This window comes from Mycobacterium asiaticum DSM 44297 (genome assembly GCF_000613245.1).
In the GTDB taxonomy this organism is placed as follows: domain Bacteria; phylum Actinomycetota; class Actinomycetes; order Mycobacteriales; family Mycobacteriaceae; genus Mycobacterium; species Mycobacterium asiaticum.
The window spans coordinates 1,006,775-1,093,750 of record NZ_HG964937.1 but is presented as its reverse complement, the minus strand read 5'-3'; the positions used below and the strand labels follow the sequence as shown (position 1 = coordinate 1,093,750).

Genomic DNA, 86,976 nt, shown 5'->3' with positions numbered 1-86,976 from the left:
GGCCGGTCCGTAGCTGTCGGCGACGAAGCGGGTGAACCACCAGGCCCGGTCGTAGGCGCGCGTGCGTAACGGCCCCGGAGTGTCCAGCTCCTGGTCCGACGGCAACGACGCCACCGCGGACGCCGCGTCGGCGGGCAGCGGCGCGGGCGGGCGGGCCACATAGTCGGCCGCGCCCTCGGTCAGCCACCGCGGCGCATCCAGCGCGGTGTCCGCGCGGGTCGCGTAATGAAAAAAGCTCGTGCGCCAACACTATTCGCAGCGCACCCATACTCATACCGGCCGCGCCGGGCGCGAATACTATGCGCTGGCCGGTCACCGCTCTGTTGGCGGGGTCGACGTGCTCGGCCACCGTCACCGCGGCGATATCGGCCCACTGCGCCGCGGGACCGCCCCCGGCGGCGACCCGGAACTGCTCATCCGTTCCGGTGGCCAGTACCGAGATTTCGCGCGGCCAGTCCCGGCCCCAGAACCCCACGACCGCGTCCACGGCGCCGCCCATGCCGGAAGCGACTCGCGTCAACAGCTGCTCGGAGCCAACGATGCTGGTGAGCCGGACGGCGCGATCACCTACCGGTATCAGCGTCTCGGCGCTGGCCGTATTAGCGGGCTGGCTGGGCGCGGGGTGGGACGGCAGGACGGCCGCCGCCACCAGCTCGATCAGGAACACACAGCCCAGCAGCAGCGTCAGCCGACGGCGCGGCGGCGCCGCGCCGGGGCCGTCAGTAACGGCGGGCGTCGTAGATCGGACCGGACGACTCCATCGGGACCACCCGAACGGGCTGGCCATAGGTCGAGGAGTGGACCATCATGCCGTCACCTACATAGATGCCGGTGTGCGAGGCGTCGGAATAGAACGTCAGCACGTCACCGGGCTGCAGGTCGGACAGGGCCACCGGCTGGCCGCCGTGCGCCAGCGCCTGGCTGGAATGCGGCAGCGAAATGCCGGCCTGCTGGAACGCCCACATCACCAGACCCGAGCAGTCGAACCCGCCGGGTGCGGCACCGCCCCACACATACGGCGAGCCGATCTGGGTGAGCGCGGCCTGTACGACTACCGCGCGGTCGCCCGTCGCGCCTTCACCTGGCCCGGTGAAGGGCACCGAAACTCCGCCGGGCGCGGGCGCCTGACCGGGGGCCGGCGCGCCGTCCGGACCGGGCGGCAGGGCCTCGGGTGCCGGCGCTCCCGGAGATCCGTCCGGAATGCGCTCCGGAACCGGTCCCGGGTTCGCCATGGCGGTGCGCTGTTCGGGTGTCAACGCCATGTACTGCGACTTGACCACGGCGATCTGCACCTGCAGCTGGCTCTGCTTGTGCTGCAGGTTGGCGCGCACGGCCGCGGCTTGCTCAGCGGCCGACTTGGCCTCGGCGGCCGACCGGGCGGACGCCTGCTCAGCCTTGACGGCCTCCTCGCCGGCGGCCTTGAAACTGGCCATCTGAGAAGACATTTGACGCGCCATCACGCGCTGCACGGCGAGCCCGTCGATCAGCAGCTGCGGTGACTCGGCGGTCAGGATCGCGTCCAGACCGTCGGTGCGCCCGCCCATGTACGCGGCGGCGGCAGCCCTGTTCACCGAAGTCTGGAAGGTGGCGAGCCGCTCTTTGGCGGTGGCCAGGGCGGCCTGGGCGTCAGCGAGTTTGCGCTCGGCGGCCTGTTGCGCGGCCAGCTTCTCGTTCAGGTCCAGCTGCGCGCTGTGCATGGCCTCGGTGGTCTGCTCGGCCTGCCGAGACAGTTCGTTGAGTTTGGCCAGCGCGTCCTCGGCAGGATCGGCCAGCACCGTGGCGGCCGAAACCCCCGCGAGAACAACGAAGCTGGCTAACGAACCGATGGCGGACCGCTTGACTACACGCGCGATCGAATGCCTATCGAGCCTCAAGATTTGCTTCCTTAAACTGCCATCGACGTAAATCCGTCGAGCTGGTTTAGGTCTCAAACAGGTTACGAAACGATATCGACGTTTGTCCAAAGGGGGGAGTTAAGAAATTGGGAAGATTTATGTCATTTCTATGTGAAAGGTCTACAGCGCCGTCGCCGACCCTACACGACTTCTAGGCCACGCCCGACGCACGGCCGCGCCGCACCGGAACCAATCGCAATCGCGGCGCCATTCCCACCTCGGCCAACGCCTCCAGCGCGACTTGCTCGTCGTACGAAAGGGTTTCGGGCACGCCGAGCAACACGCTGACCACGCAGTCCCGGCATCCCGGCCCGCGCACCGCGCAGTCGTCGCAGTCGATCACCACCGGCTCCCCCGCTGCCTGGCCCGCATTTTCGGCCCCGGTGCTGTGCCCCATTGCGTCGGTCCTTCCCATAATCATCAACTCCCGATTCGTACTCATCCGCACGGTAACGGTGGGCACCGACAACCACACCCGGCGTGGGAACAGACCGCTGTCAGTACGAATGCTTAACGTCACCGCCATGGGCGCGACCGGTGGGACTCAACTCAGTTTCGCCGACGTGGCCGGATCCCCCGGATGGCAGGCGCCCGACGAGCTGTCGTTACGGGAAACCACCTTCGTGGTCGTCGACCTGGAGACCACCGGCGGACGCGCCCAAGGCACCGAGGCGGCCACCCCGGACGCGATCACCGAGATCGGCGCCGTCAAGGTGTGCGGCGGCGCCGTATTGGGCGAGTTCGCCACCCTGGTCGACCCGCAGCGCAGCATCCCGCCGCAAATCGTTCAGCTGACCGGGATCACGACGGCGATGGTCCGCGACGCCCCAACCATCGACGCCGTGTTGCCGATGTTCCTCGAATTCGCCGGCGACGCCGTGCTGGTCGCGCACAATGCCGGATTCGACATCGGCTTTCTGCGCGCGGCCGCCGAGCGGTGCCAGATCGACTGGCCACGGCCAAGGGTGTTGTGCACGGTCCGATTGGCCCGGCGGATCCTGAGCCGGGAGGAAGCCCCCAGCGTGCGACTGGCCGAGTTGGCGCGGCTCTTCGCCGTGGCGACCCGACCCACCCACCGCGCCCTGGACGACGCCCGAGCCACGGTCGAGGTGCTGCACGCGCTGATCGAACGGGTCGGCAACCAGGGCATCCACAGCTATGCGGACCTGCGTGCCTATTTGCCCAACGTGACTCCGGCCCAGCGCCGCAAGCGGGTGCTGGCCGAGGGGCTGCCACACCGGCCGGGGGTCTATCTGTTCCGCGGCCCATCCGGTGAGGTGCTCTACATCGGCACCGCCGTCGACCTGCGGCGCCGGGTGCGTCAGTACTTCAACGGCGCCGACCCGCGCACCCGGATGAAAGAGATGGTCGTGCTCGCCGAGACGGTCGATCACGTCGAATGCGCGCACGCGCTGGAAGCCGGGGTGCGCGAGCTGCGGCTGCTGGCCGGGCACGCCCCGCCCTACAACCGCCGGTCGAAATTCCCGCACCGCTGGTGGTGGGTGGTGCTCACCGACGAGGCGTTTCCGCGGTTCGCGGTGGTCCGCAATCCGCGGCACGACCGGACAATCGGCCCGTTTAGGTCCCGTTCCGACGCCGCCGACACCGCGGCATTGCTCGCCCGGTTCACCGGGATACGCACCTGCACCAAGCGGCTGGGCCGGTCGGCACGACATGGTCCGACCTGCCCGGAGCTCGAGGTTTCACCGTGCCCCGGCGCCCGCGACGCGACGGCGGAGCAGTATGCGGCGGCGACGCGCCGGGCGTTGGCGTTGATCGACGGGGTGGACAACTCGGCGCTGACGGCGGCCGTCGAGCAGATCGCCGCGCTGGCCGAACGCCGGCATTACGAGGGCGCGGCGCGGCTGCGCGACCACGTCGCCACCGCCGTCGAAGCGCTCTGGCGCGGACAGCGCCTGCGGACACTGACGGCGCTTCCCGAACTGATCGCGGCGGCGCCCGACGGGCAGGGCGGCTACCACCTGGCGGTCATCCGCCACGGGCAGTTGGCGGCCGCCGGCACCGCCCGGCGCGGGGTGCCGCCGATGCCGGTGATCGAGGCCATCCAGGCCGGCGCGCAGGCGATCTTGCCGGCACCAGCTCCGCTGGGCGGGGCGATGGTCGAGGAGACCGCACTGATCACCCGCTGGCTCACGGCACCGGGGGTGCGCATCGTGCGGGTGACCGGAGCCGGCGACACCCAGGATGAGGGTTGGGCCAGCCCGGTGGGGTCGGCGGGCGCATGGGCGCAGTGGGCGGCCACCGCACGCTCGGCACGGCTGGCCGGTCGCCAGGCCTCAGACTTCGTGACTGAACCGCACCCAACGCGCGAGCAGCTGTTCGGCCGCGCCGCTGTCGATCGCGTCCCCGGCCCGGCGCAGCCCGTCCTCCCACGCCGGCAGCCATTCAGCGCGGCTGGATAGCCCGGCGTGTGCCACCAGCGCGCCCGCGGCGTTGAGCACCACCGCGTCGCGCACCGGACCGTCGGCGCCGGCCAGCACCGCCCGCACCTCGGCGGCATTGGCCTCGGCGTCGCCGCCCCGCAGTTCCTCGATTTCCGCGCGCGCGAAGCCAAAGCCCGCGGGGTCGAACTTCAGCTTGTCCACGGTGCCGGCCTGCACCCGCCAGATGGTGCTGGTCGTGGTGGTGGTCAGTTCGTCCAGGCCGTCGTCACCGTGCACCACCAACACGCTGGAGCGACGGGCAGCAAACACGCCGGCCATCACCTCGGCGAGCTCGGCGAACGCGCAACCGATCAACCCGGCCCGCGGTTTGGCTGGATTGGTAAGCGGCCCAAGCAGATTGAACACGGTAGGCACCCCGATTTGGCGCCGTATCGCTGCGGCGTGCCGATACGACGGGTGGAACTGCGGCGCGAAGCAAAACCCGATGCCCAGCTCGGCGACGCTGCGCGCGACCTGGTCGGGCCCCACGTCGATGCGCACCCCGAGGGCCTCCAGGGTGTCGGCGCCGCCGGACAACGACGACGCCGCCCGGTTGCCGTGCTTGACCACCGGCACCCCGGCCGCGGCAACCACGATCGAGGCCATGGTGGACAGGTTGACCGTGTTGACCCCGTCGCCGCCGGTGCCCACCACGTCCACCGCGTCCTGGTCGACGTGGACCGGGACGGCATGGTCGAGCATCACAGCGGCCAGGGCGCTCACTTCCTCGGAGGTCGGGCCCTTCATCTTCAGCGCCACGGCGAACGCGGCGATCTGGGCGGGCTCCGCGTCGCCGGTCATGATCTGGTCCATCGCCCAGGCGGCCTGAGCCCGCGTCAGGTGCTGCCGGTCGGTCAGCCGCCCGAGCACCTGCGGCCAGGACGACCCGGAGGACGACCCGGACACAGCCTCAGACGACGCAGCCACGCCGCCGATGGTCCCACGAGAGACAGCGGCTCCCAAGCGGTGTCCCAGGCCGGTCTCAGACACGTAACGAACGAATTGGAGCCCCGGGTAGAGTTCGACAACTACAAAGCGTCATACTTGCGGATGTGACGAGTGCTGTAGGGACCTCGGGTACTGCGATTACGTCGCGCGTGCATTCGCTGAACCGGCCCAACATGGTCAGTGTTGGCACCATAGTGTGGCTTTCCAGCGAACTCATGTTCTTTGCTGGCCTATTCGCGTTCTATTTCACGGCGCGATCGCAGGCCGGCGGGAACTGGCCGCCGCCGCCGACGGAGCTGAATCTGTATCAGGCCGTGCCGGTGACGCTGGTGTTGATCGCCTCGTCGTTCACCTGCCAGATGGGTGTGTTCGCGGCCGAACGCGGCGACGTGTTCGGGCTGCGCCGCTGGTATGTGATCACGTTCCTGATGGGGCTGTTCTTCATCCTGGGTCAGGCCTACGAGTACTTGCATCTGGCCACCCACGGCACCACCATCCCCGGCAGCGCCTACGGCAGCGTGTTCTACCTGGCGACCGGCTTCCACGGCTTGCACGTCACGGGCGGTTTGATCGCATTCATCTTCCTGCTGGCCCGCACGACGATGAGCAAATTCACCCCCGCACAGGCCACCGCCAGCATCGTCGTCTCGTATTACTGGCACTTCGTGGACATCGTGTGGATCGCGCTCTTCACCGTGATTTATTTCATCCGATGAGCCCGCGGCTCCGAATACAGCAATGAAAAGGAGTGCTCGGTTGAAGAAAATGGGGTCCACCCGATCAGTCGCGGGCCGCGGTGCCCGGTCCCGGCGGCGCCTGCACCGCCGGCTGTCCGGCGGACTTTTGCTGCTGATCGCCCTGACCATCGCGGGCGGGCTGGCGGCCGTGCTCACGCCGACCCCGCAGGTAGCCGTCGCCGACGAGTCCGGCTCGGCGCTGCTGCGCAACGGCAAGCAGCTCTTCGACACCTCGTGCGTGTCCTGTCACGGCGCCAACCTGCAGGGTGTGCCCGACCACGGGCCCAGCCTGATCGGAGTTGGCGAGGCGGCGGTGTACTTCCAGGTCTCGACCGGCCGGATGCCGGCGATGCGCGGCGAGGCGCAGGCGCCGCGCAAGGACCCGATCTTCGACGAGGCGCAAATCGACGCCATCGGCGCCTACGTGCAGGCCAACGGTGGTGGCCCGACCGTGGTGCGCGAGCCCGACGGCAGCATCGCGACCCGCTCGCTGCGGGGCACCGACCTGGGCCGCGGCGGCGACCTGTTCCGGCTCAACTGCGCGTCCTGCCACAACTTCACCGGTAAGGGTGGGGCGCTGTCGTCCGGAAAGTATGCGCCGGACCTCGGCCCCGCCAACGAGCAGCAGATTCTCACTGCCATGCTGACCGGCCCGCAGAACATGCCGAAGTTCTCCGACCGGCAGCTGTCGTTCGAGTCGAAGAAGGACATCATCGCCTACGTGCGGACGGTCGCCGAGGAGCGTTCACCCGGCGGTTACGGGCTGGGTGGATTCGGACCCGCGCCCGAGGGCATGGCGGCATGGATCATCGGCATGGTTGCGGCCATCGGGCTGGCACTGTGGATTGGGGCACGGACATGAGCGGCGGATCTGACTTGACGGGCGGCGCCGGCAACCAGGGCAGCTCCGACACCGACACCAGCACCCACATGGGTGCCACGGAGGCGGACGACGCGGCGCTGTCCCGAATGTCCCGCCAGGAACTGCTGGACCTGGGCAGCAAGATCGACGGCGTCCAGATCGCCTATAGGGAATCGCGCTGGCCCGTCGAGGGCACCAAGGCAGAGAAGCGCGCCGAGCGTTCGGTGGCGCGGTGGCTGCTGCTGGGCGGCCTGTTCGGGCTCGCGCTGCTGCTGGTCTTCCTGTTCTGGCCCTGGGAGTACAAGGCCAAGGAGGCCAGCGGGAGCCTGTGGTACTCGCTGGCAACGCCGCTGTACGGCCTGACGTTCGGAGCCTCCATCCTGTGCATCGCCATCGGCGCGGTGCTATTCCAGAAGCGCTTCATCCCCGAAGAAATCACCATCCAGGACCGCCACGACGGCGCCTCGCGGGAGATCGACCGCAAGACGGTGGTGGCGAACTTGGCCGACGCCTACGAGGGCTCGACGGTGGGACGCCGCAAGCTGATCGGCCTGTCCTTCGGAATCGGTTTGGGCGCTTTTGGTTTGGGCACTCTGGTGGCTTTCGCCGGCGGTCTGATCAAGAACCCGTGGAAGCCGGTCGTGAACACTGCCGAAGGCAAGAAGGCGGTGCTGTGGACCTCGGGCTGGACCCCGCGGGTCAAGGGCGAAACGATCTACCTGGCGCGTGCCACCGGTGCCCACGACGGGCCGCCGTTTACCAAGATCCGTCCCGAGGACATCGACGCCGGCGGCATGGAGACGGTGTTCCCCTGGCGGGAGTCCGACGGCGACGGCACCACGGTCGAATCCCACGAACGGCTTTCGGCGATCTCGATGGGAATCCGCAACCCCGTCATGCTGATCCGAATCAAGCCCAGCGACGTCGACCGGGTCGTCAAGCGCAAAGGCCAGGAAAGTTTCAACTTCGGCGAGTTCTTCGCGTACACGAAGGTCTGCTCGCACCTGGGCTGCCCGGCGTCACTGTATGAGCAGCAGTCCTACCGAATTTTGTGCCCGTGTCACCAGTCGCAGTTCGACGCCCTGCATTTCGCCAAGCCGATCTTCGGTCCGGCGGCGCGTGCGTTGGCGCAACTGCCGATCACAATCGACTCCGAGGGGTATCTCGTCGCCAACGGTGACTTCATCGAGCCCGTCGGACCGGCATTCTGGGAGCGCACGACAACATGAGTCCTAAATTGAAACCCCCCAAAATCGGTGACGTCCTCGCCAGCCAGGGCGAGGCCATGGACAGCCGCTACCACCCCTCGGCAGCGGTGCGCCGCCAGCTCAACAAGGTGTTCCCCACCCACTGGTCGTTCCTGCTCGGCGAGATCGCGCTGTACAGCTTCATCGTGTTGCTGATCACCGGCGTGTACCTGACGCTGTTCTTCGACCCGTCGATGGCTGAGGTCACCTACAACGGTGTCTACCAACCACTGCGCGGCGTGGAGATGTCCCGGGCTTACGAGTCGGCGCTGAACATCTCCTTCGAAGTCCGGGGCGGGTTGTTCGTCCGGCAGATCCACCACTGGGCCGCTTTGATTTTCGCCGCGGCGATCATGGTGCACCTGGCGCGCATCTTCTTCACCGGCGCGTTCCGGCGGCCGCGTGAGGCGAACTGGGTGATTGGTTCGCTGCTGCTGATCCTGGCCATGTTCGAGGGTTACTTCGGTTACTCGCTGCCCGACGACCTGCTGTCCGGCATCGGCCTGCGCGCCGCGCTGTCCTCGATCACGTTGGGCATGCCGGTGATCGGCACCTGGCTGCACTGGGCGCTGTTCGGCGGCGACTTCCCCGGCACCATCCTGATCCCGCGGCTCTACGCACTGCACATCCTGCTGCTGCCCGGCATCATCCTGGCGCTGATCGGTGTGCACATGGCGCTGGTGTGGTTCCAGAAGCACACCCAGTTCCCCGGCCCTGGCCGCACCGAGCACAACGTGGTCGGCGTCCGAGTGATGCCGGTGTTCGCGGTCAAGTCGGGTGCGTTCTTCGCCGCCATCGTCGGCGTGCTGGGCCTGATGGGCGGTTTGCTCACCATCAACCCGATCTGGAACCTGGGGCCCTACAAGCCATCTCAGGTTTCGGCCGGTTCGCAGCCGGACTTCTACATGATGTGGACGGAGGGCCTGGCCCGCATCTGGCCGCCATGGGAGTTCTACTTCTGGCACCACACCATCCCGGCCTCGGTGTGGGTCGCGCTCATCATGGGCCTGGTCTTCGTGCTGCTGATCGTCTACCCCTTCCTGGAGAAGCGGTTCACCGGCGACTACGCGCACCACAACCTGCTGGTGCGCCCGCGGGACGCCCCGGTGCGAACCGCGGTCGGCTCGATGGCGATCGCGTTCTACATGGTGCTGACGCTGGCGGCGATGAACGACATCATCGCGCTGAAGTTCCACATCTCGCTGAACGCGACGACGTGGATCGGACGTATCGGCATGGTGGTGCTGCCGCCGCTGGTGTACTTCATCGCCTACCGCTGGGCGGTCGGGCTGCAGCGCAGCGACCGCGGAGTGCTCGAGCACGGCGTGGAGACCGGCATCATCAAGCGGTTGCCGCACGGCGCCTACATCGAGCTGCACCAGCCGCTGGGACCGGTGGACGGCCACGGCCACCCGATCCCGCTGGAGTACCAGGGTGCGCCGCTGCCCAAGCGGATGAACAAGCTGGGCTCGGCCGGCACGCCGGGTAGCGGCAGCCTCATGTTCGCCGACCCCGCTTCGGAGGACGCCGCCCTGCGGGAGGCCAGCCACCGGGCCGAGCATCGGGCGCTCACGGCGCTGCGGGAGCACCAGGAGACCATCGCGGGCTCCAACGGCCACGGCTCCAACGGGCACGGCGCGCCGACCGGCGAGCACGACGCTCCCCCTGGCGCCAGCAAGCGGTAACCGGCACGACACGACGGAGCGGATGGGCGGCCCACACCGGCTGCCCATCCGCTCCGTTTTCTCGTCTGGGTCGGCTTGCCTAGTCGCCTCTGGTCGCGTCTAGTCCCGGCGCAGCTGCCGGACGTAGAGGAATTCGATAGCGGGCAGGCCCAGCGCGACGGCCCCGGCGAAGCCGTAGCTGACCCACGCCCCGCCCTCGTGCCCGGCGGCCAGCAGGTAGGTGCCGACCGCGACGGCGGTCAGCGAGGCCCCGATCGCCGTCGTCAGGGCGAGCGTGCCGCGCAACCAGATTCGATCCACCGCCTCACCGGACCACTCGTTGAAGGCCCCATAGGCCTTGACCGGCTCCCGGCGCGCCGGCTCGGCGATTCCGCGCGCTCCCACGCGTCCGGCCGGTCGCGTGGGCGGTCGCACCGCGCCGCCCTGCAGCGCACGGGAGCGCACCACCGGCTCGGACTGCGTCGCGCGCCGGGCCCGCAGTAGGACCGGGATGGCGCCCGCGATGATCAGGGCGGAGACCACGATGACGGCATACAGCACCCAGGAGGTGTGCGGGGTCTGTGCCGCCTTGTGGAAGCCGCGGCCCAGGTCCGCCAGGGTGACGGCGGCCGCCACACTGACGCCCACCAGGATCAGCCAGATCGCGGCGCAGGCCCCGATCATGATGCGGTCGATGAGGTCCGGGTTGACGACGGGATCGGGCCCGCGCCGATAGGACGAGTACCGGCCGACCATCAGCAGCTCGTCTGCGGGGAGTCGTTGCTGTTGGACGACAGCACCGTCCCGTCGCTGGTGATGATCGAGCAGTTGAGCCTGCTGACCCGGAACAGGCTGGATGCCTCCACCGAGCCCACGTCGGACGTGGAGATCGGTGTGACGGTCATCGTCCACGGGATGTACACGTTGTGCTGGGTGCGACGACGGCCCGAGGCGTCCACGTAGGTCACCGAGATGATGTCGCCCGGCGCCTTGGTGCCGGTCACCGAGTAGGTGACCTGCCGAGGACCGGCCAGTGTCGTGGTGGGCGGCGGCGGGGGCGCCGGAGGTGCGGCTACGGCGGGGCTGCTCGCCGGCGGGGCCACGGCGGTGTTCGGCGGCGGCGCCGGTGAGGGCGGCGGAGGTGGGGGCGTCACGGTAACTGTCTGGGTCTCCGTTGCGGTGGGGGGCGGTTCGGACGGGGCTTCGGAGGAGCGTGGTGGCTCAGACGTGGGCGGGGGCGCCTCGGACGTCGGGGGCGGCGGCTTGGTGGTGGTGATCTGGTCTTGGACCGGAGGGGCGGAGGACGTCGTCGTGGCGGGGTTGGCGAGTTGACTGGTACCGGTGCGAGTCACCAGCAGGGACACCGACACCACCAGCGCGATCGCGGCCACGATCGCCGCGACCCCGACCACCCAGGGCCAGCGCGGCGAACGGTCCTCATCGCGATCGAAATCGTCATAGCTGTCGTAGTCGTAGAGCGCCAGGTCGGCCGGCAGGTACGGGCTGCTGGTGAAGAACTCCGACTCCGGCGCCGAATAGGCCCGCGAATACGCGTCGGTCTCCGAGCCGTGATCGGGATCGTCCAGCGGCTCCAGGTCGCCCGCGTCGTCGAGATCGTCGCCGTCGGCGAGCAGTTCCAGGTCGGCCGGTTCATCGGCAGGGTCGGGCCGGTCAGGGTCCCGTCCCGGCGGATTCGGCCCGCTCATGTCTGCCTATCCTGTCCAACTGCCTCACCAGCGCGCGGCGACCCGCGGCTGCATCCGTGCGCGCGCACTCGGTGAATTCTCATGGTGCCCCGGAAACCCTACCGAACCCACCGGGACAGCGGCCCTTCGGCAAACTGGCCACCGAACAACTGATGCCCAGATTGTGACCTTTGAACTTCGATCAGTGTTTCTCGGGCCCAACGTAGTACTCGAAAACCAATCCGGCCGCGGACGCGAGGATGAACACGACGCCCGCGAAGATCAGCCACGGCAGCCACAGCGCGATCCCGACGGCCGCCACCGAACCGGACAGCGCCACCATGATCGGCCACCAGCTGTGCGGGCTGAAGAAGCCCAATTCCCCTGCGCCATCGCTAATCTCGGCGCCTTCGTAGTCCTCGGGCCGGGTGTCGAGCCGCCGGGCGACGAAACGGAAGAAGGTCGCGACGATCAGCGCCAGGCCGGTGGTCAGAACCAGACCGGTTTCACCGGCCCACTCGGTGCCGCCGGTGGCGAACAGCGCCGTCAACACGCCGTACAGCACGGCACACAGGGCGAAGAACGCGGCGATGAACTCGAACAGCCTGGCTTCGATATGCATGGGTCGTCCTAACCTCTTGGGCTCGGGGCCAACTCGCCGCGGCGGGTGTCGAAGGGTTCGGTGGTGGTCGCCAGCGGCGCCTGGTTGATCGCCTGCAGCGCCTCGGCGTTAGTCTTGCCGGCGATCCGCTGCTGCAGGAACGCCACGAAGTCGTTGGGCTCCACCACCCGCACCTCGAAGTTCATCATCGAGTGGTAAGTGCCGCAGAACTCGGCGCAGTGGCCGACGAACGCCCCGGTGCGGGTGATCTCCGACACCTGGAAGACGTTGATCGAGTTGTTTTCCTTCGGGTGCGGCAGCACGTCTCGCTTGAACAGGAACTCCGGCACCCACCAGGTGTGCACCACGTCGGCCGAGGCAATCTGGAATTCAATCCGCTTGCCCTTGGGCAGCACCAGCACCGGGATCTCGTTGGGAGTGCCCAGGATCTCGACCTTGTCGTAGTTGAGGTAGCTGCGGTCTTCGATGTTGATGCCGTGCACCGGCCCGACGCGTTCCTCACCGTGCTCGTCCTTGCCCTCCGGCTTGGACACCATCGCCTGCTTGCGGGCTTCGTCGGCGCCCTCAAAGTTGAACGTGCGGTCCTTGAACGCGACCCGCTGGTAGCCGAACTTCCAGTTCCACTGGAAGGCGGTGATGTCGATCACCACCTCCGGATCCTTCTCCAGGTGCTGCAGCTTCTCCTGCACCACGACCGTGAAGTAGAACAGCACCGAGATGATCAGGAAGGGAACGACGGTCAACACCAGCTCGAGCGGCATGTTGTAGCCGAACTGGCGGGGGAAATCGGTGTCAGTCTTCTTCTTCCGGTGAAACGCCGAAGTCCAGAAGATCAGGCCGTACACGATCGCGCCGACGGCCAGGGCCGCGATCACCGAGCCGATCCACAGTTGCCGGTTGGCGTGGGCCTGCGGCGTGATGCCCTCCGGCCAGCCGAAGCCCAGCACGTCCTGCCAGCCGCATCCGCTGAGGGTGACCGCCAGCACGCCCAGCGTCGCTGCCAGCGCCACCTGGCGGAGACGACGGGACCGGCCCCGCACCCCTGTGGAGCGCTGCCCAGACCTGTTCTGCGACAAGCTTTGCGAACGATCCTGCCCGCGAGGTGTCACGTTGGCGCCTCCTGTACCGCAAGCTGTGCCGACTGGCCTCGGGCCAACTCGGGTCTAACTCGATCTAACTCGGATTCGAATACTACGCAGCGTAGACCACGCCGCTCACCCGGGCGACTGCCTGGTCACCAGACCCGCCGGGAGCGTCAGGCGCACGGGCCGCCCGAGTGCGGCATACTGGGGCGCCGTGTGTGGACTGCTGGCCTATTTGAGCGCTACGGCCGCCCCTGAGGGCGCGGCCGGGGCCGAGGCGGCGGCGGCCCATGCCGCGCACGCCGACGGTGCAATCGCCCGCGCGTCGCATTTGATGCGCCACCGGGGACCCGACGAACCGGGCACCTGGGCCGATCCGGACGCCGACGGCTCGGTGGTGTTCGGATTCAATCGGCTCTGCATCATCGACATCGCGCACTCGCACCAGCCGCTGCGCTGGGGACCGCCGGAAGCGCCCGACCGTTACGTGCTGGTCTTCAACGGGGAGATCTACAACTACCTGGAACTGCGCGACGAGCTGCGCAACGGGCACGGCGCTACGTTCGCCACCGATGGCGACGGGGAGGCCATCGTCGCGGGCTACCACTACTGGGGCGCCGACGTCCTCAAGCGGCTGCGCGGCATGTTCGCGTTCGCGCTGTGGGACACCGTCACCCGCGAATTGTTGTGCGCCCGCGACCCGTTCGGCATCAAGCCGCTGTTCATGGCGACCGGCACCGGTGGCACCGCGGTGGCCAGCGAGAAGAAATGCCTGCTGGACCTGGCGGATCTGATCGGATTCGACGCGGGCGGCTCGGGGATCGACCTGCGCGCGGTGCAGCATTACACGGTTCTGCAGTACGTCCCGGAGCCCGAGACTCTGCACCGCGGCGTGCGCCGCCTCGAATCCGGCTGCTACGCCCGGATCCGAGCTGGGGCCGACCCGGTGGTCACCCGCTACTTCGTCCCACGCTTCGCGGCGGTGCCGATCACCCCCGACACCGAGCAGGCCCGCTACGACGAGATCACGGCGGTGCTGGAGGACTCGGTCGCCAAGCACATGCGCGCCGACGTCACCGTCGGCTCGTTCCTGTCCGGCGGCATCGACTCCACGGCCATCGCCGCGCTGGCCATCCGGCACAACCCGAAGCTGATCACCTTCACCACCGGCTTCGAGCGCGAAGGCTTCTCGGAGCTGGACGTGGCGGTGGCCTCGGCCGAGGCGATCGGCGCCCGCCATATCGCCAAGGTGGTCAGCGCCGACGAGTTCGTGACCGCGTTGCCCGAGATCGTCTGGTATCTCGACGAGCCGGTCGCCGACCCGGCACTGGTGCCACTGTTCTTCGTGGCGCGGGAAGCCCGCAAGCACGTCAAGGTCGTGTTGTCGGGTGAGGGCGCCGACGAGTTGTTCGGCGGCTACACCATCTACCGGGAACCGCTGTCGCTGAAGCCCTTCGACTACCTGCCCCGGCCGCTGCGACGGTCGATGGGCAGGGTGTCCAGGCCGCTGCCGGAAGGCATGCGCGGCAAGAGCCTGCTGCACCGGGGGTCGCTGACACTAGAGGAGCGCTACTACGGCAACGCCCGCAGCTTCTCCGACGCCCAGCTGCGCGACGTGCTGCCCGGTTTCCGCGAGGACTGGACGCACACCGACGTTACGGCGCGCGTGTACGCCGAGTCGGCCGGCTGGGACCCGGTGGCCCGCATGCAGCACATCGACCTGTTCACCTGGCTGCGCGGCGACATTCTGGTCAAGGCCGACAAGATGACCATGGCCAACTCGCTGGAGTTGCGGGTGCCCTTCCTGGACCCTGAGGTGTTCGCGGTGGCATCGCGGCTGCCGTACCAAGCCAAGATCACCCGGACCACCACCAAGTACGCGTTGCGGCGGGCGCTGGAGCCGATCGTGCCCGCGCACGTGCTCAACCGCCCCAAGCTCGGGTTCCCGGTGCCGATCCGGCATTGGCTGCGCGCCGGTGAGCTGCAGGAGTGGGCCTATGAGATGGTCGGGTCCTCGGCGGCCGGCCACCTGGTCGATCTGGCCGCGGTCCGTCGCATGCTCGACGAACACCGGATCGGCACGAGCGATCACAGTCGCCGGCTCTGGACGCTGTTGATATTCATGCTCTGGCACGCGATCTTCATCGAGCACAGCGTGGTGCCGCAGATCAGCGAGCCGGTGTACCCGGTCGAGTTGTAGGGCCGAGCGGGGGTTAGGCGAGCACCGCGGCGATCTCGGCGGCCGCTTCGTCCCCGTAGGCCCCGGCCAACCGGGACTTCGCGGCCGCACTGTCCCACTCCCACTGCTGGGTGCCGGTCGACTCCAGCACCAGCACGGCCACCAGCGAGCCCAGCTGCGCGGAACGCTCCAGGCTCAGGCCGGCGCTGCGCCCGGTCAGGAATCCGGCGCGGAACGCGTCGCCGACACCGGTGGGGTCGGTCTGACTGTTCTCCGGCACCACGCCGACGTGCACCGTGGTGCCGTCGCGCTCGACGATGTCCACGCCCTTGGCGCCCAGGGTGGTCACCCGCAGCTCGATCTGGCTCATCACGTCCGCTTCCGACCAGCCGGTCTTGGACAGCAACAGATCCCACTCGTAGTCGTTGGTGAACAGGATGGCCGCCCCGTCGATGAGCTGCTTGATCTCCTCACCCGACAGCCGGGCCAGCTGCTGGGAAGGATCTGCGGCGAACGGCAGGCCGAGCTTGCGGCACTCCTCGGTGTGCACCACCATCGCGGCCGGGTCGTTGGCGCCGATGATGACCAGCTCGGGGGTGCCAATGTTGTTGACCACCTCGGCCAGCGAGATGTCGCGCGCCTCCGACATGGCGCCGGGATAGAACGACGCGATCTGCGCCATCTCCGTGTCGGTGGTGCACACGAAGCGGGCCGTGTGGGCGGTCTTGGAGATCAGCACGTTGTCGGTGTTGACCCCGTGCTTCTGCAGCCATTCTCCGTAGTCAGCGAAGTCGTCGCCGGCCGCGGCCACCAGGGCGGCGTCGCCGCCGAGGACACCGATGGCGTAAGCAATGTTCCCGGCAACTCCCCCTCGATGCACCACCAAATCGTCGACCAGAAAGCTCAACGACACCTTGTGCAGGTGCTCCGGCAGCAGCTGCTCGGAGAACTTGCCGGGGAAACGCATCAAATGGTCTGTTGCGATAGAACCGGTCACCGCGATCGTCACGAAATTTCCGCCCTTCGTCTGCTACGGCCGTCAAGCCTCTCATGAATGTCGGCCAGGCCGCTCGTAGCCGTTGCGCTAGCCTGCCTAGAGAACTCACCTGGTTGCCTCGGCCCCGATGCTCGGTCGGCAACCGCTCGTCGCTCATCCCCCAGCCTAGGAGAACAACGATGGCCGGTCCGCACCCGCCGAACCCCGCTGTCGGCGCCGACGGACCTCAGCAGGGGCAGCCGTACCCCCAGACCGGCCCGAACCAGCCCGAGACGGTCGACTTCCCCCACCACCTGGGCGGGCCCGAACCGGCCAACTATCCCGGTCCCGGCGGTCCCGGCGGTCCGGGCGGTGCCGCTGGGCCGGGCGGTCCGGCGGGCCCGGGCGGGCCGGTCCCGTACCGCAAGAAGCGCACCAAGCGGCTGCTGATCACAACCCTGCTGGCCATCGCGCTGGTGAGTGCGCTGACAACCGCCATCGTCTACGGCGTGCGCACCAACGGCGCCAGCACGGGGAGCACCTTTTCCGAAAGCGCGGCCAAGACGGCGATCCAGAACTACCTCAACGCCCTGGCGCATCGAGACATCGACACCGTCGTCCGCAACACTCTGTGCGGCATCTATGACGGGGTGAAGGACAAGCGCTCCGACCAGGCCCTGGCCAAACTCAGCAGCGATGCGTTCCGCAAGCAGTTCGCCGAGGTCGAGGTCACCACGATCGACAAGATCGTCTATTTGTCGCAGTACCAGGCTCAGGTGCTGTTCAGCATGAACGCCAAACCCGCGGCGGGCGGACCGCCGCGAAGCCAGGTGCAGGGCATAGCCCAGCTGCTCTTCCAACGCGGCCAAATCATGGTGTGCTCGTACGTGCTGCGCACCGCCGGCCAGTACTGACCGCTATCGGGTCAGTTGAACGAGTCTCCGCAGGCGCAGGAGCCGGTCGCGTTGGGGTTGTCGATGGTGAAGCCCTGCTTCTCGATGGTGTCGACGAAGTCGATGGATGCGCCCTCGACGTACGGTGCGCTCATCCGGTCCACCGTCAGGGCGACGCCGCCGAATTCCACCGTGAGGTCGCCATCCAGCGTCCGGTCGTCGAAAAACAGGTTGTAACGCAGCCCCGCGCAGCCGCCGGGCTGGACCGCGATCCGCAGCGCCAGGTCGTCGCGCCCCTCCTGGTCCAGCAGGGCCTTCGCCTTGGCGGCGGCGGCGTCGGTCAGGATCACGCCGTGGGTCTTGGCGGTCGACTCGTTCTGCACCGTCATTACTTCTCCTACATGCCTCATTGTCCGGGTGGGCCCGCCCAGCTCTTCGTCCATTTAGTCTGGGGCCTGCTTAGGGAAAAACCCACTAAGTCAACGGTACCCCGGCGGGCCGCTATTCCCGAGTCGCGCCGCCGTCTCGGAGGCCAATCCCATCAGCTGATTGGCCGCGTCGGCCAGCGCCAACCGCACCGAACCAGCGTATTCGGACATCGCCAGCGCGGACATGATGCCCGACACACGGGTGGTGGCTTTGTCCACCGACACCTGCCCGGCCAACACGATCACCGGGATTCCCAACTCGCGGGCGGCGGCCGCGATCTCACCGACCACCTTGCCGTGCAGGGACTGCTCGTCGAAGTGACCCTCGCCGGTAACGATCATGTCGGCGTCCTCGAGGTCGTCGGCGAAATTGGTGAGCTCGGCGAAGATGGCCGCACCCGACTCGCACCGGCCGCCCAGGGCCAGCAGCGCCGCCCCTATCCCCCGGCCGCCCCGGCGCCCGGCTCGGCGCTGACGTCGCGTCCGGCAACCGTGTCGAGCACCAGCGCCCACTGTTCGAGGCGGGCCTCCAGATCCGCGACGGTGGCCGCGTCGGGCCCCCTTCTGCGGTGCGAACACCCGGGCCGCCCCCCATGGGCCGAGCAGCGGGTATTCGACGTCCGACGCGGCGATCAGGTCAATCCCGGCCAACCACTTGCGGGCGGTGTCCAGGCCGCCGAGCTCCTCGACCATGCCCTTACCGCCGTCGGTACACGCACTGCCACCCAGCCCGACCACAATCCGAGCGGCGCCGGCCTGCAGCGCCGCCCCGATCAGCTGACCGACACCCCTGCTGTGGGCGGCTACCGCGGTCTAGGGGGGTCGGCGGGCCGCCCAGCAGCGCCAGGCCGCAAGCCTGCGCGCATTCCAGGTATGCGGTCGCGGTGCGCGCGTCGAATACCCAGTGCGCGTCCACCTCGAAGTCCAGCGGGCCCCACACGCGCCGCACCTGCGACCCGCCGATCCGGCTCGCAAGCACCTCCACGAACCCCGGACCGCCGTCGGACTGGGGCGCGACGATGAAGGAATCCCCCGGCCGGGACCGGGTCCAGCCGGTGGCGATAGCGGCGGCGGCCTCCACCGCGGACAAGCTGTCGCCGTAGCAGTCGGGAGCAACCAGCACCCGCATGGCGGGTAGCTGAAGCCTGCCGGGCCCGAAACCACCGGCAGCGTCATCCGAGGCTTGCGAGCCGTTCATTACTGGCCAGAGTAGGTGCAACGGGCCTGCCGCCGCAGGCGTTACTGGCGCAATTCAAATTGCTAGGTGCCGGCGAAGTAACCTGGCGACTGTGAAGCTGCTGGGCCGCAACAAGGGCGACGGAAAGAACGAGACCAAGGGACAGGACTCACCGGTCGTGGTGGAACAGGATGCCGCCGCCACCGACGCCGCGTCACGCGGGTCGCGCAAGACGGGCCCCAAGGGGCGGCCAACCCCTAAGCGCAGCGAAGCCCAGGGCAGGAAGGGCCCGGTAGCGCCGGCGCCGATGACGGCCGCCGAGGCGCGCGCCCGGCGCAAGGCGATGCGCACCAAGATTAGCCGCGAGGAGCGCCGCGCCGAACGCACCGCCAGCCGCGCCCGGATGACCGAGAGCCGGGAACGCATGATGGCCGGGGACGAGGCCTATCTGCTGCCCCGCGACAGAGGGCCGGTCCGCCGCTACGTCCGCGATATCGTCGACGCCCGCCGCAACGTACTGGGTCTGTTCATGCCGTCGGCCTTGTTCCTGCTGGCCGCCATGTTCGCGGTGCCGCAGCTGCAGTTCTACATGTCTCCGGCGATGCTTTTGCTGATGGTGCTGATGACGATCGACGGCTTCGTACTGGGCCGCAAGGTCGGCAAGTTGGTGGACGCGAAATTCCCGAAGAACACCGAAAGTCATTGGAAGCTCGGTCTTTACGCGGCCGGCCGAGCCTCGCAGATGCGCCGGATGCGCGCGCCCCGGCCGCAAGTCGAGCGCGGCGCCAGTGTCAGCTGACCGCCGCCCGGAAGCCGTCTGAACACACGTGCGCACGCTGGTACTGGGCGGCATCCGGTCGGGCAAGTCCAGATGGGCGGAGGACACGATCACACAGGCACTGCAATCCGATCAGCCGGTCCGCTACCTGGCCCCCGGGCCGTCGGGCGAGGCCGACCCGGATTGGCTGCAGCGGATCGCTCGGCACCGCAGCCGCCGGCCCGGTCACTGGACGACGGTCGAAACCGATGATGTAGCCGCCGAATTGCGCCGGTCCCCCGACGTTCCGGCGCTCGTCGACGATCTCGGCACCTGGCTCACCCGCACACTGGACCGCCGTGGCTGGCAGGACGGCTCGGCGACCGAACCCGTCGCGGAGCTGGCGGCGGCCGTCGGCGCGTTCGGGTCGGCACTTTTGCTGGTCAGCCCTGAGGTAGGGCTGACTGTGGTACCCGCGACGGCTTCCGGACGTCGCTTCGCCGACGAACTCGGCACCCTCAACCAGCGCATGGCCGCGCTGTGCGAGCGGGTGGTCCTGGTGGTCGCCGGACAGGCCCTGACGATCAAGGCGCCGGCGTGATCGGGTTCGCGCCGGTGTCGCCGCCGGACCCCGGCGCCGAAGCCGCCGCCCGCGCCCGGCAGGACACCCTGACCAAACCGCGCGGCTCGCTGGGCCGGCTGGAGGATCTCTCTGTGTGGGCCGCGGCCTGCCAGGGTCATTGCCCGCCAAGGCAATTCGAACGGGCCCGCATCGTGGTTTTCGCCGGTGACCACGGCGTCGCGCGGTCCAGGGTTTCGGCGTACCCGCCGGAGGTGACCGCTCAGATGGTCACCAACATCGAGCGCGGCGGTGCGGCGATCAACGCGCTGGCCGACATCGCCGGTGCCACGGTGCGGGTGGTGGACCTGGCCGTGGACTGCGAGCAGCCATTGCTGGGGCCATCGGAGCGGTTCAGTGACAAGGTGCGACGCGGCAGCGGCGACATCGCCGTCGAAGACGCCCTGACCGACGACGAGACGGCCCGCGCAATCGCCTCCGGCCAGCAGATCGCCGACGAGGAGGTAGACGCGGGCGCTGACCTGCTGATCGCCGGAGACATGGGCATCGGCAACACCACCCCAGCCGCGGTGCTGGTGGGGGCACTGACCGGCACCGAGCCCGTCGCCGTCGTCGGCTTCGGCACCGGGATCGACGACGCCGCCTGGGTACGCAAGACGGCGGCGGTGCGCGACGCAATGTTCCGTGCGCGCCTCATCAAGGACAACCCGGTCGCCTTACTGCGCACCTGCGGCGGCGCGGATTTCGCGGCGATGGCCGGCTTCTGTGCGCAGGCCGCGATTCGGCGTACCCCGCTGCTGCTGGACGGCATGGCGGTGACGGCCGCCGCGCTGGTGGCCGAGCGACTGGCGCCGGGTGCCCGGCAGTGGTGGCAGGCGGGTCACCGGTCCACCGAGCCCGGTCATTCGCTGGCGCTGACGGCCCTGGAGTTGGAGCCGATTCTCGAGCTGCGGATGCGGTTGGGCGAAGGCACCGGCGCCGCAGTGGCGTTGCCGGTGCTGCGCGCCGCCGTGGCGGCACTGTCCTCGATGGCGACGTTCACCGAGGCGGGAGTCACCGGGCCGTCGACGTGATTCGTTCGGTGGCAACGGCTTTCGCGTTCGGAACGGTGCTGCCCGTGCCAAGTTCGTGGTCCGGCCCGATGGCTCGCGGCACGATGACCGCGTTTCCGTTGGTCGGCGCCGCCCTAGGGGCGCTGGCCGCGGCCGTGACGTGGGCCGCGGGGCTGGCTTTCGGCCCGGGGAACCCGCTGTCGGGCATGTTGGCCGTGGCAGTGCTGCTGCTGGCCACCCGCGGCCTGCACATCGACGGGCTCGCCGATACCGCCGACGGTCTGGGTTGCTATGGGCCGCCGCAGCGCGCCCTGGCGGTGATGCGCGACGGGTCGGCCGGGCCGTTCGGGGTGGCGGCCGTGGTGGTGGTGATCGTGCTGCAGGGCCTGGCATTTTCGGCGCTGGGCGGCGCGGCGATCGTGGTGTCCGTGGCTGCCGGGCGAGCCGGCGCGGTGCTGGCCTGCCGGCGTTCGGTGCCCGCGGCCGAGGGCAGCGCGTTGGGTGCGCAGGTGGCAGCCACCCAGCCGGTTGGGGTGGCGCTGGGCTGGCTGGCGATACTTTTGGCCGGTGCGGCGCTGGCCGGTCCGCGGCTGTGGCAGGGTCCGGTCGCGGTGCTGCTGGGGGTTTCGTGTGGGGTGCTGCTGGTTGCGCATTCTGTGCGCCGGTTCGGCGGCATCACCGGTGACGTGCTGGGTGCCGTGATCGAAGTGACGACAACGGTGAGCGCGGTCGCGTTAGCTGGGTGAGCGCGACCCCTAGTCCAGCCGGGACATCCAGCCGTGGGTGTCGGCGAAGGTGCCGCGCTGGATACCGGTCAGCGTGTCCCGCAGCGCCATGGTCACCTCGCCGGGTTTGCCGTCGGCGATGGTGAACTCGTCCTGGCCGTACTTCACGCGCGCGACCGGGGTGATCACGGCGGCGGTGCCACAGGCGAACACCTCGGTGATCTCCCCCGAGGCCGCCTTCTTCTCCCACTCCTCGATGTCGATCTTGCGTTCCTCAACGCTGAATCCCGCGTCAATCGCCAACTGCAGCAACGAGTCCCGGGTGATGCCCGGCAACAATGAACCCGACAGCTCAGGTGTCACCAGGCGCGCCGAGCCGCCGCTGCCGAGCACGAAGAACAGGTTCATCCCGCCCATCTCCTCGACGAAGCGGCGTTCCACCCCGTCGAGCCACACCACCTGGTCGCAGCCGTTCTCGGCGGCTTCGGCCTGCGCCAGTAGCGAGGCGGCGTAGTTGCCACCGAACTTGGCCGCGCCGGTGCCACCCGGGCTGGCCCGCACGTATTCGGTGGAGATCCAGACCGTCACCGGGCTGATGCCGCCCTTGAAGTACGCGCCGGCCGGCGAGCCGATAAGCAGGTAGCGGTACTCCTTGGCCGGGCGCACGCCCAGGCCCGGCTCGGTGGCGATGATGAACGGCCGCAGATAAAGCGCCTCTTCACCGCCGGCCTTGGGCACCCACGCTTTGTCGACGGCGATCAACTGGCGCAGCGATTCGATGAACACCTCGTCGGGAAGCTCCGGGATCGCCAGCCGGCGCGCCGACGAACGCAACCGGGCCGCGTTGGCGTCGGCGCGGAACGACACGATCGAGCCGTCGGTCCAGCGGTAGGCCTTGAGTCCCTCGAACACCTCCTGCGCGTAGTGCAGCACGATGGCCGATGGGTCCAGCTCGATCGGCCCGTAGCCGATGACCCGCGCGTTGTGCCAGCCGCGACCCTCGACGTAGTCGATCGACACCATGTGGTCGGTGTGGTACTTCCCGAATCCGGGGTCGGCGAGGATGGCTACCCGCTCGGCCTCGGTAGCGGGGTTGGCCGCGGGCGAAACCGTGAACTCGAGGGTGCCGCTGGTCATGGCGCCGATTCTATAACCGGCGGGCAATGGGTTTTTGCCTGCGCGGGCGTCGATCAGCGGGTCTTCACGTCGACGAAAGGCGGGCGGACCACTTCGCACTCGACGGCGCGGCCCCGCACATCGACGGTGATTTGCTGCCCGTCCTGGATCCCGGCGTCGGTGTCGATCAGCGCCAGCGCGATGCCGAGCTGCAGGGTCGGCGAAAACGTGCCCGACGTGGTGGTCCCCACGGTGCGCTCACCGTCGCGCACGCTCAGGCCCGGGCGCAGCACTCCGCGGCCGGTCATGCGCAGCCCCCGCAGCAGCCTCCGCGGGCCAGCTTCCTTCTCGGCCAGCAGCGCATCGCGCCCGAAGAACGCATCCTTCTTCCAGCCGATCGCCCAGCCGCACCTGGCCTGCAGCGGTGAGATGTCCAGGGACAGTTCGTGCCCGTGCAACGGGTAGCCCATTTCCGTTCGCAGCGTGTCGCGCGCGCCCAGACCGGCGGGCTGACCGCCGGCGTCGGCGACTGCGGCCACCAGCGCGTCGAACACGACCGCCGCGGAGTCCCACGGCGGCAACAGCTCGTAACCGTGCTCACCTGTGTACCCGGTGCGGCAAACCCGCACCGGCACACCGGAATAGGTGGCGTCGGCGTAGCCCATGTAGTCCATGTCGGTGGGCAGGCCGAGTGCGGCCAGGACGTCGGTCGAGCGCGGTCCCTGCACGGCCAGCACCGCATAGTCGCGATGCAGGTTGGTGACGGTGAGCTCGGCCCCAAACCCGGCCTCAGCGGCTTGCTGCAGGGCCTGCACGACGGCGGCGGTGTTGGCAGCGTTGGGCACCAGGAAGATTTCGTCGTCGCTGACGTAGTACGCGATCAGGTCGTCGATGACGCCGCCGGATTCGGTGCAGCACAACGTGTATTGCGCCTTGCCCGGACCGATCCGACCCAGGTCGTTGGTCAGCGCGGAATTGACGAACTGCGCGGCTCCGGGGCCGCGGACCAGCGCCTTGCCCAGGTGGCTGACGTCGAACAACCCAACGGCGTTGCGGGTGGCGTTGTGTTCGCTGACGGTGCCGGCGTAGGACACCGGCATCAGCCAGCCGCTGAATTCGGCGAAGCTCGCACCCAGCTCCCGGTGGCGGTCTTCCAATGGTCCGGTCAACGGCTCAGGCGCGGTCACGGCGTCCCACCCTAATCGAGCGATGCTGGCACACTTGACCAGGTGTCCGACTCGCTGGACTACGACGCGCTGGAGGCCGCGGGAATCGCCGATCCGCGCGGCCGGGCCGATCTCATCAAATATCTGGACGACCTCGGGTTCACGGTCGAGGACATGGTCGAAGCCGAGCAGCGGGGCCGGCTGTTCGGCTTGGCCGGCGATGTCCTGCAGTGGTCGGGACGGCCGATCTACACCCTGGCCGCGGCGGCCGAGCAGGTCGGAGTCTCGCCCGACGAGATAGCCCATGCCTGGGCGCTGCTGGGCCTGACGGTCGCGGGCTCCGAGGTTCCGGCGCTGAGCCAGGCCGACGTCGACGCGCTCAAGACCTGGGTCGCCTTGAAGGGCGTGGTCGGTGAGGACGGCGCCTTCGGGCTGTTGCGGGTGCTCGGCGCCACCATGGCCCGGCTCGCCGAGGCCGAGTCGACGATGATCCGCGCCGGCACTCCCGACATCCAGATGACCTACACCCACGACGAACTCGCCACCGCGCAGGCCTACCGGGCGGTCGCGGAGTTCGTACCGCGCATCGGCGCCCTGATCGACATCGTGCACCGCCACCACCTGACCAGCGCCCGGACCCACTTCGAGGGCGTCATCCGGGACACCTCGGCAAGTGTGGTGTGCGGCATCGGTTTTGCGGACCTGTCCAGCTTCACGGTATTGACGCAGACCCTGACCCCCAACGAGCTGCAGGAACTCCTGAACGAGTTCGGCGCCACCGTGTCGGACGTGGTGCACGCCAACGGCGGGCGGGTGGTGAAGTTCATCGGCGACGCGGTGATGTGGGTGAGCTCCTCCGCGGAGCGCCTCGCACAGGCCGCGGTCGATCTCGTCGAGCACCCCCGGGCCCGCCAGGAGGGCCTGCACGTGCGGGCCGGCCTCGCGCACGGCACCGCGCTGGCCATCAACGGGGACTACTTCGGAAACCCCGTCAACCTGGCCGCCCGGCTCGTCGCGGCGGCCGGGCCGGCGCAGATCCTGGCCGATTCGGCGCTGCGCGAGCAATTGCCGGACTGGCCGGCCGAGCCGTACGGCCCGTTGACGCTCAAGGGTTTTGACTCCCCCGTCGCGGCCTTCGAACTGCGCGCCCGCGCAGCGGACGAAACGTCGTCCGGCTGACCCGACTAGGGTTACTGCACGTGAGTGCCTACAACGCCCCCGCCGTCTCGGTCGCTTCCGCGCTGCCCAAGCGTGGTGTGTCTGCGTCGGTCCTGCTGGTGCCGGTCGTCTCGGCCGGTGACGCCGATCCAAACAGCGACGAGTCCGCCGCCACGGTTGCCGCGGCCGAGGCCTTCCTGCCCGCCGATGCGGTCGCCGAGATCGAGGCCGGCCTGCGCGCCCTGGACGCCAAGGGCGGCGCCGAACAGGTGCACCGGCTGGTGGTGTCCTCGCTGCCGGTGGCCAGCGTGCTGACGGTCGGGCTGGGCAAGGCCCGGTACGAGTGGCCGGCCGACGTGGTGCGTCGCGCCGCCGGTGTCGCGGCCCGTTCGCTGGGCAGCACCGAGGCGGTGATCACGACACTGGGTGAGTTGACCGGCGAGGGAATCGTCGAGGCGGTCGTGGAAGGGCTGGTGTTGGGCAGCTACCGCTTCAGCGCGTTCCGCAGCGCTAAGACCGCGCCGAAAGATGCCGGACTGCGCAAGGTAACCGTGCTCTCCACCGCAAAGGACGCCAAGAAGCAAGCCGCGCACGCAGCGGCCGTGGCCACCGCCGTGGCCACCGCACGCGACTTCGTCAACACCCCGCCAAGCCATCTGTTCCCCGACGAATTCGCCAAGCGCGCAAGGAAACTGGGTGAATCGGTGGGCCTCGAGGTAGAGGTGCTCGACGATAAGGCGCTGAAGAAGGGCGGCTACGGCGGCGTGATCGGCGTGGGCCAGGGCTCATCGCGGCCGCCCCGGCTGGTTCGGTTGATCCATCGCGGCTCCCGGCTCGCCAGAAACGCCAAGCAGGTGAAGAAAGTCGCCCTGGTAGGCAAGGGCGTCACCTTCGACACCGGCGGCATCTCGATCAAGCCGGCCGCCGGAATGCATCACATGACGTCCGACATGGGCGGCGCCGCCGCGGTGATCGCCACCGTGGCCCTGGCCGCCGAGCTCGAGCTGCCGATCGACGTCATCGCGACCGTGCCGATGGCCGAGAACATGCCGTCATCGACGGCGCAGCGGCCCGGTGACGTGTTGACCCAGTACGGCGGAATCACGGTCGAGGTGCAGAACACCGACGCCGAGGGCCGGCTCATCCTCGCCGACGCCATCGTCCGGGCGTGCGAGGACAACCCCGACTACCTGATCGAGACGTCCACCCTGACCGGTGCCCAGACGGTGGCGCTGGGCGCCCGCATCCCCGGCGTGATGGGCAGCGACGAGTTCCGCGACCGCGTCGCTGCAATCTCGCAGCGGGTGGGCGAGAACGGCTGGCCGATGCCGTTGCCCGACGAACTCAAGGACGACCTGAAGTCCACGGTGGCCGACCTGTCCAACATCAGCGGCCAGCGTTTCGCCGGCATGCTGGTGGCCGGGGTGTTCCTGCGGGAATTCGTCGCCGATTCGGTCGAGTGGGCGCACATCGACGTCGCCGGACCGGCCTACAACACCGGCAGCCCGTGGGGCGCGACGCCCAAGGGCGCCACCGGCGTGCCCACCCGCACCATGATCGCGGTGCTGGAAGACATCGTCGCCAACGGCTGAGCAGCCCTAGCCCTTCACCTCGCCGAGCGTCACGCCAGCGTGGCGCTGGGCGCCCAGTGTCACACCAGCGTGACGCTCGGCGCGGCTAGCGGCCGGGTACCTAGCGACACTTCACTTGGTCAGCAGCGAAAACACCGCACGGCTGAGCTTGCGCCGCGGCCAACCGGTCACCCCGTCGGCGGCCAGCGCGGCCTTCGCCGCGTTGCGGCCGCAGGCGCCGTTGACCGACCCGCCAGGTGATGCCGAAGCGCTGCCCAGGTACAGCCGCTCGATCGGCGTCTCGGCTCGTCCCATCCCGGGCGCCGGCCGGAAGATCAGCATCTGCTGCAATTGCGACGTCCCACCGTTGACCGCACCGCGGTGCAGGTTCGCATCGCTGGCTTCCAGATCCGAGGGCCGTTGCACGTCGCGATAGATCACTCCGGCACAGAACCCTGGGGCGTGCTCCTCGATCACGTTGTCCATCGCCGTCGCCAGCTTTTCCGCCGCGGCGTCGTCGGCTATCTCGCGGGGCAAATGCGTGTAAGCCCAGACACTTTCGGTGCCTTCGGGTGATCTCGTCGGATCCGCGGTGGTGGTCTGACCCAGCAGCATGAAGGGACGCTCGGGCACCACGCGCGTGTTCAGGTCGGCCATCCACCGCACCAATCCGTCGCCGTCGGCGCCGAGATGCACGGTGCCTACGCTGCGCAACTTCCCCGCGCGCCAGGGCACCCGACGGTCCACCGCATAGTTGACCTTGACCACCGGGGGGTCCCATTCGAAGTGCTCGAGGTCATCGCGCAAGCTCGCCGGCAGCGTATCCGCGGGCAGCATCTGGCAAAACAGTTGCGGCGCAGTCACGTCGGCAACAACGGCGCGCCGCGCCCGAACCGTCCGTCCCGCGGCCGTCGTAACCCCGACCGCCCGACCGCCCTGTACCTCGACGCGGGCGACATGCTGGTTGCACTCGATCCGGGCGCCGGCCGAGCGCGCCCGGTTCACCAGGGCCGCCGTCAGTTGTCCCGAGCCGCCAACCGGTACGGGCCAACCCACATCCTGTCCGAGCATGGTCATCAGGAAACCCATGACGCCGCTACCCGGCGCGTCCGGCGGAATATCGGCGTGCATTGCGTTGCCCAACAGCATGATTCGCGGTGCATCACCATCGAACATTCGCTGCGCCATCGAGTTGGCCGGCTGCACAAGAAGATTGGCGAGCCGGATGGCTTCCGAAGTGCCGAGCTTGTGCAGCAGCTGTAGCAAGGCTCCCGTCGGCGGGAAGGGTGACAACATCGCGTTCAGCAGTGGCGACTTGACCTTGTCCCACAGTTCCACGACGCGCAGCCAGTTGTCGGCATCGGCAGGCTCGCGCCGCCCGAATTCGGCCGCGGTTTGGGCGGGGTCATGGTAGAGAACGGGCGGATCGTCGTCGGTCGCGCTCCGTGGATGACCGACCACTGCCGGGGCGTGTGACCAGCGCAGGCCGTGCTCCTCTAGGCCCAGCTCGGTCATCGCCGGCGACGCCACCGTCATCGGGTAGTAGGAACTGAACAGGTCGGTGATGTAACCCGGGGTCAGTTCGGCGCTGCGCACCGCCCCACCCGGCTCGGCTTGAGCCTCGAGCACCAGCACGTCCCAGCCCGCGTCGGCCAGCATCGCCGCGGCTACCAACCCGTGGTGACCGGCTCCGATCACGACGGCATCGGCGGACTCCATGCGCTAGTCGACCTCGTCTGGCTTGAGGCGTTCGGCCAAGGCGCCCAGGCGCCACAGGCACTCGCGATTGCGGGGGTAGACGGCGAGCAGCGACAGGCGATCGGGCATGAGGCCGGCTGGTCCACTGATGGGCACCTCGTGCATCTCGATCCGACACCCTTGCGGAATATCGTGCAGCCGCAGCGTTATTCGCGCCGCGCCCATCAGCCCGACGCGGGCGTTCAACACGATTTCCTCTCCCGGCGTGCAGCTTTCGACGACCGTCTTGTCGTTGATCACCAAGGGCCACACTCCCACGGAATGCCGGATCGTCGACCCCGGCTCGGGCCAGTTCGAGTCCACGGCGCGAGTGCGGCTGTTGCCCACCACCCACTGCGTGTAGGTCCAACCGTTGGCTATTACGTCCCAGACCTCCTGGCGGGACGCCTGAACGTCTCGGACTGTCGCCAGTTCTTTGGTCAGCGTCATCGCGAATCCTTTCGGCGTGAGATCTTCGAGAGTCCGAGTACCCCACCCACGCTGATTTAGTGCCACGTCCCCGACAGCGCGGCCCCAGCAGTGCGCCCCGCGTTTAGCCCAGTGCTCCGACGGCTAAACCATGAACCGACAGAATGCACTCCTCTGAAAGGCCGGGATGATGTCTGTGCGACGGTTGATTCTTGCAGTAGGCGCCGTACTTCTGCTGGCCGGCGTTATCGGGCTGCTGGTGCCCGTGAAGGTGGCGAACAGCAACGGCGGAACTATTAGCTGCGGCAACGGGATTGTCAGCGATTACGCAGGCGCCCGGGCCGCGAACAATGGCAGCGTGGCCAACATTCCGATTCTCAACGATATCGTCCCGCACACCGACTATGTCGCTGCGTGCGAGTCGTCGCTGTCGAGCCGGCGTGCCTGGACGATCCCGTTGACAGTGATCGGCTTGGTCGCGGTCGCCGGGCCGCTGCTGGTGCGCCGCTCTCGAGGCGCCCCCGCGGGCGTCTAAACCGCAGGACCGACCGGCCGTCAGATCACCCGCGCGCGGGCGGTACTGCGCAGCGCCTGGGGCAGCACCCGGGAGACGCCGTAGAGCGCGTAGGCCTCGAACGTCACGGGCCGGATGGGCTTGTTCTTCTTGACCGCCGAGACGATCGCGGTGGCCACCTTGTCGGGCCCGTAGCGGCGCAGCGCGAACAACTTGCCCAATTGCCCGCGCCGGTCGTCGACCTTTTCAACGTCGACCCGGGTGTCGAACCGGGTGTTGTTGATGATGTTGGTGTTGATGACGCCCGGGCAGATCGTGGTCAGCGCGACGTCGGCCGCGTCGAGTTCGGCGCGTAGGCAGTCCGAGAACATGAACGTCGCCGCCTTGGACGTGCAGTAGGCGTTGAGCGACTGCAGCGGGGCGTAGGCGGCCATCGACGACACGTTGACGATGTGCCCGCCGGTGCCGCGCTCGACCAGCCGGCGCCCGAATGCCCGGCAGCCGTTGACGACGCCACCGAGATTGACGTCGAGCACGCGGTCGAACTGCTCGGCGGGGGTGTCCAGGAAGCCGCCCGCCTGACCGATGCCGGCGTTGTTGACGACGATGTCGGGGAGGCCGTGTTCGGCGCTGACCCGCTCGGCGAACGCCTCCACCGCGTCGGCGTCGGAAACATCCAGCACATATGGATACGCGACGCCGCCGCGCGCGGTGATCTCGGCCGCGGTCTCCTTGACGGTGGCCTCATCGATGTCGCTGACCACCACCTCGGCGCCTTCCCGCGCGAACGCGAACGCGGTCTCTCGCCCGATTCCGCTGCCCGCGCCGGTGACCGCGACCAGAGTGTCGCCGAAGTAGTCGCGCGGACGGCCCACCTGGGCCCGCAGCAGGGCGCGGCTCGGCGGCTTGCCCTCGGTCAGGTCGGCCAGTTCGTGGACGGCGGTAGCCATCACCTGCGGGTGTGACATCGGCGAGAAGTGGCCGGCCCTGATGTCGCGCCGCCACAGTCGGGGCACCCAGCGGCTCGTTTCGTCGTAGCCGGCCGTCCGCACGTACTTGTCCCGCGTGTTGACGATGAGCTGCACCGGCACATCGACGACGTGCACACCCTGGCGGCGAAACTTGCCGGAATAGGACCGCCAATAGTTGGCCGGGTACACCTTCACGGAGTTGGCGGCGTCGTTGGCGATGTTGGCGGAGTGGCGGATCTGGTCGGCCGGAATGTTGTCGACGACCGCGCGCCGCACGGCCGCACTGCGGAACGCCAGCCGCAGCAGCAGCGGCGCCAGCACCGGGATCGAGAACAGGGCCATGTAGCTCAACCGCACCGCCTGGTCGAGCGCTCCGGTGAAGTGCCGCAGCCGCCACGGCCGGCGCAAACCGCCGAAGATGAAGTTGACCAGTTGATCGTGGGCCGGGCCGGACACCGAGGTGAACGACGCGACCCGGTCGCTGGCGCCGGGCCGGCTCAGGTACTCCCAGACCCCCACCGAGCCCCAGTCGTGGGCGAGCACGTGGACCGGTTGGCCCGGACTCAACTCGCCGATGACGGCGGCAAAGTCGTCGGCGAAACGGGCCATCGCGTAGGCGGCGACAGGCTTGGGGGTGGACGACAACCCCACGCCGCGGTTGTCGTAGCGCAGCACCCGAAACCGTTGCGCCAGCTGCGGAACCACCGCGTCCCACAGCACGTGGGAGTCCGGCCAGCCGTGCACCAGGACCACGGTCGGGCCCTCACGGTTACCCTCTTCGTACACCGCGATCCGATGGCCGTCGGCGCTGTCGACGAACTGCTGGGGTGCGTGCTGTGTTGCCGCCATCAAACCTCCGCTACCTGGGCCTCCAGCTGGGCCTGTTGTCGCTGCCAGTGGCCACACCGTAGCAAGGGCTGAATGCAGCAGACCGATGGCAGAGTGACAGGATAGTTTTGACATCTACGTGGGTTCCGGATCCGGATCACGACTGTGTGGTAAGCCAGAGGTCGACCTGCGCCGACCGACGACCGTTCGAGGAGTCAACAAAGATGGCCTTCTCCGTCCAGATGCCGGCACTCGGCGAGAGCGTCACCGAGGGAACGGTCACTCGCTGGCTCAAGCAGGAAGGCGACACGGTCGAGGTCGACGAGCCACTTGTCGAGGTCTCCACCGACAAAGTCGACACCGAGATCCCGTCTCCGGCCGCGGGTGTGCTGACCAAGATCATCGCCCAGGAGGACGACACCGTCGAGGTTGGCGGCGACCTCGCCATCATCGGCGGAGAGGACGACGGTGATGGCGGCGACTCCTCAGAGTCGAAGGAGGAGCCCGCCGCCGAGGCCGAGGAGCCGGCTCAAGAGGAAGCCGGCGAGGAGCCCGAGCCGGAGCCGGAGCCCGAGCCGGAGCCCGAGCCGGAGCCCAAGCAGGAGAAGTCCGGTGGTGGCGACGCGACCCCGGTCACCATGCCCGAGCTCGGTGAATCGGTCACCGAGGGCACGGTGACGCGATGGCTGAAGAAGGTCGGCGACTCCGTGCAGGTGGACGAGCCGTTGGTGGAGGTGTCCACCGACAAGGTCGACACCGAGATCCCGTCCCCGGTGGCCGGCGTCCTGGTCAGCATCACCGCTGAAGAAGACGACGTCGTTCAGGTGGGCGGCGAGCTGGCCAAGATCGGCAGCGCGGACTCGGCCGGGTCCGCGGAGTCCAAGCCGGAACCCAAGGCGGAGGCCAAGCCCGAACCGGAACCGGAACCGGAACCTGAACCCGAACCGGAACCGGAACCGGAACCTGAGGCCAAGGAAGAGCCGAAGCCGGAACCCAAGCCCAAGAAGGAACCCGAGCCGGAATCCAAGAAGGAACCCGAGCCGGAATCCAAGTCCGAGTCGGACGGCGGGCCCTACGTGACACCGCTGGTGCGAAAGCTGGCCTCCGAGCACAACATCGACCTCGCCGAGGTGACCGGCACCGGTGTGGGCGGTCGCATCCGCAAGCAGGACGTGCTCGCCGCCGCGGAGAAGAAGCAACAGCCCAAAGAGGAGCCCGCCAAGGCGCCGGCCGCCCCCGCTCCCGCGGCCGCCAAGGCGTCGGCCCCGGCTCCGTCGTCCGCATTGGCACACCTGCGCGGCACCACCCAGAAGGCCAACCGGATCCGTCAGATCACGGCGAAGAAGACCCGCGAATCACTGCAACTGACAGCGCAGCTCACCCAGACCCACGAGATCGACATGACCAAGATCGTGGCGCTGCGGGCACGGGCGAAGGCGGCCTTCGCCGAGCGCGAGGGCGTGAATCTGACGTTTCTGCCGTTCATCGCGCGGGCGGTCATCGACGCCCTCAAGGCTCACCCGAACGTCAACGCCAGCTACAACGAGGAAAGCAAGGAGATCACCTACTACGACGCCGAGCACCTGGGCTTCGCCGTAGACACCGAACAGGGTCTGCTCTCCCCCGTCGTCCACAACGCCGGGGACCTGTCGCTGGCCGGTCTGGCCCGGGCGATCGCCGACATCGCCAACCGCGCCCGGACCAACAAGCTCAAGCCCGACGAGCTCTCCGGTGGCACCTTCACGATCACCAACATCGGCAGTCAGGGCGCCCTGTTCGACACCCCGATCCTGGTGCCCCCGCAGGCCGCCATGCTGGGCACCGGGGCCATCGTCAAGCGGCCCCGGGTGATCGTCGACGATGCCGGCAACGAGTCCATCGGCGTCCGCTCGATCAGCTATTTCCCGCTGACCTACGACCACCGGCTCATCGACGGCGCGGACGCGGGCCGGTTCCTGACCACCATCAAGCACCGCCTCGAAGAGGGAGCGTTCGAGGCCGACTTGGGCCTTTAGCAGGGCCTCTAGCAGGCTGAAGGGGACTCCGAACTGTGGCCAAAGCCGTTGTCGCCATAGCGGGTTCGTCCGGCCTGATTGGCTCGGCGCTGACCGCGGCGCTGCGCGCGGCCGACCACGACGTGCTGCGGATTGTGCGCCGAACCCCGGCGAATTCCGAAGAGCTGCATTGGAATCCCGAAAGCGGCGAGTTCGATCCCGACGCGCTCGCCGATGTCGACGTGGTGGTCAACCTGTGCGGGGTGAACGTCGGTCAACGCCGGTGGTCGGGTGCGTTCAAGCAGAGCCTGCGGGACAGCCGGATCGCGCCGACCGAGGTGCTCGCCGCCGCTGTCGCCGACGCCGGCGTCGGCACCTTGATCAACGCCAGTGCGGTGGGCTACTACGGCGACACCAAGGACCGCGTGGCCGACGAAAGCGAGCCGGCCGGAAGGGGTTTCCTGGCGCAGCTGTGCGTGGACTGGGAAGCCGCAACCTTGCCGGCGCAGTACGACGGCACCCGGGTAGTGCTGGCCCGCACCGGCGTGGTGCTGGCGCCCGCGGGCGGTGCGTTGCGGATGATGCGTCCGGTGTTCTCGGTAGGCCTGGGTGCCCGCCTGGGCAGTGGCCGCCAGTACATGTCCTGGATCAGTTTGGAAGACGAGGTCCGGGCGCTGCTGTTCGCGATCTCCAACCCTGCGCTGTCGGGGCCGGTGAACATGACCGGCCCGGCCCCGGTCACCAATGCGGAGTTCACCACCGCTTTCGGCCGCGCGGTCAACCGCCCCACGCCGTTGGCGGTGCCTGGCTTCGCAGTGCGCGCAGCCCTTGGCGAATTCGCCGACGAGGGGCTGCTGACCGGCCAGCGCGCCATTCCGACCGCCCTGGAAAAGGCTGGTTTTCGCTTCCATCACAACACCATTGGTGAGGCGCTCGAATACGCCACGGCCCGCCGCGACGGCGACTGAGAACCGCGCCTTTACCGCTTTAGCCCGTGACTCTGATGTATCTTCGCTCTCGGCGCTTACCGGTCGCCACGGAAAACAACGGAGAAACGCGTGACGTCATCGATCTTCTACGATATGAAAAAGGCCGGGCCGCTCTACGCGCTCTTCCTTAACTGCACCCTGAAGAAGGGTCCGGAAGTCTCCAACACCGAAGCGCTTTGCAATCTCCTAATCGAGCGGCTGAAGGCCTACGAACCGGATATCGAGACAGAGATCGTGCGCGTGGTCGACTACGACGTCCGACCGGGCATTCGAAACGATGAGGGCGACGGTGACGAGTGGCCGGTGATCCTGGAGAAGATCAAGCGCTGCAACATCATCGTGCCTGCCATGCCGATCTGGATGGGAGTGCGCTCGTCGGTGATGCAACGTGTGATCGAACGATTGGACGGCACCACGAAAACGGTGATGTGCGAACGGACCGGTCAATTCCCGCTGTATGGCACGGTTGCGGGTTGCGTGGTGACCGGCAACGAGGACGGCAGTCATGATTGCGTCGCGAATACTTTCGCCAACCTGCTGCACTTTGGTGTCACGGTGCCGCCCAACACCGATCTCTACTGGGTCGGCGATGCCGGACCCGGCGCCAGTTATATCGAGGCGGGCGGCGATCTTTCGCCCTACGTGCGCCGCAATGCGGAATTGACGGCAACCAATCTGCTTTTCGGGGCAAAATTGTTGCGCGCCAATCCCTACACCGTCAACATCGCGGAACACAACGCAAAGATGGTGCAGGGCAACAAGGTCAAGATGGCGGCGATGAAGCTTGCGATCGACCATATGCGGCAGAACATGCCGGGGTGATCGATGGACCTGATCGAAACAGTTGCCGGCCTCGGCGTCGCTGACGTGGTTGACGCCATGGCGCTGCGCTACCAGCACCGCGCCCACCTCATCGAACTGGACAGCCCGGACAGCGCACGTGTCCTCATCGGGCCAGCGGTCACCGTCTCGTTTCTACCGGTGCGTCGAGATTTGATGGACCCGGCAAAGCACAGCCTCGGGCCGGCCATCTACCGGGCCATCGCCAACCACGAGCCGGCTGGTGCGGTGTTGGTGATGGCATCCAACGGCTACCAGCGAACGTCGCTGGGCGGCGGGACGAAGCTGAGCCGCGTCGAAAACCTCGGCATGGCAGGCATTCTCGCTGACGGCATGCTGCGGGACTACGACGAACTCAACACCTACGGCTTCGCTACCTATTGTCGCGGAGAGACGGTGCGTGGTGGGGGCAACGAGATCCAGCCATACCTTTCCGATGTTCCCGTTGTGGTCGGCGGTGTCACGGTGGTCCCAGGAGACGTGATCTTCGCGAGGGGTTCGACGGCTGTCGTGATCCCGGGCGCCGACGCCGCGAAGATTCTTACCCAGGCGCGTTCGATCATGGAGAAGATGGATTACGTCAAAGCGAGTCTGAAAAGTGAGGACCCCCAGACGATTCTCCGGGAAGGGAGCGGGGAGCTTTAGCGCCCCAGTCGGGCGGCGCGCCTTCCCGACGGGGTAGTGAGTGGGGGTCTGGTACGGCCGGAGCACCATCGGTCCAGCACCGGCGCATGGATTTAAGTATTCCGATACTCAGTCGCACAGTGCCGTCTGGTGCCACACTCGAATTGGGTGAGAGTGAGGGGCAGAAGTGTCACAGGTCAGCGTGATACCGGACAGCCTGGTGGCGGGCGCAGCAGATTTCGACAACATCGTTTCCGCATTGGATGAGGCGCACAGATTAGCTGCACCCGCAACCCTGGCGCTGAGCCCCGCGGCCGCGGATGAAGTGTCGGTAAGCATCGCTCAGCATCTGTCCGAGCACGCGCAGGAATATCAGACGGTAATGCGAGAGGCTGCGGCATTTCACCAGCAGTTCGTTGCGAACCTGACCGCGAGCGGGTCGGCATATGCCAGCGCCGAGGATCTGATCGCCGCGTTGTTGCAGTCGCCGAACGCGGTCCTCGACTATTACACGGTTGCCGGATACACCTTGGCGCAGACAATGGCCGGCTACGTTATGGCCACGGCGCTATTCGGTTTGGTGCCTTTTTTGTGGCCCCTGTTGCCCATCATTCAATTGCTGGCCCTGGCCCGATTCATGACGCTTTTTTCCGAAATACTCACCTTTTCGCCGATTTCCTACCCGGCGTACATAGGGCCCTGACCCGCGGCGGGTAGCCTCGCTGAGGTGACGGGTTCCATCCGGTCCGGCTCCGCCCCGATCGAGGTTCAACAGCTCGGAACGATCGAGTACCGGCAAGCCTGGCAGCTGCAGCGGGAGCTGGCCGACGCGCGCGTCGCGGGCGGCCCGGACACGCTGCTGCTGCTCGAGCACCCAGCCGTGTACACCGCGGGCCGCCGCACCGAACCGCAGGAAAGGCCGCTGGACGGCACCCCGGTCGTCGACACCGACCGCGGCGGCAAGATCACCTGGCACGGTCCGGGGCAGCTGGTGGGCTATCCGATCGTCGGGCTGGCCGAACCCCTGGACGTGGTCAACTACGTGCGCCGCATCGAGGAAGCCCTGATCAGGGTGTGCGCCGAGCTGGGGCTCGACGCCGGCCGAGTCGACGGACGCTCCGGGGTGTGGGTGCCGGGCCGGCCCGCGCGCAAGGTCGCCGCGATCGGCGTGCGGGTGGCGCGCTCGACGACACTGCACGGCTTCGCCCTCAACTGCGACTGCGACCTGGGCTCGTTCGACCCGATCGTGCCGTGCGGGATCAGCGACGCCGGGGTGACGTCGTTGGCGGCTGAATTGCGCCGCCCGGTGCCGGTCGCCGAGGTCCGGACGGCGGTCGCCGCCGCGGTTTGCGACGCTCTCGACGGGCTGCTGCCGGTACGGCAACATCACGCCGCCCGCGTAGCATCGACGACGTGACTGTCGCACCCGAAGGCCGCAAGCTGCTGCGCCTCGAGGTACGCAATGCGCAGACCCCGATCGAACGCAAACCGCCGTGGATCAAGACCCGCGCGCGGATGGGGCCGGAATACACCGAACTGAAAAGCTTGGTTCGTCGTGAGGGGCTGCATACCGTCTGCGAAGAGGCGGGCTGCCCCAACATCTTCGAATGCTGGGAAGACCGCGAAGCGACCTTCCTGATCGGCGGCGACCAGTGCACCCGTCGGTGCGACTTCTGCCAGATCGACACCGGCAAGCCCGCCGAACTGGACCGCGACGAGCCGCGCCGGGTAGCCGAAAGCGTGCAGGCTATGAGCCTGCGCTACGCCACCGTCACCGGCGTCGCCCGCGACGACCTGCCCGACGGCGGCGCCTGGCTCTACGCCGAGACGGTCCGCGCCATCAAGAAACTCAACCCCGCCACCGGTGTCGAGTTGCTGATCCCCGACTTCCAGGGCGACCCCGGCCGGCTCGCCGAGGTCTTCGATTCTCGGCCAGAAGTGTTGGCGCACAACGTCGAAACCGTGCCGCGGATCTTCAAGCGGATCCGTCCGGCGTTTGCCTACCAGCGCAGCCTGGATGTGCTCACGGCCGCGCGCGCCGCCGGGCTGGTCAGCAAGAGCAACCTCATCCTCGGCCTGGGCGAAACCCCCGACGAGGTGCGCACCGCGCTGGCTGATCTGCACGCCGCCGGCTGCGACATCGTCACCATCACCCAGTACCTGCGGCCCTCGGCACGCCATCACCCGGTTGAACGCTGGGTCACGCCCGACGAATTCGTCGAGTTCGCGAAGTACGCCGAGGGCCTGGGCTTCGCCGGGGTGCTGTCCGGACCGCTGGTCCGCTCGTCGTACCGGGCCGGGCGGCTCTATGAGCAGGCCCGCGCCGCGCGCACCTCAGCACCTGGGTGACCGGCACGTCCGTATCCTTTGACTATGGCGAAATCCCGATCTGCTGCTGAGAACAAGGCCGCCAAGGCCGAGGCGACGGCCGCCCGCAAGGCCGCGGCCAAGGAGCGCCGCAGCCAGTTGTGGCAGGCGTTCAATCTGCAGCGCAAGCAGGACAAGCGCCTGCTGCCGTACATGATCGGCGCGTTCGTCCTGATCGTGGCCGCCGCGGTGGGGTTCGGTGTCTGGGCCGGCGGGCTGACCCTGATCATGATGATCCCGATCGGCCTGATGCTGGGCGCGCTGGTCGCGTTCATCATCTTCGGCCGCCGCGCCCAGCGCAGCATCTACCGCCAGGCCGAGGGCCAGACCGGCGCGGCCGCGTGGGTGCTGGACAACATGCGCGGCAAATGGCGGGTCACTCCCGGGGTGGCCGCGACCGGACACTTCGACGCGGTGCACCGGGTGATCGGGCGGCCGGGCGTCATCTTCGTCGGCGAGGGCTCCGCGGGGCGGGTGAAGCCGCTGCTGGCCCAGGAGAAGAAGCGCACCGCGCGGATCGTGGGCGACGTGCCCATTTACGACGTGATCGTCGGCAACGGCGAAGGCGAGGTGGCGCTGGCCAAGTTGGAACGTCACCTGACCCGGCTGCCGGCCAACATCACCGTCAAGCAGATGGATGCGCTCGAGTCGCGGTTGGCGGCCCTGGGTACGCGGGCCGGCGCGGCCATGATGCCCAAGGGGCCGCTGCCCAACGCCGGCAAGATGCGCGGCGTGCAGCGCACCGTGCGCCGCAAGTAACCTCTAGCGGCGCAGCACCGCGGTGTTGGTGAGCCGGTCCTGCAGTCCCCGCCCGTCGGCGTCGGTGAACAGCGGCGGCACCACCAAGAAGATCAACAGGTTGCGCCCGAGTGCCCGTCCGATGCCGATCGGCAGCCGGCCGTCGACCGCCGCCACCTGCAGGCCCAGCGCCAGTTGGCCCGCCGTGACGCCGAACAGCCGCACCGACAACGCGCCCAGCACTACCCAGATCAGCAGCTGCGCCGTCGACAACACGGTGTCCGGGATGGCGCCGAATGCCAGCAGCAGCAACGCCAGGCCCGCGGCGATCAGCCAGTCGATGAACAGGGCGCCGATTCGGCGTCCCATCCGCGCCAGCGAGCCCGACCCGGACTCCGGCAAGCCGAGCGCTTCACCCGGGTAACCGGGAGTTGATTCCTGCGCCATCAGTCCTGTCCGATGGGGCCGCGGGACAACCCGTACCAAGATGACCGGACAACAGTTACGATCTTGCGGGCCATGACGTTCACAATAGGGCGCGGCTGTCGCCGAGCCTTGTTGCGGGAGTGTGGTGCGTAACCTCTGCGCAACACGGCGTTGACTGACGGGCAACAACTGCTCCCTAGCGTCGGCCGCGAATCACCAAGTAAAGGAGCCTTCTGTGACGGATAAGACGCCCGACGACGTCTTTAAACTTGCCAAAGATGAAAACGTCGAGTTTGTCGACGTCCGTTTCTGCGACCTGCCCGGAATCATGCAGCACTTCACGATTCCGATCTCGTTCTTCGACGAGAGTGTGTTCGACGACGGCTTGGCTTTCGACGGCTCGTCCATCCGCGGTTTCCAGTCGATCCACGAGTCCGACATGCTGTTGCTGCCGGACCCCGCGACCGCGAAGATCGACCAGTTCCGCGAGGCCAAGACGCTGAACCTGAACTTCTTCGTGCACGACCCGTTCACCCTCGAGCCCTACTCGCGCGACCCTCGTAACGTCGCCCGCAAGGCCGAGAACTACTTGATCAGCACCGGCATCGCCGACACCGCGTACTTCGGCGCCGAGGCCGAGTTCTACATCTTCGACTCGGTCGCGTTCGACTCGCGCACCAACGGCTCGTTCTACGAGGTCGATGCGATCTCGGGTTGGTGGAACACCGGATCACCCAACGAACTCGACGGCAGCCCCAACCGCGGCTACAAGGTCCGCCCCAAGGGAGGCTACTTCCCGGTGGCCCCGGTCGACCACTACGTCGACCTGCGCGACAAAATGCTCACCAACCTGATCAACGCCGGCTTCGTCCTGGAGAAGGGCCACCACGAGGTTGGTACCGGCGGCCAGGCCGAGATCAACTACAAGTTCAACACGCTGCTGCACGCCGCCGACGACATGCAGCTGTACAAGTACATCGTCAAGAACACCGCCTGGGCCAACGGCAAGACCGTCACATTCATGCCCAAGCCGCTGTTCGGTGACAACGGGTCGGGTATGCACACCCACCAGTCGCTGTGGAAGGACGGCAACCCGTTGATGTACGACGAGACCGGTTACGCCGGCCTGTCGGACACCGCCCGCCACTACATCGGCGGCCTGCTGCACCACGCGCCGTCGCTGCTGGCCTTCACCAACCCGACGGTGAACTCCTACAAGCGGCTGGTTCCGGGTTACGAGGCCCCGATCAACCTGGTCTACAGCCAGCGCAACCGCTCGGCGTGTGTGCGTATTCCGATCACCGGCAGCAACCCGAAGGCCAAGCGGCTGGAGTTCCGTTGCCCCGACTCGTCGGGCAACCCGTACCTGGCGTTCTCGGCGATGCTGATGGCCGGCCTGGACGGTATCCGCAACAAGATCGAGCCGCAGGCGCCGGTCGACAAGGACCTCTACGAACTGCCGCCGGAGGAGGCCGCGAACATCCCGCAGGCTCCCACGCAGCTGTCCGCGGTGATCGACCGCTTGGAGGCCGACCACGAATACCTCACCGAGGGCGGCGTTTTCACGCCGGACTTGATCGAGACGTGGATCGCCTACAAGCGCGAGAACGAGATCCTGCCGGTGCAGATCCGCCCGCACCCGTACGAGTTCGCGCTGTACTACGACGTATAGTCACGAGCAGACGCAAAGGCACCCGCACGCCCGGCGTGCCGGGTGCTTTTGTGTCTGGTCAAACCCGATTCAAGGCTGACATTCACCGGTTTGGGTACACCCATTCCCGGCTATTTGAATGACAGCCGTTAACTTGCGCGAGCAGACGCAAAAGCCCCCGCACGCGCGGCGTGTCGGGTGCTTTTGCGTCTGCTCGCCCCAGCCGAGACGAAGCCATGACCGCCAGCGAACCCATCCCACCAGAGGTGGCGACGGCACACATCCCCTACCTCTGGACCGAACCGCGATCGCCGAGCGGCGAAGCCAACCCGCTGGTCGCCGGTGCCACGATCGCCAGCGGCCGGATTCGGCTGTTGCTGTTCTACGGCGAGGCGCCGCATCTGCAATTCTGGCAGGCCGCCGACACGGTGACCGGCCAGCACCTGGCGATCACGGTGGTCGACCCAGAGAACAAGTTGCCCAAGGCGACCGTCGACGCCATCCTGGCGCGCACCGCAAGCCTGCGAGGCGTCGACTCGCCCTACCTCGCGACCGTGATCGACGTAGGCCGCGACTACTGCGGCGGAGTAATTGTGTCGCAATGGATTCGGGGCGCCACGTTGAAGGAGGTGGCCGACACCGGCCCCTCGCCGATCGGCGTCGCGGATGCCGTGTTGTCGCTGGCCGAAGCCGCCGATGCGGCCCACCGAGCCGGTGTAACGCTTTCGATCGACCACCCCGCCCGCATCCGGGTCAGCCTGGACCGGCGCGCCGTGCTCGCATTCCCGGCGACGATGCCCGATGCCACGCCGCGCGACGACCTCCGCGGCATTGGCGCCGTCATGTATGCGCTACTGGTCAATCGCTGGCCGTTCGGCGACAAAGCCGCGCGCCACGATTGGCGCCCCGTCGAACTCGACGCACAGGGCCGCGTCCAGGAACCGGCGGCGTTCAATCCGCAGGTCCCGTTCCTGGTTTCGACCACCGCCGCGGCCCTGGTGCGAGACGATGCAGGCATCCGCAGTGCGCAGACGATCACAACGCTGCTGCGCCAGGCCAGTGCTGACTCCAAAGCCGACCCGACCGCGACCCGCGAACTAATGCCGATGCCGGCGCCGGGCCACTACGCCACCTTCGGAAACTTCGGACCGGCCGAACGGGCCGAGCACGCCCGCCGCCAATTGGTCAAGGCCTGTCTGGGGACAGCGGCAGCGGTCGTTTTGGTCGTGCTGATTGCGTTCGCGAGCACCATCAGCCGGATTATGGGCGTCTTCGATACCGACGTCGCGATGAGCGGGGACAAGCTCGGCCTGCAGACGACGTCGCCTGTCAAGCCGCCGCCGTCGCTGGTGGCGGCCGGGCCAGGGACGGTGCATCCGCTTCGAGCCGCGGTGTTCTCCCCCGGCGGCGCGCCGGACAGTCCTGGGACCGCCGGCCTGGCGATCGATGGCAACCCCGCCACCGCCTGGTCGAGCGACACCTACTTCGACCCGGAACCGTTTCCCAAGTTCAAGGACGGTGTCGGGCTATTGCTGCAGCTCCCCGAGCCGACGACGCTCAGCGCGGTCACCGTCGACCTCGGCAGCACCGGCAGTGTGCTGCAGATCCGGTCGGCACCGAACGCGACGCCGGGCAAGCTTGGCGACACCGCAGAACTCAGCCCACCCACCGCGACGCACCCCGGCCACAACGTCATACCGGTAAATACCTCGGCGCCAACGACTTTCGTGCTGGTCTGGATCAGCACCCTGGGCAACACCGGCGGCCGAAGCCACTCGGACATCTCTGAAATCACCCTGCAGACCGCGGTGCAGGTCCGGTAATCCCGCGAGCAGACCCCTAGCCCAAGGCGACCTTGAGCAACCGGCCGAGGTGTTCCAGCGCGGCGGCGTATTCATGCTGAAACGGTGTCCCGTAGCCGACGACAATGCCCGCGGTATGCGGACCCGCGCCGTGCCAGAACCGCCCCAGCCCGGTCAGCGCGATGCCTTGTTGCTGCGCCCGGGCCACCACCTCGGTTTCCACCGCGTCGTCGGGCAGCGACACCACGGCGTGTAGCCCGGCGGCGATCCCATGCACCGATGCCGTGGGTGCGTAACGGTCGAGCGTCTCGACAAGCGCATCGCGGCGATCACGGTAGCGGCGGCGCATCCGGCGGACGTGCCGGTCCAACCCACCCGACTCGATCAATTCCGCCAACGCCAGCTGTGCCAGCACGTCGGTGCCGCGATCGGCGCGACGCTTGGCCTCGACGACCGCGTCGACCAGGTCAGCGGGTACGGCCAACCAGCCCAGGCGCAATCCCGGAGCCAAACTCTTGCTGGCGCTGCCCGCATAAATGACGCACTCGGGCGCCAGGCCCTGCAGGGCACCGACGGGATGACGGTCGTAGCGGAACTCCCCGTCGTAGTCGTCCTCGACCAGATACCCGCCGCCTGCCGCGGCGATCCGGATGAACTCGGTGCGCCGCCACGCATCCAGCGTCGCCCCCAGGGGCGCCTGGTGGGCCGGGGTCAGCACCGCACCCGCGACGGCACCGGTCAGCCCCTGCGGCCGCGCGCCGCTGTCGTCGACCGGCAGCGGTACGACGGCCAGCCCGCTCGCGACGGTGACCGCCCGGTGGTCGGGCAGGCAGGGATCCTCCAACGCGATCGTGCGCGCCCCGTGCGCGGCGAGCGCATCACAGGTCAGCCGCAATCCCTGCGTGAAGCCCCCGCAGATCACCAACTGCTCCGGGGTGGTGAGCACCCCGCGTACCCGGCCCAGGTAGTTCGCCAAGACCGTGCGCAACCGAAGGGACCCGCGTGGATCGCCCGGGCCGAGTTCGGCGTGCGCGGTGAGGTGCAGCGCTCGCCGCAGCGCCCGCAGCCATTCGGCGCGAGGAAACATGCTCAGGTCCGGGCGGCCTAATCGGAAGTCGGCGACGATGCGGCTTGGCTCACGCTCGGGACTGACCTGTGCGGGCAGCTGCAGTCCCGGGGCGACCGTGGTGGCAGCGCCGGGCCGGGTCCGCAGGTATCCCTCGGCGGCCAGCTGCGCATAAACCTCGACGACGGTTCCGCGGGCCAGCCCGAATTCGGTGGCCAGTGACCGAGAGGACGGCAATGACTCCCCCGCGGCCAGCCGGCCCTCCCGGATTGCTTGTCGCAGAGCACTTTCCAAAGCCACCCGCCGGCCCCGGCCGGGCGGCAGGTCGAGATGAAGGTCGATCCCGCCGGGAGAAGTGGTACACGAATTTGCCATTGAATTGGACCTTACTCGTGAACCGTTCGCTTTCGTAGCCTCGACTGCGTGACCATCTCAGCTGCTCCCCGCCGGCGCCTTGACCGGACGGCAAGCCTGACCGCTCAGGCCAACGCCGCCCAACGCGCCGCAGAAACCTTGCGTCCGCCCAACCGTCGGCTGGTCCACGACCCGCAGTCGAGCAAGTTCGTCGAGCACCCGGCGCTGCGGGCGATGCTGGCGCACCCGCGAACAGCCGATGCCGCCCTGTGGGTGTTCGACCACCTCTGGGGCGGGCTGCACGCACACATCGCGCTACGGATGCGCTACGCCGATGACGCCTGCCGTGCCGCCATGGCCGAGGGCATCGACCAGATCGTGCTGCTCGGCGCCGGCTTCGACACCACCTGCCTACGGCTGGCCGGAGCATCGGTGACCGTTTTCGAGGTTGACGCGCCGGCCACCCAGGCGCGCAAACGTCCGATCGCCGAGCGGCTGCTGAGGGCCAGTAACCAAACAGTCTGGGTGCCATGCGATTTCGAGCGGGACGCGCTGCGTGAACGCCTGCTCGACGGCGGTCTCGACCCGGCGAAACCGAGCCTGGTCAGCTGGCTGGGCGTGACTCCCTATCTCACCCGCGGGGCCATGGCGGCGACGCTGAGCGATCTTGCCGACATCTGTGCGCCGGGTAGCCGTCTGGTCGTGGACTACATCCGCGCCGGTGTGGTGGACGGAAGCACCCCATGGCGCAGCGCGCGCCGCATGACCCGACTGGTGGCTCGGCGCGGCGAACCCTACCGCAGCGACTTCACCGAGTCGGGCCTCAACGCACTACTCGGCGAGCACGGCTTCACGCCCGGCGAGCACCTGACCGTCACCGGCCTGCTCGACCGCTACGACCCAAGGGGCGACAGCGCCGTGGCCGCCGATGACTGGCTCGCCATTGCGAGCGCCCGCCGCTAACCCCGCACCTGCGCCCGCGAGCAGACGCGCTAAGGCCCGCGCTAACCCAACGCGAGGTCCTCGCGAAAACGGCGCAGGCCGTCGATCTTCTCAGCGAGCGTGGCATTCGGGCCGGCGTAGAACATCCACGGCATGGTGATGATCCCGGTGATGCCGGCATCCTCGGCACGCTGATAGTCCGCGACCGTGAATGAGTCCGTCAATGGCGTCAGGATCGTGAATCCGTCCATCGAAAGACCTTGCGCGGCACGCATTTCCCGCAACTTGTTCACCCGTTCGATGGCGCGGTCGGTGGTGATCAGGTCACCGATCCAGCCGTCGTTGCGGGCAGCGCGGCGCAGCGCGATGTCACTGAGCCCGCCCACGTACACCGGGATCGACGGCGGCGTCGGCTGCATCTCCAACCGCGGCGCCTTGTAGAACTCGCCGTCGAATTCGGTCCACCCCGGCGACCACAACTCCCGCATCAGCTCGATCATTTCGTCGGTGCGCTTGCCGCGGCCCTCGAACCGCTCACCCATCAACTCGAATTCCTCGCGGCACCAGCCCACCCCGATGCCCAGCTCGATCCGCCCGGAGGCCAAAAGTGCCGCGGTGCCAATGGCTTTGGCCGCCGAGTACGGGTTGCGCATCGCCGGAATGTAAACGGTGGTGACGAATTTCAGCCGCGTGGTGACCTGCGCCAGTGCCCCCACCAGCACCCACGGGTCGGCCCAGTCGGTGAAGGGCTGCCAGCGGCGTTGCCCGTCTTTGGTGTACGGATACGGCGTCTGCAACGTCTCCAGGTTGACGACGTGGTCGGGAATTCCGAGGCCGTCGTAACCGAGTTCATCCGCGGCTCTGGCGATTTCGATGATATCGGGCGTTTTCAGAAACGCGCTGCTGACGTAGAACTTCACTGCCTGTCCCGGCCGTCCTGCCCGTCCCGGCCGTCCTGCCCGTCCCGGCCGTCCTGCCCGTCCCGCGCCCAGGACGGCTCGATGAAAACACCGTCGGCCTCAACAGTGATGCCCGCCGAATCCGCGATGAACCCGCGCGCAAACACCTTGACGCCCTCCCGGCGGTCGACCCAGGCTTCGGAACGCAGCCGGCCCAACGGGGTCCCGCGCAGATATTTCACGGTGATGGTCCCGGTGAATCGCGGCTTGGACAGTCCCTCGCTGGCGGCCTCACCCAGCATGTGATCCAGGATCAAAGCGCTGACCCCGCCGTGCACCAGCGAAGGCGGGCCCTCATAGGCCAGGCCCAGCACGAACTCGGTCCAGCAGCGCCCACCGCCCTCATGGTGCACCACGATCGGCGGCGCGATCGGATTGCACACGCCCACCGCCGCATTGCCCAACGGGAGTGGACGATCACCGACGCGGTAGCTCACCCCGTCGGGCCGCGTCCGGTGCCGCAACGACTCGGTGACCGCCTTGATCGCGGCGCGCGCCTCGGCGACGACGTCGTCGTCGGCCTCGGTACGGATGGTCACGTCGATCAACTCCCGAACCGCCTCGGCCAGCGGCGCATACAGGGCCGTCACCCGGTCGGCCTCCGGCGCACTCAGCACCTCGAACATGGCGCTCAGCGCGCCGGCATCCCGACTCAACTTCCAAACACCTTGCGCACCACCGCTTTTGCTCGTCGCGTCACTCGTAGATAGTTGTCCAGGAACTCTCCGCCATCGTCACTGCGCCAACCGGCGGCTACCGCGACTGCGTTGAGTTGTCGACCCGGCCCCGGCAGCTGATCGGTCGGTTTTCCGCGGACCAGCACCAACGCGTTGCGGGCGCGGGTCGCGGTCAGCCAGGCCTGCTTGAGCAGGTCGACCTCGTCGGCCGGAACAAGACCGGCCTCGGCGATCACGTCCAGCGATTGCAGAGTGGAGGTGTTGTGCAGCGCCTCGATTTCGTGGGCGTGCCGCAGCTGCAGCAGCTGCACGGTCCATTCGATGTCGGCCAATCCGCCGCGGCCCAGCTTGGTGTGGGTATTGGGGTCCGCGCCGCGGGGCAGCCGCTCCGACTCCACCCGGGCCTTGATCCGCCGGATCTCGTGCACCGCCTCGGCCGATACCCCATGAGGCGGGTAGCGCGTCTGGTCGACGGTCAGCAGGAACCGCTGACCGAGGTCCGGGTCGCCAGCGACCGCGTGCGCGCGCAGCAGCGCCTGAATCTCCCACGGCTGCGCCCATTGCGTGTAGTACGCCTCATACGACGCCAGGGTGCGGACCAGCGCGCCGTTGCGACCCTCCGGCCGCAGGTTAGCGTCGACCTCCAGCGGCGGATCCACGCTGGGCGTGCCCAATTGCGCCCGGACCTGCTCGGCGATCGTCGTCGCCCACTTGACCGCCTGCGCGTCCTCGACCCCGCTAGCAGGTTCACACACGAACATCACGTCGGCGTCCGAGCCGTAGCCCAGCTCGGCCCCGCCCAGCCGGCCCATGCCGATGACCGCGATGGCTGCGGGCGCCCGGCCGTCCTCCGGCAGGTGCGCGCGGATCGTCGCGTCCAGAGCGGCCTGCAGCACGGCCACCCAGATCGACGTCAGCGCTGCACACACCTCGGTGATCTGAAGCATGCCCAGCAGATCCGCCGAGCCGATGCGGGCCAGCTCCCGGCGGCGAACGCTGCGGGCGGCGGCAATGGCGCGCGCCGGGTCGGAGTAGCGGCCGGCCGAGGCGACCAAGGCCCGGGCCACCGCCGCCGGCTCGGTCTCAAGCAGCTTCGGTCCCGACGGCCGGTCGCCGTAGTCCTGAATCACTTCGGGTACGCGCATCAGCAGGTCCGGAACGAAGGTCGAGGTGCCCAGCACATGCATGAGCCGCCGACCCACCGTCGGTTTGTCGCGCAAGGTCGACAGGTACCAGGTGTGCGTGGCCGAGGCCTCACTGAGTCGCCGGTACGCGAGCAATCCGCCGTCCGGATCCGGTGCGTAGGACAGCCAGTCCAACAGCCGCGGCAGCAGCACCGCCTGCACCCTTCCGCGTCGGCCGCTCTGATTCACCAGCGCCGACATGTGCTTCAACGCCGCCTGCGGCGCCTCGTAACCCAATGCGGCCAGCTGCCGTTCGGCGGCCTCCGGGGTCATGCGGCCACCGACCAGTTCCAGGCCGGCCGGGCCCACCGATTCCAGCAGCGGTTGGTAGAACAACTTCGCGTGCAGCCGGGACACCCGCACGTTCTGGTGCTTCAGCTCCTCGCGCAGCACGCCGGCGGCGTCGTTGCGTCCGTCGGGACGAATGTGCGCCGCGCGCGCCAGCCACCGCATGGCTTCTTCGTCGTCCAGCTCCGGCAGCAGGTGGGTGCGCTTGAGCCGCTGCAGTTGCAGTCGGTGCTCGAGCAACCGCAGAAACTCATAAGAGGCGATCATGTTCGCGGCGTCCTCGCGGCCGATATAACCGCCGGTACCCAACGCCCTCAGCGCATCCACCGTCGACGCGACATGAAGCGACTCGTCGCCCCGGCCATGCACCAGTTGCAGTAGTTGGGCGGCGAACTCGACGTCGCGCAACCCGCCGCTGCCCAGCTTGAGTTCCCGACCGCGGATGTCGGCGGGCACCAACTCCTCGACGCGGCGGCGCATCGCCTGCACCTCGGGGACAAAGTCTTCGCGCTCGCATGCCGTCCACACCATCGGCTGCAACGCGGCGAGGTAGCGCTCGGCCAGTTCGGCGTCACCGACCGCGGCGCGGGCCTTCAACAGCGCCTGGAACTCCCAAGTCTTGGCCCACCGCTCGTAATAGGCGACATGCGATTCGACCGTGCGGACCAGCTCCCCGCTGCGGCCCTCCGGGCGCAGTCCGGCATCCACCTCGAAGAAGGCCGACGAAGCCAGCCGCATCATCTCGCCGGCCACCCGCATGCTGACCGCATCGGCGTTCTCGGCGACAAAGATGACGTCGACGTCGCTGACGTAATTCAATTCGCGGGCACCGCATTTGCCCATCGCGATCACCGCCAGCCGCGGCGGTGTGCGATCGTCACCGCACACCGTCTGCTCGGCCACCCGCAGAGCCGCGGCCAGTGCGGCGTCCGCGATATCGGCGAGCTGAGCCGCCACTTTGGTGAACGGCAGTACCGGCTCATCCTCGACCGTCGGGGCCACATCCAGCGAGGCCAACACCAGCAGTTGGTCGCGGTAGAGCACCCGCAGTTGATGCACGATCGAACCCGGCGCTCCGGAGAGATTCTCGACGGCCTCGAGAAAAGTCCGCTGCAATTGCTCGCGGGTGGGCAATTCCACCTTGCCGCGCAGCAGTTTCCACGACTGCGCGTTGGCTATCAGGTGGTCCGCCAGCGCCAGCGACGAACCCAGCACGGCGAACAGCCGCCCGCGCAGCGACCGCTCGTTGAGCAGCGCCGCGTTCAGTTCGTCCCATTCCAGGTCGGGGTTCTCCGACATCCGGATCAGCGCGCGCAACGCGGCATCTGCGTCGGCGCCCGCGACAGCGACCACAGCAGATCCACATGGGCCTGGTCGTCGTGCTTATCCCAGCCCAGCTGGGTCAGTCGGGCGCCCGCCCCTTCGTCCATCAATCCCAGCCGGCCGACGCTGGGCAGCTTGGGTCGCTGCGTCGCTGGCTTGGTCACATATCGACGTTAGCGCAACGCCTTGGGGTTACAGCGACAAGTAGGTCTTCAGCTCGAACGGGGTGACGTGGCTGCGGTAGTTCGCCCACTCGGAGCGCTTGTTGCGCAGGAAGAAGTCAAATACGTGCTCCCCCAACGCCTCCGCCACCAGCTCGGAGGACTCCATGGCCCGTAGGGCGGTGTCGAAACTCGACGGCAGCTCGCGGTAGCCCATGGTGCGGCGTTCCTCGGGCGTCAGGTCCCAGACGTTGTCCTCGGCCTGCGGGCCCAGCACATACCCCTTCTCCACGCCGCGCAGTCCGGCGGCCAGCAGCACCGCGAAGGTCAGATACGGGTTGCACGCCGAGTCCGGGCTGCGCACCTCCACCCGTCGCGACGAGGTCTTGTGCGGCGTATACATCGGCACCCGCACCAGCGCCGAGCGGTTGGCCGCCCCCCAGGAGGCCGCCGTCGGCGCTTCACCGCCGTGCACCAGGCGCTTGTAGGAGTTCACCCACTGATTGGTGACGGCGCTGATCTCCGACGCGTGTTCGAGGATTCCGGCGATGAACGACTTGCCGACATCGGAGAGCTTCAGCGGGTCGTCATCGTTGTGGAAGGCGTTGACATCGCCTTCGAACAGGCTCATGTGGGTGTGCATCGCCGAGCCCGCGTGCTGACCGAACGGCTTGGGCATGAAGGTCGCCCGCACACCCTCTTCCAGGGCGACCTCCTTGATCACATAGCGGAAGGTCATCACGTTGTCGGCCATTGACAGCGCATCGGCGAACCGCAGGTCGATCTCCTGCTGGCCCGGCGCACCCTCGTGGTGGCTGAACTCCACCGAGATGCCCATGAACTCCAGCGCCTCGATGGCGTGCCGGCGGAACTTCGACGCGGACTCGTGCACCGCCTGGTCGAAATAGCCGGCGTTGTCGATGGGCACCGGCTCCGACCCGTCCTCGGGGCCGTTCTTGAGTAGGAAGAATTCGATCTCGGGATGCACGTAGCAAGAGAAGCCGAGGTCGTTGGCCTTCTGCAGTTGACGCCGCAGCACGTGCCGGGGGTCGGCCCACGACGGTGAGCCGTCCGGCATGGTGATGTCACAAAACATGCGGGCCGAGTGGTGGTGACCGGTCTTGTCGGCCCAGGGCAGCACCTGGAAGGTCGACGGGTCGGGGTGCGCGACGGTGTCCGATTCCGAAACCCGCGCAAAGCCCTCGATCGAGGATCCGTCGAACCCGATCCCCTCCTCGAAGGCTCCCTCGAGTTCGGCCGGGGCGATGGCGACCGACTTCAGGAATCCGAGCACGTCGGTAAACCACAGCCGCACGAACCGGATGTCGCGCTCTTCCAGGGTGCGGAGGACGAACTCCTTCTGCCGATCCATACCCGCACACTAGGCACGGTCTGTTAAATCGATGTTACGGATGCCACGCCAGACGCATTGCGGATGTTTAGGCCTGGCAACGCAGATTGGGCTGCGGCAGGGTCAGATCCAGGAAGTAACGCGTCACCACGCCGTCCACGCACTGATTGCCGTCGAACACCACCGTGTGCTGGGTGCCGTCGTAGGAGATCAGCGGGGCGCCCAGCTGCCGGGCCAGGTCCACCCCGGCCTGATACGGGGTGGCCGGGTCGTGGGTGGTCGAGACCACTACGGCCTTGCCGGCCGGGGCCGGTGTCGCCGGGTGCGGCGTCGACGTCGCGGGCACCGGCCACAGGGCGCAGATATCGCGCGGCGCGGATCCGGTGAACTGCCCGTAGCTCACAAACGGCGCCACCTCGCGGATTCGGCGGTCTGCGGTCACCCAGGACGCCGCGTCCGTCGGCGTCGGTGCATCGACGCACCGGATCGCGTTGAACGCGTCCTGTCCGTTGTCGTAATGGCCCTGCCGGTCCCGGCCGTTGTAGTCGTCGGCCAGCACCAGCAGATCGCCAGCGTCGCTGCCGTGCTGCAGCCCGAGCAAGCCGCTGGTCAGATACTTCCAGTGCTGCGGGGTGTAGAGCGCGTTGATGGTGCCGGTGGTCGCGTCGGCATAACTCAACCCACGCGGATCGGAAGTCTTGCCCGGTCTGGTGACCAACGGATCGATCAGCGCGTGGTAGCGGCTGATCCACTGCGCCGGGTCGGTGCCCAGCGGGCAGGCCGCCGAGCGAGCGCAGTCCGCGGCGTAGTCGTTGAAAGCGGTCTGGAAGCCCGCCATCTGGTTGACCGTTTGGTCGATTGGGCCGATCGTCGGGTCAATGGCGCCGTCGAGCACCATTGCCCGCACGTGCGGGGCGAACCGCTCGATGTAGGCGGTGCCGAGCTCGGTGCCGTAGCTGTAACCCAAATAGTTGATCTGCTCGTCGCCAAGGACTTGCCGGACCATGTCCATGTCGCGGGCGGCCGACGCGGTGCCGATGTTGGCCAGGAACGACTGGCCCATCCGGTCGGCGCAGTGCTGGGCCAACTCGCGGTACATCTGTTCGATGTGGGCCACCCCGGCCGGGCTGTAGTCCACCATCGGGTCGCGCCGGAAGGCGTCGAACTCGGCGTCCGAGCGGCACCGCAGGCTCGGTGTCGAGTGACCCACCCCTCGTGGATCGAAACCGACCAGGTCGAAGTGGCGGCTGATGTCCGTGCCGCGCAGATCGGGCGCCATCCCGGCTACCATGTCGACGGCCGACGCCCCCGGCCCGCCCGGGTTGACCAACAGCGATCCGATCCGCTGCCCGGTCGCGGGAACTCGGATCACCGCCAACTTCGCTTGTGCCCCAGCGGGTTTGTCGTAGTCGACCGGCACCGCGACGGTAGTGCACTGGGCGGTGGGTATGTCGGCGATACTGACGAAATCGGCGCAGGAACCCCAACTCTGCTGCGGCGTCGCGGCGGGTGCCAAAGGGACCTGGGTCTGCCCGCTGTCGGGTTCGGGAGTCGCGGCGGCAAGCGGTAGTGCCGCCGACTGCCCGGTGACCACGAGTCCGAACGACAACAGCGCCGAGCTCACCGTTCTCAGGCGCAACATGGCCGAAATCGTCTCATTTAGAAATCCGCCTCAGGACGCGAAATGGTTACGCCTTGGTCTCTTATCGGTACGGCCCGGGCGCGTCCGGTGCGCTAGCAGGTCGCGCCGGCCGGTGGCGTCGCTCCGTTGATCAGATATGCCGTGATGTAGTCGTCAATGCAGTTGTCGCCCTGGAAGACAACCGTGTGCTGGGTTCCGTTGAACGTGATCAACGACCCCTTGAGCTGGTTGGCCAGGTCGACACCCGCCTGGTACGGCGTGGCCGGGTCGTGCGTGGTCGACACCACGATGGTCGGCGGTAAACCGGGCGCGGAGACGGTGTGCGGTCGGCTGGTCGGCGGCACCGGCCAGAATGCACAGGTGCCTAGCGGGGCGTGGCCGGTGAACTTGCCGTAACTCATGAACGGCGCCAGTTCACGCGACCGGCGATCCTCGTCGACGACCTTTGCGCGGTCGGTAATCGGTGGCTGGTCAACACAATTGATCGCCACCCGAGCATCGGTCGAATTGTTGTAGTGGCCGTGTGAATCACGCCGCATGTACATGTCGGCCAGCGCCAGCATGGTGTCGCCGCGGTGCTCGTCGGCGAGCTCCTTGAGGCCATCGGTCAAGTGGTGCCACAGGTTTGGCGAGTACAGCGCCATGATGGTGCCGACGATGGCGTCGCTGTAGCTCAGGCCGCGCGAGTCTTTGGTTTTCGCGGGCCTGCTCACCTGGAGATTGTCCGGGTCGACCAGCGGGTCGATCAGGTTGTGGTAGGCCTCAACGGCTTTGGTGGGATCGTTGCCCAGCGGGCAGCTCGAGTCCTTCGCGCAGTCGGCGGCGTAGTCGTTGAAGGCATCCTGAAAACCCTTGGCCTGCCGTAGATCCGCTTCGATCGGGTCGGCGTTGGGGTCGACGGCGCCGTCCAGGATCATCGAGCGCACGTTCTGTGGGAAAGCCTCGGCATAGGCCGAGCCGATCCGGGTGCCGTACGAGTAGCCGAGGTAGGTCAGTTTCGCGTCACCGAGGGCCTTGCGGATGGCGTCCAGATCCTTGGCGACGCTGACGGTCCCCACATTGGCCAGGAAGTTCTTGCCCATCTTGTCGACGCAGCGCTGCACGAATTGCTTGGTCTCGCTCTCCATGTGTTCCACGCCCGCAGGGCTGTAGTCGACCTGCGGTTCGGCGCGCAGCCGGTCGTTGTCCGCATCGGAGTTGCACCAGATCGCCGGCCGCGAGCTGGAAACCCCGCGCGGATCGAAACCCACCAGGTCGAAGCGCTCATGCACCCGCTTGGGCAGGGTCTGGAAGATGCCCAGTGCCGCCTCGATTCCGGATTCACCGGGCCCACCCGGGTTGATCACCAGCGAGCCGATCTTGTCCCCGCTCGCCGGGAACCGGATCAACGCCAGCGAAGCCACGTCACCGCCGGGGTTGTTGTAGTCGACCGGGACGGCCAGCTTCCCACACATCGCGTGGCCGGGGATCTTCACCGAAGGGTTCGAGCTGCGGCACGGTGTCCACACCACCGGCTGGCCCAGCCGAGGCTCGGCCATGTGCGCCCGCCCGGCGACCACGTGCACACATCCCGCCAGGACCAGCACCACAGCGGACAGCGCGGTCCACATCAGCAGCATGCGCGCGAACTTGTCGCGGCGAGACAGGCACATGGCACCCTATGGTGCCAGAGAAGTTCCCCGGTCCTGGTCAAGGTATATCCGGGACCCGTCCTACCTGGTTGCGGCCAGCAACTCCGCCATGACGACGCCGAACTCGTCCGCTAAATCCCACAGGTCCGGCAGCAATTCCGGGCAGGCGATCAGTCCGACGTCCAGCCGGCCGTTCAGCGACATGACGGTGATGTTGAGCCCCGACCCGTGAAAGATCGGCCCCAACGGATACATCGCCTTGACCTCGCAGCCCAGCAGGTACAGCGGGATCTGCGGACCCGGCACGTTGGAGACGACGAGATTGTGCACCGGGAGGCTCTCGGTGAGCCGGGTCATGGCGTAGACGCGCATCGCGGCGCCGAAAACCGCCGGCGCGGCGAACTGCGACCAATCCTGTAGCAGGGTGGCTCCGATCGCCGAACTATGTTGTTTGGCAACAGAATTCGACTCAGCGATGGCATTGAGCCGCTGCACGGGGTCATCGATGTGAGTCTCCAGGCTGGCGAACATCGCCGAGACCTGGTTGCGGCCCGGTCGATCGGACTTGCCATGCACCGATATCGGCACCGAGGCCACCAGCGAGGATTCCGGCAGCACGTTGCGGTCGGCCAGGTACTGGCGCAACACCCCGGACACCAGCGCCATCACCACGTCGTTGACCTTCACGCCGAAATGGTCCTTGACCGTCTTGACGTCTTCGAGGTCCAGTTCTGCATACGCGATGGTGCGCCGGCCACTGATGGACGCGTTGAACACGGTCCGCGGCGCGGCGAACGGACGCGCCATGGTCAGGCCGTCCCGCGCGCGCAGCAACGTTGCGACCACCGAGGACACCGTGTCGGGCACCACATTGGCCAGTTGTAGCGGCCGGGCGGCGAAGCGCAGCAGCCCACCCGCGGCGATCTGCCACCCGCTGGCACCGCCCACCCCCGCTACCCGCTCCGGCGCGGGCGCGTCGGCGGCGGTCGAGCACAGCTGCGACATCAGGTTGGCGCCCGTGACCCCGTCGACCCCGGCGTGATGGACCTTCGTCATCACTGCGATCCGCCCTTGCCGATGACAATCGGTGCCGGCCACTCCTTCGATCACCCACATCTCCCACAGCGGCCGCCGGCGATCCAGCGGCAGCGACGCGATGTGGCCGCAGATTTCGGACAGCTCCGCCCGCCCGCCCGGCGCCGGCAACGCGATGCGGTGCAGATGACGGTCGATATGGAAGTGCTCGTCGTCGACCCACACCGGATGGTCGAGGTTGAGCGGGCTGTTGGCGAGTTTCTCCTGGAACTCCGGCAACGCCCGGATACGCAAGGACATCGCCTCGCGCAGCCGGTCGAAGGTGTAACCGCCCGGCATGGTCGAGGTGTCCAACTCGATGACCGAGCAGACGTGCATCGGCTGCGAGTCGGTCTCCAGGTAGAGGAAGCTGGCGTCGAGCCCGCTGAGCCGCTGCATCCGCCGATGTTAGGCCGAAAAGTGGTCCCGACCACCCATGAATGCATCGGAACCGTCGAAATGGCAGAATAGGCGGGGTCAGACGAACCCGGGGACCTAGCTAGGCCACGAGGATCGACCCGACCACCATTTAGGGACAATGATGTCTGAGAACGTCTATGGTTCGAGCGCTGCCGCGACTTCGCCGCCGCGCCCCAAGATCCGCACCTCTCACCTGCAGAAATGGAAGGCCGAAGGCCACCGGTGGGGCATGCTCACGGCCTACGACTACTCCACCGCCAGGGTCTTCGACGAGGCGGGGATTCCCGTCCTGCTAGTCGGCGACTCCGCCGCCAACGTCGTCTACGGCTACGACACAACCGTGCCGATTTCGATCGACGAGCTGATCCCGCTGGTCCGTGGGGTGGTGCGGGGCGCGCCGCACGCTTTGGTCGTCGCCGACCTGCCGTTCGGCAGTTACGAGGCAGGCCCGTCGGTCGCATTGGCCGCCGCCACGAGGTTCATGAAGGAAGGCGGCGCGCACGCTGTCAAGCTTGAGGGCGGTGAGCGGGTCGCCGAGCAGATCGCGTGCCTGACCGCCGCGGGCATTCCGGTGATGGCCCACATCGGCTTCACCCCGCAGAGCGTCAACACCCTCGGCGGATTCAAGGTGCAGGGTCGCGGTGATGCTGCCGAACAGACCATCGCCGACGCGATCGCGGTCGCCGAAGCCGGGGCGTTCGCCGTAGTGATGGAGATGGTGCCGGCCGAATTGGCCACCCAGATCACCGGGAAGCTGACCATCCCGACGGTCGGCATCGGCGCCGGCCCCAACTGTGACGGCCAGGTGCTGGTCTGGCAGGACATGGCCGGGATGAGCGGCGGCAAGACCGCCCGCTTCGTCAAGAGGTTCGCCGACGTGGGTGGCGAATTACGTAGAGCCGCAACACAGTACGCAGAAGAAGTGGCCACGGGAGCTTTCCCGGCAGAGGAGCACTGTTTCTAGCTTTCCGCCCGCGCCGGGTCGGTAATTTTGATATGGCACTCTATGGGAGCCTGCCCCGCCCCCACGGAGAACAGAATGCCTGCTAAAGCGCCCTCAAAAGGGCCCAAGACGGCGCGTCATCTTGAAGTCGAGCGCAAGTTCGACGTGGTGGAGTCGACCGTGTCGCCGTCGTTCGAGGGCATCGCGGCAGTCTCCCGGGTCGACAAGCCCCCCGTTCAAGAACTGGACGCGGTCTACTTCGACACGCCGAACCAGGATCTGGCGCGCAACCGGATCACGCTGCGGCGACGCACCGGCGGTGCGGACGCCGGCTGGCATCTGAAGTTGCCGGCCGGTCCCGACTCACGCACCGAGATTCACGCTCCGATAGAGGAGTCCGACGACGCCGACACCGTGCCGGAGGAGTTGCTGGACGTAGTGCTGGCGATCGTGCGGGATCGACCGGTAGCGCCGGTCGCGCGCATCACCACCCGACGCGAAATCCAGGTCCTCTACAACGGCGAGGACGTGGAGCTGGCGGAGTTCTGCAACGACCACGTCACCGCCTGGTCCGCCCGGGACGCGCAGAACTTGGACGACTCGGAACCCGTCGAGCAGCAGTGGCGGGAATGGGAACTCGAGGTCCGCGAACCCGACGGTGAGATCAGCGAAGCGGCAAGCCATCAGCTGCTGAACCGCCTCAGCAACCGGCTACTGGACGCCGGCGCCGCCCCCGCCGGGCACGGCTCGAAGTTGGCCCGAGCGCTCGGGACAACTGCTCAACCCGCCGCTGCCCCGCCCGCCGATCCCATCCATCGGGCGGTGGCACAGCATGTCGAGGAAATGTTGGTCTGGGACCGCGCGGTGCGTGCCGACGCCGATGATTCCGTGCACCAGCTGCGGGTCACCACCCGCAAACTGCGCAGCCTGCTCAAAGACTCGCAGGAGTCGTTCGGATTGGCCGACGGCGCATGGGTTCTCGACGAGCTACGCGAACTCGCCGGGGTGCTGGGCGTCGCGCGCGACGCCGAAGTGCTGGCCGAGCGTTACGAACGTGCGCTGAGCCGGCTGGACCCACAGCTGGTTCGCGGGCCGGTGTTCGAACGTCTGGTCAACGGCGCCAAACGGCGCTACCAGGTGGGCTTGCGGCGCTCGTTGATCGCCATGCGCTCCAAGCGATACTTCCGGCTGCTCGACGCACTGGAATCGCTGGTGACCGAACCAACGGTGCTCGCGTTCGGTCAGCAAACCAAGCCGGTGACCATCGATGCGGCCTACCGCAAGGTACGCAAGGCCACGAAAGCGGCCCGCGAGGCCCCCGACGATGACGAGGCGCTGCATCGGATCCGCAAGCGCGCCAAGCGACTTCGCTACACCGCAGCGGCGACCGGTGACGACCGGGTCGCCCAGGAGGCCAAGGCCATTCAGGTTCTCCTCGGCGAGCACCAAGACAGCGTGGTCAGTCGCGAGCACCTGCTCGCGCAGGCGCAAGCGGCCCACCTTGCGGGCGAAGACACGTTCACCTACGGCCTGCTCTACCAGCACGAGAGCCAGACCGCTGAAAGCAGTAGCGAACAACTGGATTCCGCGCTGCGCAAGCTGGACAAGGCGGTACGCAAAGCGCGGCGCTGAGGGCCCGGGCCGCGCCAGCCTGCCGGGGCCCCTTGTCGCCTTGTCGCGTCGCCTGCCCTGGGCCGCCGAGCGTGAAATGCACGACGGAAACTCGGCGTGTCGCGTCGCACGATTCACGCTCGCCAACGAAACGGCGCCGCCCCCGACGAAGCGACGCCCCAAGGGGCGGACGAGTTGGCCTGTAAGCCGGATTCTGTTCCACGCCGCCGCGGCTTTAATCCACGGCGGCACGGCGACGACCATCCATCTGGACACTCCGTTGCCGGGTGCCTCAAGCGGCCTACCCGCAGACTCGGACGAGCAGCCCTCAAACGTCTGCGCGGCCGCACCCTCGGTGCGGCCTTCTTGGCCTTGCTTCGGGTGGGGTTTGCCGAGCCATCCCGGTCACCCGGGATGCTGGTGCGCTCTTACCGCACCGTTTCACCCTTACCGCCACAAGGGCGGCGGTCTGTTTTCTGTGGCACTTTCCCGCAAGTCACCTCGGATTGCCGTTAGCAATCACCCTGCTCTGTGAAGTCCGGACTTTCCTCGACTCGGCACCCTTTAGAGCGCGAGCCGCGGCCGTCCAGCCAACTCGTCCGCGACGAACACGGTACCCGCTCAGCGGCGGCACCGGCCAGTGCGGTCTTTGCCGGCCGGCGTCACAGATACCCAGTCTGATTGACCAGGCGCACCGATGACGCCCCGTCGGGATAGAACTCGGCGATGCTCAGCGACGCCAGGTCCAGATGCAACCGGTACAGGATGCCCGAGCCGGCGTCCAGCGCCATGCGCAGCAGCAACTTGATCGGCGTGACGTGGGAGACCACCAATACGTTCTTGCCCTCGTGGGCGGAGATGATCCGGTCCCGGCCGCGACGCACGCGCCGCAGCACGTCGTCGAAACTCTCCCCGCCCGGCGGCAGGGTGCCCGTGTCGTACAGCCACCGGCGGTGCAGATCCGGGTCCCGCGCGGCGGCCTCGGCGAATGTCAGCCCCTCCCACGCGCCGAAATCCGTCTCGATCAGGTCCTCATCGACGGTCACCTCCAGGCCCAACGCCCTGGCCGCCGTCATCGCGGTGTCATAGGCCCGTTGCAGTGGGGAGGAAATCACCGCGGCGATGCCCCGGCGCTGTGTCAGGTACCTTGCCGCCAAACCGGCCTGGCGCCAGCCGACCTCGTTCAGCGGCGGATTGCCACGCCCGGAGTACCGGCGTTGCACCGACAGCTCGGTCTGCCCGTGCCGCAACAGCAACAGCCGAGTCGGGGTGCCGCGCGCGCCGGTCCAGCCCGGGCCGGTGGTGGTGGTGTCGGCCGGGCGCTCGGCCACCGCGGCCCGGGCCGCTTCGGTGACCGGCACGGCAACCTTATCGACGCGGCGATCGGCCTGGGCCTCGGCGGCGTCCATCGCGTCGTTGGCCAGTCGATCGGCGTATGCGTTCTGGGCGCGGGGAATCCAGGAATAGGTGATCCGGCGGAATCGCGACGCGAGCGCCTGGGCCTGGCTGTGCAGTTCCACCAAGTCGGGGTGCTTGACCTTCCAGCGCCCGGCCATCTGCTCGATCACCAGCTTGGAGTCCATCAGGACCGAAACCTCGGTGGCGCCCAGGTTGAGGGCATCGTCCAAACCGGCTATCAGCCCGCGATATTCGGCGACGTTGTTGGTGGCCCGGCCGATCGCCTGCTTGGATTCGGCCAGAACGGTTCGGCGGTCCTGGGTCCACACCACCGCGCCGTAACCAGCGGGTCCGGGGTTGCCCCGCGATCCGCCGTCGGCTTCGATAACCACTTTCATTGGTCAGAGCCCTTGACGCGCAACAGGATTGCGCCGCACTCCGGACAGCGCTGCACCTCGTCTTCGGCGGCGGCCTGGATCTGGGCCAACTCGCCGCGACCGATCTCGATACGGCATGCGCCGCACCGGTGTCCCAGCAGCGGGCCGGCGCCCGGGCCTCCCCCCGCGCGCAGCCGTTCATACAGCGCCTTGAGATCGGGGTTCAGTTCTGCGGCCACCGTCTCGCGGCGGGCGGCGTGTTCTGTCCGGGCCTCTTCGACCTCGGCAAGCGCCTCATTGAGGGCCTTTTGCGCGCTGGCGAGTTCGTCCTGCAGCCCGGCGATGGTCCCGGATTCCGCGGCCTCGGTGGCCTGCAGTTCCTCGCGCCGTTCCATCACTTCCAGCAGGGAATCTTCCAGGCTGGCCTGGCGGCGCTGCAGCGTTTCCAGCTCGTGCTGCAGGTCCGCCAGTTGCTTGGCGTCGGTCGCCCCCGAGTTGAGCAGCGCGCGGTCCCGGTCCTCTCGCTTGCGCACCGCGTCGATCTCGGATTCGAAGCGGGACACCTGGGCGTCGAGATCCTCCACGGCGATCCGCACGGCGCCCAGCCGGTCACTGGCGGCGTTGTACTCACCCTGCACCCGCTCAAGGGTTTCGCGTTGGGGCAGATGAGTGGTCCGATGGGCAAGGCGGGACAGCTCAGCGTCCAGTTTCGCCAGTTCCAGTAGCGAACGCTGCTGTGCCACTTCGGCCTTCATGATCTCCTAGGTCTCTTTCAGGTCTGGTTCCCGGCGCACAGATTCCACGGATCGGTGCGGATGTCAGACACCCGCACCGCCAGCGCGGGCCCGAACGCCGAGCGGAGCACGTCCGCCGCTTGCCCGCACCACGGGAATTCGCTTGCCCAGTGCGCCACGTCGATCAGCGCCACCTCCGACGCCCGGCAATGCTCGTCGGCCGGATGGTGACGCAGGTCGGCCGTGACATAAGCCTGCACACCGGCCCCAGCTACCGCACCCAATAATGAGTCTCCGGCTCCCCCGCAGACCGCGACCCGCGACACCGGCGCGTCGGGATCACCGGCGGCGCGCACACCCCACGACGTGGAAGGCAACGCGGCGCCGACGCGGGATACGAAGTCGGCGAGCCGTTCGGGTCGGGCCAGTGTGCCGATGCGGCCCAGACCGGTGTCGGCGGGCGGCGGAGCCATGGTGAAGGTGTCGAAGGCCGGCTCCTCGTAGGGGTGCGCGGCGCGCATCGCCGCCAGCACCGCACCCCGTGAGCGGGCCGGGGCGACTACCTCGACCCGGTCCTCGGTGACCTGTTCGACGGTCCCGACACTGCCGATCGCCGGAGCCGCCCCGTCGTGCGGCAGGAACTGTCCGATGCCGGTGACGCTCCAGCTGCAGTGCGAGTAATCGCCGATCTGGCCGGCGCCCGCTGCGAACACGGCCTCGCGCACCGCGTCGGCGTTCTCCTGCGGCACGTAGATGACCCACTTGTCCAGATCGGCCACGGGCGGCGACGGCTCGAGCACGCCCTCGACCGTCAGGCCGAGTGCGTCGGCCAGCGCGTCAGAAACCCCCGGTGCGGCCGAGTCGGCGTTGGTGTGGGCGGTGAACAGCGCCCGGTCGGAACGGATCAGGCGGTGGATCAGCGCACCCTTCGGCGTGCTGGCAGCGACCGTGTCGACCCCGCGCAACAGCAGCGGATGGTGAGCGAGTAACAGGCCGCCGTCGGGGACCTCGTCGACGACCGCGGGCGTCGCGTCGATGGCGATGGTCACCGAATCGACAGGGTCGGCGGGGTCACCGCACACCAGGCCCACCGAGTCCCAGGACTCGGCCAGCCGAGGCGGGTACGCCTCGTCCAGCACCTCGATGATGTCGGCCAGCCGCACGCTCACCGGCGACTCCCACTGTGCAGGCCGGCCAGCGTCTCGGCGATCGATTCGACCAGTCGCGACCACTCCGGACGCACCGCCGCCCGCAGGTACGTCGCGTCCAAGCCGACGAAGGTGTCACACCGCCGCACCGCAATACCGCTGCCAACCAACCGGTTCCGGATCCACTCGGCGTCGGGGCTGCGGAACAAGACGAACGGGGCCCGGCCGGCGACCACGTCGACACCCACCGACGCCAAACCGGCGACCATGGCCGCGCGGGCGGCGGCCAACCGCGCGGCATCGGCGGCGGCCTCGGCCACGGCTCGCGGGCTGCAGCAGGCCGCGATCGCGGTGAGCTGCAGGGTCCCCACCGGCCAATGCGCGCGCTGCGCCGTCAACCGGGCCAGCACATCAGGTGACCCGAGCGCATAACCCACGCGCAGCCCCGCCAGCGCCCACGTCTTGGTCAGGCTGCGCAGCACCAGCACGTCGGGCAGGGCTTCGCCGGCAAGCGATTCCGGTTCGCCGGGCAGCGCGTCGGCGAAGGCCTCGTCGACGACGACGATCCGTCCCGGCCGGCGCAGCGCCCGCAGTTGCTCGCGGGTGTGCAGCACCGACGTCGGGTTGGTCGGATTTCCCACCACCACCAGGTCCGCGTCCTCGGGGACCCGCGCCGTATCGAGGGTGAACGGCGGCCGCAGAACCACGTGGTGGACCGGGATTCCGGCCGCCGTCAGCGCCGCCTCCGGCTCGGTGAACGACGGCGCGATGAGCGCCGCGCGGCGGGGCCGCAAGTTGGGCAGCAACGCGAATCCTTCGGCGGCACCTGCCAGCGGCAGGACCTCGGCGGGCTCGCGGCCGTGCCGGGTGGCGGCTGCGTCCTGGGCGGCGCGCACCTCGGCGTCGCCCGGGTAGCGGGCCAGATCCGTCAGCCGTGCGCTCAGCTGCGCTATCAGCCAGGACGGCGGCTGTGCATGACGGACGTTGACCGCGAAGTCGAGCATGCCGGGCAGCACGTCTTGATCACCGTGATAGCGGGCCCGCGACATGCGGGCCGACGCGCTCTGATCCAGACCAGCCACCTCAGAAACACTAGTGCGCCAGTACCCGAAGTAGGCATCGGGAGCACCACGGCGCACCCGCGCGGCGCCATCAACCACAATGGGACCGTGACAGGTTCGATCACCGACGAGGCACCGCAGCTGGTGATTTTCGATCTCGACGGCACCCTCACCGATTCGGCCGTCGGCATCGTGGCCAGTTTTCGGCATGCGCTGACCCACATCGGTGCGGCCATCCCGGACGGGGATCTGGCCGCTCAGATCGTCGGGCCGCCGATGGACGAGACCTTTCGCGCGATGGAGCTCGACGGGCGCGCCGATGAGGCGTTCGCGGCTTTCCGCGCCGAGTACGGCAGCCGGGGTTGGGCGATGAACAGCCTGTTCGACGGCATCGAACCGCTGCTGGCCGACCTGGAAGCCAACGGCGTCCGGCTGGCCGTGGCGACCTCAAAGCTGGAGCCCACGGCGCACCGCATCTTGGGGCACTTCGGGCTGGCCCAGCATTTCGAGGTGATCGCCGGCGCCAGCCCGGACGGCTCGCGTAAATCCAAGGCCGACGTGTTGGCGCACGCGCTGGAGCAGCTGAGGCCGTTGCCCGAGCGCATTCTCATGGTCGGTGACCGCAGCCATGACGTGCACGGCGCGGCCGCGCACGGCATCGACACCGTGGTGGTCGGCTGGGGTTACGGGCGCACCGACTTCGCGGACCCGGACTCGTCCGCCGGTCCAACCCTGGTCACGCACGTCGCGACCATCGAGGAGCTTCGGAAGGTGCTGGGTGTCTGAGTCGAAGCTGCACGTGACGTTTGTATGCACCGGCAACATCTGCCGTTCGCCGATGGCCGAGAAGATGTTCGCCCACCAGATCCAGCAGCGCGGCCTGGGTGACGTGGTGCGGGTGACCAGCGCCGGAACCGGCAACTGGCACGTCGGCGAGGGGGCCGACCTTCGGGCCAAGCGGGTGCTGCGCGAGCACGGCTACCCCACCGACCACCGCGCCGCTCAGGTCGAGGACGATCATTTGGCGGCGGACCTGGTGATCGCCCTGGGTCGCAATCACGCGCAGTTGCTGCGCCAGCTCGGGGTGGACGACGACCGGCTGCGCATGTTGCGGTCCTTCGACCCGCGGTCGGGCGCATATGCACTGGACGTCGAGGATCCGTACTACGGCGACCAGAACGACTTCAAAGAGGTGTTCGACGTCATCGAAGCCGCCCTGCCCGGCCTGCACGCCTGGGTGGACGAGCGACTCGCCCAGAACGGATCGGGTTGATGCCCCCGCGGAATCGCAGTTTGAGGTTCCTACTGCGGCCGAGCTGGCTGGCGCTGGCCCTGGTGTGCATCGCGTTCACCTACCTGTGTTTCACCGTCCTGGCGCCGTGGCAGCTGGGCAAGAACACCAAGACCTCCCGGGAGAACCAGCAACTCGCCGATTCTCTCAACGCCGCCCCGGTGCCGTTGAACTCCCTTATCCCCCAACAGGATTCGCCTACCAAGGGGCAGCAGTGGCGCAAGGTGACCGCCACGGGTCATTACTTGCCCGGCATCCGGGTGCTGGCCCGACTGCGGGTGGTCGAGGGCGATCAGGCGTTCGAGGTGCTGGCCCCGTTCGCCGTCGACGGCGGTCCGACCGTGCTGGTGGATCGCGGGTACGTCCGGCCCGAGCAGGGTTCCCACATTCCGCCGATCCCGCCGCCACCGGAGAACACGGTGACGATCACCGCGCGCCTGCGCGATTCCGAGCCGACCGTGCAGGGCAAAGACCCGTTCACCAGAGATGGCTACCAGCAGGTCTTTTCGATCAGCACCGAACAGGTGTCGACGCTGACCGGGGTGCCGCTGGCCGGGTCGTACCTGCAATTGGTCGACGACCAGCCCGGCGGGCTCGGCGTGATCGGGGTGCCACGCCTGGATGCCGGGCCGTTCCTCTCCTATGGCATTCAATGGATCCTGTTCGGCGTGCTGGCCCCGGTCGCATTGGGGTACTTCGTCTACTCCGAGGTGCGGGCCCGTCGTCGGGAGAAGGAGATCTCCGCGGCCGGGGCGCGTCCAGACGAGGCGAAGCCGGCGCCTGATCAGCCGACGACCGTGGAGGAGAAGCTTGCCGATCGCTACGGGCGCCGCCGGTAGGTGTCGCTCACTGCGGCGGCCGCCAGCGCCACCGCCACCGCACCCGCCTGCACCACCCGTGATAACCGCACCGCTCGTCGAAGGTCATGCACCGCCGGTGGTCCGCCGTCACCCAGAACCGGCCGGATCTCGAGTTCGTGGTGGTACTGGGTCGGCCCCCCGAGGCGCACCCCGAGCGCCCCGGCGAACGCCGCCTCCACCACTCCGGCGTTGGGGCTGGGATGGCCGGCCGCGTCGCGCCGCCAGGCCCGCACCGCCCCCGTCGGAGATCCGCCGATCAACGGCGCGCAGGCCACCACCAGCGCGCCGGTCACCCGCGCCCCTACGTAGTTCATGACATCGTCCAATCGCGCTGCCGCCCAACCGAACTTGCGATAACGCGGGGATCGATGACCGACCATGGCATCCAACGTGTTGACGGCGCGGTACATCAGAACCCCGGGCGCGCCGCCGGCCGCGGCCCACAGCAGCGGCGCCACCTGGGCGTCGGAGGTGTTCTCCGCCACCGACTCCAGCGCCGCGCGCGTCAGACCGGCGGCATCCAGCAGCGCGGGGTCGCGCCCGCACAGCGACGGGAGCAGCATCCGCGCATCCTCAACATTCCCGGCCGCCAGCAATGCCGCCATGTCGGCTCCGGTGCGCGCCAACGAAGTGCCGCCCAGCGCGGTCCAGGTGGCGGCGGCGACGGCCGCGGCGCGGTGTGGCGCTCGGCCCCGCTCCAACGCCGCGCCCAATAGACCGGCACCGGCCACCAACATTGTCACGTGCGCCGCACCGGCGAACCGGGCATCGCGGTAGGTGACCCGCTCCAATTTCCCTGCCGCCGCACCGAACACGGCGACGGGGTGACCTCGTTGGGGATCACCCAGCGCCAGGTCCGCGAGGTAGCCCACCAGCACGCCGACCATGCGGCTCTGCCGTGTCGACGCAAGCACCAACGCAGCGTCTCATAACCGCCGCATTCGTGATCTACTCGACCGCATGGGGTACTCGCAATGAAGCGACCCGCAACCAGGGTGGCCGACCTGTTGAACCCGGCGGCGATGTTGCTGCCCGCGGCGAACGTCATCATGCAGTTGTCGCTGCCGGGCGTCGGCTACGGAGTACTGGAGAGCCCGGTAGACAGCGGCAATGTCTACAAGCACCCGTTCAAGCGGGCGCGCACCACCGGCACGTACCTAGCCGTCGCGACGATCGGCACCGAAGCCGACCGCAAACTGATGCGCAGCGCCGTCGACACCGCACACCGGCAGGTCCGCTCGCGGCCGTCGAGCCCGGTGCCCTACAACGCGTTCAACCCGAAGTTGCAACTGTGGGTGGCGGCGTGCCTCTACCGGTATTTCGTGGAACAGCACGAATTCCTGCACGGGCCACTCGACGACTCCAGTGCCGACGCGGTCTACCAGGACGCCAGGCGACTGGGCACCACTCTGCAGGTGCCGGACAGCATGTGGCCGGCCGACCGGGTCGCGTTCGAGGAGTACTGGAAGCGGTCCCTGGACGACCTGCGGATCGACCCGCCGGTGCGTGAGCATTTGCGCGGGGTGGCCGCCATGGCGTTCCTGCCGCTGCCGCTGCGGGCGCTGGCCGGACCGTTCAACCTGTTCGCCACAACGGGGTTCCTGGCACCGGAGTTCCGCGCGATGATGCGGCTGGACTGGTCGGATTCTCAGCAGCGCCGGTTCGAATGGCTGCTCTGGGCGCTGCGGCTCGCCGACCGCCTGATACCCCACCGGGCGTGGCTGCTCATCTATCAGATTTACTTGTGGGACATGCGGTTTCGCGCGCGTCGCGGCCTGCGCGTCGTCTAGCAAGGAGGTCGGCAATGCCCTTTCCACCGCTCAACCACGTCGCCGTCACGGTGCGAGACCTCGAGGTCAGCGGCCCGTGGTACCGGCGGCTGTTCGGTGAGCCGGTGGTCGACGAACACACCGACGCCGGCTACCGGCATCTGGTTTTCCTGCTGGCCGGCAACACGTTGTTCGGCATCGTGCAGCACGACCGCGCCGCGCCCGATGAGAAGTTCAGCGAGTTTCGCGTCGGTCTGGACCATGTCGGCTTCGGCTGTAGCTCGCGCAGGGAACTCGAAACATGGGTCGGCGTGCTCGAGGACCTCGGCGTCGAGCACGGCGGCATCGTCGATGCGCCCTACGGCTCGGGGCCGAGCTTCCGGGATCCCGACGGTATCGCGCTGGAGTTCTTCGCCTTGCCCGGCTGACCCCCGCCTCTATTGCGCCGAGCGTGCGATCCGCGACGCTCCCGCGGCGTGTCGCGTCGTGAGATGCACACTCGGCGACGGGGCCCGGCGGGGCCGACGAGGGCCGGCCCTGCGCACCTCGGCGGGCCGCCCCGCATACCGCCGAGCGTGCGATCCACGACGCTCCCGCGGCGTGTCGCGTCGTGAGATGCACACTCGGCGGAGGGGCCCGACGGGGGCCGGCCGGCCCGGGTGACCCCGGCCGACGCCTCAGCGCACCGTCGCGAAGAACTTCCGGACGTCCTCGACGAACAACTCCGGCTGCTCGAACGCGGCGAAGTGCCCACCGCGCGGCATCGTGGTCCAGTGGGTGATGTTGAAGTTCGGCTCGCACCACCGCCGCGGCGCGCGCAGCACTTCCTTCGGGAAAGCGGCCACGCCGGTCGGCAATTCGACTCGGCTGGTGTCGCCCCACACCGTGAAGCTCTCCCAGTACAAGCGGGCCGAGGACGCCGCGGTGGCCGTCGCCCAATACAGCATCACGTTGTCCAGCAACTCATCTCGTGTCAGCACGTTCTCCGGGTGCCCGTCGCAGTCCGTCCACGCCCAGAACTTCTCCACGATCCAAGCCAGCTGGCCCACCGGCGAATCGACCAGTCCGTACCCCACGGTTTGCGGCCGCGTCGACTGCTGCTTGGAGTAGCCGGTGCCCGATTTGCGGTGCTCCGCCAGCGCGGCCAGCGCGGCCCGCTCCTCCGGCGTGGGATCGGCCAGCGTCTCCTTGGTGGGCATGCCCAGCGGCATGTTCAGGTGAATCCCCGCACAGTGGCCGCCATTACGGCCGATCTGGGTGGTGACGGCCGCGCCCCAGTCGCCGCCCTGCGCGCCGTAGCGCTGGTAGCCCAGGCGCAGCATCAGCTCCTCCCAGACAAGCGCGATCTTCTCTACCCCCCAGCCGGTGCGGCCTGGCTTCCCGGAGAAACCGTAGCCGGGCAGCGACGGGCAGATGACGTGGAAGGCGTCCTCGGCGCGGCCGCCATGGGCGGTAGGATCGGTCAGCGGCTCAATTACCTTGTGGAACTCCACAATCGAGCCTGGCCAGCCGTGGGTGATCAACAGCGGAAACGCGTCCTCGTGCGGGGACCGCTGATGGATGAAGTGGATGTCCAGCCCATCGAACTGGTCGACGAAATGGTCGAATCGGTTCAGCGCGGCCTCCCGCGCCCGCCAGTCGTAATGGTTGGCCCAGTAGGCGGCGAGGTCCTGGGTGTAGCGCAGCGGAATCCCCTGGCTCCAGTCGTCCACGCACTCGGCCTCCGGCCATCGGGTGCGCGCCAGTCGCGATTGCAGGTCCTCGAGAACATCGTCGGGCACATCGATGCGAAACGGCTTCACCTGCTTATAGTGCCGCTCCCTTATGCGGGCGCGACAACCACCCTATTTCTGCGTCGCGTCCTTGATCAACGTGCTGATCTGCTCGAGCAGTTCGCGCATGTCGGCGCGCATCGCGTCCACCGCGGCGTACAGGTCCGCCTTTGTCGCCGGCTGCTGGTCAGACGCGAGAGGACGCACTGGCGGTCCGGAAGTCTGCCGCGCCGTGCCCTCGCTCTGCGAACCAGGTAGGTCACCCACGCCCACGACCTTGCCACACCGGGCAGACACGTCCAAGAGTCCACATACGCATACCTGCCCGCAACTATCGGCGTTTTCGCCGATGCAACGCCTCAACACCGAGCCGCATCCTGGCTAGCATGAGCGAAACGAGCTGGAGCGTCCCCGAGATGAGCGAGCTACCGACCGGATTACCAACCGGAACCGTGACTCTGCTACTGGCCGACGTCGAGGGGTCGACACGGCTGTGGGAGACCCAGCCCGAGGCGATGCGGGACGCCGTCGCGCGACTCGATGCGGTGCTCGCCGCGACGGTCGCGAGCCACCGTGGGGTTCGGCCGGTCGAGCAGGGCGAGGGCGACAGTTTCGTCATCGCGTTCACCCGCGCCGCCGACGCGGTGTCCTGTGCGCTGGATTTGCAGCGGGCTCCACTGGCGCCGATCAAGCTCCGCATCGGAGTGCACACCGGCGACATTCATCTGCGTGACGAAGGCAACTACATCGGACCGACGATCAACCGCACCGCCCGCCTGCGCGATCTCGCTCACGGCGGCCAAACCGTACTCTCCGGCGCAACCGAACCCCTTGTCCTCGACCATCTTCCGGCAGACGTGACGTTGACCGATCTAGGCACCCATCCGCTACGGGATCTGCCCCGCCCGGAGCGGGTTGTGCAACTCTCCCATCCCGACCTGCACAACGACTTTCCGCCTTTGCGAACCATGAACGCCGTTGCTGCGCAACGGCTTCCGACTCAGCTGACCAGCTTCGTCGGTCGTGAATCCGAGATGCGCGGCATCCGGGACGCACTGGCCGAGAACCGGCTCGTAACCCTGACCGGCGCTGGCGGAGCCGGCAAGACACGGCTGGCGGTCCAGGTTGCCGCATCGCTGGCCACCGAGTTCGCCGACGGCATCTCGTATGTCGACCTGGCGCCGATCACCGATCCCGACGCTGTGCCGCTGACGGTCGCCCGGGCGTTGGGTGTGCCTGACCAACCGGGCGAAGTGACCATTGAAATGCTGCGACGGTGCATCCGCGATCGTCAGATGCTGGTCCTGGTGGACAACTGTGAACACCTGCTCGACGCCAGCGCGGATCTGCTCGGTGGCCTGTTGGCCGGATGCCCCGCGTTGACGCTGCTGACGACCAGCCGCGAATCGATAGGCGTCGGCGGTGAGCTGAGCTGGCGGGTGCCGTCGCTGTCCCTGCCCGACGAGGCCGTCGAGCTTTTCGCCGACCGTGCGCGCCGCATCAGACCCGAATTCCGCGTCAGTGACGACAACGCCGAGACGCTGATCGCCATCTGCCGCCGTCTCGACGGACTGCCACTGGCCATCGAACTTGCCGCGGCGCGCATCCGCGCGTTGTCACCGGCTGAGATCCTGCGCAGTTTGCACGACACCTTCCGGCTGCTCACCGGTGGCGCGCGGACCGCAGTGCGGCGCCAGCAGACGTTGCGCGCGTCAGTGGACTGGTCACACGAATTGCTGAGCGAAGCCGAGCGAGTTTTGTTCCGCCGGCTAGCGGTGTTTCTCGGCGGATTCGATCTCGACGCGGCTCAAGCCGTCAGCAGCGGTGAGCGCTTCCAAGTGCTCGATCAGCTGACCCTGCTTGTCGACAAATCACTCGTTGTCGCCGACGACAGTCCGCACGGCACCCGCTACCGGCTGTTGGAGACGGTCCGCCAGTACGCATTGGAGAAACTGGGCGAGTCCCGCGAAGGCGACGACGTGCGCTGCCGCCATCGCGACCACTACACGGCGATCGCCGGCCGGCTCGAGACTTCATCGGCCAAGGAGCGCCAACAACGCATCGATGTCGCCGGGGCTGAAATCGACAATCTGCGAGCGGCTTTCGCGTGGAGCCGGGAGAACGGTGACACGGAACAGGCGTTGTCGCTCGCGTCGTCGTTACTGCCGCTCTGGCTGAATAGGGGGTTGATGCAGGACGGTGTGAAGTGGCTGGACGCCGCACTCGCCGACGCCGATTCCCCCGACGAGGCGTCTCCCGGCCTGATCCGAGCGATGGTCACTAACGTCGTGCTGGGGTCCTTCCGGGGCTTGACCGTCGATCTCGACTATGCCGAGCGCACCCTGGCCGCGGCGCGTGAGCTCGGCGAGCCCGCCCTGGTGGCGCGGGCGCTGACCGGTTGTGCATGCCGCGCCGCCGGGGATAGGGACCTGGCCGTCGCCTACTTCACCGAAGCGGCGGACATCGCTCGGGCGTGCGGCGACTCCTGGTGGCTGGGGCAAACAGTCGCGTTGGAGGCAGTCGCCGCACTGCTGTTCGGCGAACCGGTTGCGGGACAGCGGGCCGCGCAGGAAGCGCTGCGCATCGCCGACGCCATCGGCGAGCGGTTCGTGTCTCGGCAGTCCCGCTACGTCCTGGGTTGGGCTCAGGTACTGCGGGGCGACCTCGCCGGCGCGTTACCCGTGGTTCGCGCGGTCGACGACGAGGCGACTGCGGCGCGCGATGGTATGTATTCAATGCACGCCCGGTCGCTGCAAGCGCTGATCCTGGCATATCAAGGGCAGACGGAGGCCGCCGAAGCGGCAGCGAAAGTCGCGCTCGCCCGGGTCACCGACCTGTTCGATACCTACAGCGGAGTCGTCTACGCGGCTTCGGCCGTGGTGCAGCTGGCTATGGGTGACGGGCACGCGGCGTCCGAAGCCTTCGCGGCGGCGCGGAAGTTGACCCCGCTGGATCCGCAGATGGCCGGAATTTACAACTGGGCGGCGTTGGCGCCGTTGGCCTACGGCGATCTCGCCGCAGCCCGCCGGTGGGCCGACGAGGTGGTGGCCGCGACGACCGGGTGGAGTCAGGCCGCATCCTCGATATCACGCGCATATGTAGAGATCGCGCAGGGCGAATCCGACGCCGCCGAACGCGACGCCTACCGGGCACTCGACTTGGCCGCGCATCTCAAGGCCGACCTACTCATTCCGTTCGCCCTCGACTGCCTGGCAACGGTGGCGACCGGCGAGGAGAACCACACACTGGCCGCGCGGCTGTTCGGCGCGGCTGACGCGGCCCGCCAACGAATGAGGCTGGTGCGGTACCAGGTCCTCGATCCCGGCATAAAGTCCCGCGTCGCCGCCGCACGGGATGCGTTGGGCGACACAGATTTCGATGCCGCTTGGGCGGAGGGCGCGGCGCTGTCGAACGAGGAGGCCATCGCCTACGCGCTGCGTCGGCGCGGGGAACGCACCCGCGCCAGCAGCGGCTGGTCCTCGCTGACGCGCGCCGAACTCGACGTCGTCAAGCTGGTCAGTGAGGGCCTGCCCAATCGCGATGTCGCCACCAGACTTTTCATCTCGCCCCGGACCGTGCAGGCCCACCTGACGCACATCTACACCAAGCTCGGCCTGACCTCGCGGGTGCAGCTGGCGCAAGAAGCCGCGCGGCACGGCTGAAGAAACGCGCGGTTGCCGCACCGGTCGAGCGGGACGGATTCCCCCGCCGGCCGACACCGAATGTTTGCCACAGACCATCCCGGGGATTCGCTTAGGCAGCGACAGGAGGATGAGATGACGCTGGACTACGACGTCCTGGTGATCGGTTCCGGCTTCGGCGGATCGGTGTCGGCGCTGCGGCTGACCGAGAAGGGCTACCGCGTCGGGGTGGTGGAAGCCGGGCGCCGTTTCGAGGACTCGCAGTTTCCCAAGAACAGCCTGGACCTGCGCAACTTCCTGTGGGCCCCCAAGCTCGGCTGCACCGGCATTCAGCGCATCCATGTGCTGCCCGACGTGATCGTGCTGGCCGGCGCCGGTGTGGGCGGCGGTTCGTTGAACTACGCCAACACCCTCTATGAGCCAAAATCCGATGCGTTCTACCGCGATAGGCAATGGGCGCACATCACCGACTGGCGGGACGAGCTGCAGCCCTACTACGACCAGGCCAAACGGATGCTGGGTGTGGTCCGCAACCCGACGATGACGGCCTCGGATCACGCGCTGCGCAAGGTCGCCGACGACCTCGGCGTCGGTGACACGTTCGGGATGACGCCCGTCGGGGTCTATTTCGGCCCGGACAACGTGCCCAATCCCGGTGTGGAGACCGACGATCCGTTCTTCGGCGGGGCCGGACCCCGCCGGCGTGGCTGCATCGAAGTCGGCGAATGCATGACCGGCTGCCGGCACAACGCGAAGAACACCCTGATGAAGAACTACCTCTATCTGGCCGAGCGGGCCGGCGCGCGGGTGCACGATCTGACCACCGTCACCGCAGTGCGTCCGCGCGCCGACGGCGGCTACGCCGTCGAGACCATGCGCAGCGGAGCGTGGCGGACCAAGCGCACGGCCGCCACCATCACCGCCGAGCAGGTGATCTTTTCCGCGGGCACCTGGGGAACCCAGCAACTGTTGCACCGGATGAAGGCCAGCGGCACCCTGGGCCAGATCTCTGACCGACTCGGGGTCCTGACCCGGACCAACTCCGAAGCGCTGTGCGGCGCCAGTGTCCGGCTGCGGCAGGGCAAGGACGCCGCCTTCCACCAGGGCGTGGCGATCACGTCCTCGATTCACCCGGACGACAAGACGCACATCGAGCCGGTCCGCTACGGCAAAGGCGCGCAATCGATGGGGATGCTGACCACCGTCATGACCGACGGCGGTGGTCGCGCACCGCGCTGGCTGCGCTGGCTGGGCCAGGTGCTGCGCCACCCCGGGCAGGCCGCCTCGGTGTACGCCGGCCTGCGCAGCTGGTCACAGCGGACGGTCATCGCGCTGGTCATGCAGACCGAGGACAACTCGCTGACACTGTTCCCCAAGCGCAGGCGGTTCGGTGGCGTCAAGCTGTCCTCCCGGCAGGGCCACGGCGTGCCCAACCCCACCTGGATTCCGAAGGCCAACGAGGCGGTCCGTCGGCTCGCCGAGGACATCGGCGGCATGCCCTACAGCAGCGTCGGTGAGATCTTCGACATCCCCATGACGGCGCACTTCCTCGGTGGCTGCACCATCGGCGACTCGCCCGAGACGGGAGTGATTGATGCTTATCACCGGATGTACGGCCACCCGGGGCTGCACGTCGTCGACGGTTCGGCGATCTCGGCCAACATCGGAGTGAACCCGTCGCTGACCATCACCGCCCAGGCCGAGCGGGCGATGTCGTTCTGGCCCAACAAAGATGACGCCGACACCAGGCCGCCGGTCGGCGCGCCGTATCAGCGCATCCCACACGTCGCGCCGCGGCACCCGGTAGTGCCGGCCAACGCCCCGGCCGCGCTGACGCTGCCGCTACACCAGACCTGATGCGAAAGCGGTTCGGCGAACTTATCGTTAGCTGATGCATAGCCCGGCGCCGATTGCCATTTGCCTGCTGATCGCCGGCGGCATCGCCTGCCCGCCGGCTCATGCCGACGCGACCTACGGGCCCGGCACCTACACCGTGCCCGAGCAACTTCCGCACGGCATCTACACCGCGCGTACCGACGCCCGTGATCCCGGTGCGCCGGAATGCACGTTCAGCACCTGGACCAGCGATTGGAAACCGATCACCGGCGACAGCGTGGGTCCGGCACACACGATCACGGCGGACGTCTCGGCGGCCCAGGTCGGACACTTCATCACCCATGGCTGTACGCCGTGGACGAAAGTGAGTGAGTGATTTTCACCCCGTCGCCGCGTGCGCCGACGAGTGGAAAACCATCCTTGATCGGTCCTCTCAGCACCACGGTCCCTATCCACCAATGTGCTGGTCATTCGTTTAGCGGTTGATGACGCGGGTAGGCCCTACGGCTGAGGTTGCGACTCGTCACCAGCGATATCGCGGGCCGTTAAGGGGTTTGAATGCCGGAAATCGAACTTGTTCGTGCGAAACGAACGCCATGACTGCCGCGGTGGCGGACGCAACTCCGACGAGCGAGGAGTTGGCGGCCCTGTCCGAGCTCGTCTTCGAGTCGCGCGATGTTGCAACCGTTCTCGGCGCGGCCGCCGCCACCGTGCCCCGCCTCGGGCCCTGTAAGACTGAAGCCACGTACCGGTGCATCGACGAATCCTGGCAATGGTCGCCCCGAGGTCAGGACGAGCGCGCGGACCTCGATCAGCTGATTGCCGATTGCGGTGGTAACGGCGCTGTGGAGATTCCTGGGCGCGCTTGGGCATGGGCGTTCCCCCTCCGGCACCAAGGGGCCGTCGAAGGCACGCTCGTCGTCAGTGCGGCCAACGTCCCCTCAAGCGGGCACATTCAACTATTGGTGATGCTGGCGAATCAGACGGGGGCTGCGCTGGGATGTGTTGCCCTCCAACACCGAAACAAACGGTGTACCGAAGAACTCGCAAAAGCGACCACCGAACTCCTCGGCACGCGACAACGGCTGCGGAGCCGATCGCACGTCCACCAGACCATCGAAGCAGCCCTGTCAGGCGGTGACGGCGAGCAGGCGATCACCGATGCGCTTCACGAATTGACCAAGCTACCAATAGCTCTCGAGGACCCGTTCGGCAATCTCCGGTGCTGGTCCGGACCCGGACGCCCGGCGGCATACCTGAAACCAGACCGGCGACTTCGGCAACGCCAAATCGCTGTACTGGCTGCTAGTCCTGCGCCCATGCGAATGAAGGATCGCATCGCCGTCCTCCTTTCGCCGCGCGGCGAAAGTCTGGGCGTGTTGGCAATCGTCGACCCGCACAAGCAAGTAACCGAAGACGACATCTTCGCCCTGCACTTCGCATGCACGCTGTTGGGCTACGAATTGGCCCATCAGCGAAGCCTGGTCGAATTTGAGCAAGGCGTTCGCCAAGAACTCGTCGATGACCTCCTTACCGGCACGGGCTCCTACGGCACCATCGCCAGGGCCGAGGCGTTGGCCCACGACCTTCAGGCTCCGCACTGGGTGGTCGTCGTGCACAGCTCGGCGGCTTTCAGCGCCGTGACGGCCGCCGCGGCACGCTGCGCCGAAGCGCTGCGGCTGAACATTTTGCAGGGACGCAACGGCCGACTGGTGGTGCTGCTGACCGCCGGCCGCCCCGACCCACAAGCGCTTCACCGCAGGCTAAGCGAGTTATTGGGCCCAGCTACCTGCGCCATCGGCATTGGATCGCGGTGTGAAGCACCATCGGATTTTCCTCAGTCGTTCGCCGAGGCTCAACGTGCGCTGAACGTGCGGCTGCACTCGGCGGCGCCCGAGGGCGCATCGGCTTACGACGAATTGGGGTTCTACCGCCTCATCGACGCGGCACACACGGGCGGCACCGTCGAAGATTTCGTCCGGGAATGGCTGGGTGTGCTGCTGAACTACGATTCGGCCAAGAAGTCGGAGCTCGTCCGCACCCTGAGCCGACACCTGGAAACCGGTGGCAACTACGACGAGTCGGCCAAAGCGCTGCACATCCACCGCAGCACATTGCGCTACCGGCTGGCGCGCATCAGCGAACTGACCGGTTATGACCTGCGCGACGTCAATACCCGGTTCAATCTGCACGCCGCCACCCGGTCATGGCGCTTCCTCTATCAGGAGTCCGCGCGATAGCCACAGCGGTTATCGAGCCGGGGCCGCTGTAGCTCGAAGATCCATGGGCTGTTGTGCTGACCAGCCGACGCCCGAATATCTGAGCTCGCTGGTCCTAGGCCGTCCCTAATTGCGGATCGACATCCGGCCACGTAGCGGCGGCGCCAGCGCGGCAGCGGCCACACCGGTCAAGGCCGCCGCCGAGGGCTTCGGCGACCAGCGCAAGGCCGCCACCGCCCAGCCGAGCGGCGTGTCGAGCGGCGGATCAGACCCATCGCGGTCGGAGACCGCCCGCGGTTGACTCGTCGGCTCGGTGAAGATGTCGAGCATGGCCGGTAGGAATGCCCTCAAGTCCTGAGGCCCTCGGCTTGTTACTAGATTGCGGTCCCGCACGACTTCACGGTCAAGCCAGGTGGCGCCGGCGTTTACCAAGTCGTCGCGGATGCCAGGCCACGAAGTCAAGGTCCGCCCGGCGAGCAGACCCGCCGAAGCCAGCACCCACGGACCGTGGCAAAGCGTGACGATCGGCTTCCCGCTGCGGTCGAACGCGCGAACGAATTCCCGCGCGGCCGCCGACTGCCGCAGTAGATCCGGGTTGATGAAGCCTCCCGGAAGCAAGAGTCCGTCGTAAGCGTCCGGATCCGTATCGGAAACTACTTTGTCCACGCCCACCCGGCTGGCGGGCATGTGCAGGTTCACCCCGCGGATTCGGCCCTTGCGCAACGACACTATGTCGGCTTTCGCGCCGGCCAACTGCAGCGCGCGCAGCGGGACCACCAATTCAACCTTTTCGAAGCCATCGGCTGCCAGCACCGCGATCTTTCGCCCCGAAAGGCGTCGTGTGTTTGACATCATCCTCCTGTCGATATCGTGACGCTCGTTGCGCCACTTGCTCGTTCGGTTATCGGCTGGCTGCTCAACCGACTTCATGGGGCACTCATTCGATTCGATAGCGCCCACCTCAGCGCGCTTGCCCTGCTATACCGGGGCCGATGCGCGGCCGTCGCCACAGCTCCCAGGCCAGCCGGAGCCATCCGATAGCGGTCAGCAAGCCGAGCGATGCCACCGAAGGCAAATTCAGTAGCACCGGCAGGGTCGCCGCTGCAGCGAGTCCGGTGGCCGTGCGGTCGATGGGGACCTGATGATGGTCGCGCCACCGGTAGGCGACATCGCCTAGATAGAACAACATCATTCCCCCGGCGAGTGCGACAGCTGGCAGAAACGGCAGCGGGGCGGTGGCATGCGCCACGGCGGCGTGGGCGCCCACGGCAAACAGCATGATGCCGGCCACGAGCGGAAGATGCAGGTAGCTGTAGGCATCGCGCGCGAGGTGAGCCCGCTCCATACCGGTGGCCTGTTCCAGCCGCTGCTCGGCTCCGCCCGTCAGACCGAAGTACGTCCACCAAAACGTCGCCATAATGGCGACGCCCAGCACCAGCGCCGTGATCACTTCGAAGCGATGGAGATCCGTTGCGCCGGCACCTAATTCCACGATCGCTTCGCCGAGTGCGATGATGATGACCGAGCCGTGACGCGACACAAAGTAGGACGGTGAGACGCGAAATCCGCCGAGTCCGAGGACCGCGGGGGCCCCGTAGTCGATCATGGCTGCGGCTATCCACAGCAGTTCGCGGCCGGGCGTGCCGACAAATGCGGCGGCCACGATGCAGGCGGGCGCCGCGACAAAAGCCGGCGCTATGCGTCTGACACTTCGCCGCATACCGGGGTCTTCGTCCGACGAGTAGGCGACAAACTTCGCGACGTGAATCAACCGAACCACCAGCAGAGCAATCGCGAAGACCAACGCCCCCGACGTGAACGCAGTGGGTAGCGCCGCCGCGGCGACGAGCATCGCGGCCATCGCCGCGATCACAATCGCCTCGTGCCGGACGCCTTGGCTGTCGAAGGTATTGATCAGCCACGTGTAGCCAACCCAGGCCCACCACACAGCGAGCAGGGCCAGCGCCGCCCGGCCGAAACCGCTCGGAGACAGGTTATGCAGCATGAGCTGAGTGACCTGCGACATCGCAAACGTGAACACCAGGTCGAAGAAGAGTTCGAGGTGGCCCTCCGACGTAGAACCCGCGCGCTCGTCGGACTCTTGATCCTCGCTGGTCACGCGATCATTCCGGCATGTTCTGAAGACCGCGGGACGTCGAGGCTCCGGACGGATAGATCCTGCACCGCTCACTCCGTTCCCCGATAGACCTCGATCGACCTAGCGCCGGTTTGTCGACGCGAGACGGATGCTTGCGCCGACGCCGAAGCAGCAACACCGGTACGCGTTTGGTCGTGGCAGGCCAGAGCTACCCGTATTCGGCCCGCCTAGTCGGGACCGATGAAGAAGTGCACTCGCATGACCAATTTGATCCCGGCTTTTCATCCCCCCAGCATCAGAGCGGGCAAACGAGTATTTGCCAGAACCACAGTGCTTTAGGCCGAATATCCTTTATTATGTTGCCCAACAACACTTTTCAAATATTCACCCCTTGAATACATACTCAGGGCATTTGCCCACAGGAGCGGCGCACCAGTGCTGCGCCCAGTTTTGCCGACGGCCACACGGGTAGCCGACCTCAGCCGCCACAGATTCACGAACATAGGAGCAGGTATGAAGGCAATGACCTATCGCGGGCCGTACAAAGTGCGGGTCGAAGAAAAGGACCGTCCCGGGGTTGAGCATCCCAATGATGCGATCGTGCGAGTGCAGCTGGCCGCGATCTGCGGCTCCGATCTGCACCTTTACCACGGCCTGATGCCGGACACCCGGATCGGCCATACGTTCGGACACGAGTTCATCGGCGTGGTCGACGAGGTCGGCCCCTCGGTACAGACCATCAAGCCCGGTGACCGGGTGATGGTGCCGTTCAACATCTACTGCGGTTCGTGCTACTTCTGCGCCAGGGGTCTGTATTCGAACTGCCACAACGTGAATCCGAATGCCACCGCGGTCGGTGGAATCTACGGCTACTCACACACGTGCGGCGGCTACGACGGAGGACAAGCGGAGTACGTACGAGTTCCGTTCGCAGACGTGGGCCCGACAGTGATTCCCGACTGGATGACCGATGAAGACGCGCTGCTGTGTACCGATGCGTTGTCGACGGGCTACTTCGGTGCGCAACTCGGCGACATCGTCGAAGGTGACACGGTGCTCGTCTTCGGCGCCGGACCGGTCGGTCTCTTCGCGGCGAAGTCGTCATGGTTGATGGGGGCGGGACGAGTGATCGTGGTCGATCATCTGGACTATCGGCTCGCCAAAGCGCGCGACTTCGCCAATGCCGAGACGTACAACTTCGGCGAATACCGCGACATCGTCGTCGAGATGAAGAAGGCTACGGACTTCCTTGGCGCCGATGTGGCCATCGACGCAGTGGGCGCCGAAGCCGACGGCAACTTGTTCCAGCACGTCACCACGGCCAAGTTGAAGTTGCAAGGTGGCTCCCCGATCGCGCTGAACTGGGCTATCGACTCGGTCCGCAAGGGTGGCACCGTCTCGGTGGTAGGCGCATACGGCCCCATGTTCAGTGCCGTCAAGTTCGGCGACGCAATGAACAAGGGTCTGACCATCCATACCAACCAAGCGCCGGTGAAGCGGCAATGGCCCCGGTTGTTCAGCCATATCGAGAACGGATATCTGAAGCCCAGTGAGATTGTCACTCACCGGATTCCGCTCGAGCACATTGCCGAGGGCTACCACATGTTCTCTTCCAAGCTCGACGACATCATCAAGCCAATCGTCACCGTTAACGGCAACTGACAAGCCCAACAGGAGGATTCCCATGACAAGGACGACCGAACACGTGCCGGCTTACACGGCTGAGCATCCGATAGTGCCCGACCAGGAGAGCCTGAAAGCGCGCATTCCCGGCTGGGGTGTGGATCTCAATAAAGAGGATCGGCCCTCTGTTCCTAAGCTGAAGTTCCTTGACACCGGTGCCTGGTGGGACTTCCCCGAGCGTCAACCCGAAAAGCGGCCCCGCGAACGATCTGTGGAGCATAGGTTCCTAACACCGGCTTTCGGAACTGCTCAGCCGCTGAGTGGTGTCTCCGGCGTGATGCGCCGGTTCGCCTACAAGTTCAGCGAAGGCCGTGCGTCGCACTGGCTCATCCTGCTTTACGCCGACCGTGTCGATGCAGCCGAGCATCACATTCGTTCGATGGCGACGTTACGACCGGATAACCCGATCACCGAAACCGGGATCAAGGCGGAATGGACCTACAACGGCATGAAGTCCCGGGTCCGCAGGAAACGGGTCGACACCCATCACATGTGGTTGGATCCGCTGATCGTAGGGGGGCCATGGCTTCTGGCGGGCGTGGTCATCACGCGCCTGCTGAGGAAGCGGCGGCCGCGCCGTTGACAAGTGGCGGCGCCCAAGCCGGCAGTCAGCCGTCAACGCGTCAGGCGTCCCGAGCGGTAATGCCGCCCGGGGCGCCGGACTCTCGGACCGGTCCATTGGTCGCTCCTGCGGTACTTCACTGGCCGAACGTTCACCGCGCCGCGACCGGGCACGCGACCATACATCGCAGCAAAACGTATGGTCTCAGTGGGGAGATGTCGGTGTCTGTGGCTAGCCAAGGGCGACGCCGAGTTCCTCGGCGATCACCTTGATCATGTGCTGAACCGCAATTTCGTTGCGGCCGATGAGCATGTGGTCATGCTGAGCCATGCGGACCGCTTCCCCACACTGCGGCAACATAGCGAAGTCCTCGTCGCGGACGGCGGCGTGGACGGCGGCAAAGATCGCGTCGTAGCCGGTGCGTGTCTCGTCGTTCGTCGCGGGATAGCGGGCCATCCAGGTGTGGCGCACCGTGCACCTGGTGGGTGAGCCCGCTGGCAGCATGTCGATGATCTCCACTCCGACCGAGCTGTTGGCCAGGATCAGGTTGGGGTAGATCCAGTAAATGAGACCCATGTTGTCGCGGACGTCCCAGGAGCCGCTCGGATCTTCGGCGAGCTTGGTGATCCAGTGGAACGGAAATCCGATGCGGTGGTGTTTGCCGTACTCGTCGTAGATGTGCGTGTTGGGTAGTGCGTTGATCCCGATGAGACTCTCGCCGTGCACGAACGGAAAATGGTAGCCCTCAGCGAAGGCTTCCAAGGCTCCCTTCCAGGACACCTCGGATTCGAATTCGCGAAAGTCGTGGTAACCGAATGAGTCGTACTCCAACTGTGCCAACTGAGGTGCTATTCCACCCAGGTGCGCGTTCACGTCAATGACACCGCCGGCGGTGAGCACCGTCCAGATGAAGCCATACTTTTCCTCGTTCGGCAATTCTACGAGTCCGTAGTCGGCGAGCTCGATCCCGGCGAATCCCGATTTGCCCGGGACGGTAACCAGTGCGCCGGTGTTCCTGTAGGTCCACGAGTGGTACGGGCAGGTGAAGCGGGTGGCATTGCCCGACCCGCAGGCCGGCATGGCCCCGCGGTGCCGGCAGTAGTTGAGGAAAACGTGGCTGGTCCCGTCCTTATCGCGGGTGATCAACAGCGACTGGCCGAGCACTGAGCGGACGACGTAATCGTTGGCGTTGCGGACCTGGGCACTCGGCAGCACCGCAAGCGGCGTTCTGCGCAAGATTTGTGACTCCTCGATCTCGGTCAGCTTGGCGTCGTGGTAGTAGTTCAATGGCACGCGTAGCACGTCCTCGGCCAAGTCGGTGGTCTTGTCCAGCACCACCTTCAGCGCGCGCCGTGTCAGGGTCTCGTCGATCAGGTCGCGCCCCAAGCGACTATCGGTGACTGTCACAATCGATCCCTTCCGGGTAGTCGCCGGAGTGCGCCCTACCATCGTCTTGACAAGACACTAACGCGACTATGTATGGTCCTGCCAGCGGCAAATGGGAGGCATGCCATGAACACTTGCACCGCGGAGTTCGCGCGGCTGGCAGCCGGCCTGGGGGGATTACGGTGTGACGGCAACCCGATCATCACCTTCACCAATCCGCTCGATCTGCAGAGCTGGACCATGCCTGTCATTGAATTACTGCTCATCGCCAGCGCGTTGGCATCGTTGCTGCACGCGTTGTGGTGGCGGCGAACCACGACCGAGTCCTCGAACCTTGTGTTATGGATCTGCTCGATTTTCAGCCTGCTGCTGATCGAGCCGATCGCCTACTTTCCGCAGTGGTTCGGTCTCGAGAAACTGATGGGTCTGACCTTTGTGCACAATCAGTTCTCTGTGCAGTTCCTCTACGACCGCTTACCGCTGTACATCGTGGCGATGTACCCAGCGTATGCGTATCTGGCCTGGGTTCTGTTGCAGCGCACCGGGATTCTGCGCCGCTACCATCCGGTCATCGGCGCGGCGTGTGTGGCGTTCGTCTTTCATTGCCTCTACGAGATCGTGGACACCGTTGGCGTGCAGTTCCGATGGTGGGTGTGGAACCAGGAGCTTTCGACGTCGCAGCCCGCATTGGGAGTCGTCCCGCTGGTGAACCTGCAGGCCTTCTCCATCGGGCTGCCGTTTGGTCTGGCTCTGTTGACACTGTTGGTGGCACGGATGCGCAGTGGTCGGTGGCAACTGCTGCGTGACGTCGTCATCGTCTGCGTCTGCATCTGGCCCTTGCAGTTCCTATTTTCGGCGCCCGCGACGTTGATCGACCTGGCGGGCGCATCGATCGAGACCGGACGGTTGGTCGGGACGTGGTTGCTGATCGCCGTGTGCGGCGTGGTGGCGTTGTGGGCGTTCGCCGCGTCATACCGTGCGCGCACCGCCGATCCGGCGTCGGTGCCCGCCGCGGTGCGCAGAGATTACTTCGGACTCGTCAGCTCGGTGGTCTATCTGACTGCGTGCGTGGCGTTTTGGGCTGCTGCCCTGCCGGACTACATTGCGGCCACCGAAGGGGTGACCGCCGGCGGCGCACCAACTGGATCGTTGCCGTACGCAGTCGTGACGTTCGTGCTGTCGATCGCAGTGGTGATCGGCGCGTATGCGGCGACGACCGGCACCACATCGATAGCAGGAGATATCCGCCCCGATTCACATCGGGTATCGACCACTTGACCGTATGCAATAACTTTGGTGGGCGCGGACGGTATCGAACCGCCGACCGCTGGTGTGTAAAACACTGCAGGGTTGTTTTTCGGGGTTCACGCGATCCCACAGCGCCACGAAATACCCAGCTCAGTGGCCGTTGCGTGTCCGGATGGCCCAACGGGTGTCGGGCCGTATCTGGGTGTCTTGGCACACTCTTGGCAAAACGGGGGTTTTCCGAAATCGTGCGGCTAGCGGATAGGCAGTGAGGTGGCGTGCTCGCGCTGGCAGGGATCGGGAACTTATGAACAGGTAGGTGGTCGGCGCGCATCAATTTGCCGCAGAATATCCAGACGCGATGAGTTGCCATGCATTCGCGCAGGACCACAGCAAGTAGATCAGGTTGCGCCGAGGAGCCAATACAGCGCTCCACCGGCGCCGAGAAGGATGCTGACGGCAGCGACGCCGATAGCGACCGTGGCCAGGTCCGGAATTAGGACCCGCAGCGACCACGGCACCCGCTGGTCGGCGCGCAGCCCGCGGATGGTCTGGAAGTTGATAGCGTGCCGATGCTGTGGCCATGACGGCGCACAGGACGAGCAGTTCGATACCCAACGCGGTGTTGCCCTGAGCGGGATGAGGAAGAGTATCCCGACCAAGAGGACGGCTATCAGTTGGAAGAGCGCTTCGCGTGCGCGTCCGCGATGTTCGGGTGTTCGCAGGAGCCGTTGCGGGCCAAGGGAAAGGGCGGTGAACAGCAGCCCGGTGAGAACCGTAGCGGCTCCTGCGACGTCGGGTACAGGTCGGCCCAGTCAGCTGGTTGGTAGGCGGCCATCGTCGCTCGGGCTTCGCTGGGGAGACGAACGGTGAATCTTGGTGACGAGCGCGGAGCCGAGTGCTTTGGCTGAGTAGGGGTCTTGGCCGGTGAGCAGTTCGCGGTCTTCGACGACCAGGCTGCCCATGGGCAGCCTGGTCTGCTCGACGCGTGCACCGCGAGAGCGCAGGAGCGCTGTCGGGTCCTCTTGGAGGTGGCCGTGGAAGCGACGTGCCAGCGGAACGGTGCAGAGCATTGTGTCCACGATGGTCTTGAAGACCGTCATCCGGTATCCCTCGTAGATCCAGCGGCCGTCGACGTTCGGCGCGGCGGCGAGAGCGGCCGGGGCGTGACAGATCAGCGCCGTGGTGCGTTGCTGGTCGTGGAAGTACTGCAGCAGTGCCCCGAAGTGGTCGTTAAGCGAGTCGTCGGTGAACGCGTTGAGGTGCAGCAAATCCACCAGGGGGGCGTGCCCTCCGGGGACGAACACCGCGTCGAACCGGGAAAGCTGGTCGGTGTCATGGGCGATGTCTTCGAGTTTGGCTGGTGTTGCGAGACCGCCTTCGAGCAGACGGGTGTAGCTGGCCAGGGCGGCATCGCGGCGGGACCGGGACATCCCGAAATACATCAGGCTGCACGATGTGCCGTCGATCGTGGGCACCTTCGCACCCGGTGTGGCGAAGGAGAGCTGGAAGCCGGCGTCGAGCATGGCGTCGGTGGGCTCGATCAACTCCCCGAGATAGGTGCCCGTGGGGTCATCACCGCCCTCGCGTAGCGGCAGCCGATCGGCCGCGGACACCACGACCAGTACGTGCGGAGTGTGAGAAGCACCGGTGGGAGTGCTCATACCGCTTGTCCTTTCTCCGAAGCATCCAATGCCGATCGGATGCGATTCCTCGTCGATTCGTTGGGTCGACGGGCTGTTCGCCACGTCGGAAGTCGCACCGATGTGCCGGACCCTCGGCAGCGGGCTAGCCGAAGGAGAGCTACCCGCACCGCAGCGACTCAATCTCACAAAGTCCGACACGTCGCCGCTACCCGACGGGAACGCCAGTGGCGGGTGGATCTGCGGCAGCGAGGCGTAAGAGCCTCACCCGCGCTGCCGCAGATCTCCTCGACCGACGAATGACCTCGCCTGACAGCTCCTCGTTGCAGCAGTCCCTGTTAGGACTTCGGACCGTCCCCGGCAGCCGACTGAACGGCCTCCACCAACGCGTCCGCGGCAAGAAGCCCGAGGTTGTTCGACGCTAGCGGACTGTCACCGGTAAGCAGCTTGCGGTCTTGATGGACTTTGCCGGTCATGTCGTCATTGAGGATCGTCAATCCCTGCTTGTCGAGCAGATCTGCGACCAGCCACTGCAAATGCCCAGGGAGATAACCGATGTCGATATTCGGGCCCTCATCGAGTGCGTCGGGGAATACGCAGACCGAATATCCCTTGAACGGCGACTCGTTTCCGCCCTGGCCGACTGACAGCAGCGCGGCCGGACCGTGACACAAGGTGATGATGAACTTGTCGTTGGCCAACGCCCAACTCAGGGTTTGTGCGACCGCCTCGGCGGCGGGTAAGCCGACCACCGCCCCGTGGCCGCCGGGGATGAAGACCGCGAGGTATTCGGAGTTCGCGCCCAAATCGTCGGCGACCACTTCAGCGAGCTTCTTGGGCTGCTTGAGTTTGGGCTTGAGTGCTTCGTAGGTCGCTAGCACGGCCTCGTCTTGCCCGGGCATCGCCCACAACTCGAGCTTGGCGGGATAGCCTGCGATCGTGGCGACGTCGACGTCGAAACCCGCTGCCATCAGGTGGTGCAGCGGCAGCAGCATCTCGACCGGATGGTTGCCGGTAGAGAACATCTTGCCGTTCTCACACAGCACGTAGCGTTCCTCGGTCGCGATCATGAGCACCTTCCACCTGCCCTCGGTGTAGGCGCCTTCGTGCTTGACACCCTCGAAGTCGGTCTTGGGCTGGGTGTACTGACTCAGCGAATACGGGGAGGGAAAGAACGCGTTATCCTCCGCCTGGTCCGGCGTCGGCTCCTTGCTGAGATCATCTGTGTTGCGCGACATTTCGTCTCCTACCTTCCTCAACGATGAACCAAATGCCAGGCAGCATTGCTGCCCAGCCAGGTCCTCTGTGGCTCGTTCTGAGCCACAGAGTTCTTCGCCGGGGCGTCTCTAAAAGTCAGAGATCTTCACTAGAGGCCGCGCGACCGCTGACGTTGGCCTCGTCGCGGGCTTGTCGAGCCACCCGTGAAAGCAACGAACGGAACAGCACCTGTTCCTCGGGCTCTAGCGCTGCCAGAACGTTGAGTTCGGCTGCGTCGACTTCGCGCTGCAACCGGGCAAACGTCTCGACCCCCAACGGGGTCGCCACGACTTTGCGAACCCGACGGTCTGCTGGATCGGGTTGGCGCTCTACCAACCCCGCTTCCACCAAGTCGTCGATGACGTAGGGCATGACCGACCGGTCGATCCCGAGGTACTCAGCCATCTGCAACTGGTTGGGCAGGTTCTTGCGGATCACGGTGTACAGCAACTGAAATCCGCGCGCCCCGCGCGGTATATCGGCCACGCACGGCTGA

The 86,976-nt window shown here is 67.2% G+C and carries 74 protein-coding genes, 1 tRNA gene, 1 other RNA gene and 4 pseudogenes (1 of these 80 running past the window's edge); 39 read left to right on the top strand and 41 right to left on the bottom strand.

Annotation, left to right across the window (positions count from 1 at the left end):
- The 3 genes and pseudogenes from BN972_RS28310 to BN972_RS15445 form a co-directional block, all read right to left on the bottom strand.
- Positions 1 to 667 (bottom strand): annotated as a pseudogene (locus BN972_RS28310) (hypothetical protein); the annotation flags it as partial.
- 52 nt (positions 668 to 719) lie between these two features.
- A complete protein-coding gene (gene ripC, locus BN972_RS15450; protein WP_036359439.1) occupies positions 720 to 1,874 on the bottom strand; it encodes a peptidoglycan hydrolase RipC in 1,155 nt (384 codons plus the stop codon).
- Between the two features lie 172 nt (positions 1,875 to 2,046).
- Entirely contained in the window at positions 2,047 to 2,292 is a 246-nt protein-coding gene (locus tag BN972_RS15445; protein ID WP_036359429.1) for a hypothetical protein, read from the bottom strand.
- Positions 2,293 to 2,401: 109 nt separating this feature from the next.
- Between BN972_RS15445 and BN972_RS15440 the strand changes: the two are divergent.
- Positions 2,402 to 4,255, top strand: a pseudogene (locus tag BN972_RS15440) (DEDD exonuclease domain-containing protein); the annotation flags it as partial.
- On the opposite strand, the gene trpD reads toward BN972_RS15440, so the two are convergent.
- Entirely contained in the window at positions 4,193 to 5,266 is a 1,074-nt protein-coding gene (gene trpD, locus BN972_RS28305; RefSeq protein ID WP_235192469.1) for an anthranilate phosphoribosyltransferase, read from the bottom strand. The pseudogene BN972_RS15440 and the gene trpD overlap by 63 nt on opposite strands.
- 125 nt (positions 5,267 to 5,391) lie before the next feature.
- On the opposite strand from trpD, the gene ctaE reads away from it, so the two are divergent.
- From ctaE to qcrB, 4 genes are read left to right on the top strand one after another with little or no spacing between them, the layout of a single operon-like run.
- On the top strand, positions 5,392 to 6,003 hold the full coding sequence (ctaE, locus tag BN972_RS15425; RefSeq protein ID WP_036359427.1) for an aa3-type cytochrome oxidase subunit III: 612 nt from the start codon (positions 5,392 to 5,394) through the stop codon (positions 6,001 to 6,003).
- A gap of 40 nt (positions 6,004 to 6,043) precedes the next feature.
- Positions 6,044 to 6,886 (top strand): cytochrome bc1 complex diheme cytochrome c subunit, encoded by an 843-nt coding sequence (gene qcrC, locus BN972_RS15420; RefSeq protein WP_390176216.1) that lies wholly within the window; start codon positions 6,044 to 6,046, stop codon positions 6,884 to 6,886.
- Positions 6,883 to 8,115 (top strand): cytochrome bc1 complex Rieske iron-sulfur subunit, encoded by a 1,233-nt coding sequence (qcrA, locus tag BN972_RS15415; protein ID WP_036360967.1) that lies wholly within the window; start codon positions 6,883 to 6,885, stop codon positions 8,113 to 8,115. Before qcrC ends, qcrA begins: the two co-directional genes overlap by 4 nt.
- Positions 8,112 to 9,818, top strand: a complete 1,707-nt coding sequence (gene qcrB / locus BN972_RS15410) for a cytochrome bc1 complex cytochrome b subunit (protein ID WP_036359425.1) — start codon at positions 8,112 to 8,114, stop codon at positions 9,816 to 9,818. Before qcrA ends, qcrB begins: the two co-directional genes overlap by 4 nt.
- 99 nt (positions 9,819 to 9,917) lie before the next feature.
- Here the strand turns inward: qcrB and BN972_RS15405 are convergent, their stop codons facing one another.
- From BN972_RS15405 to ctaC, 4 genes are all read right to left on the bottom strand, one after another.
- On the bottom strand, positions 9,918 to 10,553 hold the full coding sequence (locus tag BN972_RS15405) for a DUF2561 family protein (RefSeq protein ID WP_036359419.1): 636 nt from the start codon (positions 10,551 to 10,553) through the stop codon (positions 9,918 to 9,920).
- Positions 10,553 to 11,503: an MmpS family transport accessory protein gene (locus BN972_RS15400; protein WP_036359413.1), complete on the bottom strand. Its 951-nt coding sequence runs from the start codon at positions 11,501 to 11,503 to the stop codon at positions 10,553 to 10,555. Before BN972_RS15400 ends, BN972_RS15405 begins: the two co-directional genes overlap by 1 nt.
- 181 nt (positions 11,504 to 11,684) lie before the next feature.
- Positions 11,685 to 12,104: a cytochrome c oxidase subunit 4 gene (locus BN972_RS15395; RefSeq protein WP_036359403.1), complete on the bottom strand. Its 420-nt coding sequence runs from the start codon at positions 12,102 to 12,104 to the stop codon at positions 11,685 to 11,687.
- 8 nt (positions 12,105 to 12,112) lie between these two features.
- On the bottom strand, positions 12,113 to 13,213 hold the full coding sequence (gene ctaC, locus BN972_RS15390) for an aa3-type cytochrome oxidase subunit II (RefSeq protein WP_036359400.1): 1,101 nt from the start codon (positions 13,211 to 13,213) through the stop codon (positions 12,113 to 12,115).
- Positions 13,214 to 13,400: 187 nt separating this feature from the next.
- Between ctaC and asnB the strand changes: the two genes are divergently transcribed.
- On the top strand, positions 13,401 to 15,386 hold the full coding sequence (asnB, locus tag BN972_RS15385) for an asparagine synthase (glutamine-hydrolyzing) (RefSeq protein WP_036359397.1): 1,986 nt from the start codon (positions 13,401 to 13,403) through the stop codon (positions 15,384 to 15,386).
- A gap of 13 nt (positions 15,387 to 15,399) precedes the next feature.
- Here the strand turns inward: asnB and BN972_RS15380 are convergent, their stop codons facing one another.
- Positions 15,400 to 16,374 (bottom strand): carbohydrate kinase family protein, encoded by a 975-nt coding sequence (locus BN972_RS15380; RefSeq protein WP_036359395.1) that lies wholly within the window; start codon positions 16,372 to 16,374, stop codon positions 15,400 to 15,402.
- Positions 16,375 to 16,541: 167 nt separating this feature from the next.
- Between BN972_RS15380 and BN972_RS29570 the strand changes: the two genes are divergently transcribed.
- Positions 16,542 to 17,255: an Rv0361 family membrane protein gene (locus BN972_RS29570; protein ID WP_036359393.1), complete on the top strand. Its 714-nt coding sequence runs from the start codon at positions 16,542 to 16,544 to the stop codon at positions 17,253 to 17,255.
- A gap of 11 nt (positions 17,256 to 17,266) precedes the next feature.
- Here BN972_RS29570 and BN972_RS15370 read toward each other — a convergent pair whose 3' ends face one another.
- The 3 genes from BN972_RS15370 to BN972_RS31370 form a co-directional block, all read right to left on the bottom strand.
- The gene (locus BN972_RS15370) at positions 17,267 to 17,623 is read right to left on the bottom strand and encodes an iron-sulfur cluster assembly accessory protein (RefSeq protein ID WP_036359391.1); all 357 of its coding nucleotides are present in this window, start codon (positions 17,621 to 17,623) and stop codon (positions 17,267 to 17,269) included.
- A gap of 90 nt (positions 17,624 to 17,713) precedes the next feature.
- Entirely contained in the window at positions 17,714 to 18,424 is a 711-nt protein-coding gene (locus tag BN972_RS15365) for a glycerate kinase (protein ID WP_261785921.1), read from the bottom strand.
- Entirely contained in the window at positions 18,360 to 18,860 is a 501-nt protein-coding gene (locus tag BN972_RS31370) for a glycerate kinase (protein ID WP_261785916.1), read from the bottom strand. The genes BN972_RS15365 and BN972_RS31370 overlap by 65 nt, the downstream gene beginning before the upstream one ends.
- A gap of 157 nt (positions 18,861 to 19,017) precedes the next feature.
- Between BN972_RS31370 and BN972_RS15360 the strand changes: the two genes are divergently transcribed.
- The 4 genes from BN972_RS15360 to BN972_RS15345 are packed head-to-tail and all read left to right on the top strand — an operon-like array spanning position 19,018 to position 21,974.
- Complete coding sequence (locus BN972_RS15360; protein WP_315968803.1) at positions 19,018 to 19,638, top strand: DUF3043 domain-containing protein; 621 nt, start codon at positions 19,018 to 19,020, stop codon at positions 19,636 to 19,638.
- 28 nt (positions 19,639 to 19,666) lie between these two features.
- Positions 19,667 to 20,197 carry a bifunctional adenosylcobinamide kinase/adenosylcobinamide-phosphate guanylyltransferase gene (locus BN972_RS15355; protein WP_036359389.1) on the top strand — a complete coding sequence of 177 codons (531 nt, stop codon included), beginning with the start codon at positions 19,667 to 19,669 and terminating at the stop codon, positions 20,195 to 20,197.
- A complete protein-coding gene (gene cobT, locus BN972_RS15350) occupies positions 20,194 to 21,249 on the top strand; it encodes a nicotinate-nucleotide--dimethylbenzimidazole phosphoribosyltransferase (protein ID WP_099051097.1) in 1,056 nt (351 codons plus the stop codon). The genes BN972_RS15355 and cobT overlap by 4 nt, the downstream gene beginning before the upstream one ends.
- Positions 21,246 to 21,974: an adenosylcobinamide-GDP ribazoletransferase gene (locus tag BN972_RS15345; RefSeq protein WP_036359388.1), complete on the top strand. Its 729-nt coding sequence runs from the start codon at positions 21,246 to 21,248 to the stop codon at positions 21,972 to 21,974. The genes cobT and BN972_RS15345 overlap by 4 nt, the downstream gene beginning before the upstream one ends.
- 9 nt (positions 21,975 to 21,983) lie before the next feature.
- On the opposite strand, the gene BN972_RS15340 is transcribed toward BN972_RS15345, so the two are convergent.
- Both BN972_RS15340 and gcvT read right to left on the bottom strand, forming a co-directional pair.
- Positions 21,984 to 23,090, bottom strand: coding sequence for a branched-chain amino acid aminotransferase (locus tag BN972_RS15340; protein WP_036359387.1), 1,107 nt, complete (start codon positions 23,088 to 23,090; stop codon positions 21,984 to 21,986).
- 53 nt (positions 23,091 to 23,143) lie between these two features.
- The gene (gene gcvT / locus BN972_RS15335; RefSeq protein ID WP_036359386.1) at positions 23,144 to 24,256 is read right to left on the bottom strand and encodes a glycine cleavage system aminomethyltransferase GcvT; all 1,113 of its coding nucleotides are present in this window, start codon (positions 24,254 to 24,256) and stop codon (positions 23,144 to 23,146) included.
- Positions 24,257 to 24,298: 42 nt separating this feature from the next.
- On the opposite strand from gcvT, the gene BN972_RS15330 reads away from it, so the two are divergent.
- A complete protein-coding gene (locus tag BN972_RS15330) occupies positions 24,299 to 25,414 on the top strand; it encodes an adenylate/guanylate cyclase domain-containing protein (RefSeq protein WP_036359384.1) in 1,116 nt (371 codons plus the stop codon).
- A 20-nt stretch (positions 25,415 to 25,434) separates the two neighbouring features.
- On the top strand, positions 25,435 to 26,985 hold the full coding sequence (locus BN972_RS15325; protein ID WP_235192468.1) for a leucyl aminopeptidase: 1,551 nt from the start codon (positions 25,435 to 25,437) through the stop codon (positions 26,983 to 26,985).
- A 111-nt stretch (positions 26,986 to 27,096) separates the two neighbouring features.
- Here the strand turns inward: BN972_RS15325 and BN972_RS15320 are convergent, their stop codons facing one another.
- Positions 27,097 to 28,683, bottom strand: a complete 1,587-nt coding sequence (locus BN972_RS15320) for a phytoene desaturase family protein (protein WP_036359380.1) — start codon at positions 28,681 to 28,683, stop codon at positions 27,097 to 27,099.
- 3 nt (positions 28,684 to 28,686) lie between these two features.
- Positions 28,687 to 29,151, bottom strand: coding sequence for an SRPBCC family protein (locus BN972_RS15315; RefSeq protein WP_036359379.1), 465 nt, complete (start codon positions 29,149 to 29,151; stop codon positions 28,687 to 28,689).
- A gap of 169 nt (positions 29,152 to 29,320) precedes the next feature.
- On the opposite strand from BN972_RS15315, the gene BN972_RS15310 reads away from it, so the two are divergent.
- Complete coding sequence (locus tag BN972_RS15310) at positions 29,321 to 29,665, top strand: hypothetical protein (protein WP_036360962.1); 345 nt, start codon at positions 29,321 to 29,323, stop codon at positions 29,663 to 29,665.
- 20 nt (positions 29,666 to 29,685) lie between these two features.
- Here BN972_RS15310 and BN972_RS15305 read toward each other — a convergent pair whose 3' ends face one another.
- Positions 29,686 to 31,464, bottom strand: a complete 1,779-nt coding sequence (locus BN972_RS15305) for an SDR family oxidoreductase (protein WP_036360960.1) — start codon at positions 31,462 to 31,464, stop codon at positions 29,686 to 29,688.
- 203 nt (positions 31,465 to 31,667) lie between these two features.
- Between BN972_RS15305 and sucB the strand changes: the two genes are divergently transcribed.
- From sucB to BN972_RS15265, 8 genes are all read left to right on the top strand, one after another.
- A complete protein-coding gene (sucB, locus tag BN972_RS15300) occupies positions 31,668 to 33,458 on the top strand; it encodes a 2-oxoglutarate dehydrogenase, E2 component, dihydrolipoamide succinyltransferase (RefSeq protein ID WP_036359377.1) in 1,791 nt (596 codons plus the stop codon).
- 35 nt (positions 33,459 to 33,493) lie between these two features.
- A complete protein-coding gene (locus BN972_RS15295; RefSeq protein WP_036359374.1) occupies positions 33,494 to 34,405 on the top strand; it encodes a TIGR01777 family oxidoreductase in 912 nt (303 codons plus the stop codon).
- 90 nt (positions 34,406 to 34,495) lie between these two features.
- Positions 34,496 to 35,248 (top strand): flavodoxin family protein, encoded by a 753-nt coding sequence (locus tag BN972_RS15290; protein WP_036359372.1) that lies wholly within the window; start codon positions 34,496 to 34,498, stop codon positions 35,246 to 35,248.
- Between the two features lie 3 nt (positions 35,249 to 35,251).
- Positions 35,252 to 35,911 carry an RraA family protein gene (locus tag BN972_RS15285; protein ID WP_036359370.1) on the top strand — a complete coding sequence of 220 codons (660 nt, stop codon included), beginning with the start codon at positions 35,252 to 35,254 and terminating at the stop codon, positions 35,909 to 35,911.
- Positions 35,912 to 36,077: 166 nt separating this feature from the next.
- Complete coding sequence (locus tag BN972_RS27760; protein WP_051545491.1) at positions 36,078 to 36,593, top strand: PE family protein; 516 nt, start codon at positions 36,078 to 36,080, stop codon at positions 36,591 to 36,593.
- A 24-nt stretch (positions 36,594 to 36,617) separates the two neighbouring features.
- Positions 36,618 to 37,307, top strand: coding sequence for a lipoyl(octanoyl) transferase LipB (gene lipB, locus BN972_RS15275; RefSeq protein WP_036359368.1), 690 nt, complete (start codon positions 36,618 to 36,620; stop codon positions 37,305 to 37,307).
- Positions 37,304 to 38,239: a lipoyl synthase gene (gene lipA / locus BN972_RS15270; RefSeq protein ID WP_036359366.1), complete on the top strand. Its 936-nt coding sequence runs from the start codon at positions 37,304 to 37,306 to the stop codon at positions 38,237 to 38,239. The genes lipB and lipA overlap by 4 nt, the downstream gene beginning before the upstream one ends.
- A gap of 24 nt (positions 38,240 to 38,263) precedes the next feature.
- Complete coding sequence (locus tag BN972_RS15265; protein ID WP_036359360.1) at positions 38,264 to 39,016, top strand: DUF4191 domain-containing protein; 753 nt, start codon at positions 38,264 to 38,266, stop codon at positions 39,014 to 39,016.
- A gap of 3 nt (positions 39,017 to 39,019) precedes the next feature.
- On the opposite strand, the gene BN972_RS15260 is transcribed toward BN972_RS15265, so the two are convergent.
- Complete coding sequence (locus BN972_RS15260; RefSeq protein ID WP_036359359.1) at positions 39,020 to 39,442, bottom strand: RDD family protein; 423 nt, start codon at positions 39,440 to 39,442, stop codon at positions 39,020 to 39,022.
- A gap of 214 nt (positions 39,443 to 39,656) precedes the next feature.
- On the opposite strand from BN972_RS15260, the gene glnA (BN972_RS15255) reads away from it, so the two are divergent.
- Entirely contained in the window at positions 39,657 to 41,093 is a 1,437-nt protein-coding gene (gene glnA, locus BN972_RS15255; protein ID WP_036359358.1) for a type I glutamate--ammonia ligase, read from the top strand.
- Between the two features lie 215 nt (positions 41,094 to 41,308).
- The gene (locus tag BN972_RS15250) at positions 41,309 to 42,895 is read left to right on the top strand and encodes a protein kinase family protein (protein WP_051545490.1); all 1,587 of its coding nucleotides are present in this window, start codon (positions 41,309 to 41,311) and stop codon (positions 42,893 to 42,895) included.
- 16 nt (positions 42,896 to 42,911) lie between these two features.
- On the opposite strand, the gene pdxR is transcribed toward BN972_RS15250, so the two are convergent.
- A complete protein-coding gene (gene pdxR / locus BN972_RS15245; protein ID WP_036360954.1) occupies positions 42,912 to 44,282 on the bottom strand; it encodes a MocR-like pyridoxine biosynthesis transcription factor PdxR in 1,371 nt (456 codons plus the stop codon).
- A gap of 81 nt (positions 44,283 to 44,363) precedes the next feature.
- Here pdxR and BN972_RS15240 point away from each other — a divergent pair, with 81 nt between their 5' ends.
- Positions 44,364 to 45,257: a class I SAM-dependent methyltransferase gene (locus BN972_RS15240; protein WP_235192466.1), complete on the top strand. Its 894-nt coding sequence runs from the start codon at positions 44,364 to 44,366 to the stop codon at positions 45,255 to 45,257.
- 41 nt (positions 45,258 to 45,298) lie between these two features.
- Here the strand turns inward: BN972_RS15240 and BN972_RS15235 are convergent, their stop codons facing one another.
- The 7 genes and pseudogenes from BN972_RS15235 to BN972_RS15200 all read right to left on the bottom strand — a co-directional run bounded on the left by BN972_RS15235 (position 45,299) and on the right by BN972_RS15200 (position 55,925).
- Entirely contained in the window at positions 45,299 to 46,156 is an 858-nt protein-coding gene (locus BN972_RS15235) for a TIGR03619 family F420-dependent LLM class oxidoreductase (protein WP_036359357.1), read from the bottom strand.
- On the bottom strand, positions 46,153 to 46,851 hold the full coding sequence (locus BN972_RS15230) for a PaaI family thioesterase (RefSeq protein WP_051545488.1): 699 nt from the start codon (positions 46,849 to 46,851) through the stop codon (positions 46,153 to 46,155). The genes BN972_RS15235 and BN972_RS15230 overlap by 4 nt, the downstream gene beginning before the upstream one ends.
- Positions 46,848 to 49,774 (bottom strand): annotated as a pseudogene (locus tag BN972_RS15225) (bifunctional [glutamine synthetase] adenylyltransferase/[glutamine synthetase]-adenylyl-L-tyrosine phosphorylase). The gene BN972_RS15230 and the pseudogene BN972_RS15225 overlap by 4 nt, the downstream one beginning before the upstream one ends.
- Positions 49,775 to 49,859: 85 nt before the next feature.
- Positions 49,860 to 51,200: a type I glutamate--ammonia ligase gene (gene glnA / locus BN972_RS15215; protein ID WP_036359355.1), complete on the bottom strand. Its 1,341-nt coding sequence runs from the start codon at positions 51,198 to 51,200 to the stop codon at positions 49,860 to 49,862.
- Positions 51,201 to 51,267: 67 nt separating this feature from the next.
- Entirely contained in the window at positions 51,268 to 52,830 is a 1,563-nt protein-coding gene (locus tag BN972_RS15210) for an alpha/beta hydrolase (RefSeq protein ID WP_099051096.1), read from the bottom strand.
- Positions 52,831 to 52,913: 83 nt separating this feature from the next.
- Positions 52,914 to 54,473 (bottom strand): alpha/beta hydrolase, encoded by a 1,560-nt coding sequence (locus BN972_RS15205; RefSeq protein ID WP_036359351.1) that lies wholly within the window; start codon positions 54,471 to 54,473, stop codon positions 52,914 to 52,916.
- A gap of 60 nt (positions 54,474 to 54,533) precedes the next feature.
- Positions 54,534 to 55,925, bottom strand: coding sequence for a WS/DGAT/MGAT family O-acyltransferase (locus tag BN972_RS15200; protein ID WP_036359350.1), 1,392 nt, complete (start codon positions 55,923 to 55,925; stop codon positions 54,534 to 54,536).
- 139 nt (positions 55,926 to 56,064) lie between these two features.
- Between BN972_RS15200 and panB the strand changes: the two genes are divergently transcribed.
- Positions 56,065 to 56,910, top strand: coding sequence for a 3-methyl-2-oxobutanoate hydroxymethyltransferase (panB, locus tag BN972_RS15195; protein ID WP_036359348.1), 846 nt, complete (start codon positions 56,065 to 56,067; stop codon positions 56,908 to 56,910).
- Between the two features lie 75 nt (positions 56,911 to 56,985).
- Entirely contained in the window at positions 56,986 to 58,521 is a 1,536-nt protein-coding gene (locus BN972_RS15190; RefSeq protein WP_036359346.1) for a CYTH and CHAD domain-containing protein, read from the top strand.
- A gap of 166 nt (positions 58,522 to 58,687) precedes the next feature.
- Here the strand turns inward: BN972_RS15190 and rnpB are convergent.
- The 5 genes from rnpB to cobC all read right to left on the bottom strand — a co-directional run bounded on the left by rnpB (position 58,688) and on the right by cobC (position 63,239).
- An RNA gene (gene rnpB / locus BN972_RS27815) (RNase P RNA component class A) lies at positions 58,688 to 59,098 on the bottom strand.
- Positions 59,099 to 59,162: 64 nt separating this feature from the next.
- Positions 59,163 to 60,296 carry a bifunctional RNase H/acid phosphatase gene (locus tag BN972_RS15185; protein WP_036359344.1) on the bottom strand — a complete coding sequence of 378 codons (1,134 nt, stop codon included), beginning with the start codon at positions 60,294 to 60,296 and terminating at the stop codon, positions 59,163 to 59,165.
- On the bottom strand, positions 60,293 to 61,030 hold the full coding sequence (locus BN972_RS15180; protein WP_036359342.1) for a zinc ribbon domain-containing protein: 738 nt from the start codon (positions 61,028 to 61,030) through the stop codon (positions 60,293 to 60,295). The genes BN972_RS15185 and BN972_RS15180 overlap by 4 nt, the downstream gene beginning before the upstream one ends.
- Positions 61,031 to 61,047: 17 nt before the next feature.
- Positions 61,048 to 62,178, bottom strand: a complete 1,131-nt coding sequence (locus BN972_RS15175; protein WP_036359340.1) for a Nif3-like dinuclear metal center hexameric protein — start codon at positions 62,176 to 62,178, stop codon at positions 61,048 to 61,050.
- The gene (cobC, locus tag BN972_RS15170; protein ID WP_036360945.1) at positions 62,175 to 63,239 is read right to left on the bottom strand and encodes an Rv2231c family pyridoxal phosphate-dependent protein CobC; all 1,065 of its coding nucleotides are present in this window, start codon (positions 63,237 to 63,239) and stop codon (positions 62,175 to 62,177) included. Before cobC ends, BN972_RS15175 begins: the two co-directional genes overlap by 4 nt.
- 123 nt (positions 63,240 to 63,362) lie before the next feature.
- Here cobC and BN972_RS15165 point away from each other — a divergent pair, with 123 nt between their 5' ends.
- From BN972_RS15165 to BN972_RS15155, 3 genes are read left to right on the top strand one after another with little or no spacing between them, the layout of a single operon-like run.
- Positions 63,363 to 64,004, top strand: a complete 642-nt coding sequence (locus BN972_RS15165; RefSeq protein WP_036360944.1) for an HAD-IA family hydrolase — start codon at positions 63,363 to 63,365, stop codon at positions 64,002 to 64,004.
- Positions 63,997 to 64,491: a low molecular weight protein-tyrosine-phosphatase gene (locus BN972_RS15160; protein WP_036359338.1), complete on the top strand. Its 495-nt coding sequence runs from the start codon at positions 63,997 to 63,999 to the stop codon at positions 64,489 to 64,491. The genes BN972_RS15165 and BN972_RS15160 overlap by 8 nt, the downstream gene beginning before the upstream one ends.
- Complete coding sequence (locus tag BN972_RS15155) at positions 64,491 to 65,348, top strand: SURF1 family cytochrome oxidase biogenesis protein (protein ID WP_036359337.1); 858 nt, start codon at positions 64,491 to 64,493, stop codon at positions 65,346 to 65,348. Before BN972_RS15160 ends, BN972_RS15155 begins: the two co-directional genes overlap by 1 nt.
- Here BN972_RS15155 and BN972_RS15150 read toward each other — a convergent pair.
- Positions 65,330 to 66,283 (bottom strand): cobalamin biosynthesis protein, encoded by a 954-nt coding sequence (locus BN972_RS15150; RefSeq protein ID WP_036360942.1) that lies wholly within the window; start codon positions 66,281 to 66,283, stop codon positions 65,330 to 65,332. The two genes, BN972_RS15155 and BN972_RS15150, sit on opposite strands and share 19 nt — an antisense overlap.
- A gap of 60 nt (positions 66,284 to 66,343) precedes the next feature.
- On the opposite strand from BN972_RS15150, the gene BN972_RS15145 reads away from it, so the two are divergent.
- Positions 66,344 to 67,159: an oxygenase MpaB family protein gene (locus tag BN972_RS15145; RefSeq protein ID WP_036359335.1), complete on the top strand. Its 816-nt coding sequence runs from the start codon at positions 66,344 to 66,346 to the stop codon at positions 67,157 to 67,159.
- 14 nt (positions 67,160 to 67,173) lie between these two features.
- The gene (locus tag BN972_RS15140) at positions 67,174 to 67,566 is read left to right on the top strand and encodes a VOC family protein (protein WP_036359333.1); all 393 of its coding nucleotides are present in this window, start codon (positions 67,174 to 67,176) and stop codon (positions 67,564 to 67,566) included.
- Positions 67,567 to 67,815: 249 nt separating this feature from the next.
- Here the strand turns inward: BN972_RS15140 and BN972_RS15135 are convergent, their stop codons facing one another.
- On the bottom strand, positions 67,816 to 68,940 hold the full coding sequence (locus BN972_RS15135) for an epoxide hydrolase family protein (protein ID WP_036359331.1): 1,125 nt from the start codon (positions 68,938 to 68,940) through the stop codon (positions 67,816 to 67,818).
- A gap of 42 nt (positions 68,941 to 68,982) precedes the next feature.
- Positions 68,983 to 69,183, bottom strand: coding sequence for a hypothetical protein (locus BN972_RS28855; protein WP_200869748.1), 201 nt, complete (start codon positions 69,181 to 69,183; stop codon positions 68,983 to 68,985).
- A 113-nt stretch (positions 69,184 to 69,296) separates the two neighbouring features.
- On the opposite strand from BN972_RS28855, the gene BN972_RS15130 reads away from it, so the two are divergent.
- The 4 genes from BN972_RS15130 to BN972_RS29565 all read left to right on the top strand — a co-directional run bounded on the left by BN972_RS15130 (position 69,297) and on the right by BN972_RS29565 (position 76,627).
- Positions 69,297 to 72,572, top strand: a complete 3,276-nt coding sequence (locus BN972_RS15130) for a LuxR C-terminal-related transcriptional regulator (RefSeq protein WP_235192464.1) — start codon at positions 69,297 to 69,299, stop codon at positions 72,570 to 72,572.
- Between the two features lie 114 nt (positions 72,573 to 72,686).
- Positions 72,687 to 74,408 carry a GMC oxidoreductase gene (locus tag BN972_RS15125; protein ID WP_036359323.1) on the top strand — a complete coding sequence of 574 codons (1,722 nt, stop codon included), beginning with the start codon at positions 72,687 to 72,689 and terminating at the stop codon, positions 74,406 to 74,408.
- A 34-nt stretch (positions 74,409 to 74,442) separates the two neighbouring features.
- Positions 74,443 to 74,763, top strand: a complete 321-nt coding sequence (locus tag BN972_RS15120; RefSeq protein ID WP_036359320.1) for a hypothetical protein — start codon at positions 74,443 to 74,445, stop codon at positions 74,761 to 74,763.
- Positions 74,764 to 75,706: 943 nt separating this feature from the next.
- Positions 75,707 to 76,627 (top strand): PucR family transcriptional regulator, encoded by a 921-nt coding sequence (locus BN972_RS29565; RefSeq protein WP_158497696.1) that lies wholly within the window; start codon positions 75,707 to 75,709, stop codon positions 76,625 to 76,627.
- 279 nt (positions 76,628 to 76,906) lie between these two features.
- Here the strand turns inward: BN972_RS29565 and BN972_RS15110 are convergent.
- Positions 76,907 to 77,458 (bottom strand): annotated as a pseudogene (locus BN972_RS15110) (type 1 glutamine amidotransferase domain-containing protein); the annotation flags it as partial.
- A 109-nt stretch (positions 77,459 to 77,567) separates the two neighbouring features.
- Positions 77,568 to 78,725 carry a low temperature requirement protein A gene (locus BN972_RS15105; RefSeq protein ID WP_036359315.1) on the bottom strand — a complete coding sequence of 386 codons (1,158 nt, stop codon included), beginning with the start codon at positions 78,723 to 78,725 and terminating at the stop codon, positions 77,568 to 77,570.
- A 492-nt stretch (positions 78,726 to 79,217) separates the two neighbouring features.
- On the opposite strand from BN972_RS15105, the gene BN972_RS15100 reads away from it, so the two are divergent.
- Both BN972_RS15100 and BN972_RS15095 read left to right on the top strand, forming a co-directional pair.
- The gene (locus tag BN972_RS15100) at positions 79,218 to 80,366 is read left to right on the top strand and encodes a zinc-dependent alcohol dehydrogenase (RefSeq protein WP_036359312.1); all 1,149 of its coding nucleotides are present in this window, start codon (positions 79,218 to 79,220) and stop codon (positions 80,364 to 80,366) included.
- A gap of 22 nt (positions 80,367 to 80,388) precedes the next feature.
- Positions 80,389 to 80,970, top strand: coding sequence for a hypothetical protein (locus BN972_RS15095; protein WP_036359309.1), 582 nt, complete (start codon positions 80,389 to 80,391; stop codon positions 80,968 to 80,970).
- Positions 80,971 to 81,180: 210 nt separating this feature from the next.
- Here BN972_RS15095 and BN972_RS15090 read toward each other — a convergent pair whose 3' ends face one another.
- On the bottom strand, positions 81,181 to 82,356 hold the full coding sequence (locus BN972_RS15090) for an aromatic ring-hydroxylating oxygenase subunit alpha (RefSeq protein ID WP_235192463.1): 1,176 nt from the start codon (positions 82,354 to 82,356) through the stop codon (positions 81,181 to 81,183).
- A 105-nt stretch (positions 82,357 to 82,461) separates the two neighbouring features.
- On the opposite strand from BN972_RS15090, the gene BN972_RS15085 reads away from it, so the two are divergent.
- Positions 82,462 to 83,613, top strand: coding sequence for a hypothetical protein (locus BN972_RS15085; protein WP_051545486.1), 1,152 nt, complete (start codon positions 82,462 to 82,464; stop codon positions 83,611 to 83,613).
- 16 nt (positions 83,614 to 83,629) lie between these two features.
- On the opposite strand, the gene BN972_RS29240 is transcribed toward BN972_RS15085, so the two are convergent.
- The 4 genes from BN972_RS29240 to BN972_RS15065 form a co-directional block, all read right to left on the bottom strand.
- A tRNA-OTHER gene (locus tag BN972_RS29240) sits at positions 83,630 to 83,711 on the bottom strand.
- Between the two features lie 684 nt (positions 83,712 to 84,395).
- Positions 84,396 to 85,244, bottom strand: a complete 849-nt coding sequence (locus tag BN972_RS15080; protein WP_051545484.1) for a type 1 glutamine amidotransferase domain-containing protein — start codon at positions 85,242 to 85,244, stop codon at positions 84,396 to 84,398.
- A gap of 317 nt (positions 85,245 to 85,561) precedes the next feature.
- Positions 85,562 to 86,461, bottom strand: coding sequence for a glyoxalase III HchA (hchA, locus tag BN972_RS15070; protein WP_036359301.1), 900 nt, complete (start codon positions 86,459 to 86,461; stop codon positions 85,562 to 85,564).
- A gap of 115 nt (positions 86,462 to 86,576) precedes the next feature.
- Positions 86,577 to 86,976, bottom strand: the 3' portion of a protein-coding gene (locus tag BN972_RS15065; RefSeq protein ID WP_036359298.1) for a MarR family winged helix-turn-helix transcriptional regulator. 95 nt of this gene lie beyond the right edge of the window; the window shows 400 of its 495 coding nt (coding positions 96–495); its start codon lies beyond the right edge, outside the window — the gene reads right to left on this strand; its stop codon occupies positions 86,577 to 86,579.

Bases quoted from the DNA above. Each gene is read 5' to 3' on its own strand.
- BN972_RS15260 (WP_036359359.1), bottom strand. From the start codon at position 39,442: ATGGCGCAGGAATCAACTCCCGGTTACCCGGGTGAAGCGCTCGGCTTG.
- BN972_RS15250 (WP_051545490.1), top strand. From the start codon at position 41,309: ATGACCGCCAGCGAACCCATCCCACCAGAGGTGGCGACGGCACACATC.
- BN972_RS15120 (WP_036359320.1), top strand. From the start codon at position 74,443: ATGCATAGCCCGGCGCCGATTGCCATTTGCCTGCTGATCGCCGGCGGC.
- BN972_RS29565 (WP_158497696.1), top strand. From the start codon at position 75,707: ATGCGAATGAAGGATCGCATCGCCGTCCTCCTTTCGCCGCGCGGCGAA.
- BN972_RS15100 (WP_036359312.1), top strand. From the start codon at position 79,218: ATGAAGGCAATGACCTATCGCGGGCCGTACAAAGTGCGGGTCGAAGAA.
- BN972_RS15145 (WP_036359335.1), top strand. From the start codon at position 66,344: ATGAAGCGACCCGCAACCAGGGTGGCCGACCTGTTGAACCCGGCGGCG.
- hchA (WP_036359301.1), bottom strand. From the start codon at position 86,461: ATGTCGCGCAACACAGATGATCTCAGCAAGGAGCCGACGCCGGACCAG.
- BN972_RS15400 (WP_036359413.1), bottom strand. From the start codon at position 11,503: ATGAGCGGGCCGAATCCGCCGGGACGGGACCCTGACCGGCCCGACCCT.
- BN972_RS15320 (WP_036359380.1), bottom strand. From the start codon at position 28,683: ATGGAGTCCGCCGATGCCGTCGTGATCGGAGCCGGTCACCACGGGTTG.
- BN972_RS15095 (WP_036359309.1), top strand. From the start codon at position 80,389: ATGACAAGGACGACCGAACACGTGCCGGCTTACACGGCTGAGCATCCG.
- BN972_RS15155 (WP_036359337.1), top strand. From the start codon at position 64,491: ATGCCCCCGCGGAATCGCAGTTTGAGGTTCCTACTGCGGCCGAGCTGG.
- BN972_RS15190 (WP_036359346.1), top strand. From the start codon at position 56,986: ATGCCTGCTAAAGCGCCCTCAAAAGGGCCCAAGACGGCGCGTCATCTT.
- BN972_RS15315 (WP_036359379.1), bottom strand. From the start codon at position 29,151: ATGACGCTGACCAAAGAACTGGCGACAGTCCGAGACGTTCAGGCGTCC.
- BN972_RS15130 (WP_235192464.1), top strand. From the start codon at position 69,297: ATGAGCGAAACGAGCTGGAGCGTCCCCGAGATGAGCGAGCTACCGACC.
- glnA (WP_036359355.1), bottom strand. From the start codon at position 51,200: ATGGATCGGCAGAAGGAGTTCGTCCTCCGCACCCTGGAAGAGCGCGAC.
- panB (WP_036359348.1), top strand. From the start codon at position 56,065: ATGATGTCTGAGAACGTCTATGGTTCGAGCGCTGCCGCGACTTCGCCG.
- BN972_RS15405 (WP_036359419.1), bottom strand. From the start codon at position 10,553: ATGGTCGGCCGGTACTCGTCCTATCGGCGCGGGCCCGATCCCGTCGTC.
- BN972_RS15265 (WP_036359360.1), top strand. From the start codon at position 38,264: ATGGCGAAATCCCGATCTGCTGCTGAGAACAAGGCCGCCAAGGCCGAG.
- BN972_RS15185 (WP_036359344.1), bottom strand. From the start codon at position 60,296: ATGAAAGTGGTTATCGAAGCCGACGGCGGATCGCGGGGCAACCCCGGA.
- BN972_RS15125 (WP_036359323.1), top strand. From the start codon at position 72,687: ATGACGCTGGACTACGACGTCCTGGTGATCGGTTCCGGCTTCGGCGGA.
- BN972_RS31370 (WP_261785916.1), bottom strand. From the start codon at position 18,860: ATGAACGGCTCGCAAGCCTCGGATGACGCTGCCGGTGGTTTCGGGCCC.
- BN972_RS15285 (WP_036359370.1), top strand. From the start codon at position 35,252: ATGGACCTGATCGAAACAGTTGCCGGCCTCGGCGTCGCTGACGTGGTT.
- qcrB (WP_036359425.1), top strand. From the start codon at position 8,112: ATGAGTCCTAAATTGAAACCCCCCAAAATCGGTGACGTCCTCGCCAGC.
- qcrA (WP_036360967.1), top strand. From the start codon at position 6,883: ATGAGCGGCGGATCTGACTTGACGGGCGGCGCCGGCAACCAGGGCAGC.
- BN972_RS15340 (WP_036359387.1), bottom strand. From the start codon at position 23,090: ATGACCAGCGGCACCCTCGAGTTCACGGTTTCGCCCGCGGCCAACCCC.
- BN972_RS15200 (WP_036359350.1), bottom strand. From the start codon at position 55,925: ATGCAGCGGCTCAGCGGGCTCGACGCCAGCTTCCTCTACCTGGAGACC.
- sucB (WP_036359377.1), top strand. From the start codon at position 31,668: ATGGCCTTCTCCGTCCAGATGCCGGCACTCGGCGAGAGCGTCACCGAG.
- BN972_RS15085 (WP_051545486.1), top strand. From the start codon at position 82,462: ATGAACACTTGCACCGCGGAGTTCGCGCGGCTGGCAGCCGGCCTGGGG.
- BN972_RS15395 (WP_036359403.1), bottom strand. From the start codon at position 12,104: ATGCATATCGAAGCCAGGCTGTTCGAGTTCATCGCCGCGTTCTTCGCC.
- BN972_RS15180 (WP_036359342.1), bottom strand. From the start codon at position 61,030: ATGAAGGCCGAAGTGGCACAGCAGCGTTCGCTACTGGAACTGGCGAAA.
- BN972_RS29570 (WP_036359393.1), top strand. From the start codon at position 16,542: ATGGCCGGTCCGCACCCGCCGAACCCCGCTGTCGGCGCCGACGGACCT.
- BN972_RS15445 (WP_036359429.1), bottom strand. From the start codon at position 2,292: ATGGGGCACAGCACCGGGGCCGAAAATGCGGGCCAGGCAGCGGGGGAG.
- BN972_RS15370 (WP_036359391.1), bottom strand. From the start codon at position 17,623: ATGACGGTGCAGAACGAGTCGACCGCCAAGACCCACGGCGTGATCCTG.
- BN972_RS15310 (WP_036360962.1), top strand. From the start codon at position 29,321: ATGTCTGTGCGACGGTTGATTCTTGCAGTAGGCGCCGTACTTCTGCTG.
- BN972_RS15140 (WP_036359333.1), top strand. From the start codon at position 67,174: ATGCCCTTTCCACCGCTCAACCACGTCGCCGTCACGGTGCGAGACCTC.
- BN972_RS15080 (WP_051545484.1), bottom strand. From the start codon at position 85,244: ATGAGCACTCCCACCGGTGCTTCTCACACTCCGCACGTACTGGTCGTG.
- BN972_RS15205 (WP_036359351.1), bottom strand. From the start codon at position 54,473: ATGTGCCTGTCTCGCCGCGACAAGTTCGCGCGCATGCTGCTGATGTGG.
- BN972_RS15305 (WP_036360960.1), bottom strand. From the start codon at position 31,464: ATGGCGGCAACACAGCACGCACCCCAGCAGTTCGTCGACAGCGCCGAC.